The organism is Chromobacterium sp. CCUG 30098, assembly GCF_059916605.1.
Window position 1 is genome coordinate 1 of record NZ_JAUCGS010000012.1, and the last position, 89471, is coordinate 89471.

General features: G+C 64.8%; 78 protein-coding genes, 1 pseudogene and 2 riboswitches. Of the genes and pseudogenes, 34 read left to right on the forward strand and 45 right to left on the reverse strand.

The genetic code is table 11. The annotated features are described in order from the left end of the window. The 12 genes from QUG03_RS20700 to tssE all read left to right on the forward strand — a co-directional run. On the forward strand, window positions 1-694 hold a 694-nt coding region (locus QUG03_RS20700; protein WP_500820866.1), incomplete at its 5' end, for a hypothetical protein. Continuing rightward, complete coding sequence (locus QUG03_RS20705; RefSeq protein ID WP_488906404.1) at window positions 691-1758, forward strand: hypothetical protein; 1068 nt, start codon at window positions 691-693, stop codon at window positions 1756-1758. The genes QUG03_RS20700 and QUG03_RS20705, both read left to right, overlap by 4 nt. Before the next feature lie 6 nt (window positions 1759-1764). Next, complete coding sequence (locus tag QUG03_RS20710) at window positions 1765-2862, forward strand: hypothetical protein (RefSeq protein WP_500820867.1); 1098 nt, start codon at window positions 1765-1767, stop codon at window positions 2860-2862. Next, entirely contained in the window at window positions 2855-3340 is a 486-nt protein-coding gene (locus QUG03_RS20715) for a hypothetical protein (RefSeq protein ID WP_488906402.1), read from the forward strand. Before QUG03_RS20710 ends, QUG03_RS20715 begins: the two co-directional genes overlap by 8 nt. A gap of 4 nt (window positions 3341-3344) precedes the next feature. Next, window positions 3345-4568, forward strand: coding sequence for a KPHS_23130 family T6SS system protein (locus QUG03_RS20720; protein WP_488906401.1), 1224 nt, complete (start codon window positions 3345-3347; stop codon window positions 4566-4568). Further along, on the forward strand, window positions 4552-7845 hold the full coding sequence (locus tag QUG03_RS20725) for an ImcF-related family protein (RefSeq protein WP_500820868.1): 3294 nt from the start codon (window positions 4552-4554) through the stop codon (window positions 7843-7845). The genes QUG03_RS20720 and QUG03_RS20725 overlap by 17 nt, the downstream gene beginning before the upstream one ends. Before the next feature lie 13 nt (window positions 7846-7858). Next, complete coding sequence (locus QUG03_RS20730) at window positions 7859-8224, forward strand: hypothetical protein (protein WP_227103731.1); 366 nt, start codon at window positions 7859-7861, stop codon at window positions 8222-8224. Beyond that, a complete protein-coding gene (gene tssA, locus QUG03_RS20735) occupies window positions 8221-9783 on the forward strand; it encodes a type VI secretion system protein TssA (RefSeq protein ID WP_500820870.1) in 1563 nt (520 codons plus the stop codon). The genes QUG03_RS20730 and tssA overlap by 4 nt, the downstream gene beginning before the upstream one ends. Before the next feature lie 52 nt (window positions 9784-9835). Next, window positions 9836-11611 (forward strand): type VI secretion system baseplate subunit TssF, encoded by a 1776-nt coding sequence (gene tssF, locus QUG03_RS20740; RefSeq protein WP_500820871.1) that lies wholly within the window; start codon window positions 9836-9838, stop codon window positions 11609-11611. Continuing rightward, on the forward strand, window positions 11608-12636 hold the full coding sequence (gene tssG / locus QUG03_RS20745; RefSeq protein ID WP_500820872.1) for a type VI secretion system baseplate subunit TssG: 1029 nt from the start codon (window positions 11608-11610) through the stop codon (window positions 12634-12636). The genes tssF and tssG overlap by 4 nt, the downstream gene beginning before the upstream one ends. Further along, the gene (gene tssJ, locus QUG03_RS20750; RefSeq protein ID WP_107799472.1) at window positions 12633-13163 is read left to right on the forward strand and encodes a type VI secretion system lipoprotein TssJ; all 531 of its coding nucleotides are present in this window, start codon (window positions 12633-12635) and stop codon (window positions 13161-13163) included. Before tssG ends, tssJ begins: the two co-directional genes overlap by 4 nt. Window positions 13164-13165: 2 nt before the next feature. Beyond that, window positions 13166-13576 (forward strand): type VI secretion system baseplate subunit TssE, encoded by a 411-nt coding sequence (gene tssE, locus QUG03_RS20755; protein ID WP_107799473.1) that lies wholly within the window; start codon window positions 13166-13168, stop codon window positions 13574-13576. Window positions 13577-13761: 185 nt separating this feature from the next. On the opposite strand, the gene QUG03_RS20760 is transcribed toward tssE, so the two are convergent. The 4 genes from QUG03_RS20760 to ald all read right to left on the reverse strand — a co-directional run bounded on the left by QUG03_RS20760 (window position 13762) and on the right by ald (window position 18579). Continuing rightward, window positions 13762-15144 (reverse strand): aspartate aminotransferase family protein, encoded by a 1383-nt coding sequence (locus QUG03_RS20760; RefSeq protein WP_235089119.1) that lies wholly within the window; start codon window positions 15142-15144, stop codon window positions 13762-13764. Between the two features lie 138 nt (window positions 15145-15282). After that, entirely contained in the window at window positions 15283-16617 is a 1335-nt protein-coding gene (locus tag QUG03_RS20765; RefSeq protein WP_107799475.1) for a glutamine synthetase family protein, read from the reverse strand. A 23-nt stretch (window positions 16618-16640) separates the two neighbouring features. Further along, a complete protein-coding gene (locus QUG03_RS20770; protein ID WP_107799476.1) occupies window positions 16641-17435 on the reverse strand; it encodes a gamma-glutamyl-gamma-aminobutyrate hydrolase family protein in 795 nt (264 codons plus the stop codon). 19 nt (window positions 17436-17454) lie between these two features. Then, window positions 17455-18579, reverse strand: a complete 1125-nt coding sequence (gene ald, locus QUG03_RS20775) for an alanine dehydrogenase (protein ID WP_107799477.1) — start codon at window positions 18577-18579, stop codon at window positions 17455-17457. A 212-nt stretch (window positions 18580-18791) separates the two neighbouring features. Here ald and QUG03_RS20780 point away from each other — a divergent pair, with 212 nt between their 5' ends. The 5 genes from QUG03_RS20780 (at window position 18792) to QUG03_RS20800 (ending at window position 23570) form a co-directional block, all read left to right on the forward strand. After that, window positions 18792-19337 carry a cupin domain-containing protein gene (locus QUG03_RS20780; RefSeq protein ID WP_048412316.1) on the forward strand — a complete coding sequence of 182 codons (546 nt, stop codon included), beginning with the start codon at window positions 18792-18794 and terminating at the stop codon, window positions 19335-19337. Between the two features lie 330 nt (window positions 19338-19667). Then, on the forward strand, window positions 19668-21155 hold the full coding sequence (locus tag QUG03_RS20785) for an aldehyde dehydrogenase (RefSeq protein WP_500820874.1): 1488 nt from the start codon (window positions 19668-19670) through the stop codon (window positions 21153-21155). Between the two features lie 80 nt (window positions 21156-21235). Next, window positions 21236-22021 (forward strand): substrate-binding periplasmic protein, encoded by a 786-nt coding sequence (locus QUG03_RS20790; protein ID WP_227103747.1) that lies wholly within the window; start codon window positions 21236-21238, stop codon window positions 22019-22021. Between the two features lie 70 nt (window positions 22022-22091). Beyond that, a complete protein-coding gene (locus QUG03_RS20795) occupies window positions 22092-22880 on the forward strand; it encodes a substrate-binding periplasmic protein (protein WP_107799480.1) in 789 nt (262 codons plus the stop codon). A gap of 72 nt (window positions 22881-22952) precedes the next feature. Further along, complete coding sequence (locus QUG03_RS20800; RefSeq protein ID WP_233246681.1) at window positions 22953-23570, forward strand: hypothetical protein; 618 nt, start codon at window positions 22953-22955, stop codon at window positions 23568-23570. A 128-nt stretch (window positions 23571-23698) separates the two neighbouring features. On the opposite strand, the gene QUG03_RS20805 is transcribed toward QUG03_RS20800, so the two are convergent. Continuing rightward, window positions 23699-24307, reverse strand: coding sequence for an FMN-dependent NADH-azoreductase (locus tag QUG03_RS20805; RefSeq protein ID WP_227103750.1), 609 nt, complete (start codon window positions 24305-24307; stop codon window positions 23699-23701). 109 nt (window positions 24308-24416) lie between these two features. Between QUG03_RS20805 and QUG03_RS20810 the strand changes: the two genes are divergently transcribed. Then, window positions 24417-25343, forward strand: coding sequence for a LysR substrate-binding domain-containing protein (locus QUG03_RS20810; RefSeq protein WP_107799482.1), 927 nt, complete (start codon window positions 24417-24419; stop codon window positions 25341-25343). Between the two features lie 114 nt (window positions 25344-25457). Here QUG03_RS20810 and fmdA read toward each other — a convergent pair whose 3' ends face one another. From fmdA to QUG03_RS20960, 30 genes are all read right to left on the reverse strand, one after another. Continuing rightward, a complete protein-coding gene (fmdA, locus tag QUG03_RS20815) occupies window positions 25458-26678 on the reverse strand; it encodes a formamidase (RefSeq protein ID WP_500820875.1) in 1221 nt (406 codons plus the stop codon). 335 nt (window positions 26679-27013) lie between these two features. Further along, window positions 27014-27250, reverse strand: a complete 237-nt coding sequence (locus QUG03_RS20820) for a formate dehydrogenase subunit delta (RefSeq protein WP_227103754.1) — start codon at window positions 27248-27250, stop codon at window positions 27014-27016. Continuing rightward, a complete protein-coding gene (gene fdhF, locus QUG03_RS20825) occupies window positions 27247-30120 on the reverse strand; it encodes a formate dehydrogenase subunit alpha (protein WP_500820876.1) in 2874 nt (957 codons plus the stop codon). The genes QUG03_RS20820 and fdhF overlap by 4 nt, the downstream gene beginning before the upstream one ends. Continuing rightward, window positions 30117-31685 (reverse strand): formate dehydrogenase beta subunit, encoded by a 1569-nt coding sequence (locus QUG03_RS20830; RefSeq protein WP_107799486.1) that lies wholly within the window; start codon window positions 31683-31685, stop codon window positions 30117-30119. Before QUG03_RS20830 ends, fdhF begins: the two co-directional genes overlap by 4 nt. Then, complete coding sequence (locus QUG03_RS20835; RefSeq protein ID WP_500820877.1) at window positions 31679-32164, reverse strand: formate dehydrogenase subunit gamma; 486 nt, start codon at window positions 32162-32164, stop codon at window positions 31679-31681. The genes QUG03_RS20830 and QUG03_RS20835 overlap by 7 nt, the downstream gene beginning before the upstream one ends. Before the next feature lie 77 nt (window positions 32165-32241). Further along, window positions 32242-32934 (reverse strand): hypothetical protein, encoded by a 693-nt coding sequence (locus QUG03_RS20840; RefSeq protein ID WP_500820878.1) that lies wholly within the window; start codon window positions 32932-32934, stop codon window positions 32242-32244. Window positions 32935-33190: 256 nt separating this feature from the next. After that, a complete protein-coding gene (locus QUG03_RS20845) occupies window positions 33191-34192 on the reverse strand; it encodes an MFS transporter (protein ID WP_500820879.1) in 1002 nt (333 codons plus the stop codon). After that, a complete protein-coding gene (locus QUG03_RS20850; RefSeq protein ID WP_500820880.1) occupies window positions 34179-35333 on the reverse strand; it encodes an asparagine synthetase B family protein in 1155 nt (384 codons plus the stop codon). Before QUG03_RS20850 ends, QUG03_RS20845 begins: the two co-directional genes overlap by 14 nt. Then, window positions 35264-36025 carry a hypothetical protein gene (locus tag QUG03_RS20855; RefSeq protein WP_500820881.1) on the reverse strand — a complete coding sequence of 254 codons (762 nt, stop codon included), beginning with the start codon at window positions 36023-36025 and terminating at the stop codon, window positions 35264-35266. The genes QUG03_RS20850 and QUG03_RS20855 overlap by 70 nt, the downstream gene beginning before the upstream one ends. 18 nt (window positions 36026-36043) lie before the next feature. Beyond that, the gene (asnB, locus tag QUG03_RS20860; protein WP_500820882.1) at window positions 36044-37891 is read right to left on the reverse strand and encodes an asparagine synthase (glutamine-hydrolyzing); all 1848 of its coding nucleotides are present in this window, start codon (window positions 37889-37891) and stop codon (window positions 36044-36046) included. An 85-nt stretch (window positions 37892-37976) separates the two neighbouring features. Continuing rightward, the gene (locus QUG03_RS20865) at window positions 37977-38444 is read right to left on the reverse strand and encodes a hypothetical protein (RefSeq protein ID WP_500820883.1); all 468 of its coding nucleotides are present in this window, start codon (window positions 38442-38444) and stop codon (window positions 37977-37979) included. Window positions 38445-38669: 225 nt separating this feature from the next. Next, entirely contained in the window at window positions 38670-39863 is a 1194-nt protein-coding gene (fdhA, locus tag QUG03_RS20870) for a formaldehyde dehydrogenase, glutathione-independent (RefSeq protein ID WP_500820884.1), read from the reverse strand. A gap of 131 nt (window positions 39864-39994) precedes the next feature. Then, entirely contained in the window at window positions 39995-40933 is a 939-nt protein-coding gene (locus QUG03_RS20875) for a choline ABC transporter substrate-binding protein (protein ID WP_500820885.1), read from the reverse strand. 135 nt (window positions 40934-41068) lie between these two features. Then, window positions 41069-42055 carry a GlxA family transcriptional regulator gene (locus tag QUG03_RS20880; protein ID WP_107799490.1) on the reverse strand — a complete coding sequence of 329 codons (987 nt, stop codon included), beginning with the start codon at window positions 42053-42055 and terminating at the stop codon, window positions 41069-41071. Window positions 42056-42173: 118 nt separating this feature from the next. Next, the gene (locus QUG03_RS20885) at window positions 42174-43037 is read right to left on the reverse strand and encodes an ABC transporter permease (protein ID WP_500820886.1); all 864 of its coding nucleotides are present in this window, start codon (window positions 43035-43037) and stop codon (window positions 42174-42176) included. An 80-nt stretch (window positions 43038-43117) separates the two neighbouring features. Further along, entirely contained in the window at window positions 43118-44164 is a 1047-nt protein-coding gene (locus tag QUG03_RS20890) for a quaternary amine ABC transporter ATP-binding protein (RefSeq protein ID WP_500820887.1), read from the reverse strand. A gap of 443 nt (window positions 44165-44607) precedes the next feature. Further along, window positions 44608-45723 carry an FAD-binding oxidoreductase gene (locus QUG03_RS20895; RefSeq protein WP_500820888.1) on the reverse strand — a complete coding sequence of 372 codons (1116 nt, stop codon included), beginning with the start codon at window positions 45721-45723 and terminating at the stop codon, window positions 44608-44610. Beyond that, complete coding sequence (locus QUG03_RS20900; protein ID WP_500820889.1) at window positions 45716-47002, reverse strand: aromatic ring-hydroxylating oxygenase subunit alpha; 1287 nt, start codon at window positions 47000-47002, stop codon at window positions 45716-45718. The genes QUG03_RS20895 and QUG03_RS20900 overlap by 8 nt, the downstream gene beginning before the upstream one ends. A gap of 26 nt (window positions 47003-47028) precedes the next feature. Next, the gene (locus QUG03_RS20905) at window positions 47029-47802 is read right to left on the reverse strand and encodes an electron transfer flavoprotein subunit beta (protein WP_500820890.1); all 774 of its coding nucleotides are present in this window, start codon (window positions 47800-47802) and stop codon (window positions 47029-47031) included. Next, a complete protein-coding gene (locus QUG03_RS20910; RefSeq protein WP_500820891.1) occupies window positions 47799-48896 on the reverse strand; it encodes an electron transfer flavoprotein subunit alpha/FixB family protein in 1098 nt (365 codons plus the stop codon). Before QUG03_RS20910 ends, QUG03_RS20905 begins: the two co-directional genes overlap by 4 nt. Next, window positions 48893-50848, reverse strand: coding sequence for a DUF3483 domain-containing protein (locus QUG03_RS20915; protein ID WP_500820892.1), 1956 nt, complete (start codon window positions 50846-50848; stop codon window positions 48893-48895). Before QUG03_RS20915 ends, QUG03_RS20910 begins: the two co-directional genes overlap by 4 nt. Before the next feature lies 1 nt (window position 50849). Beyond that, complete coding sequence (locus QUG03_RS20920) at window positions 50850-52910, reverse strand: oxidoreductase (protein WP_500820893.1); 2061 nt, start codon at window positions 52908-52910, stop codon at window positions 50850-50852. A gap of 282 nt (window positions 52911-53192) precedes the next feature. After that, the gene (locus QUG03_RS20925) at window positions 53193-53726 is read right to left on the reverse strand and encodes a DUF5943 domain-containing protein (RefSeq protein WP_107799497.1); all 534 of its coding nucleotides are present in this window, start codon (window positions 53724-53726) and stop codon (window positions 53193-53195) included. A gap of 326 nt (window positions 53727-54052) precedes the next feature. Next, window positions 54053-54898 carry a glycine betaine ABC transporter substrate-binding protein gene (locus QUG03_RS20930; protein ID WP_500820894.1) on the reverse strand — a complete coding sequence of 282 codons (846 nt, stop codon included), beginning with the start codon at window positions 54896-54898 and terminating at the stop codon, window positions 54053-54055. Window positions 54899-55094: 196 nt separating this feature from the next. Continuing rightward, window positions 55095-56156 carry an HAD family hydrolase gene (locus tag QUG03_RS20935; RefSeq protein WP_500820895.1) on the reverse strand — a complete coding sequence of 354 codons (1062 nt, stop codon included), beginning with the start codon at window positions 56154-56156 and terminating at the stop codon, window positions 55095-55097. Between the two features lie 250 nt (window positions 56157-56406). Then, window positions 56407-57375, reverse strand: a complete 969-nt coding sequence (locus QUG03_RS20940; protein ID WP_500820896.1) for a dipeptidase — start codon at window positions 57373-57375, stop codon at window positions 56407-56409. 74 nt (window positions 57376-57449) lie between these two features. Further along, entirely contained in the window at window positions 57450-58142 is a 693-nt protein-coding gene (locus tag QUG03_RS20945; protein ID WP_488906384.1) for a sarcosine oxidase subunit gamma, read from the reverse strand. Then, the gene (locus QUG03_RS20950; RefSeq protein WP_500820897.1) at window positions 58135-61152 is read right to left on the reverse strand and encodes a sarcosine oxidase subunit alpha family protein; all 3018 of its coding nucleotides are present in this window, start codon (window positions 61150-61152) and stop codon (window positions 58135-58137) included. Before QUG03_RS20950 ends, QUG03_RS20945 begins: the two co-directional genes overlap by 8 nt. Beyond that, on the reverse strand, window positions 61149-61445 hold the full coding sequence (locus tag QUG03_RS20955; RefSeq protein WP_500820898.1) for a sarcosine oxidase subunit delta: 297 nt from the start codon (window positions 61443-61445) through the stop codon (window positions 61149-61151). Before QUG03_RS20955 ends, QUG03_RS20950 begins: the two co-directional genes overlap by 4 nt. 11 nt (window positions 61446-61456) lie before the next feature. Then, window positions 61457-62710 (reverse strand): sarcosine oxidase subunit beta family protein, encoded by a 1254-nt coding sequence (locus tag QUG03_RS20960; RefSeq protein ID WP_235089150.1) that lies wholly within the window; start codon window positions 62708-62710, stop codon window positions 61457-61459. Window positions 62711-62940: 230 nt separating this feature from the next. Here QUG03_RS20960 and purU point away from each other — a divergent pair, with 230 nt between their 5' ends. Further along, window positions 62941-63807: a formyltetrahydrofolate deformylase gene (gene purU, locus QUG03_RS20965; protein WP_500820899.1), complete on the forward strand. Its 867-nt coding sequence runs from the start codon at window positions 62941-62943 to the stop codon at window positions 63805-63807. Between the two features lie 94 nt (window positions 63808-63901). After that, window positions 63902-66427: a DUF3141 domain-containing protein gene (locus QUG03_RS20970; RefSeq protein WP_500820900.1), complete on the forward strand. Its 2526-nt coding sequence runs from the start codon at window positions 63902-63904 to the stop codon at window positions 66425-66427. 136 nt (window positions 66428-66563) lie between these two features. Then, a riboswitch (glycine riboswitch) is annotated at window positions 66564-66650 on the forward strand. Window position 66651: 1 nt separating this feature from the next. Continuing rightward, a riboswitch (glycine riboswitch) is annotated at window positions 66652-66834 on the forward strand. A gap of 43 nt (window positions 66835-66877) precedes the next feature. On the opposite strand, the gene QUG03_RS20975 is transcribed toward QUG03_RS20970, so the two are convergent. Continuing rightward, a complete protein-coding gene (locus QUG03_RS20975) occupies window positions 66878-67144 on the reverse strand; it encodes a hypothetical protein (protein WP_500820901.1) in 267 nt (88 codons plus the stop codon). Window positions 67145-67153: 9 nt separating this feature from the next. Between QUG03_RS20975 and QUG03_RS20980 the strand changes: the two genes are divergently transcribed. Continuing rightward, window positions 67154-67768: a trimeric intracellular cation channel family protein gene (locus tag QUG03_RS20980; RefSeq protein ID WP_107801818.1), complete on the forward strand. Its 615-nt coding sequence runs from the start codon at window positions 67154-67156 to the stop codon at window positions 67766-67768. 34 nt (window positions 67769-67802) lie between these two features. On the opposite strand, the gene QUG03_RS20985 is transcribed toward QUG03_RS20980, so the two are convergent. Next, entirely contained in the window at window positions 67803-68588 is a 786-nt protein-coding gene (locus tag QUG03_RS20985) for a LuxR C-terminal-related transcriptional regulator (protein ID WP_235089155.1), read from the reverse strand. A gap of 165 nt (window positions 68589-68753) precedes the next feature. Between QUG03_RS20985 and QUG03_RS20990 the strand changes: the two genes are divergently transcribed. From QUG03_RS20990 to QUG03_RS21000, 3 genes are read left to right on the forward strand one after another with little or no spacing between them, the layout of a single operon-like run. Beyond that, window positions 68754-70253, forward strand: coding sequence for an aldehyde dehydrogenase (locus QUG03_RS20990; RefSeq protein WP_500820902.1), 1500 nt, complete (start codon window positions 68754-68756; stop codon window positions 70251-70253). A 44-nt stretch (window positions 70254-70297) separates the two neighbouring features. Continuing rightward, window positions 70298-71704, forward strand: coding sequence for an APC family permease (locus QUG03_RS20995; RefSeq protein WP_500820903.1), 1407 nt, complete (start codon window positions 70298-70300; stop codon window positions 71702-71704). A gap of 53 nt (window positions 71705-71757) precedes the next feature. Next, window positions 71758-73140: an aspartate aminotransferase family protein gene (locus QUG03_RS21000; protein WP_500820904.1), complete on the forward strand. Its 1383-nt coding sequence runs from the start codon at window positions 71758-71760 to the stop codon at window positions 73138-73140. Window positions 73141-73169: 29 nt separating this feature from the next. Here the strand turns inward: QUG03_RS21000 and QUG03_RS21005 are convergent, their stop codons facing one another. Then, complete coding sequence (locus QUG03_RS21005) at window positions 73170-74072, reverse strand: LysR family transcriptional regulator (protein WP_500820905.1); 903 nt, start codon at window positions 74070-74072, stop codon at window positions 73170-73172. Window positions 74073-74169: 97 nt separating this feature from the next. Between QUG03_RS21005 and QUG03_RS21010 the strand changes: the two genes are divergently transcribed. The 6 genes from QUG03_RS21010 to QUG03_RS21035 all read left to right on the forward strand — a co-directional run bounded on the left by QUG03_RS21010 (window position 74170) and on the right by QUG03_RS21035 (window position 79162). Continuing rightward, window positions 74170-75438, forward strand: a complete 1269-nt coding sequence (locus QUG03_RS21010; RefSeq protein ID WP_500820906.1) for a flavin-containing monooxygenase — start codon at window positions 74170-74172, stop codon at window positions 75436-75438. An 11-nt stretch (window positions 75439-75449) separates the two neighbouring features. Then, on the forward strand, window positions 75450-75872 hold the full coding sequence (locus QUG03_RS21015; RefSeq protein ID WP_166454215.1) for a RidA family protein: 423 nt from the start codon (window positions 75450-75452) through the stop codon (window positions 75870-75872). After that, on the forward strand, window positions 75869-76543 hold the full coding sequence (locus tag QUG03_RS21020) for a DUF1028 domain-containing protein (RefSeq protein WP_500820907.1): 675 nt from the start codon (window positions 75869-75871) through the stop codon (window positions 76541-76543). Before QUG03_RS21015 ends, QUG03_RS21020 begins: the two co-directional genes overlap by 4 nt. Further along, on the forward strand, window positions 76543-77721 hold the full coding sequence (argE, locus tag QUG03_RS21025; RefSeq protein WP_500820908.1) for an acetylornithine deacetylase: 1179 nt from the start codon (window positions 76543-76545) through the stop codon (window positions 77719-77721). The genes QUG03_RS21020 and argE overlap by 1 nt, the downstream gene beginning before the upstream one ends. 72 nt (window positions 77722-77793) lie before the next feature. After that, window positions 77794-78639: an aminoglycoside 6-adenylyltransferase gene (locus QUG03_RS21030; RefSeq protein WP_500820909.1), complete on the forward strand. Its 846-nt coding sequence runs from the start codon at window positions 77794-77796 to the stop codon at window positions 78637-78639. A gap of 229 nt (window positions 78640-78868) precedes the next feature. Further along, the gene (locus QUG03_RS21035; protein WP_107799519.1) at window positions 78869-79162 is read left to right on the forward strand and encodes a hypothetical protein; all 294 of its coding nucleotides are present in this window, start codon (window positions 78869-78871) and stop codon (window positions 79160-79162) included. 57 nt (window positions 79163-79219) lie between these two features. Here QUG03_RS21035 and QUG03_RS21040 read toward each other — a convergent pair whose 3' ends face one another. Then, window positions 79220-79531: a hypothetical protein gene (locus tag QUG03_RS21040; protein ID WP_500820910.1), complete on the reverse strand. Its 312-nt coding sequence runs from the start codon at window positions 79529-79531 to the stop codon at window positions 79220-79222. Between the two features lie 377 nt (window positions 79532-79908). Here QUG03_RS21040 and QUG03_RS21045 point away from each other — a divergent pair, with 377 nt between their 5' ends. Beyond that, a complete protein-coding gene (locus QUG03_RS21045; RefSeq protein WP_253315447.1) occupies window positions 79909-80346 on the forward strand; it encodes a hypothetical protein in 438 nt (145 codons plus the stop codon). Between the two features lie 211 nt (window positions 80347-80557). On the opposite strand, the gene QUG03_RS21050 is transcribed toward QUG03_RS21045, so the two are convergent. After that, window positions 80558-80761: a cold-shock protein gene (locus QUG03_RS21050; RefSeq protein ID WP_107799522.1), complete on the reverse strand. Its 204-nt coding sequence runs from the start codon at window positions 80759-80761 to the stop codon at window positions 80558-80560. Between the two features lie 325 nt (window positions 80762-81086). Between QUG03_RS21050 and QUG03_RS21055 the strand changes: the two are divergent. Beyond that, a pseudogene (locus tag QUG03_RS21055) lies at window positions 81087-81958 on the forward strand (IS3 family transposase). Between the two features lie 455 nt (window positions 81959-82413). Here the strand turns inward: QUG03_RS21055 and QUG03_RS21060 are convergent. From QUG03_RS21060 to QUG03_RS21075, 4 genes are all read right to left on the reverse strand, one after another. Beyond that, window positions 82414-83607 (reverse strand): hypothetical protein, encoded by a 1194-nt coding sequence (locus QUG03_RS21060; RefSeq protein ID WP_488906365.1) that lies wholly within the window; start codon window positions 83605-83607, stop codon window positions 82414-82416. A 111-nt stretch (window positions 83608-83718) separates the two neighbouring features. Then, window positions 83719-84693: a BPSS1187 family protein gene (locus QUG03_RS21065; RefSeq protein ID WP_500820911.1), complete on the reverse strand. Its 975-nt coding sequence runs from the start codon at window positions 84691-84693 to the stop codon at window positions 83719-83721. Between the two features lie 585 nt (window positions 84694-85278). Then, window positions 85279-85719 carry an RES family NAD+ phosphorylase gene (locus QUG03_RS21070; protein ID WP_235089194.1) on the reverse strand — a complete coding sequence of 147 codons (441 nt, stop codon included), beginning with the start codon at window positions 85717-85719 and terminating at the stop codon, window positions 85279-85281. After that, on the reverse strand, window positions 85716-86180 hold the full coding sequence (locus tag QUG03_RS21075) for an Xre family toxin-antitoxin system antitoxin (RefSeq protein WP_158274289.1): 465 nt from the start codon (window positions 86178-86180) through the stop codon (window positions 85716-85718). The genes QUG03_RS21070 and QUG03_RS21075 overlap by 4 nt, the downstream gene beginning before the upstream one ends. A gap of 683 nt (window positions 86181-86863) precedes the next feature. Between QUG03_RS21075 and QUG03_RS21080 the strand changes: the two genes are divergently transcribed. Both QUG03_RS21080 and QUG03_RS21085 read left to right on the forward strand, forming a co-directional pair. Continuing rightward, window positions 86864-88513 (forward strand): methyl-accepting chemotaxis protein, encoded by a 1650-nt coding sequence (locus tag QUG03_RS21080; RefSeq protein WP_500820912.1) that lies wholly within the window; start codon window positions 86864-86866, stop codon window positions 88511-88513. Between the two features lie 267 nt (window positions 88514-88780). Beyond that, window positions 88781-89314 (forward strand): hypothetical protein, encoded by a 534-nt coding sequence (locus QUG03_RS21085; RefSeq protein ID WP_500820913.1) that lies wholly within the window; start codon window positions 88781-88783, stop codon window positions 89312-89314. 46 nt (window positions 89315-89360) lie between these two features. Here QUG03_RS21085 and QUG03_RS21090 read toward each other — a convergent pair whose 3' ends face one another. After that, a complete protein-coding gene (locus QUG03_RS21090; RefSeq protein WP_500820914.1) occupies window positions 89361-89471 on the reverse strand; it encodes an ABC transporter ATP-binding protein in 111 nt (36 codons plus the stop codon).

Genomic DNA, 89471 nt, shown 5'->3' on the forward strand with positions numbered 1-89471 from the left:
CCACTACTGGGTGGAGATCGCCCACGACGATCCCAAGATCAAGGAGAGTTACGGCTGGTATCCGGCAAGAGATATCAGAGCTATGTCTCCTCCCAAAATGTTGGGGGCCATGTGGGATGTAGAAGGGTGCATCAATGGCGACTCACCTGAGCGCCGAAAAGTGGATGACAAACAACCGCGAGCAAAGCCATATGAAAAGTTAGCTGGCCGCGGTATCGGCCATAAGCCTTACCCTTTTGACCCCAACCATGGCAATCCTGATGCCCGTAGCATCGTCCACCCCTATTTCCGGATCTACCGCTCCGATGAGCGTTCTATTGAAACCACCATTCAGCAAATCCGCGATTTCGCCGCCAGTTATCATTCCAAATATGGTGGTCGCTGGAGCTACCGCCTCGACAGCTTCGACGAAAACAACTGCCACACCTTCATCTGGCGGCTATTGCATGACTGCCAATTGGTCGATGCCAAGCTGCTCGACCCCGATACCGATATTCACTTTGAAAAGATCAACGGCAAGTACCCACTGGAAACGATAAAGGATGCGGTGATTGGGGGGCGCGGTGCAGTGGCCACCACTCAAATACCCATCAACGCCACTCGCAGACTCATCCGCCCCGACTACATCGCCAAAATGGAATCAGATACCAAACGCGCCCTCGACATGCTGGCCAAGCAAGGCATCCAGCCATGAGGCGATGGTGGCCTTCTGGTCTGAATCTGTTTTTGGTGTTTCTCATTAGCCTCGCGTTGCTGGTGGTATCGGCTCTGGCCGGCTATCCCGCTTCGCAAGGCATACTGACTAAGGCATTCATCATGGCAATTCCTCAAAATATTGACCGTAATGGCAAGGTCATTCAACCTAATACCGAGTACTACGTCAGGCACGCCACTAGGATGTTTTCCAGCGATTATTTCGATGGGGAAATTCTATCCCCGGAAGTCGACGAACAAGATGAGATCGGCTCATCGATAATAATGATCAATCGTGATCATAAAATCACCCTCCAAAGAGCTGATATCAGGAAACGCGAACCCTACACCCTCCCTATCGACTATGAACATTTCGGCATCAAGGTCAATGGCATTTACTTTTTTGGGCTAGATGCGGATGGCAAAATTAATCGCCTGATCACTGTAGAACAAGCATTAAACGAGCCGAGCTATATCAAAGCAGGTATTTATGTCGCAAAGATTCGTTCAGCGGAAAAAGTAACCCGAACCGAAACCAGCCCCGCATACTTCAGCTACTGGCCTAGCAACGGCCAACGCAAAGAGCTACGCGGCTTCTACGTCAAAACAGATGGTCGTAAACGTACTTGGCTAGATATCTACACCGAGCAAGGGACTAAAGAGCAGCCTGACCATGAGGCCAACTATCAGGCCAAGCTTGAATCCTTCACCGCCGACATCCCCCTTAAGATCCTGGGCATCAAGACCGATGGCCGCTACCTGCTCGGCGTTCTGCCAGACGGCAGCGCCGGCTTCCCCCGCCCGGAACTGGATGCGCTGGCAGACCAACGCCACATCGAACTGTGGGTGGCCGATGGCCAGGTCTATCGCGCCACGCTAATCACCTTCGTCACCACCGGCGAAAACTGGACCAGCTACGACAAGGACGGTAATTACCTCAAACGCTGGGGCTACGACATCGAGAACGGCCGCAAGGTGGAATGGCAGCAAAAGTTCGACCGTAACGTGGGTCAGCGCGGCGGCGAATGGGTGCCGCCACGACCGCAAGACGCGGAAGAGGACTGAGGACCCATGCCAAATAAAGAGTCCACCATAAGGCGATGGCGGCCTTCCGGCTTGAATCTGTTTCTGGCATTCATCATCAGCCTCGCGCTGCTGGTGGTATCGGCTCTGGCCGGTTATCCCGCTTCGCAAGGCATACTGACTAAGGCGTTCATCATGGCAATTCCGCAAAACATCGACCGCAATGGCAAAACCCTCATCCCCGACACCGAGTACTACGTCTGGCATGCCCCTAGGGTATTTTCCACTGATTATTTTGATGGTGAAACCCTCTCCGCCGAACAAGCAGAACTTGGCAAAAAAAATGAGGGCGGCGTCTCCACGCTGAAAATCAACCGTGATCATAAAATCATCTTCCGCCGCCTAGATATAAATAAACGCGAACCTTTTACCGGCACCATCGACTACGCGCGCTTTGACATCAAGGTCAATGGCATTTATTTCTTCGGCCTGAATGCCGATGGTCAAATCAACCAACGACTTACCATAGAACAAGCCTTACAACAGCCCGCCTATGTAAAAGCTGATATCTACGTAGCCAGAATTCGTTCAGCGGAACAAGTAATCCGACCTCGAACGGGCGCGACGTATACCAACTATTGGTCTAGTAATGGCCAAATCAAAGAGCTACGCGGCTTCTACGTCAAAACCGATGGCCGCAAGCGTACTTGGCTAGATATCTACACCGAGCAAGGTGTTAAAAAAAAACCTGATCACGAAGCCAACTATCAGGCCAAGCTTGAACCCTTCACGGCCGACATCCCCCTTAAAATCCTCGGCATCAAGACCGATGGCCGCTATCTGCTCGGCGTTCTGCCCGACGGCAGCGCCGGCTTCCCCCGCCCGGAACTGGATGCGCTGGCGGACCAACGCCACATCGAACTGTGGGTGGCCGATGGCCAAGTCTATCGCGCCACGCTAATCAGCTTCGTCACCACCGGCGAAAACTGGACCAGCTACGACAAGGACGGCAACTACCTCAAGCGCTGGGGCTACGACATCGAGAATGGCCGCAAGGTGGAATGGCAACAAAAGTTCGACCGTAGCGTAGGCCAGCGCGGCGGCGAATGGGTGCCGCCCCGGCCGCAGGACCAAGACGATGATTGACCGCCACCGCCTTGAACGCCTGGGCCGTCACCTGATGATGATCTGCCTTATCGCGCTGACGCCGCTGGCCTATACCGGCGCCATCCATCCGATCATCAGCCTCGGCGCGCCCGCCGGATTGCAATACCTCTACTACGCCATCGGTCTGGCGCTTGCGCTACTCGTCCCCGCCCCGCTGTTGGCCTACCTGCTGGCGTCTCGCTTCCCGCAGGACTGGCAAGTCTTGAGCCTGTGCTGGCGCGCCTGGGCCAGGCCCGCCAGCGTCGCGCGAGTCAGGTTGTTACAGCTATTCATCCTTGACCCCTCCCACCCTAAAACCAGCACCTTGATGACGATAGGCATGATTTACGCTCCCGCCGCGCAATTGCTGCTGCTTCTGCTAAACAAACTGACTCCCCCCTCACCATTTCGGCTTTTGGGCACCCCACGGGGAGGAACTGCTCCTGCCGCTCTGAGTAGCCATCATTTAGAAAGGTGACGTCATGCCGGTTGATCTCGAAAGCCTGCGCGCCCCCGATTACGAGCAGGGCAAACCGCCGCGCCTCTGGGCTTGGCTGTTGATCCTGCTGCTGGTGATGGGCAGCGGCGCGGGACTGACCCTCTACCTGTGGCCGGCGGATGCCCCGGCCAGCGGCTGGCGCTTCTGGATCAGCTTGCTGGGCCTGCCCTTCGTCATCTACCTATTGATGCTGGCGCTGCGAATGCGCGACCTCGAAAGCTGGCGCAATCAGCTCTATCTGGAGGAGCTGGCGCGCCAGGAGGTGGAGCAGAACAATGTACAGTTTGGCCAGCAGCCGCTGTCGCTGCTGCACGGCGTTGCCTGGAGCGCAGCCGGCGATCTGGCGCAGACCCTGACCAGCGTTCAGGCGCACCACCCGCTACTGGCGTCAACCTTGGCGCACGGTCATCGCGACGAGGTGGTGCGCCATACCCACCTCCCCGATAAAGACCTACTGGACTGGCAGGCCGCGCCCGAGGAGCGCATGTCGCAACGGATTGAAGATGCGCTAGATAAGGCCATGGAATCGCTACCGCCCGCGCTGCGCGCGCTGCCGCCTCAATGGCCCTTGCATGTCGAATTACAGATCGACACCGATGGCGTGGCCGTCGATGTGATCGCGCTTTGGCGGCGGCAATGGGCATGGCGCGAGCTTCAACCGGCCCCGGCATCGGAAACCCTCGTCGCCGCCAACGGCATGGCGCGGCTGGATAGCTGGCTGGATCAAAGCGCCCCCAAACACTACCAATACGCGCGGCTGATTGTCGCCGCGCAGTTTTACGAACGCCCGCCGGCTAACAGCGCCGAAGCGGTATGCGCCGTCTTGCTGGCCTGGCCCCAAGGCGAGGACGAGGACCGGCTCCACCGGCCGGTGAGCAGCCAAGGCCGCACCGCCGACGCCGTGCTGGCCGAGACGCTGCTGTTCAGCGGCTGCGAGCCGGCGCAACTGACCGCGCTGTGGTCGGCCACCGGCCAGAACGACGCCCCCTGGAACGCCGCGCTGAGCCAACAGCAGCCCCGCGCCGCCGTCCTGTCGGTAGACCACCAGATCGGCCATGCCGGCGTGGCGGCGGAATGGCTGGCGCTGCTGCTGGCCTGGCAGGCCGCCGGCCCCGACACCCCGCAAGGCTTTCTGACCCGGCACGGCGAACACGACGCCATGCAGGGCTTCGTCTACCAGGAGAGCGGACATGCCGCCCAAAGCTAAACTACCGCCACCGCCGTCCCTACCGCCGCCCAAGCGCCTACTCAGCAAGCTGCGCCTGCGCTGGAACTGGGCCATGGTGTTGCTCATCGCGGTCTTGCTCATCATCCTGGCCCTGCTGCTGGATGAACGCCTGGGCTTGTCCGCCAACGGCCAGCTGCCGTGGGTCATCTGCGGCATTGCCTTGTGCTGCGTGCTGTTGCTGGCGCTGAGCGACGCCTTTGGCACGCTGTCCAACTGGCTGACGCAGCGCCGCTGGCTCCCGCGCCGACAAGCCCGCCAAGCCGCCGCCCCATCCAACGACGCTCAGGCTGAAAGCTGGGGCGCGGCTTTTGAGCGGATCTCCCAAGACTGGCGCCAGCGCCCGGCCCAGCAGCGTCCGCACTGGCTGCTGCTCTGCGGCGCGCCCGAGGCCGTCCACCAGGCGGTGCCGGCGCTGGCCCAGCAACCCTGGCTGGAAACCGACGGCATGGTCTTGATCGACGCCTCCGCCGCCCCGCCTCCAGGCGGCTGGCGGCGGCTGCGCGGACGCTGGCGGACGCCCGCCGACGCCGTCATCGCCCTGCTCCCCGACGCCGCCGACGCCGCCGCGCTGGCGGAGCGCGCCGAACAGCTGTCCATCGCCTGCGGCTGGACCCTGCCGCTGACCCTGTGTCAGCGCGCGCCCGACAACGCCGGCCCCGGCATCGCCGGCCGGCCCTTGCCCACGCTTCCCGCCAACGCCGACGGCTGGGCCGCTCAGGCCAGGGCCTGGGCCGATCTGCTTCCCTTGCGCGGCATTCCGTGTCACCCCGGCGCGGCGGCCCAGCCCTTTCTGCTGCGCTGCTCGCAGTGGCTGGAACGCGAGCTTCAGGGACTCGCCTCCGCCTGGCAGCGCTGGCGCGACGGCCTGGCCGCGCCCTCCGCCGTCAAGGCGCTGGCCTTGGCCACCTGGCCGGCCGACGTCCGGCTGTGGAGCGGCGCGATCAGCCAGGGCTCCGCCTTTGCCCCGCGCCGCCGCAGCCGCCCTTGGCAACGCCGGCTGGCCGCCGTCATCGGCGCGCTATGCCTGTTCTGGCTGGCTGGCATGCTGGTTTCCGCCTATCAAAACCATGGCTTGATCGCCGAGGCCCAGGCCGCCGTCAGCGCCCAGCCCAAAACCGCCACGCTGGACAGCGCGCTGCGGCTGCAACGGTTGCTGGAGAAGCTGGAAACCCGCCAGTCGCTCGGCGCGCCGTGGTCGGCCCGCTTCGGCCTGAACCGTGACGCCGCCTTGCTGGAGCGCTTGCGGCCGCATTACGCCCGCGCCATCGGCCAGGCGCTGATCACGCCGGCGCGCGGCCGCTGGGCGCAGCAGCTGCAAGCGCTGAACCAGGCCCCCAGCGCGGAACTGGCCGCCGATCCGGCCCGGACCGAACAAGGCTATCAGGCGCTGAAAGCCTATCTGACGCTGGACCAGCCGGCGCGCGCCGAACCGGCCTTCCTCGCCGCCCAGCTGGCGGCGCGAAATGACGGTTTCTCCCCGGCGCTGCTGCGCGCCATGGCGCAGTTCTACGCCGAGCGGCTGGCCGGCCAGCCCGCCTGGCGCATCCCCGCCGACGCGGCGCTGGCCGGGGCCAGCCGCCAGACCCTGATCGGCCAGTTGGGCCGCCAACAGGCCGACGACACCCGCTATCAGCAGATACTGGCCGAAGCCGAAGCCAAGCATCCGCCGCAGACGCTGGCCGCCTTGCTGCCGGGCCAGGACTTGCGCGGCCTGTGGCGCAGCGAATCCAGCCTGCCCGGCGTGTTCACCCGCAAAGCCTGGGACGAGCATCTGCGCGCCGCCTTCGCCAACGCCCACCGCCGCCAAGGCAGCGCCGGCGACTGGGTGCTGGGCGCCGGCGAGGCCGGTCAAGGCAGCGCCGGCAAGGCGCTGGAAGCCGCGTTGCGCCAGCGCTATTTCGCCGACTACGCCCGCGCCTGGCAACAATTCCTCAACGCGGTGTCCTGGCAGACGGAGGCCAAGCTGGCCGCCAACGCCCAGCAATTGCAGGTCTACGCCGATCCGCAGCGCTCGCCGCTGCGCGCCTTGATGGCGCTGGTGCGCGACAACGCCCGCGCCGGCGAGCGCGTGGACAGCCTGGGCGCCAATCTGGTGGACAAGGCCCAGGCGCTGCTGGGCAAGGCCGACGCCAGCGCGCCGCAGCTGGAGGGGGCAACGGGCAAACAGGAAGCCGCGCCGCTGGCGCAAAGCTTCGGCCCGCTGCTGCGGCTGCTGGAGGAACGCCAGGACGGCTCCGCGCTCAGCCTGCAACGCTATCTGGAGCGGGTGGCGGCCACCCGGCTCAAGTTTCAGCAAGTGGCCGCCGCGCCGGACCCGGACGCCGCCGCCCGCGCGCTGGCGCAGGCGGTGTTCCAGGGCAAGGGCGGCGAACTGGCCGAGAGCCGCGATTACGCCGCCCAATTGGCCGCCAGCCTGGGCGAAGACTGGCAGGGCCTGGGCCGGCACCTGTTCCTGCAACCCTTGGACCAATCCTGGCACACCCTGCTGCAACCGGCGGCGGCCAGCCTCAACCAGCTGTGGGACCAGAGCATTGTCCGACCGTGGCAGGCCAGCTTCGCCGGCCGCTACCCCTTCCACCGCAGCGACGCCGACGCCTCCTTGCCGGAGCTGGGCCGTTTCCTGCACCCCGGCGACGGCCTGGTGCAGCAGTTCGTGCGCCAGCAATTGGGCGGGGTGCTGGAACAACAAGGCGATCAATGGTCGCCGGACCCGGCGGCGGCGCAGGCGCTGCGCTTCGACCTGAACTTCCTCAACGAATTGAACCGCCTGTCGCGGCTGTCCAGCCTGCTCTACGCCCAGGGCGACGCCGGCATCCGCTTCGAACTGAAGCCCACCGCCACCATCGGCCTGGAGGAAATCCGGCTGCAACTGGATCAGCACAGCCTGCACTACTTCAATCAGATGACAAGCTGGAAGGCGCTGAGCTGGCCCGGCGATCCGCTGAAGGCCGGCGCCAGCCTGCAATGGCAGACCGAGAAGACCGGCCTGCGCCAGACCCAGGACCATCCCGGCCGCTGGGGCGTGCTGCGCCTGCTGGAGCAGGCCCAGCGCGAACAGATTGACCGCGCCAGCTGGCAGTTGAGCTGGGCCTTGCCGGACGGGCATCAGGCACGCTACCAGCTGCGCAGCGAGGCCGGAGCCGGCCCGCTGGCCTTGTTGCAGCTGATCCAGTTCCAGCTGCCGGCGCAGATTTTTATCGTGGAGCCTAACTCGCCGCCCGCCGCGGCCAAGCCGGCCCGGCGGCCCCAACCTTGAGGAGACGCGAATCATGACGCCCAAGTCCTTGCCGACACACAAACCTCTCGTCGAATGGAACGCGCGCGAACTGGAAGTGCTGCGCCAGGAGTACCCCTTGATAGGCGCCGCCTGTCAAAGCTTGCTGCCTGATCGCAGCCCCGCCGCCATCCACGCTCAAGCCAAGGCTCTGGGCCTGAGGCCGCCGCACCGCTGGAGCGAGGAGGAACTGAGCATTCTCCGGCGCGAATATCCGCTGCGAGGCGAAGCCTGCCGCGCCATGCTGCCGGGCCGCGGCGCGCTCGCCATCAATGTCCAGGCTTACCGGATGGGTTTGCGGCCGGCCACGCTGTCCGCGCGCCGAACGCCGTCCGGCAAGACGCCGCGAGGGTGCCAGTGAGCTGGGTGCGCGCGCTGCTGGGCCTGAACACCGCGCCGGAAGAAGAAGCCCGCCAGCGGCTGCCGCGTTGGGCCGCCTGGCTGAAGCCGATTTCCGACGCCGCGCCCTGCGGCGAGGACCTGTCCCACGACGACGAGTTTCAGGCCTTGAAAGAGGAAGTGACCCGCCTCTCCGGCATGAACGCGCCGCTGGCCTTGGCGCATGCGGAAACCTTGCTGAAAACCCGCGGCAAGGATTTGCGCGTGGCGGCCTACTACGCCTGCGCCCGGCTGCGCCAGGACGGCGTGGCCGGCCTGGCGGACGGGCTGGAGCTAAGCGCCGCCTTGCTGGAGCGCTACCCGGACGCGGTCTGGCCGCGCCAGCCGGCGCGGCGGCGCAATGCGCTGGAGTGGTTGGCCAGCGAACGCTTCACCGATCAGCTGGCGATGCTGGCAGACGACGACGGCGAAGCGTGGCGGCGGGCCGCGGCCGCCTTGCTGCTGCTGCAGCGGCTCGCGGCCGACAGCCCGGCGCCGCCGCTGCGGCTGGATGCCCTGGGCCGCAGCCTTCAACCGCGCCTGCCAAGCCCCGCCGCCGGCAATGCGGCCATGGACGCGCCCGCCCCCGCCCCCACAACGGCCGACGCGCCGCCGCCGGACGCCGACGATGTCGGCTCCTGGCGCGAACTGCTGGAGCAGGCGCGCCGGATGGCGGTGTTTCTGCGCCAACAGCCGGAAGGCCAGGCCGCCGCCCTGCGCCTGCTGCGCGCCGTACGCTGGGAGGCGCTGAGCAGCCCGCCGCCCGGCGACGCCGACGGCCGCAGCCGGCTGCCGCCGCCGCGCGCCGAGCTGCGCCAGCAACTGAAGCGCCTGCTCTTGCAACAACAATGGCGGGATTTGAGCGAGCGGGCGGAAAGCGCCTTCGCGGAAGGGGCCAATCACTGGTGGCTGGACCTGCAGCGTTACGCCTGGCTGGCCTACCAGCACGGCGGCGAAATGACCGCGCCGCTGGCGGAGCTGATCCGCGACGATATTCAACGGCTGTGCCAGCGGCTGCCCGGCGTGGAGAAACTGAGCTTCAGCGACGGCAGTCCGTTCGCGGAGGACGCCACGCTGGAATGGCTGGCGCAATGGCGGCGGCCGGATTCCGCCGCTCTCGCCGCGCCGGCGGCGGACGAACGCGCGGACTGGCCGGAAACCGAAACCCAGGCCCACGCCATCGCCGCGCAGCAGGGCTTGCCCGCCGCCTTCGCCTGGGTGCAGACCCTGCCCGCCGCCGCGGGCGGCCGCGAACGCTGCCTGCGGCAATTGCTGCTGGCCCGGCTGGCGGAACGCCACGGCCGCGCCGAAATGGCCGTCCATTTGCTGGAGGCGCTGCTGCGCCAGGCGGACGGCCACCAGTTGGACGTCTGGGAACCGGAGCTGGCCTTCGAACTGCTGGCGCAGTTGGCGCGGCTGCTGCGCCAACGCATGCAGCGCAAGGACGCGGACCGCGCCGGCCTGGGCCAGCAGCTGGAGCGGCTCAACGCGCGCCTGGCCGCGCTGGACCCGGCCCGGGCGCTGTCCGGGGCCTTGCCGTGAAGCCGTCCGCGCCGCAAGCGGCGCTTTTCCCACCCGCCGATGAAAGCCGTCTATGGATGACCTGACCCTGCGCTATTACGAAGCGGAAATGCGCTATCTGCGCGAAGCCGGCAAGGAGTTCGCCCGCGCCCACCCGGACCGCGCCGCCCTGCTGAATATCGACCGGGTGGGCAAGCGCGACCCGTATGTGGAGCGTCTGTTCGAAGGCTTCGCCTTTCTCACCGGCCGCATCCGCCAGAAATTGGACGACGACTTCCCGGAACTGACCGAAGGCCTGGTCAATATGCTGTGGCCGCATTATCTGCGCATGGTGCCGTCGCTGACCGTACTGGAGCTGCGCGCCGACGCCCATGCGCTGCAACAGGCCAAACCGGTGGAAGCCGGATTAAGCGTGCGCACCGCGCCGCTGGGCGCGAGCGGGGTGCGCTGCGCCTACCGCACCACCCAGCCGGCGACGATTCAACCCTTGCTGCTGAGCCAGGCCGGCGCGCGCCTGGACGGCGAAGGACGCTCGGTGCTGGAGCTGCGCTTTGAGCTGGGCGCGGCGGCCAAGCGCGAGGCGCTGGACCTGTCCCGCCTGCGCTTGTTCCTCGCCGCCGATCCGCCCATCGCCTTCGCGCTGCGTCACGCGCTGACCCGGCAGTTGGGCCGCGCGCGCTTGCGGCCTTTGGGCCAGGCCCCGCATCCGCCCCGGGAAGCGCCGGCCTTGCGCTTCGAGCCGGCGGGCTTCGACGACGCGGACCGGCTCTGGCCCAAGGCCGACAACGCCTTTGGCGGCTATCAGCTGCTGCTGGAGTACTTTTGCTTCCGCGAAAAGTTCCAGTTTCTCGATCTGGCCGGGCTGGACGCCGCTCTGCTGCCCGGAGACGCGACCGGCTTTGCGCTGGAGTTGACCCTGACGCAGCGCTATCCGGCGGACATGCCGTTCACTGCCGACAATCTGCGCTTGCACTGCGTGCCGGCGATCAATCTGTTCCCGCTGGAAGCCGAGCCGCTGCATGTCGACCACTTGAGCCATGAATACCGGGTGGTGCCGCTGGCGAGCCAGGGGCCGGAGATCGAGGCCTGGTCGGTGGACGAGGTCGTCTCCATGGACACCGAAAACGGCGGCCGCCACGCCTACTTGCCGTTCTCCAGCTTCCAGCACCGGGGCGGCATGCTGCGCGACGAGGCGCCGGAACGCTTCTACCATGCCCGAACCCGGCTTGGCGCGGCCGGCAGGCCGGAAACCTGGCTGGTGCTGGGCGGCCATCTATGGGATTCGCCGTCGGCGGCGAGGCGTGCAGAGATCCTGTCGCTGCGCGTCACCGGCACCAACGGCATGCTGCCGCGCAAAGCGCTGCGCGAGGCGCAAATCCTGGAGCGCTCGCCGTCCACGCCGCTGACCCGGATCGCCAATCTGACCCCGCCCACCCTTCCCTGCTACCCGCCGGCGGAAGACCGTTATCAATGGCGGGTGCTCTCGCACCTGGCGCCCAACTTTCTGTCGCTGCTGGACGTGGAAGTGCTGCGCGGCACGCTGGCGCTGTACGACTGGACCGAGGACGAATTGAACCGCCAACGGCTGAACGGACTGCTGGAGGTCAGGCATCAACTGGTCAGCAGGGTGAAGCAAGGCTGCATGGAACGCGGGGTCCGCATCGAGCTGGCGGTGGACCGGACCTGCTTCGCCGGACCGGGCGACCTCCATCTGTTCGGGGATCTGATGCACCGTTTCTTCGCCGCCTACGCCGACATGAATCTGTTCACCCGCTTCGAACTGCGCATCCTGCCGGAAAACGAACGGGTTTCTTGGCCGGACAGCAAAACGGAGGCGCCTCCGCTATGACAGAAGCCGAATTTTACGCCTGGCTGCAATCCGCTCCCTCGTACAACTTTTTTCAATTCTGCCGCGTGCTGGAGCGCTTGCCCGGCGACCGGCGCCTGGGCGCGGCCGACAGTCCGGCTCAGGAGCCGGTGCGGCTGTTGCCCTCGCCGTCTCTGGGCTTTCCCGCCGGCGAGATCGTCCGCGCCGAACCGGCCGACCCCGACACCGGCCGCCCTCCGGTGCTGCGCACCGCCTTCATGGGGCTTTACGGAGTCGACGCCGTGCTGCCCTATTACTTTCTGGACGACATCGCCGCCCGCCGCGAGGGCCACGAAGCGCTGGCGGCGATGCTGGATCTGTTCAGCCATCGCCTCACCGCCCTGCTCTATCGCGCCTGGGGCAAATACCGTTACCCGCTGGCCTTCCGGCCCGGCGCGCGCGATCCGCTGTCCAAGGCCCTGCTGGGCCTGATCGGCATGGGCGTGGGCGAGACGGCTGAGCGCCGGCAGCTGCCCGCCGGGCGCATGCTGGGCTTGCTCGCCTTGCTGGGCCAACGCACCCGGCCGGCTTCCGGCCTGGCCAGCGTGATCCGCCACGCCTTGCCCGCGGCCGACATCCGGGTGCGGGAGTTCCTGCCCCGCTGGGCGGCGCTGGACGAGCCGCCCCCTCTTTCCGCCCGGCCACCGCTGCGCGCCGGCGAATTCGTCCTGGGCCGCCGGCTGCGCGCCGCCAATCACGCGATCGCCGTGACCGTCCGCCCGGCTCAGGCCGACTGCGTGCCCGCCCTGTTGCCCGGCGGCCCCTTGCACCGGGATGTGCTGGCGCTGACCCGCGTTTACCTGGGATGGCGGCTGGAGGCGGAAATCTGGCTGGAGCTGCCCGCCAACTGGTTGCCGGCCAGCCGCCTGGACACCCGCGCCCGGCCCAGGCTGGGCTTGGGCGCCGCCCTGGCCGGTGAGGCGGGCCGGCGCTGGCGCCGCTTGCGCATCGGTCATTATCAACCGCTGTCGGACGTCTGCGACCGGCAGCCAGGAGAACCCGGATGAAACATCGCCTTCCCGCCCTGAGCGCCGGACTGGTCTGGCTGGGGCTGACGCTGCCGCTGAGCGGCTGCGGCCTGTGGCAAAGCACCAAGAACGTCACCGTCAGCGCCGCTCAAAAGATCTTCCTCACCCGCGTCGAGCGTCTGAACCTGGATTTGATCGCGAGCGAGGAGCTGAACACCGAAGCCGGGCAGCGGCCGCTGTCGGTGGTGGTGAGGGTGTATCAGCTGAAGGACAAGGCCGCCTTTCTGGCCGCGCCCTACCCGACGCTGCTGGAGCAGGATCAGTCCGTGCTCGCCGACGACTTGTTGGCCAGCCACCAAGTACTGCTGCGGCCGGGCGCGGCGGTCAGCCTGCGCGAGCCTTACCGCCAGGACGCGGCCTACGTCGGCGTGATCGCGCTGTTCCGGCAAGCCGGCCCGGAACGGCAATGGCGGCTGCTGCTGGACAAGAAGGAGCTGGACAACGACAAGCCGCTGCAATTGGAGTTGCGCGGCTATGCGCTGGAACGCCGTCGGGCGGAGGGCTGAGCATGGGGGCTTCACTGTATGAAATGCTGACCGGGCAGTTTGCCGACGGCCAAGCGCTGGATCGCCTTGCGCCGGAGCAGCAGTTCTCCCGCAGCGTGGTGGACAGCATTCGGCGCATCCTGAACGCGCGCGCCGGTTCGCTCAAGCATTTGCCCGATTACGGCCTGCCGGACCTGGGCCACGTTTATCGCCATTTGCCCGCCAGCGCCCATCAGCTGATGCGCAGCATCGAGCAGACCTTGCTGCGCTACGAACCCAGGCTGGACGCGGTCGAGGTCGATTTCCGCGGCGACCACGAGCAAATGGTGTTGCGCTACCGGCTGCGTTGCCGCTTGAAACCGCACGGCGAATTGTTGCTGGATGCGAGCTTCACGCCCGAGGGCGGCGTCAGGCTCAGCACCTACCGGCACTGAGAACCCGTTCAAAGCCCGCTGCGCCTCAGCGACACGGCGAGCGCCGCACGGGAACGCTCGTCACCCTGCGGCCGCGAGCCGCAGCGGCCTGGCCCGCGAGACCCGGACCCGCGCCCGAACAGGCCCCAAGAAAAAAGCCGGGGCTGGCCGCCCCGGCTTGATGCCGGCCCGTGCGCGAATTCCGCTCAGACCAGACCGCTGTCCTTCAATTTGCGCTCGAACGTCTCCATGCAGCGCGCGGCCACGCCCAGCATTTCATCGATTTCAGCCTTGCTGATCACCAGCGGCGGCGCGGACACGATGTGGTCGCCGCAGGCGCGCATGATCAGGTTGTTGCTGAAGAAGATGTCGCGGCACATCAGGCCGACGTCGCCGAACTCCGGGAACAGCTCGCGCTTGCTCTTGTCCTTGACCAGGGTGAACGCCTGGATCAGGCCGACGCCGCGCACATCGTCCACGTGCTCGAACTGGCTGAAGGTCTCGCGCCAGCGCTTCTGCATATAGGGACCGGTTTCGTTCTTGACGCGGTCGATGATGCCTTCGTCGCGCAGGAGCTCGATATTGACGCGCGCCACCGCGCTGGCCACCGGGTGGCCGGAGTAGGTGAAGCCGTGGTTGAAGTCGCCGCCGGCGATCAGGCCCTGGGCCACGCGCTCGCCCACGAAGACCGCGCCGATGGGCAGATAGCCGGAGGACAGGCCTTTGGCGGTGGTGAAGATGTCCGGACGGAAGCCGAAGTGCTCGAAGCCGAACCACTCGCCAGTGCGGCCAAAGCCGCAGATCACTTCGTCGGCCACCAGCAGCACATCGTATTTGCGGCAGATGCGTTCCACTTCCGGCCAGTAAGTGGCCGGCGGGATGATCACGCCGCCGGCGCCCTGGATGGGTTCGCCCACGAAGGCGGCCACTTTTTCCGGGCCGATTTCCAGGATTTTCTCTTCCACCCAGCGCGCGGCCACCACGCCGAACTCGTCCGGGCTCAGATCCTTGCCGTATTTGTACCACCACGGCTGCTCAACGTGGGCCATGCCCGGAATCGGCAGGTCGCCCTGCTCGTGCATATACTTCATGCCGCCCAGGCTGGAGCCGCCGATGGTGGAGCCGTGATAGCCGTTCCAGCGGCCGATCAGGGTTTTCTTCTCCTTCTTGCCCTGCACGTCCCAGTAATGGCGCACCATGCGTATCATGGTGTCCACCGCCTCGGAGCCGGAGTTGGTGTAGAACACATGTTCGTAGCCGGCCGGCGTCACTTGCGCCAGCAGGTGGGACAGTTCCACCACCGCCGGGTGGGTGGTCTTGAAGAAGGTGTTGTAGAAGGGCAGTTCGTCCATCTGGCTCTTGGCCACGTCGGACAGTTCCTTGCGGCCGTAGCCGATATTGACGCACCACAGGCCGGCCATGCCGTCGATGATCTTATTGCCCTCGGAATCCCACAGGTAAATCCCCTCGCTGCGAGTCATCACCCGCGCGCCCTGCTGGTTCAACGATTGGGTATCGGTAAACGGATGCAGATGATGCGCTGCATCCAGTTGGCGCCATTGTTCGGTCGTGCGTTGTTGATTCTGCATAGGACTTCCTTCCAGTATTCTCCAACGGGGCGGAGATGTTCTCTGCCGCCCCTCCTTCGCCATTGGCGTATTTTCAGTGCTTATCCTGGCTGTCCGGGCTGATTCTAACGGACAAATCAGCCCAATGTCATAGCTAAATCACACGTGCAGCAGCAGGAACTTGCGCTCCCACGGGCTGATCACGCGGAAGTATTCGGAGAACTCCTTCTCCTTCATGCCCACGTACATGCTGACGAAGCGCTCGCCCAGCACCTCGGCCATTTCCTTGCAGGACGCCAGCTGCTGCAAGGACTCCTCCGAGGAGTTGGGAAACTGGTAAGGCAGCTCGTAGGCATCGGTCTGCCGCGGCTCGCTGGGCTGCAGCTTGTTGATGATGCCCAGGTAGCCGCAGGCCAGCGTCGCGGCCATGGCGATATAGGGATTGACGTCCACGCCCGGCACCCGGTTTTCGATGCGGCGCGCCGCCGGCGAGGAATGCGGCACGCGCAGGCCCACGGTGCGGTTGTCGTAACCCCATTCGACGTTGGTCGGCGCCGCGGTGTAGCGCGACAAACGGCGGAATGAGTTCACGTAGGGCGCGAACAGCGGCATGGACTTGGGCACGTATTTCTGCAGGCCGGCGATGTAGTGGAAGAACAGGTCGGACGGGCTGCCGTCCTCATTGGTGAACACATTGCGGCCGGTGTTCTTGTCCACCAGGCTCTGGTGCATGTGCATGGCGGAGCCCGGCTCGTTCTCCATCGGCTTGGCCATGAAGGTGGCGTACATATTGTGGCGGAACGCCGCCTCGCGCACGGTGCGCTTGAACAGGAACACCTGGTCGGCCAGTTCCAGCGGGTTGCCGTGCAGGAAGTTGATTTCCATCTGCGCGGTGCCCACCTCGTGAATCAGGGTGTCCACTTCCAGATTCTGCGCGTGGCAGTAGTCGTAGATGTCTTCGAACAGCGGGTCGAACTCGTTGACCGCGTCGATGGAGTAAGAGCGGCGGCCGAACTCGGCGCGGCCGGTGCGCCCCACCGGCGCGGCCAGCGGGATGTCCGGGTCCGGATTGGGGGACAGCAGGTAGAATTCCATTTCCGGAGCCAGCACCGGCTCCAGACCCATCTCGTCGAACAGGCCGATCACGCGCTTGAGCACATTGCGCGGCGCCACGTCCACCGGGCTGCCGTCGGCGCGCAGACAGTCGTAGATCAATTGAGCGGTGGGATCCACGGCCCAGGGCACGAAGCGCAGGGTGTTCGGGTCCGGCGCCAGCACCATGTCAGGGTCGGTCAGGTCCAGCATGCTGTCGTCGGGGTAGTCCCCGGTCACAGTCTGGATCAGCACGACTTCGGGCAGGCGCATTTCCGGGTCGGACACGAACTTGTCCTTGGGCACGATCTTGCCGCGCGCCACGCCGGTCATGTCGGGGACGATACACTCGACTTCAGTGATCCGGTGCTCTCGCAGCCATTCATTGATCTGATGGGTCATGATGTTCTCTTCCTCTGTGTGTGTTATTCCGAGTGGTGACACAAGGTCTCGGTTAATTGCGGCCCGCGTTGCCGCTGTTCGCGGCGTTGGCGGCAGGCGTCGCCAAATGCTTTGAAGATGGCCATGGACAGCGGGTTGTCCCAGTACTTCCATTCCGGATGCCATTGCGCGGCGAAGGCGAAGCCCTTGGCGTCGCGCACGCGGTAAGCCTCCACCAGGCCGTCGTCGGCGACGGCCTCGCAGATCAGGCGATCGGACAGCCGCTTGATGCCCTGCTGGTGCAGGGAGTTGACCATGGCGGACTCCTGGCCGGTCCATTGCCGCAGCAGGCCGTCCTCGGCGAAGCGCACCGGGTGGGACAGGGCGTACATCGCGTCCAGGTCCGGCGTGTCCGGCTCGCGGTGGTCGCGCTTGCCTTCTTCTTCCTGCACGTGCTGGTACAGTTCGCCGCCCATCGCCACATTGATTTCCTGGAAGCCGCGGCAGATGCCCAGCAGGGGAATGCCCTGCTCCAGCACTTGCTGGATCAGCGGCAGCGTGGTGGCGTCGCGCATGGGGTCGTGCATGGTGCCGGGCCGGCTGGGCGCGCCGCCGTAGCGGTGCGGTTCGACATTGGACAGGGAGCCCGGCAGCAACACGCCGTCCACCAGTTCCAGCACGTCTCTCAGCGCGGTCTTGTCGCCCAGCGCCGGCAGCAGCACCGGCACGCCGCCGGCGCCGCCGGCCGCGGCGGCGATGTATTTCTCGCCCACGGAGTGGAAGGGCAGCGGGCCTACCATCTTGATGTCACAGGGTATGCCGATGATAGCTTGCAACATTTCGAATCCTTGATACGGGTCAGGAAGCCGCCTTGATGGCTTCGATCGGGTCGATGAACGGGTGGCCCAGCGCCTGGGCCACCGCCTGGTAAGTGAGCCGGCCGCGGCAGACGTTGAGGCCGTTGCGCAGATGGGCGTTGTCCAGCAAAGCCTGGCGCCAGCCCTTGTTGGCCAGCTCCAGCGTGTACGGCAAGGTGGCGTTGGTCAGCGCCTGGGTGGAGGTGCGCGCCACGCCGCCGGGCATATTGGCCACGCAGTAATGGACGATGCCGTCCACCACGTAAATGGGGTCTTGGTGCGTGGTGGCCCGGCTGGTCTCGAAGCAGCCGCCCTGGTCTATCGCCACATCCACCAGCACCGCGCCGGGCTTCATGATTTTCAGCATCGGCCGCGTCACCAGCTTGGGCGCCGCCGCGCCCGGAATCAGCACCGCGCCGATCACCAGGTCCGCCTCGCGCAGGCTGTCTTCGATATTGGCGGAGTTGGACACCAGCGTCTTGATGCGGCCGCCGAACACCATGTCGATTTCCTTCAGGCGCGGCAGCGATTTGTCCAGAATGGTGACCTCGGCGCCGGCGCCCATGGCCATGCGCGCGGCGTTCAGCCCCACCACGCCGCCGCCTATCACCACCACCCGCGCCGGGGCCACGCCCGGCACGCCGCCCAGCAAGACGCCGCGGCCGCCCTGGGCCTTTTCCAGCGCGTGCGCGCCGGCCTGTATCGCCATGCGGCCGGCCACTTCCGACATCGGCGCCAGCAACGGCAGGCCGCCGCGCTCGTCGGTGACGGTTTCGTAAGCGATGGCGATGGCATCCGATTCCAGCAATAATTTGGTCTGCTCCGGGTCCGGCGCCAAATGCAGATAGGTGAACAGGAGCTGATCCCGGCGCAGCATCCGGCATTCCACCGGCTGCGGCTCTTTCACCTTGACGATCATGTCGCTGCGTTCGAAGGTTTCTTCGGCGCTGGAGGCAATGGAGGCGCCGGCCTGGATATACTGTTCATCGGTGAAACCGATGGCGAGGCCGGCCTGGGTCTGGACCAAAACCTTGTGACCGTTGGCGACTAACTCCCGGACTCCAGACGGGGTTAGGCCAACACGATACTCGTGGTTCTTGATCTCCTTGGGAACACCGATCAGCATGTCGCTCTCCTCACTTAGATTTGTTGCGGAAGTGCCGCGCAAGCGTTTAAGAAAATTCACAATACGCTTGCCCCTTGTTTCTGATTCTGACTATAAACCCCCACCGATGCAAAGATATTCGATTTTGCGTCGCAGCAAGTAGTGCAGAGTCCGTACAAAATAATTATCATAAAGCGTCTAAAATTATTAACATACTGACGGAGCAGGAATCCATGGACGTTGGCGCGAGATTACGCATGGTCAGGGATCGTTTCGGGCTGTCGCAGCGGGAACTGGCCAAACGAGCCGGAGTCACCAACGGCACCATTTCGCTGATCGAACAAAATCGGGTCAGCCCATCGGTCAGCTCGCTGAAAAAGGTGCTGGAAGGGCTGCCGATGACGCTGGCGGATTTTTTCACCTTTGATTCCGACCCGGAACAGGCGCGCGTGTTCTACCAGGCCCACGAATTACCCAATCTGGGCAATGAGCAGATCCGGCTGCTGCTGGTGGGCACCGCCCACGACAAGCGCGACATCGCCATCCTGCGCGAAGTCTACGAAACCGGCGCCGACACCGGGCCGGACATGTTGACGCACGACGGCCAGGAAGGCGGCGTCATCATCAAAGGAAGTATAGAAGTGACGGTGAACAACGAGAGCCGCATCCTGGGGCCGGGCGACGCGTATTACTTCGACAGCCGGCTGCCCCATCGCTTTCGCAACGTCGGCGCCGAAACCTGCGAGGTGGTCAGCGCCAGTTCGCCGCCCACATTCTAAGAACCTGTTCAATGTCTACTGCGCTTCGGCGATACGGCGTTCAAAACAAGCTCAAAATGCTCATGTACCACGTGTACATTCCGCTTTTTCGCTCGTTTTCGCCTTGTCTCGCCCTTGCTCGCGAGACTTTGAACAGGCTCTAAGAACCATTAAGAACGAGAAGCGCCGGCAAGACCGCATCCGGCGACCAGCAGGCCATAAGGCCAGGCCGGGGAGCTTTGCCCGCCCCGCCGGCTCCAAGCCCACGACAGACGACAAAGCAGTCAAACCCGCGTCAAGCGATACCGGCGCCGCCAACGGACGGCGCAGGATCATCAAAGGAGAGAGTAAATGGCTAGAACGCATGCCGAATGGAAGCAATTCGCCGCTCAACTGAAGATCGAAGGGCGCGCCTTCATCGCCGGCGAGTACTGCGCGGCGCAAGACGGCAAAAGCTTTGCCTGCAACAACCCCGCCAACGGCGAGAAGCTGGCCGACGTGGCCTGGTGCGGCGAGGCCGACGTGGAGCGCGCGGTGCGCGCCGCGCGCCAAGCCTTCGACTCCGGCGCCTGGTCCGGCCTGCCGCCGCGCGAGCGCGGCCGCATCCTCAAGCGCTTCGCCGCGCTGATCTACGAGCACGGCGATGAATTGGCCCTGCTGGAAACCCTGGACGTGGGCAAGCCCATCAGCGACACCCTCAGCGTAGACCTGCCCGGCAGCGCCTATTGCGTGGAATGGTTCGCCGAAGCCATAGACAAGATAGGCGGCGAAGTGGCGCCGGTGGACCCCAAGGTGGTGGGCCTGGTCACCCGCGAAGCCATCGGCGTGGTGGCCGCCATCGTGCCGTGGAACTACCCCATCATGATGGCCAGCTGGAAGTTTGGCCCGGCGCTGGCGGCCGGCAACCCGGTGATCATCAAGCCCTCGGAAAAATCCCCGCTCACCGCCATCCGCCTGGCGGCGCTGGCCAAGCAGGCCGGCATCCCCGACGGCGTGTTCCAGGTGCTGCCCGGCGCCGGCGACGTGGGCAAATTGCTGGCGCTGCACATGGACGTGGACTGCGTCGCCTTCACCGGCTCCACCGGCGTGGGCAAGCTGATCGCCGGCTACGCCGCGCAATCCAACCTCAAGCGCGTCTGGCTGGAGCTGGGCGGCAAATCGCCCAACATCATCCTGCCGGACTGCCCGGACGTCGCCCAGGCGGCGCGCGCCGCCGCCGGCGGCATCTTCTACAATATGGGCGAAGTCTGCACCGCCGGCTCCCGCGTGCTGGTCCACCGCGATATCAAGGCGCGCTTCCTGCAGGAGCTGGAGGCGGCGGCGGCCCGCTACTATCCGCAAGACCCCTTGGACCCGGCCACCAATATGGGCGCCATCGTGGACCGCATCCAGTACGACAAGGTGCTGTCCTATATCGGCAAGGGGGACAGCGAGGGCGCCAAGAAGCTGTTCGGCGGCAAACCGGCCCACGCCGACACCGGCTTGTTCATCGAACCGACGGCGTTTGACTGCCCCAGCGCCGATCTGACCATCTGCCGCGAGGAGATCTTCGGCCCGGTGCTGTCCGTCATCACCTTCGACAACGTGGAAGACGCCATCCGCATCGCCAACGACACCGAATACGGCCTGGCGGCCGCGGTGTGGACCTCCAACGTCAGCACCGCGCACCAGGTGTCGCGCCGCCTGCGCGCCGGCACGGTGTGGGTGAATTGCTATGATGAAGGCGGGGACATGAACTTCCCCTTCGGCGGCTTCAAGCAATCCGGCAACGGCCGCGACAAGTCGCTGCACGCGCTGGAAAAATACACTGAGCTGAAGAGCACGCTGATCAAGCTGTAAACCGCGTTTACAGCGCCGCCGACAGGCTGCCCTTCCGGCAGCCTGTCTTGTTTTCGTCCACCCTCGGCAAAGGAAGCGCCATGAGCAAGCACCTGACCGCCCTCCTCTGCCTTTGCGCCGCCGCGGCGCAGGCCGGCGCCGCCGCGCCCGCCTGTCCGGCGGAGGGGCTGAAGGTTGGATACTACCCGACGACCACCGCCTATGAAGGCGGCAAGGGTTACGACGTGGACCTGGTCCACGAACTGGCGCGCAGGCTGGGCTGCAAGATCCGCGAAGAACGCGAATACCCGCGCCTGCGCGTGCTGCTGCTGGTGCAACACGGCAAGCTCAATCTGGCCACCTCCACCATCCCGCTGCAAAAGCGGCTGCGCTACGCCTGGGTGCTGCCCTATACCCGCGACCGCAACATGACTCTGCTCAGCCCGGCGGTGCAAGGCAAGACGCCGGAACAATGGCTGAACGACCCCAAGCTGAAATGGGGCGCCGTCATCGGCTACCGCAACAGCCCCTTGCAGGACTATTTCCTGCAGCAGATGGCCAAGCGCGACAAACTGATCTGCGCCGCCAACGAGGAAGACCTGCTGGATATGCTGCGCAGCGGCTCCATTTCCGCCGCCTTCTCCCAGCCCCAGGTCTACGACCACTGGCTCAACGGCCAGCCGCGCGCCCGGCTGCAAGTCAAGGTCATGGACCCCTTCCGCGACAGCAGCCTGGAGAACGGCCTGGTGCTGTCCCACCGCAGCTTCAGCGAACCCCAGATGCGCCGCTGGCGGACGGAACTGGACGCGATGCGCGCGGACGGCAGCCTGCAGCGCATTCTGCGCAAATACCTGAGCGAAGACAGCGTGCGCGGCATGCTGGAATAACAATCACTCGCATGCGGCAAGACCCGACGAATCCGGCTATAGCTAAACGGAACGCGTACGGGAGAACGGCATGAAAGCACACTGGGCGGCGCTGCTGGGCGGCGCGCTGGCATCGGCGGCGGCGCTGGGCGATTCGCCCTGCCCGGCCGACGGCCTGAAAGTGGGTTACTACCTGATTGGCAGCGCCTATGAAAACGGCCACGGCTACGATGTGGACCTGGTGCACGAGCTGGCGCGCCGGCTGGGCTGCAATATCGTCCAGGAAGACGTTTACCCCCGCATCCGCGTGCTGAAAATGCTGGAGCACGGCCAATTGAATCTGGGCACCTCCACCATCCCCACCGCTGACCGCCGCAAATACGCCTGGATCTATCCCTACTTCTACAGCAAGAACATGATCTTGCTGTCCAAGCAGATCGGCGCGCGCACCCTGGAGCAGTTGCTGGCCGAACCGGCGGTCAAATGGGGCGTGATCCGCGGCTACCGTCACAGCCCGGAGCAAGACGCCTTCATCGAACAACTGGCCAAACGCGGCAAGGTGGTGATGGCCAACGACGAACGCGACCTCTACGCCATGTTGTCCCAACGCATCGTCACCGCCGCCTTCGCCCACCCTTTCAGCTACGACAGCTGGCTCAACTCCCCGGCCCTGTCCGGCCAGGTGACGGTGCTGGACCTGTTCCCCAACTCGGAACGCATCGCCGGCGGCCTGATGCTGGCGCACAGCGCCTTCAGCCCGCAGCAGGCGGAACAATGGCAGGCCCAGCTGCAGCAAATGCTCAAGGACGGCGCCCTGCGCAAGATCTTCGGCAAATACCTGAGCGCGGACAGCGTGGCCCAATTGCAGCTGCAACCCTGATCCTTGTTCCAGCTTGCGCCGCCGCCGTCCGCTGCGGGACACTGAGCGGGTTTCGACTCAACGGACCCCGCGATGAAACTCTCCCGCCTCAGCCTGCTGCTGGCCATGCTGGCCAGCCCCCTGCTGCACGCCGCCCCGGCGCCGCAGACCCAGACGCTGGTCATGCTGCGCCACGGTGAAAAACCCGAGGGCGGCTACGGCCAGCTCAATTGCAAGGGCTTCAACCGCTCTTTGGAACTGGCCAAGCTGCTGCCCAAAAAATACGGACGGGCCGACCAGATCTTCGCGCCCTCCACCGCCAGCCAGACCCGGGACCCCGCCGGCACCTTCAACTACATCCGCCCGCTGGCCACCATCGAGCCCACCGCCATCTCCCTGGGCCTGCCGGTGAACAGCAACTTCGACATGGAAGCCATCGACGCGCTGCAACAGCAACTGGTCAATCCGCTGCAGCACGGCAAAACCGTCTACATCGCCTGGGAGCACAAGCTGCTGCGCGAACTCGCCGTCAGCCTGATGCAGGATTACGGCGACAAGGGCTCGGCGGACAAGGTGCCCAAATGGGACAAGAACGACTTCGACAGCCTCTACGTCGTCACCCTCGACTACAGCCACACGCCGCCCAAGGCCAGTTTCCGCCACGAGCAGCAGGGGCTGGACAAGCTGTCGGACAGCTGCAAGCTGCCCTGAGAACGTTTACGATCTGCTGCGCGTCGGCGGGCTAACCCGACAAAGGCATTGAGCAGATTCTCCGCTCGCGCCAGACGCAAAACAGCCGGCCCATCAAGGGCCGGCTGTCTTCGTTTGCGGCAGGAGAATTACAGCGCCAGTTTGGCGATGGCGTCCTTGGCCGCGTGGATGGCGGTGGCGCGCTTGTCTTCGCCCATATTCACCGCTTCGGCGCGGACAAAAGCCACGTCGTTCACGCCCAGGAAGCCCATCACCGTCTTCAGGTAGTCTTCCTGGAAGTCCATCAGCTGGCCCTGCTCGGTGCTGTAAACGCCGCCGCGCGAGGACACCACGATCACCTTCTTGCCGCCGGCCAGGCCCACCGGGCCGTTCTCGGTGTATTTGAACGTGCGGCCGGAGGCGGCCACGCGGTCCACCCAGGCTTTCAATTGCGACGGGATGGAGAAGTTGTACATCGGTGCGCCGATCACCACCACGTCCGCGGCCAGGAATTCTTCGATCAGCTCATTGCTCAGCGCGGCTTCGCTGCGCTGGGTGGCGGTCCAGTCCGCCTCGGCGGTGAAATTGGCGCCGATGATTTCGCCGGACAGGTGGGCGATGGGCTGGCCGGCCAGATCGCGGTAAGCGGTTTCCACATTGGCGTGACGCTGGCGCAGGGTGTCGGCGACAACGGCGGTCAGTTGGCGGGAAACCGAGTTGGCGGCGAGGATGCTGGAGTCGAGATGCAACAGTTTCATGGTCGGGTCCTTCGTGTCTGGGTAGAGAAAGTGATTGCATGATAGTTTTCCGAACCAATCCGCACTAGACTGCAAAAATCGGAAACATTGTTCCATCAGCGAGACAATCATGCAGGACCTGAACGATCTGCTCTACTTCGCCAAAGTGGTTGAGCACGGCGGCTTCATGGCCGCCGGCCGCGTGCTGGGCATCCCCAAATCCCGGCTGTCCCGCCGCGTGGCGGAGCTGGAGCAGCGGCTGGGCGTGCGCCTGCTGCAAAGAACCACCCGCCGCCTGTCGCTGACCGAGATCGGCCAGCAGTACTACCAACACTGTCAGGCGATGCTGGAGGAAGCCGAAGCCGCCGACGAGGCCATCGCCCGCAGCAGCGCCGAGCCGCGCGGCCTGATCAAGGTCAGCTGTCCGGAACTGCTGTCCAAGACCCTGCTGGCCCCGGCGCTGCCCCGCTTCATGGCCCGCCACCCGCTGCTGCGGGTGCAGCTGGATTCCAGCAACCGACGCGTGGACCTGATAGAAGAAGGGGTGGACGTGGCCATCCGCGTGCGCAATGTGATCGAGGACAGCGCCAATCTGGTGGTGCGCCGGCTGGCCACCGCCCAGACCTCCCTGGTGGCCAGCCCGGCCTTGCTGGCCGAGCGCCCGGCCCCCAGGCATCCGGCCGACATGGCCGGCTGGCCGGCCTTGACCATGAGCCGGCCCGACGGCCGCGGCCAATGGGCCTTGCTGGATCAGGCCGGCCACGCCTACACCGTGCAGATAGACAGCCCCCGGCTAATGACCGACGACCTGATCGTGCTGCGCGACGCCGCCATCGCCGGCCTGGGCGTGGCCGCGCTGCCGGAACTGGTCTGCCACGAGGCGCTGCAGGCCGGCCAGCTGGTGCGGCTGCTGCCGGACTACGACATTCCCTGGGGCATTCTGCACGCCGCCTTCCCCACCCGCCGCGGCCTGCTGCCGGCGGTGCGCGCCTTCATCGATTTCCTCGCCACCGAGCTGATTCCGCCGGACCACCCGGTCTATCAAGTCGCGCCTTAAAGGACGAGACAAGGCGAAAACAAGCGAAAAAGCGGAAGGTAGGCGCGCCACATAAGCATTTTGAGGATGTTTTCAACGCCGTATCGCCGAAGCGCAGCAGACATTGCCAGACTCTTACAGATCATAGGATAAGGGCACTGGCACGCCGTCCAGCGGCTGCGGCCGGGGTCCGCCGGCTTGCGGCCGGATGTCGAAATCGAAGATGTCCGTCGGCAGCCACAGCGTGGCGCAGGCGTTGGGCACGTCCACCACCCCGCTGATATGCCCCTGCACCGGCGCGCAGCCGAGAATGCTGTAGGCCTGGGCGCGCGAATAGCCGAACTTGCCCAGGTAGTCGATGGCGTTCAGGCAGGCCTGGCGATAAGCCACTTGCACATCCAGATAGTGTTGGCCGCCACGCTCGTCCACCGACACGCCCTCGAAAATCAGGTAATCGCCGTGACGCGGCGCCAGCGGGCTGGGCTGGAACACCGGATTGCGGATGCCGTAGGCCGCCACCCCGCCCTTGATCAGATCCACCTTCAAATGCGCCCAACCCGCCATCTCGATGGCGCCGCAAAAGGTGATCTCCCCGTCGCCCTGGCTGAAGTGCAGATCGCCCACCGACAGGCCGGCGCCGTCGACATAGACCGGCAGAAACACGCGGGCGCCGCGCGACAAGTCCTTGATGTCGCAATTGCCGCCATGCTCGCGCGGCGGCACCGTGCGCGCCGCCTCCTCCGCCGCGCGCCGCGCCGTCTCGCCGCCCAAGCGGCCCATATGCGCGCTGGGCGCGAAAGGCAGATGCGCCACCGCGCGCGGATTGTCGCGCAGCAATTCGGCCTCGCGCCGGTTCCACTCCTCCAGCAACGGCCGGCTGGGCAGGCAGCCTATCAGGCCGGGATGGATCAGCCCGGCGAAACGGACGCCGGGAATATGACGGCTGCGGGCGTAAAGCCCCTGGAAATCCCATATCGTCTTTTGCGCGTGCGGAAAATGCTCGCTGAGAAAACCGCCGCCGTTGCTGCGCGAGAAAATGCCGTTGAAGCCCCATTGCCGCTCCGGCAAGGCGCCGATGTCCAGCAAATCCACCACCAACAAGTCGCCGGGCTGCGCGCCGGCCACGCCCACCGGGCCGGACAGGAAATGCACGGCGCTCAGATCCAGGTCGCGGATGTCCTCGGCGCAATCGTCATTGCGCACCTGGCCGCCGGTCCAGTCGTAGCACTCCAGCACGAAGTCGTCGCCGGGCAGCACCCAGCAGGCCATGGGAATGTCAGGATGCCAGCGGTTGTGGATCTGCGGATTGTCGTAAGGGGATTGATCGAGATCGATCTTGATCAGGGTGCTTGTCATGGCGCTTGCTCCGGCACGGTCGGGACCACGCGGGCCCCGCTTGCGAAAGTCCGCAACCGGCCGCCGCCGGCTGTGGCCCGTCCCCGCGCCGGCGGCGCTGACGCCGCGGCGATCCGCGGCCTGCGCCGCGTGTTTTTGCGTATCGCCGGCGCCGCCCGACAGGCAGCGCCGGCCATCTTGAACAAGCTCTTAGCGCCTGTTCCAAGTCTCGCGGGCAAAAGCGAGACCAGGGGAAAACGAGCGAAAAAGCGGAATACGCTCGTGGCACATGAGCGTTTCGAAGCGGTACCCACCGTGAGACGTCTCGCCAAGCGCAGCAGATCGTAAACAGACTCTTAGCCAGCGGCCTTGTCGGACATCTGCTCCAAGCAGCCCAAGGCCCGCGCCGCCAGCGGGACCAGCCCGCTTGCCGCGCCGGCGCTCCGCCAATGCGTCAGCAGGCCTGCGCGCATCGCCGGCGTCCAGAAACGCCGCAGATGCTGGGCGACCTCGGCCGCCGCGTCCTCCCCCTGCGCGTCCTCGAAGAAGCGCGCGATCTCGTTGACCATCTTCACCAGCGGCTCCGGCCTCATTCCGTCTGGCTCCCCGTCCGCCGCCCGGCGGCCAGCAGTCTTTGCTGCTCGTCGCCGAAGCCATGGAAACGGCGCTGCCACTCCGACGGCCGCGCGGTCTTCCTCACCTCCACCGCGGTGACCTTGTACTCCGGACAGTTGGTGGCCCAATCCGAGTTGTCGGTGGTCACCACATTGGCGCCGGACTCCGGGTGATGGAAGGTGGTGTACACCACGCCCGGCGCCACCCGTTCGGTCACCTTGGCGCGCAGGGCGGTGTCGCCGGCGCGGCTGTGCACCGCCACCCAGTCGCCATCGACGACGCCCCTCGCCTCGGCGTCGGCCGGATGGATTTCCAGCCTGTCCTCGGCGTGCCAGAGCCGGTTTTCGGTGCGCCGGGTCTGCGCGCCGACATTGTACTGACTGAGAATCCGCCCGGTGGTCAGCAACAGCGGGAAGCGCTTGCCCGCCCGCTCCGAAGTCGCCACGTAGCGGGTGACGACGAAGCGCCCCAGGCCGCGGGAGAAACGGTCGACGTGCATCACCGGCGTGCCCTCGGGCGCCGCCTCGTTGCACGGCCATTGCAGGCTGCCCAGCCGGTCCAGCTTGGCGTAGCTGACCCCGGCGAAGCTGGGCGTCAGCCGCGCGATCTCGTCCATGATTTCCGACGGGTGCGCATAAGCCATCGGATAACCCAGCGCCGCCGCCAGCGCCGCGGTCACCTCCCAGTCCGCCATGCCGGCCAGCGGACGCATCGCCCGGCGCACCCGCGAGATGCGCCGCTCGGCATTGGTGAAGGTGCCGTCCTTTTCCAGGAAGGAGCTGCCGGGCAGGAACACATGGGCGTATTTGGCGGTTTCGTTCAAAAACAGGTCCTGCACCACCACGCACTCCATCGCCGTCAGCGCGGCGGCCACGTGCTGGGTATTGGGGTCGCTCTGCGCGATGTCCTCGCCCTGGCAGTACAGGCCCTTGAAACCGCCGTCCAGCGCCGCGTCCAGCATATTGGGAATCCGCAGCCCCGGCTCCGGCTGCAAGTCCACGCCCCAGTCCGCCTCGAAGCGCGCGCGCACCGCGTCGTCGGACACATGGCGGTAGCCGGGCAGTTCGTGCGGGAAAGAGCCCATGTCGCAGGAGCCCTGCACATTGTTCTGGCCGCGCAGCGGGTTGACGCCGACGCCGGCGCGGCCAAGATTGCCGGTGGCCATGGCCAGATTGGCGATGGCCATCACCGCGGTGCTGCCCTGGCTGTGTTCAGTGACGCCCAGGCCGTAATAGATGGCGGCGTTGCCGCCGCTCGCGTACAACCGCGCCGCCTCGCGGATCAGCGCCGCCGGCACCCCGCTGGCCTCGGCGACGCGCTCCGGCGCATTGTCCGCTTCGGCGGCGAAGTCGCGCCAGAGCCGGAAGGCCTCGGTCTCGCAGCGCTGGGCGATGAAGTCTTGATCCAACAGGTTTTCGCTCACCAGCACATGGGCCAGCGCGTTGAGCACGGCCACATTGCTGCCGGGCCGCAAGGCCAGATGCAGCGCCGGCGCCGCATGCGGCGAATCGGCCAGATCGATGCGGCGCGGGTCGATGACGATCAGCCGCGCGCCCTCGCGCAGCCGTCGCCGCAGCAGCGAGCCGAACACCGGGTGGGCGTCGCTGGGATTGGCGCCTATCACCAGGATCACGTCGGCGCTCAGCACCGAATCGAAATCCTGGGTGCCGGCGGATTCGCCCAGAGTCTGCTTGAGGCCGTAGCCGGTGGGCGAGTGGCAGACGCGGGCGCAGGTGTCGATATTGTTGTTGCCGAAGGCGGCGCGCACCAGCTTCTGCACCAGATAGGTTTCCTCATTGGTGCAGCGGCTGGAGCTGATGCCGCCGACGGCGTCGCGGCCGTAGCGCGTCTGCAGGCGGCGGAACTCGCCGGCCACATGCTCCAGCGCCTGTTCCCAGCTCACCTCCCGCCAGGGCTCGTGGATGCCGGCGCGCAGCATGGGTTTGACGATGCGGTCCGGATGGGTGGCGTAGCCCCAGGCGAAGCGGCCCTTGACGCAGGAATGGCCGTGATTGGCGCGGCCGTCCCGGTCTGGCGTCATCCTCACCACGCGCTCGCCCTTGAGTTCGGCGCGGAAGCCGCAGCCCACGCCGCAATAAGCGCAGGTGGTCGCCACGCTGCGCTCCGGCTGCCCCTGCGCGACCACGCTTTTCTCCACCAGCGTGGCGGTGGGACAGGCTTGCACGCAGGCGCCGCAGGACACGCATTCCGAACCGAGGAAGTCCGCGCCGCCGGCGGCGCGGACGCGGGAATCGAAACCGCGGCCGACGATGCTCAGCGCAAAAGTCCCCTGGGTTTCCTCGCAGGCGCGCACGCAGCGGTTGCAGACAATGCACTTGGCCGGGTCGTAATCGAAATAAGGATTGGACTCATCCTTGGCATCGGCCAGATGATTGGCCCCGGCCAGACCGTAGCGCACTTCGCGCAGCCCCACCTGGCCGGCCACGGTCTGCAGTTCGCAATCGCCGTTGGCGGCGCAGCCCAGGCAATCCAGCGGGTGATCGGACACATAGAGTTCCATCACGCCGCGCCGCAGCCTGGCCAGCGTCTCGCTCTGCGTTCGCACCGCCATGCCCGCGCTCACCGGCGTGGTGCAGGCGGCCGGATAGCCGCGCTGGCCGTCTATTTCCACCAGGCACATGCGACAGGAGCCGAACGGCTCCAGGCTGTCGGTGGCGCACAGCCTGGGCAGGCGCGCGCCCTGCAGCGCGGCGGCGCGCAGCACCGAGGTGCCGGCCGGCACGGAGATCTCGACGCCGTCTATGCTCAGGCTCACCGGCGCGCCCTCGCGCGCCGGCGTGCCCAGGTCCGCCGTCGGGACCGGCTTGGGGTCAAACTGGCAACTCATGGCGCGTCCTCCTCGACGATGGCCGGGTCCAGGCCGAAATCCGCGGGGAAACCCCGCGCCGCGCTCAGCACCGGCAAGGGCGTCAAACCGCCCAGCGCGCACAGCGAACCGTGCCGCATGGTCTCGCACAAATCCCGCAACAGGGTCCAATGCCGGCGCCGCTCCGCGGCGTCGCCGGCCGCCAGCAGCCGGTCCATCACCTCCACGCCGCGGGTGGAGCCGATGCGACAGGGGGTGCACTTGCCGCAAGACTCCTCGGCGCAAAACCGCATGGCGAAGCGCGCCATGCGCGCCATGTCGACGCTGTCGTCGCACACCACCACGCCGCCGTGGCCGAGCATGGCGCCGACGGCGGCGAAAGCCTCGTAGTCCAGCGCAGTGTCGAACTGCGCCGGGCTCAGCCAGGCACCCAGCGGCCCGCCCACCTGCGCCGCCTTGACCGGCCGACCGCTGGCGCAGCCGCCGCCGTAGTCCTCGATCAACTCGCGCAGGCTCAGGCCGAAGCCGCGCTCCACCAGGCCGCCGCGCCGCACATTGCCGGCCAGCTGAAACGCCATGGTGCCGCGCGAGCGGCCCACCCCGAAATCGCGGTAGTACGGCGCGCCGCGGGCCAGGATGGTGGGCACCGAGGCCAGGGTCAACACGTTGTGCACCAGGGTGGGACGGCCGAACAGGCCGCTGAGCGCGGGCAGCGGCGGCTTGGCCCGGACTTCGCCGCGCCGGCCCTCCAGCGATTCCAGCATGGCCGTTTCTTCGCCGCAGATATACGCGCCCGCGCCCAGGCGCAGCTCCAGTTCCAGCTCGCGGCCGCTGCCTTGCAGATCGGGCCCCAAATAGCCGCGCCGGCGGGCGATCTCCAACGCCCGCCGCAGCGTCTCCGCCGCAGCGGCGTATTCAGAGCGGACATAGAGGTAGCCGCGGGTCGCCCCCACCGCCAGCGCCGCGATAGTCATGCCCTCGATCAACAAAAAGGGATCGCCCTCCATCAGCATGCGGTCGGCGAAGCTGCCGGAATCGCCCTCGTCGGCGTTGCACACCACGTATTTGCCGTCCGCCGCCGCCTCGCGCACCGTGCGCCATTTGACGCCGGCGGGAAAGGCCGCGCCGCCGCGGCCGCGCAGGCCGGATTCCAGCACGCAGTCCAGCGTGCCCTCGCCGCCCAGTTCCAGCGCGTGGGCCAGGCCGCGATAGCCGCCGTGGTCCAGATAATCGTCCAGCGACAAGGGACGGGTCAGCCCGGCGCGCGCGAACAACAGCCGCTGCTGGCCGGCCAGATAGGGCAGGCGCTCCAGCAAGCCCAGCGCCAGCGGATGCTGGCCGTCCGCCTCCAGCACGGCGCTCAGCACGCTGTCCGCCTGCGCCGCCGTCAAGGGCCCGAAGCCGACGCGGCCTTGCGGCGTGTCCATTTCCAGCAAGGGCTCCAGCCAGTACAGGCCGCGCGAACTATTGCGCCGGATGTCCACTTCCAGGCCGCGTCGCGCCGCCGCCTCGGCCAGCGCCCGCGCGGTCCGGTCCGCGCCCAGCGCCCGCGCCGCGGAATCACAGGGTAGATGGAAGGTCAGCATGCGCCGCCCTCCTCCAGACAGCCGGCCAGCAAGGCGTCCAACGCGGCGGCGTCGATCCGCGCGTGCAATTCGCCGTCCAGCAGCAAGGCCGGCGCGCAGGCGCAGGCGCCCAGACAGTACACCGGCCGCAGTTCCAGGCCGCCGTCGGCGCTGCGGCCGGCGTCGTCCAGGCCGGTGCGCGCCCGCAGCCTTTGCGCCAGCGCCTCCGAACCCATGCTCTGACAGGCCTCCGCCCGGCATAGCCGCAGCTCATGGCGCGCCGGCGGCTCATCGCGGAAATCGTGGTAGAAGCTGAGCACGCCGCGCACTTCGGCGCGGCTCAGGCGGAAGGCGCGGGCGATGTCCGGCGTCGCGGCGTCCGGCACATAACCCAATTCGTCCTGCACGGCGTGCAACAAGGGCAGCAAACCGCCCGGCTGCGCTTGATGATCCGATACCAGCGCGGCGATGCGCGCCTGTTGTTCCGCGGTCAAGAACATGACTACTCCTCAATCGACTTACCCTGCGCGACTTGCCCTGCGTCAATCAGGAAATCTGCGCGCTCTTCCAAGCGTGCTTATTTAATCGGCTCAGCCAAGGTCATCAACCAGGCTAAGTTGTAGGTCTGCCGTGGGCTATTGCCGACCTCATCCCACACCGCAAGGGTGTAATATTTTTTGGAGCTGACCCAAGTCAACTCTGATACTTTTTTACCTGAAGGCGATTTTTTAACCACGAATCGAGCAGGCACACCCTGAATTTTAATATTCATGAGTTCTTTAACCGCCATCACCCCTCCTCCATCCGCCACGAAATCCCATTCGTGCAAAATCAACAGAACGCCATCCGGACGCCTGAATATTCGATCAAAACTGCTCCATGGCCCGCGCAAGCTAGGCCCTTGCGGCACCACCCCCTCAAAACGATAAGTATTCAACTTACTAGCACTAATATCAGCAAGTTTGGATTTGGCATTGGCAGAGGCATCCTGCAGGGTTCTCAATCTATTTTGATAAGTTGTGGCGTATAGAACAGCTTCATCCGAAATCTTCTCATAATCCACTCCCCCACCACCCATAGATTTGTTTCTAACATCTCGCTTTAGATCCTCCTCTGAATTTTTCTTCAGTGCCGCTGGCAATTTATCAATGGAGATAACCGTTAGCTTTCCTGGTTCCAAACCCGAGACTGGACTGAATTCAGTCCGATCCTTCGCATCAAGCAAAGCAGAGCCAAGCCATAATAATACCGAGAGCCGCAGAATCGCCATGAAATGACTCAATATACCCCCCCTTCTACGCCAAGCCGCATTCTATTAACGCACCAGCGCACGCAAGCGTAACGCGGCCAACACACCAAGCAATGCCAGCAAGCATGCACTAGTCGCGATGAACACCGAGCTGTCCGGCGCGATGCCGAGAGTCCAAATACCGGCGGCGCCTGCGGCATAGAGCATGGAGGTGTTCCATGCCAAAGTCGGGGCCGGACTCTTGCCCGATAGTTGGATCACCGAGTCCTGCTGATTGCTATCGAAGGCGCCTGAGAATATAAACCAGGCCAGCACCGCAAAAATCGACAGCGTAAGCCATGGCGAACCCAGCGCAATGGGAATCGCCACCGAAGCGCCCAGCGCCCAGCGCCCAGTAGGTTAACAACAAAACTGATGAAGCCCCCGTTTTAGCGCTCTTATCGGATAAATGCCCTGCAGCGATGGAGCCAAGCAAGGTGCCGGTTCCGCTGAGCACACCGACAACGCCGACATGCATTTCCGACAGCGCAAAATCTCGCATGAGCCGCACAGCCAAAAATGTATAAGCTCCCAAACTAGCCGCATGAAATAAAAAGGTAAGTAGATAACTCCATTGCAGCTCCTTTATCCGCCATGGCGCCAGCAAGCTGCGCAACCAATGATCGGAGGACGGCAACGACCCCCTTCCGGCGCCCCGGCTGGCAAGAGCCCCAATCTTTTTCCATATCGAGGGCAGGACCAGCAGCGCCGCGCCTCCTAACACCGCGACTACGACACGCCATGAGTAAAAAGCTGACGAGAATGCGCCAATAGGTACTCCAAACACCTGCCCCAATGCAAATGCAGCCATGCCATAGCCAATAGATCTGCCCCGCAAATGCGTGGCGGCGGTCTGGCTCATCCATATCCAGGCCGCAGGCCCAAAAAAGCTCACCCCCAATCCAGCCAGCCCTCGACAAGCCAACACCAACCCATAGTTCTGCGCTAGGGCTGATGCCATATTGCCAATGGCAAAAATAAGGATGCCCGTGACAACCATGGAGCGTGGACCAAGCTTTTTATAAAGCAATCCAATAAAAGGTCCTCCAATGGCCTGTACCAGTACGTAGGCCGTTATCAATTGCGCCGCCGCGGATAATGACGCCCCCAAATCGGAAGCGATATTTCCTAATAAAGGAGCAACCACATACATTTCAGCTCCGACCAAGAATAGAACGGCATAAATTGGCCAGAATTTCCGCACCAGCTTAGGAGCAGCCTTCTCTTCAGTCGTTCGCATAAAGACTCGGCTCATAGAGGTGAAACCACGCATCAAAATTCAGGGCTAGTTCAGCAGCCACATTAGCGATGAAGCTCCCGGAGGCCTGTTCTTGTAAAACCTGCTCCAGTACGAGCAGATTAAACACTTCCCCTAAGCGACAGTTCTTTTGTCTCAGTGCACGATCAAGCTGTTTACAGACTGCCATGGCATATTTATGATCATGGGTCGACGGGTAGGGTGCTTTGGACCTTGAGATGATCTCATGTGGAATCAGATCCACTGACATCGATTTCAACAACGCCTTCTCAACACCCTTATGATTTTTAAGATGCCAAGGAGTAGAAAACGCGAACTCCATCAACCGATGATCACAAAATGGCGCTCTGACTTTCAAACCTGCTGACATAGATAAACGATCCTTACGCTCAAGCAAAGTAGGCAGAAAACGTGTCAACGCTAGGTACGAAATAAACTGAAGCTGCTCCTCATTGTCCATCTGCGTGAATGAACGCACACCCAACTCGCTAAGCGCCTGTGCATAGTCAGCCTGCAAATATCCAGAAAGATCAAGAGAGTCTATTAGGTCCTGCCGAAACACTTTCAAAATACGCTGATGTAGTCTGCCATGGGCAGGAGTATCCGCAAGCCAAGGAAAAGTGCCAGATGCTATTGCTGCTGGCTCATGAAACCAACGGTAGCCCCCCATAGCTTCATCAGCAGCCTCACCTGTCAAAACAATTTTTGAGGTCGATTTAACCGAATGAAAAAGTGACAATAGACTTAAATCAAGGTCGCCAATACCATTGGGAAGGTCCCTTGATTGCAATGCCTCAAGTCTTAGACTTGGTTGAGAAAGCGTATCTCCATCCAACAACCAGCGGTGATGTTGAGTTCCAAGGTAGTGAGCAGCCGCTCGAGCGAAGGGAGTGTCTTCGCTCCCCTCCACCCACTGCCCACTCTCATCCTGAGCTTGAAAATCCACTTGGTACGTTTTAAGGGTTGATTTTCTAATAGCACGCTGGGCGAGCGCCGCTATAATAGTTGAATCCAATCCACCAGAAAGCAAACAGCCTACAGGAACATCTGCCATCACATGTACATTGACAATCTCAAGCAATAACTCCCGCAACTCTTCCACCGCATTGCCATAGGTTGACACACGAAATCCTGGCAAAAATTGCCAGTATCGCCTCTCTGTTTTTTTACCCGTCCCTCTACAATCTGAAAGGATTGAATTGTCCCTGGAGGTACCTCATGAATACCCTTATAAGGGGTAGCTCCTATTGTCTTATGCAATGGAAGAACAAGCTGAATCATACCAACCTTATCCACTACTGGCATCACATCAGGGTGAGCAAGAATAGCCTTAATTTCCGACCCAAATAAAATCTGCCTCGCTGTTTGATAATAGTACAACGGTTTAACACCAAGACGATCTCGTACCAAGTGTAAAGTTTTAGTCAGGGAGTCCCAAACGGCTAATGCAAAAAATCCATCCAACTCTGCCACAGCCATTTCACCTTGACACATCCAATGTCGCGACAAAAAACCTCTATTACCCACCATAAGCAGAGCGTTTATCTCCCCTATATCGCCACCAAAACTAGAATGATTAAAAATCTCACCACAACAAACCATTGCTAAACGGTTCTCGCTTGCAGGCTGCCCCACGGGGGTACTACTTCCAATCTCACACGATGTAAATTTACACTCTCCCAAAGCTACTGGACCATCAAAAAAACCATCATTGGCATGATGCCCTCGCCTCTGTAGAGCCTTAGTCATGCCTGCTAATGTTTGGCGACGATGTGCAGGGATCGATATATCCAAAAAGCCGGCAATTCCGCCCATAGATTTGCTCCTATAGCCTTAGATTACGAACTGTGGGGTATATCGCCGCAACCAAGCATCAATGCCAATGAGATAACCCAAGCCATTGGTCATGCTTGGGGCGGCTCTCGGCCCAGGAATAGCAGCGGCAGATGCAAGCAAGGACCTAAGCTTTTTTGCGTCGATCAACTCCCATATTTGAGCACTGCCATCACTCAACAAGTTTTCGACACGTTGACGTAGCTGTCTCGTGTAATGCGGGTCAACCTGCGCAGGGAACGCACTTTTTTTACGATTTAGTAAGTGTGTGGGAAGAAGCCCTTTCGCTGCATCTCGCAAGAGCATTTTTTCGATATTTGCTTGATATTTTTTCCTCGGGGCAGTGCCATGAAGCATTTCAATCAACTGGTGATCACAGAAAGGAATTCTGACATTTACTCCCGCCGCCATGCTCATTCGATCACTCCTATCAAGAAGCGCAGAAACCCACCGGACAAGCATGAGATGCTCTACACGACGTGCGGCAGCCTCAAATGCTCCCTCTCCTGGCATAGCCACAACGCCCTTGAGCGTGTCGCTGTACTGATCCGAGATATACTCCTGAACTCGCTGCTGAGTTATAAGATCAGAGCGAAGGAGTGAAGAGAAAAGCACCTTACCTTCAAGCCAGGGAAAGGTATGTGTTGGGCGCTGACTGGCATTTTGTAAAAAAGGATATCCCCCAAAAATCTCATCCGCGCACTCCTCGGAAAGTACAACCGCAGAAAAGGGTTTAATTCCTTTAAAGAGAAGGTACAATGACACATCCATTTCCCCCCACCCCGGAAAATCACGAGCGACCAATGCAACATGCTCGTTCTCCAGTTGTGCTTCTGGATCAACAACAACAGTTGCATGCTGAGCACCTATGTATTCAGCTACTTCTCTGGCAAATGGCTCATCACGTGAAGTATGCCACTCTGTTGATCTAAAATGCTCTATAGAATCTTTAAAATCCATAGAATAAGTTCTTAGTGACGGCCACCCCATGCTTAAACCACGCTGTGCGGCCAAGGCAGCAAGAACACTTGAGTCTAGCCCTCCTGACAAAAGCGACCCAACCCTTCCTCCCTTTACCAATTGATGATCGACAACACTTTCCAATCGACTACGGATTTGAAGGCAAGAACTATCATAGTCCACATCATCCTCACACGGCCCAAGCCTCCAATAGCAGAGCTCCTCCATACCATGGCATGGCATGGAAACAATATGGCCAGCCTTCACCTGATACAGACCTTGATAAATTCCATGCCCTGGCGTTGGGGCAGAGGCTAAAGCAAAGAGCTCTATAAGACCTGTCTCATCAATGCTTGGATTAAAAATAGGGTTAACAAGAATACCTTTAGGTTCAGAGGAAAACAAAACCCCTTTCATATAGGGAAAATAATAGAGTGGCTTAGCCCCCAATCTATCACGCACCAATATAAGACGTCGCACCCGGAAATCCCATATCGCATAAGCATATACACCACTTAGACGAGAGACACTTCCCACCCCCCATTGCTGATAAGCTTTTAGCAGAACTTCTGCATCCGAACTACCATCAAAAAAATACCCCAGCTCAATTAACTCCCTTCGAACATCAGAGGCATTATAAATTTCACTATCGCATGAAACAACACAGCATTCATTACCTTCATCTTGCAAAACCATAGGTTGTTTTTCACATTCATCTTGTAGCACTGACAATCTTCGGTGCACCAAGGCAATATTTTCACCTCTATAAACCCCCCCTCCATCTGGCCCTCTAACAGTCATGGATTGCTCCATTTTTTCTATTACAGAGGTATACCTTAACTGTCTCAGGTCCTCTCCCCAATCAACCCAACCACCAATTCCACACACGACATCCTCCACCCAAAAATTTATTTCATCACGTCGCCACTCACAGTCAGACACGACAACCAAACCACCATTAACTTAACCTAAATTAAACACTAAGCATTCTCACACTCCAGCGACAACCATTCACACCATCCTTAGCCATTAATTGAAAATTTGGTTTAAATCCTTTTACCTCTATATTAGCCGAGGTAGCAGCAGTACAGTATTCGCGGGGGGACTTCAATGTAATAACCACCCCACGTAAGCGGGCGCTCTCTCGATAATCCCATATACCGCAGCGACGCACGATTAGCTCGGCCTCATCAACACTTGGCTCCAACAACTCTATGCTTGAGCCATATAATTCAAGCTGCTGTCGAAAACGTTCTAATGGGCCAAGCACCCCAGGTGCACGTGAACGCTCTACTAAACCATGAACTACTGCATTTGCCTTTGCCCATTGCTCAAGCGCCTCATAACCAAATTGATTAATAACAAATTTCTCCATGAGTGCTTGCGCGTAAAAAAAAGCCCCTTTCCACAAATCGGCCTTCGGCATCACAGGAACATTCATAAATATTTCCTTTTTAACCTGTAGCCACACATAAAAAATTTACCCCCCTTCTGCTCAACAATAAATTTATTTAAGCCCGCTTCGGCCTCAAACAGTCTTTGACTCCACAACTGAGCTTGTTGACTTTCATTAAGGGGTATTGGCGCCTTATATTCATTCACAATAGTCTCCCTTCTATTTGCAACATTCCATTCCGACATTAAAGTCATGGACAATAAATTTGCTTTAGCGCAACTGCCCATGCGGATCGATGACGAATTTCTTCGGCGCGCCGCCGTCGAACTCGGCGTAGCCCCTGGGCGCGTTGTCCAGGCTGATGATCTCCACGCCCACCACTTCGGCGATGGGGATGCGGTCCCACAGAATCGCCTGCATCAGCGCGCGGTTGTATTTCATCACCGGAGTCTGGCCGGTGAAGAAGCTGTGCGACTTGGCCCAGCCCAGGCCAAAGCGCACCGACAGGCTGCCCTGCTTGGCCGCCGCGTCCACCGCGCCGGGGTCCTCGGTCACGTAGAGCCCGGGAATGCCGATGCGCCCGGCCTCGCGCGTCACTTCCATCAAGGCGTTGAGCACGGTGGCCGGCGCCTCCTGCCGCGAGGCGGCGTGGCCGTGGCCGCGCGCCTCGAAACCGACTGCGTCGATCGCGCAATCCACCTCCGGCACACCCAGGATGGCGGCGATCTGCTCGCCCAGCGTCGCGTCCTGCGACAGATCCGCGGTTTCAAAGCCGACGGCGCGGGCATGGGCCAGCCGCGCCGGATTGACGTCGCCGACGATGACCACCGCCGCGCCCAGCAAGCGCGCGGAAGCCGCCGCCGCCAAGCCCACCGGACCCGCACCGGCCACGTAGACCGTACTGCCCGGCCCCACGCCGGCCGACACCGCGCCGTGATAGCCGGTGGGCAGAATGTCGGACAAGCAGGTCAGGTCGCGGATCTTGGCCAGCGCCTGATCCCGGTCCGGAAATTTCAGCAGGTTGAAGTCGGCGTAAGGCACCATCACGTATTCCGCCTGGCCGCCCACCCAGCCGCCCATGTCGACGTAGCCGTAAGCGCCGCCGGCCCGCGCCGGGTTCACCGACAGGCACACGCCGGTATCCTGCTCCTTGCAGCAGCGGCAGCGTCCGCACGCCACATTGAACGGCACCGACACCAGATCGCCGATGCGCAGCGTTTCCACATCGCCGCCCGTCTCTATCACCTCGCCGGTGATTTCATGTCCCAGCACCAGGCCGGCCGGCGCCGTGGTGCGGCCGCGCACCATATGCTGGTCCGAGCCGCAGATATTGGTGCTCAGCACCTTGAGAATGACGCCGTGGCCGAGCTTGCGCCCGGCCGGGGACGCCAGTTCCGGAAAGGGTATGGAACGCACTTCCACCTGGCCCGGCGCCAGGTACACCACTCCGCGATTGCCTGTCATCATCGTCTCCTCGCTGCCGCGCCGGCGGATACCGGCGACATCAGCTCCCGATGCTAGGAAAGAAAGCGACGCCGGCCTTGAGTCAAAGCGACCCCTTTGCGATCAAACGCGCCACGATCGTAAACAGGTTCTCAGCGCGCCAGCGCCTGGCCGACGACGCTCAGCCCAGGCCGGCCGTCGAAGGTGTCCACTCCCGCCAGCCAGCTCGTCAGCACCGCCGGGTTCTTTTTCAAATACTCCCGCGCCGCCACCTCCGGCCTGATCTTGTCCATGATCGGCCCCATCACCCGGTTTTCCATATCGGTGCTGAAGCGCAGATTGCGCAGCAAGCGGCCGACATTGGCGCAACGCGCTTCGTAATCCGGCGGCAGCGCGGTGAAGACCCTGGCCGCGCCGAAGTTGGGGCCGAACACCGCGTCGCCGCCGGACAGATAGCGCAGCTTGTGCCTGACGTTCATCGGGTGCGGCTCCCAGGCCAGGAACACCATCCATTTCTTCCTCCGCTCGGCGCGTTCCAGTTCGGCCAGCATGCCGGCCTCGCTGGACTCCACCAGCTTGAAGCCGCCCAAGCCGTACTGTCGCTTGCGGATCATGTCGTCGATCAGGCGGTTGCCGTCGTTGCCGGCTTCGATGCCGTAGATCTTGCCGTCCAGCTGCGCCTTGAAACGGGCGATGTCCTTGAAATCCCGCAGGCCGGCGGCGGCCACGTAGTCCGGCACCGCCAGCGTGTACTTGGCCCCGCTCAGATTGGGCTCGGCCAGCACCTTGATCTGGCCCGCTTTCAGATAGGGTTCGATCAGCGGCGTCATCGACGGGCTCCAATACCCGAGGAACACGTCGATCTGCCGGCTCTTGAGCCCGGAGAAGGCGATGGGCACCGAGGCCATGGTCACGCTGGGGCGGTAGCCCAGCGCCTCCAACACCACGCTGGCCATGCCGGTGGTGGCCGCGATGTCGGTCCAGCCGACATCGGCGAAACGCACATTGCGGCAGGCGGCCGGCTCCCGTGCCGCCGCGCTGCCGGCGATGGCCAGCAGCAGCGCCGCGGACATTGCTTTGAATCGATTCATCCCTTCCTCCCGGGCAGCGATGATGGCGAGAGTCCGCCCGGCGGCCGCTGCCGCGCCGCCCATTAGGTTTCCAGCACCCGTTCAAGGTCTCGCGAGCCGGAACGAGACAAGGCGCGGCCGGCCTTGAACAGGCATTCAGGCGATGGCCCCGGCCGCCACCAGGTATTGTTGCCGCTCGCGGCTGGGCGGGTAGCCGAACAGCCCGCGGTAGGACTTGGAAAAATGCGAGGAGGACAGAAAACCGCAGGCCACGGTGACTTCCATCACGCTCATATTGGTTTGCAGCAGCAGCTCACGCGCCCGGCGCAGGCGGAGATCCAAATAGTATTGCGCCGGCGTGGTGCTCAGATAGCGCTTGAACAAGCGCTCCAGATGGCGCAGCGACACGCCCAGCTCCGCCGCCAGATGTTCCAGCGAGCGAGGGTTCTCGATATTGCTCTCCATCGACAAGGCGGCGTCCAGCAAGGCCTCGTGCCCGGTGCCGATGCGCGCCAGCAGCGGGATGTGCTGGCGGTCGCCGTCGTCGCGCAGCCGGTCCACGATGAATTGCACCGAGACGTCGGCCGCCAGGCTCTTGCCGCCCTTGTGGCGGATCAGATGGCACATGAAATCCAGTGGCGCGGTGCCGCCGCTACAGGTGAAGCGGTCCCGGTCCAGCACAAACAGGTCCGAGGTGAAGCGGGTGCGGGGGAATTCCTCGCTGATGGACAGCAGGTTTTCCCAATGGATGGCGCAGCGGTAGCCGTTCAGCACCCCGGCCCGGGCCAGCGCGAAGGTGCCGGTACAGATCGATCCCAGCGGCACGCCCTGGGCGGCGAAGCGGCGGATCAGCGCCTGCACCTTGTCGGTGGCCGCCTCGCGCACCTGGCAGCCGCCGCAGACGATGAGCATGTCGTACTGTTGCGGAGGGCCCGGCGCGGAGATCGGCGACAAGCTCAGGCCGTTGCTGGCGCTGACCGGCTCGCCATCCGCCGACAGCAGACTCCAGCGGTACAGCTTCTTGCGCGACAGGTAGTTGGCCATGCGCAACGGCTCCACCGCGTTGGAGAACGCGATCATTGAAAACCGGTCCAGCAGCAAAAAGGCGATATGCGACAACGAGGCGATCTGTTGCGGTCCCATCACGACCTCCAATGTGTGCGTTGCGAGGATTGTTGTTCTGCTCCGAAGCGGTTCGCAGCCGGCCTTGAAAACCGTTGCGCAGGTATTGTTTCGTCCCTGGTTTCCTCCTGTTTCATCCTCAGCCGTCGGCCGCGGCGCCCGCTTTCGGCGCGCGACCGAAGCTTTCGGTGATCCGGTCCAGGATGATGGCCAGCAGCACCACCGCCAGCCCGCTCTCGAAACCGAGGCCGACGTCCAGCCGCTGTATGCTGGCCAGGACATCGTTGCCCAGGCCGCCGGCCCCCACCATGGAGGCGATGATCACCATGGACAGCGCCATCATGATGGTCTGATTGACCCCGGCCATGATGGACGGCAGCGCGATGGGCAGCTGCACCTTGAACAGCAATTGCCAAGAGGTGCAGCCAAAGGCGTTGCCCGCCTCCACCAGCTCCCGGTTCACCTGGCGGATGCCCAGATTGGTCAAGCGCACCGCCGGCGGCACCGCGAACACCACCGTGGCCAGGATGCCCGGCACCCGCCCCAGTCCGAAGAACATTGCCGCGGGAATCAGATAAACGAAAGCCGGCATGGTCTGCATGAAGTCCAGCGCCGGCCGGACCAGGGCGTTGACCCAGCGCCAGCGCGCGCAGCAGATGCCCAGCGGCACCCCCAGCATCAGGCTGACGCAGGTGGCGGACAGGGTCAGCGCCAGCGTGGCGACGGTCTGGCTCCAGAAGCCGGTGGCCCAGATCAAGCCCAGCGCCGCGCAGACGAAGACGGCGAACTTCCAGCCCAGCCGCCACAGGCCGACGCCGGCGAACACGCCGGCCAGCGCCCATGGCGGCACGCCCTGCAACAAGGCCTCCACCTGGGTGGCGAACCAGTCGATGCCGCCGCCGACGGCGTCGAAGGCGCCGGCGTTGTTTTCCAGCAGAAAATGGATGATCTGGTTGACCCAGCTGCCTATCGGCAGCGGGGACTGGGGACTGGTGTCGGCCATGCGGCGTGCTCCTCGTCTCGCCGGACGCGCTCAGGACGGCGAGAGCCACACGCCCCCGCGCCGGCGACGCCCGTTGGGGTTCAGTGGTGGGCGGCCGCGCTAGGGCGGTGCTGGGACAGCTTGTTGAGCACGCTGCTGGGGGTGATCACGCCCAGGCAGCGGCCGTCGTCGTCGCGCACCTGCAGCGGTTCGGCCTGCCCCTGGAGCCGCAACAGCACATCGGACAGGCTACAGGACGGCTCCACGTGCGGAGCGGCCGTCGCGCGCGGCGGCGGCGCGGCTTCGATCAGATCCTTGGCCTGCAGATAGCGCGAGGTGTCCACGCTCTTGAAGAAGTTGCGCACATAGTCGTCGGCCGGGCATTCGATGATTTCGCGCGGGCTGCCCACCTGCACCAGCCGGCCGCCCTCCATGATGGCGATGCGGCTGCCGATGCGCAGCGCCTCTTCCAGATCATGGGAGACGAAGACGATGGTGCGGCGCTGCTCGCGCTGCAATTGCAGCAGCAAGTCCTGCAGCTCGGCGCGCTTGAGCGGGTCCAGCGCCGAGAAGGCCTCGTCCATCAGCATCAGCGAGGGATTGACCGCCAGCGCGCGCACCAGGCCCACCCGCTGCTGCATGCCGCCGGAGAGCTGATGCGGGTACTTGCCGGCGAAGGCGGCCAGCCCCACTTGCTCCAGCACTTCCCGCGCCCGCGCCTCGCGGGCCTTGCGCCCGAGGCCGGCCACTTCCAGGCCGAAGGCGGCGTTGTCCAGCACCGTGCGGTGCGGCATCAGCGCGAAACTCTGGAACACCATGCTCATGTCGCGGCGGCGCAAGGCCACCAATTGCCTGGGCGACAGCCGGGTCAGGTCCTGGCCGTCCAGCAGGATCTGGCCGGCGCTGGGCTCCAGCAAGCGGTTGATCAGGCGGATCAGCGTGGATTTGCCGGAGCCGGACAGGCCCATCAGCACGAAGATTTCGCCGGCGCGCACCGAGAACGACACGTCGTTGACGCCCACCACCGCCCCGGTGCGCCGAAACACTTCGTCCTTGCTCTCGCCGGCCCGCAGCAAGGGCATCACTTCCGCCGGCTTGCCGCCGAACACCTTGTGGAGGTTTCTGACCTCGACCTTGATCGTTTGCATCCCGGCTCCCTTCGGCGCGGCCGCTGACAATTCGAAGAATGTTTAATGTAAATCAAGGTTCAAGATAGGAAGGAAGGGCTGGGCCAAGTAAGGGTATTCCGACAACAAGCCGTCCAAATCCGACATCCGCGCGCAAAACCGGCCGGCATAGGCCTGGCCGCCAAATCCAGCGCCGGCTTTCGTCTCCGGCCCGGCCGGCCTGTGTCGTAAAAAAACCGCAATCCGCCGCCGGCGGCAAAAACAAAAACGCCGGCCGCGGCCGGACAGGCGTGAAGGACGGGGAGGCGACGGACGCGCGCGCGGAAGCTGTCAAAGACGGCTGCGCTTCGTGAAGCGTTGTACGGTGAGTACCCGCTCAAAACGCGCAATGCCGCTTGTACATGCCGCTTTTTCGCTCGTTTCCGCCTTGTTTCGCCCTGGCTCGCGAGACTTTGGACAGGCGCTCAGCGATCCACCACCAGATCGCTCAAGGGCAGGCTGCAGCAAGGCAGGAAATAACCCTGCTCCACTTCGCGCGGCCGGATGCCGCCCTGGTGCCGCATGTCCACCCGACCTTCCAGCAGACGGCTCTTGCAACTGCCGCACACGCCGCGGGTGCAGGAGGCCGGCAGGCGCATGCCCTTGGCCAGCGCCGCCGCCAGCACCGTCTGCCCCGGCGCCACCGATAAATCGTCCCCCGTTTTGGCGAAGCGCACATTGAAGCCGCGGCCCTCGACGCCGGGCTGCGGCGCCCGCACCGCCTCGTCCGGCGGCGCCGCGCTGAGTTCGGCGAAATTGAAGCTTTCCTCGTGATAGCGGCTCATGTCGAAACCGCACTGGCGCAGCAGCTCGCGCACCGCGGCCATATAGGGCGCGGGGCCGCAGCAAAACACCTGGCGCGCGTGCAGATCCGGCGCCATGCGCTCGATCAGCGTCCGGTCCAGCCGGCCGATCAGGCCGGCCCAATCCGGCTCTCCCGCCCGGTGTTCGCAAATCACCGCCTGGCTGAAAGTGGGGTGGATGCTGGCCAGCAGGCTCAATTCCTTGCGAAACACGATGTCGCGCGGCGAGCGCGCGCTGTGCACGAACAGGATGTCGGCGCCGGAGGCCAGATCGGTCAGCGCCCGGGTCATCGACATCAGCGGGGTGATGCCGCTGCCGGCGGACAGAAAGAGATAGGGCGAAGCGGCGTGGCGCGCATAGCTGAACTCGCCGGCCGGCCCCAAGACCCGCAGCGCCATTTCCGGGCGCAGATGCTCGTGCAGCCAAGAGGAAACGACGCCGCCGGGAATGCGCTTGACGGTGATGGACACCCGGTCCGGCCGGGTGGGCGTGGACGACAGCGTGTAGCAGCGGTTGACCGCGGCGCCGTCGATGTCCAGTTCCAGCGTGATGAACTGGCCGGGCAGATAAGGGAAGCGGCGCGGCGGCTCGGCGCGGAACACGAAGGTTTTGACATCGTGGGTTTCCTCCCGCGCCTGAACGCAGACGAGCAGGCTGTCCTCGCCGGCCCGCCACAGCGGCAGGTCGGCGGCTGACGGGAGATCATCCAATGGGCTGGCCGGCGGTGCGCTATTCATGGTCGCGCCGTTCCCGCTCCAGGCCGTCGCCCAGCCGCTGCGCGTACCAGTGGGTGAATTTCTCCACCAAGGCCTCGGTGTAGGGCGAATAAGGACCGGGCCGATAGGCGGAGCCGTTGATGCCGCGCTGCGACTCCTCCACCAGCCGGCGGTCCTGCTGATTGGTGGCTTTCCATACCCGGGTGAGGTTGTCCACCTCGTAGTCCACGCCCTCCTCCGCGTCCTTGCGCACCAGCCAGGTGGTGCGCACCAGCGTGCTTTCCGCCGACAGCGGCAAGGCGGTGAAGGTGACGATGTGGTCGGCCATGAAATGGTGCCAGGAGTTGGGCTGGGTCCAGAACGACAGGCCGCCGGACGCCGGGTCGCGCAGATCGCCCAGCAGCTTGCGACAGGCCGCGCCGGTGTCCACGGTCTGGGACTGGCCCTTGCGGTCCAGCGGCATGCGCATCGCGCGGAAGCCGGACACTTCGGACAGGCGCTCGATCTCCGCCGAGGGCAAACCGCCGGCCTCCCAGCGCGCGTGGTGCTCGGCGACGACGCGCTGGTAATCGGCCAGCCCGGAGGCCTGCTCGGCCCGGGGCGCGAAGCCGTAGCTGTAGGCGTACAGCGAAACGGTCAGCTCCGGATGGTTGGCGGTGCAGTGATAGCACTCGCGGTTGTTCTCCATGGTCAGCTTCCAGTTGCCCGCCTCGACGATGTCCACCTGGGCCGCCACCTTGCAATCATCGATGCGGTGCGGCGCGATATAGGGCGCCATCCGCGCCATCATCTCGTCGATGTCCTCCGGCGGCCGCTCGGCCAGGCAGATGAACAGCAGCCCTTCCAGGTTTTTCAGCGCCACCGGCTTGAGGCTGTGATGCGAGGGGTCGAAGCCGTCCGCCATGTGGTCGGCGAAGATCAGCCGGCCGGACAGGTCGTAAGTCCATTGATGGTAGGGGCAGACCAGATTGCCCACCGAGCCCTGACGCTCGGCGCACAGCCGCGAGCCGCGGTGGCGGCAGACATTGTGAAAAGAGCGTATGACCATGTCGTCGTCGCGCAGGATCAGGATGGGATCGCGCCCCAGCTCCACGGTCAGGTAGTCGCCCGGTTCGGGTATTTCCGCGCTGACGCCGACATAGATCCAGTGGCGGCGGAAGATGTATTCGAGATCGGCCTCGAACACCAGCGGCGAGCGGTAGAACGGCGCTTCCAGACTGTGGCCGGGACGGCGGCGGGCCAGCAGTTCGCGCAGCGGGGCCGTCGTCGCTGCCGGGAAGGGAATGACGCTGTGGGACATGTCTCGCTCCTTTGATGGCGGGCGGCTCAAAAATCGACGAGCCGATGTTGACGCAGGTAATCCAGCACCGCTTGCGCTTTCTCGACGGAATCCCCCTGTTTTACGACGCGCCCCCCGGCAGTCGCATCGTCGCCGGCAATCGCCCCCAGCAGGCGCTCCAGGCCGCTGCCGCGCTGCGCCGCCAGCGCCCGCGCGCGCCGCGCCGGCTCCAGCCTGGGCGCGGGCACGGGCTCCCCCGCCGCCGCGCGGCGCGTCACCACGCCGCGTTGCAAGCCGGCCCAGGACCAGCGTGGCTCCGCGCCGTCCGGCTTGACGCTGGCCAGCAGCGGCGCCTGGGCCGCCAGCCGTCGCCGCCGCCCCCTGGCCAGGCCTTGCAGCGCCCGCCATTCTCCGCCCTCCTCCGTCAAGGACAGCACGCCGGGCAAGAGCGGACGGTCCAGGCCTTCGGCCAATAGATAGGGCAGCAGCGCCGACGCCTCGCCGCCGCCGGAGCGTTCTCCGCACAGAATCAGTTCGAAATCGCCCAGCGCGGCGATCAGCGCCGGCGTCGGGTCGCTGTCCGCCGGCGGCTGCAACACGGCGATGGCCGCCGCGCCCTGAGCCAGGTAGTCGGCCAGCGCCTCCTTGTCCGCGTCCCCGGCGTGCAAGACGACGAAGGCTCGGCCCAGCCGGCGCGCCAGCGCCAGCGCCGCCAGATCGCCCGGGCCGGCGCAGGGCCGCCCGCTGACCGGATGCGGCGCCGGGGCCACCAGCACCGCCGTTTTCGCCGCCGTTCCGGCGGAAAGCGCTGTCTCGCTCATGGTCCGATCTCCTTGTTCTCAAGCTCCAGCAAGGCCTGCAAGGCCTGAATGAAGGACTGGCAGTCGTCGATCACGCTCAGGTCCGCGCGCTTGACCATGGGCGCGGCCGCGTCCAGATTGACCGCGATCACATGGCGGCAGGCCTTGATGCCTTGCAGGTGCTGCACCGCGCCGGAAATGCCCAGCGCCAGATAGGCGCTGGCCTGCACGCTGCGGCCGGTGGCGCCCACTTGCTGGTCGCGGCGGAAACGCCCATCGTCCACCGCCACCCGCGAGGCGCCCACCGCCGCGCCCATGGATTCCGCCAGCCGCAGGAAGGCCGGCACGTCGCTGACCCCGTTGCCGGCGGCCAGGATCAGGTCCGCTTCTTCCAGCGCCAGTTGCGAGGCCGGGCTGGCGACGCCGCCCAGGTCCCGCACCCGCTCCTCCGCCGCCTCTGGCGCGCAAGCCTGCCGCAGCCCGCGCCCGACGAAGGGCAGGCGGACGTCGGCCACGCCGCGCGCGAGCAAGAGCGCCTGGGCGCGCGGGTGCACGCTGAAGCCCGCTCCCGGCCGGCGGCGGCGCACGCCGTCGGCGGCGATTTCCACCACGTCGGTCAGCACCGACAGGCGCTCGCGGCAGGCGAAGCGCCGGCCCAGATCGGCGTCCTCGCCGCGGTCGGCGAACAGCACATGGCTCGGTTGCTCCCGCCGCCACAGCCGCCGCAACAAGGCCAGCTTGGCTTCCGGCGCAAAGCCCGGATCGGCCGGCGTCAAGACGCGGTCCAAGGCCAGTTCCGCCAGTTCGGCGTCGGCGCAGCCTTCCATGCCGAACAAGACCGCCAGCACCTCCTCGCGCGGACCGGCCAGCAGGGCGGCGGCGGCGATGACCTCGCGCGCCGCCTCGTCCAGCTGACCGCGCTCGGCGTGCGCCACCACCAACAGCCGTCCATCGAACGGTCCGGCGCTGCGCAGCGGCTTGAGCCTGGCCGCGCTCGCCGGCGGCGCGTCGCGCAGGCCGCCGTCCTCGCCCAGCACGATGCGCTTGAGCCCGCCCGGCGAACGCACCCAGGGCCGGCGCGGGTCCACCCGCGGCGCGGTCTGCTTCATCGTCATGCCTCCTCCTTCGCCAGCCGGCCTTGCGCCGCCGCGCGCCGCGCATCGCCCCGCTCTTGCCCGGCCTCCGGGCCGGTCTCCAGACGCTCCGCCACCAGTTCCGCCAACTCCACCACCTCCGCCCGCGCGCCGCTGACGCCTTCCAGCATCGCGGTGCAGTTGGGGCAAGCCACCGCGACGCGGCCGGCACCGGCGGCGCGGACGTCGTCCATGCGCATGTCCGGAATCCGGCGCGGCCCGGGCACGTCGGTAAAGGCCGCCCCGCCGCCCCAGCCGCAGCAGCGAGCGTCGCGGCCGGAGCGGCTCATCTCCACCACCTGGATGCCGATGCCGGCCAGCACGCGGCGCGGCGCGCCGTAGCCCTCGTTGTAGCGGCCCAGATAACAGGGGTCGTGATAGCTCAGCGGCTCCGCCGAGTCGCGGGAGCGCACGCGGATCGCCCGCGTCTCCAGCAGTTGGTCCAGCAGCCGGCTGTGATGCCAGACTTCGTAATGTCCGCCCAGCGCCGGGTACTCATTGGCCAGGCAATGAAAAACATGCGGGTCCGGCGTGACGATGCGGGTGAAGCAATAGCGGCCCAGCGTGGCGATATTGGCCAGCGCCAGCCGCTGAAACCCCGCCTCGTCGCCCAGGCGGCGCGCCAGGTCGCCGCAGTCGCGCTCGGCTTCGCCCAGCGCCGCCACGCGCAGGCCGGCGGCCTTGAGCACGGTCAGCAAGGCGCGCAAGGCGCGCTGATAACGCATGTCGAAAGCGCCCTCGCCCGCCAGCAACAGCCAATCGACGGACTCGTCCTCCCGCAGCAGCGGCAGGTCCAGGTCCGCCGCCCAGTGGTAGCGGGCGCGCAGCGGATGGCCGCCGACGGTGTCGGTATGGCGCAGATTGGCCAGCGCCGCCGCGCCCTTGCCCGGCAGTTCGCCCCGCGTCAGGGTCAGGTGCCGGCGCAGATCGATCACCGCGTCGACGTGCTCGATCAGCATCGGGCAGTTTTCCACGCAGGCGCGGCAGGTGGTGCAGGACCACAAGGTGTCCGCCGCCAACGCGCCGCCGACGATGTCCCGGTCCGCGCTCGCGGCCGCGGCCGCCGGCCGGCCCGGATGCGGGCTGCCGGCGTAGGCCGGACCGCCGCCGCCCATGGACGCCACCAGGTCCTGGATCAGACGCTTGGGATTGAGCGGCTGGCCGGCGGCGAAGGCCGGACAGGCGGCTTCGCATTTGCCGCATTGCACGCAGGCGTCGAAGGACAGCAGCCGGTTCCAGGCGAAATCGGCCGCCCGCGCCGCGCCCAGCTCGCCGGCGGCCAGGTTCAAGGGCTTCAGATCGGCGGACTTGCCGGCGAAGCGCTCGGCGCGCGGATGGAAGGCCAGGTGCAGCAAACCGGCCACCGCGTGCTTCATCGGCCGGCCCAGGCCTATGCCCAGGGCCAGCTCCGCTCCGCCCAAGGCCAGCAGCGACAACGCGACGGCGGCCAGCCCTTGCCCGGCGGCGCTCAGCCAGACCTCGCCGCCGGCCAGCGCCGCCGCCAGCAGCGCGCCCAGCGCGAAACAGGCCAGCCGCGCCGGCAGCCGCTGCCATTCTCCCAACGACAGCCGGGCCGGCGGCGCGCGGCGGCGCGCGCGCATCAAGGCCGCGCCGATCAGCATCAGAACGGCCGACGCCGCCAGCAGCAGGTCCAGCCAGCGCTGATGCAACAGCAGGCCGTAATTGAGCGCGATCAGCAGCAGCGCCGCCGTCCCGCCGCCGGCCGCCGCCACATGGGCGCGCGCCGCGGCCGGATCGCGGGCCACCACGCGGTGCAGGTCCACGAAGTAACGCTTGGGCGCGGCCAGCAGGCCGCGCCAGGACGCCGGCGCGGCGCGCCCCCGTCGCCACAGCCGCGCGCGCCGGAGCAGCCCGGCGCTCAGCAGCAGCGCGCCCAACCAGAACAGGCCGCTGAGGAGGTAGGGAAAACTCATGTCAGAAATCCTTGGCCAGCCGCAGCGCGTCGTAGAGCGCGCCGTGGATGTTGTGCATGGAAACGCAGTCGCCGACGCGGAATAGCAGGAATTCCCCGGCCGCCAGCGGCCAGTCCAGACAGGGCTGCGGCTCGGCGGCGAACAGCGCCCGCACATCGGTCTGGCCACGGTTGCGCGACAAGGGCTTCAGCTGCCCGTACAGGGCATCGTCCGGCAGCACGCCGTTGTCTATCACCACCTGGTCCACCGCCCGCTCTTCCAGCGCTTCGGTGTATTCGTTGCGCAGCACGGCGATTTTCTTGTCGCCTTCGGCGTAAACCGCCTCCAGCCAGACATTGGGGGTGGGGATGATGCCTTGGGCGTACAGGCGGCGGTAGAAGATGGGAAAGGTGGTGCCGCCGGTGTCGTCGCCCACCTTCACGTCCGGCGTGACGATTTCCACCGTGCTGCCGCGGCTGGCCAGATAGTCGGCGACGCCGAAGCCGGCGTGGGTGCTCAGCGCGTCGTAGACCAGCACATTGCGGGCCGGCTCCACCTGGCCGGACAGGATGTCCCAGCTGCTGACGGCCAGTCCCTCCGCCACGCCCCAGGCCGGCACCTGGCCGGTGTGCGGCCGGCCGCCGGTGGCCAGCACCACGATATCCGGCCGCTCGTCCATGATCATGGAGCGGTCCGCCGCCGCGCCCAGCCGGCGGTCCACACCCAGGCGCTGGGTTTCCATGTCCAGCCAGCGCACGATGCCGGCCATCTGTTCGCGCTGCGGCGCGCGCGCCGCCAGCAGGATCTGACCGCCCACCTGCGGCTGCCGCTCGAACAGCACCACCTCGTGGCCGCGCTCGCGCGCCACCCGCGCCGCCTCCAGCCCGGCCGGCCCGGCGCCCACCACCGCCACCCGGCGCGGCCGCGCCGCCCGGGAGATCAGATGAGGCATGGTGGACTCGCGGCTGGTGGCGGCGTTCTGGATGCACAGCACGTCCTGGCCGTAGTACTGGCGGTCTATGCAGTAATTGGCGCCCACGCACTGGCGGATCTGGTCTTCCTTGCCGTCCCGGATCTTGATCACCAGATGCGGGTCGGCCATGTGGGCGCGGGTCATGCCCACCATGTCCACCATGCCGGCGGCCAGGATGCGTTCCGCCTGCACCGGGTCGCGTATGCTCTGCGCGTGCATCACCGGCACCTTGGACACCGATTTGATGCCGGCGGCCAGATGCACGAAAGGCTCGGGCGGCAGCGCCATCGGCGGCATGCAGTTGGCCAGGCTGTTGTGAGTGTCCGCGCCGGAGCCTATCACCGACAGGTAGTCGATCAGCCCGGTTTCGGACATGGCGGCGGCAATCTCCTTGAGCATGTCGTGGCTGAGGCCGTCTTCGTGGAATTCGTCGCCGCTCATTCTCAGGCCGACGCAGAAGTCCGCGCCCACCTCGGCGCGCACCGCCTGCAGCACCTCCATGCCGAAGCGCAGCCGGTTGTCCAGGCTGCCGCCCCATTCGTCCTCGCGCTGATTGGTGCGCGGGCTCCAGAACTGGTCGATCAGGTGCTGGTGGGCGGCGGCGATTTCGATGCCGTCCAGGCCGGCGGCCTTGACCCGCCGCGCCGCCAGCGCGAAATCCGCGATCACGCGATGGATGTCCTCCGTCTCCATGATCTTGGCGTTGCCGCGGTGCACCGGCTCGCGCACGCCGGAGGGGCTGAGCAGATGCGGCCAGTGTTCGCCTTGATAGCTGGAGCGCCGCCCCATGTGGGTGGCCTGTATCATGATCTTGGCGCCGTGGCGGTGCATGGCTTCCGCCAGCCGCACCAGCGGTTCTATCACCGCGTCGCTGGCCAGGTTCACCGATTTCCACCAGCCCTGCGGGCTGTCGATGGACACCGGGCTGGAACCGCCGCAAATCGCCAGCGCCAGGCCGCCCTTGGCTTTTTCTTCGTAGTAGCGGATGTAGCGCTCGCCCGGCAGGCCGCCGGCTTCGGCGTAGACCTCGGCGTGGGCGGTGCTGACGATGCGGTTGCGCAAGGTCAGCCGGTTCAGGGTGATGGGTTCGAACAAATGCGGGTAAGACATGGCCGGCTCCTAAGGGTCTGTTGACGTATGTTTTCCCCGCCGCGCTGACCGAGAAAAGTGCGCTCTACAAGGCGAAGGGCGCAGGCCTTGGCAAACCAAGGCCAAGCCTGACAACGCCGTAGAGGGGGCGTTCCTCGGTCAGCCCTCCGGGTTCGTCCCCAGCCGGTGCCTCGCTTTGTCGACCGCCTCTAGCAGTGAATAACTCTGCGGCGAGGCGGCCTTCTCGCGCCGCATCCGGCTGGGGACGAACGCAGCGGTAAAACATACGTCAACAGACCCTGACTACAAGGGGTGGACCGTGAACGCGCAGTACGGCGCGCCCTGCCCCGCGCACTGGCTTTCGCGGCAGACGGTGCGGTAGTCGCGCCCCAGGCTTTCCCCCACCCAGTCCATCGCGCCGGCGAACCAGCCGGCGAACAGATAGCAGGCCATATGCTCGCTTTGCGGCGCGCCGGCCTCGCCCTGGGCCAGCACGAAACAGGAGTGGTCCAGCCGGATATGGGCGTTGCCGCTGGCCACGTCGGCCTCCAAAAAGCGGAAGCGGCCCCAGCCGCGCAGGGACAGCCGGCTCAGGTAGTGCTCGAACACGGCCAGGCCGGCCAGACCGTGGGTGGCCGCCTCGCTGGCGCACCAGAAGTGGGCGGAGCGATGGCCGGCCTGGTAGAGCGCGTCCGCGTACTGGTAACGGCCCAGCGCCGCCTCCATGGCCAGGTGGTTGTTGATGAAGAAATGACGCGGCACGTACAACATGGGCAGGCCGTTGGTGCGCCAGACGCCGCTGTCGGGGTCCACGTCGATGGGAAGTTGCGGTTGCATGCCGTTCTCCTGAGAGCCTGTTCAAGGTCTGCTGCGCTTCGTCGGACATGGCGTGGTGAGTACGGCTTCAGAATGCCCATATGCCGCATGACCCTTCCGCTTCCTCAGCGGTTTTCGCCTTGTCTCGCCCTTGCTCGCCAGACGGTGAACCGGCTCTGAGCAAGTCGGGCGCAGCCCGTCATTGCCGGCATCTTGCCGCAGGCCATTCCGGGCCGGAGCCGTCGGCGCGACCGGTTTTTGCCCATTGCCGACACCGCGCGGCGCGGGCGCAAAAAAGGCGGACCGCGGTCCGCCAAGGGGAGGCATGTCATTGAACGCGCAGTGGTTCAGGGCGCCCACTCCGCCACCCGCTCCGGATGGGCCCGAATCCAGGAGGCCGCCGCCGCGGGTTTGGCGCCGGTTTCCACCGCCAGCATCAGCGGGCCGATCTCTTCCGGCCGCCAGCGGAAGCGCTGCAGAAAGGCCAGCACCCGCGGCGCCTTGGCGCTCAGGCCGGGATGGGCCACATTGTTGACGTGCTCGGCCTCGCCGAACACTTTTTGCGGGTCGTCGAGAAAACGCAGCTTCCATTTGGCGAACATCCAGTGCGGCACCCAGCCGGTCACCACGATGGGCTTGCGGGCGTTGATCGCGCGCGCCAGTTCCGCCGTCATGCCCGGCCCGGAGCTGGGCATCAGCGTCAAATTCAGCCGGTAGGCCTTGATCGCCGCCTCGGTTTTTTGCATCACCCCGGCGCCGGCGTCTATGCCGACGATGCGTCCCTGATACGCCGCGCGCTCGGCGTTGAGATCCCCTATGGCGCGGGCGGCCACATAGTCCGGCACCACCAGGCCGATGCGGGCGTCGACGTAATTGGGCCCCAGGTCCAGCACCTTGTCCTTGAACTGCCGGTAATACGCGCCCTGGGTCACCGGCAGCCAGGCCGACAGCGTGGCGTCCAGATCGCCGCGCGCCACGCCCTGCCACATGATGCCGGCGGCCACCGGCATCAGCTCCACCGGGTGGCCCAGCCGACCGCGAATGATCTGGGCCACCACCTGGGTGGTGACCACGCTGTCCGCCCAGCCTTCGACGTAGCCGATCTTGATGAGCGGTTTGCCGGGCGTGGCCTCGGCCGCGTGGGCCGGCACGCACAAGAGCAGCAGTAGGATGCAACACCATTGCCTCAACATATTCGTTTCCTCCCTTAAGACCCGCTAAGCCACCCCCCGACCCTGCGTTGCGCCTGCTGGTACTGCCTGCGTCGGCGCGCCTTGGTCCAGCGTCTCTACGAGGTTTTGTTAGCGGCGCTAAAGCGGTTCAAGGTCTGATACAAGCTTGCCAGCGGCGTGAGAATGCCCATGCGCCCCATTCCGCGTCTTCCAGCGCTTATTGAATCTGCTCCGGCTTCACCACCAGCCAGTTGCGGTCCGCCGTCGCCGGCTGGCCCAGCTTGCGCTGCTGCCTGGCCGCTTCCCGGCTCCAGTTGCGGATCCGATCCCAATAACCCGCTTTGCGGTCTACCCAGAGCCGCAAGCCGCCCTTGGCCGTGTCGGTGCCGTTCAGCAGCATGTAGCCATCGGACTGCGGCGTGTCGCCGGCCACCAGCACCGGCTTGCGCCATTGGTCTATCCAGCCCAGGATGGTCCCGGCCTTGCCCTCGTACCAGGTCATCGGGTTCATCAGATAGGGGGTCAGTTCCAGGTCCAGATTGCGTTCCGGCTCATAGCCGCCGCGCTTGATCTGCAAACGCGAGGTGGTCAGCGCGCCGTTCGTTCGGTCTTTCAGCAGCAGGTTGACGCCCAGCACGTTTTGCGGCGGCGCCCGGTAGCCGTAGCGCGGATCGCTGGCCACCATGCGCACCAGTTCTTCGCTGGCCGCGGTCATCACGTAGACGGCGATGCCGTTCTCCTGCAGCTTGGTGTACAGCTCGACCATGCCGGTGAACACGCGCGGCGCCGGCACGCTGCCCTCCACCGGCTTGCCCTGATGGAAGTACCTGACCGGCACCGGGGCGCCGCTGGCCATCAGCGCGTCCACCTGGGTCTTGAGTTGGCGCAGCGTCAGTCCGGAAAACACCTGCGCCGCCCAGGGGTAGCAGATCAGTTCGTCTATCTCGCACAGCCGCAGATAGTAGCTGTACAGGCTTTCCGGCCGGTCCGGCTCGTCGCGGAAGGGGATCAGCTTCAAGGACGGGTCCAGCCGCTCGCGGCTCAGCAAGCCCTTGGCCTCCATATAAGGCAGCAGCGCTTCTTCCAGATCGTAGCGATAGCTGGTGTTGTCCATGTCGAACACCGCGTATTCGCCCTTATGGGCATTGGCCTTGATCATGGCGTTCAGCCGTTCCGCGATCTTGGGCGGCCAGTGCTTCAGCTCGGTCTCCGCCGCCGCCGGCTGGGTCCAAAGCGCGGCCGACAACAGCAAAGCCCCCAATACTTTAACTTGCTTCATAAGTCCTCCTGAATATGCTTCGGATGCGGCGGGCCCACCTTGGAACCTGTTCGAAGTCTGCTGCGCTTCAGCGATACGGCGTTGAAAACCAGCTCAAAATGCTCATGTACCACGTGTACATTCCGCTTTTTCGCTTGTTTTCGCCTTGTCTCGCCCTTGCTCGCGAGACTTTGAACGGCTCTTAAGAAATACCCATGCGCCGCTTGCGCGCGAGGAGGCTCAACGCGGGATCAGGGCCGTGGCCGGGGGACTAAGCCCCCCATACCTCGCCGAACACCCGCAACCAGTTCTCGCCCAGCACTTTGCGGATCTTGCGCTCAGGCCAGCCGGCCCGCAGCATCGCCGCGGTCAGATTGGGCGTTTCGCCTATGGTGCGAATGCCTTCCGGGTTGAGGATGGTGCCGAAATCGGTCAGCCGGCGATACCGGCCTTTGTCGTGGGTGATCCAGTCGAAGAAGCCCTGATCGTAGCCCTGGGTGAAGTCGGTGCCGTAGCCGACGCAGTCTTCGCCCACCAGCGCGATCACGTAATCCATCGCTTCCACGTAGTCGTCCACGGTGGCTTCGATGCCGCGGCGCAGAAAGGGCGGAAACATGGTGACGCCGATGAAGCCGCCGTGATCGGCGATGAAGCGCAGCTCCTCGTCGCTCTTGTTGCGCGGATGCGGCTTGAGGCCCGAGGGCAGGCAATGGGAGTAACAGACCGGCTTTTTCGATTCCAGAACGGCTTCGCGCGAAGTCAGACCGCCCACATGGGACAGGTCCACCATGATGCCGACGCGGTTCATTTCCGCAATGACTTCGCGGCCGAAGCCGGACAGGCCGCCGTCGCGTTCGTAACAGCCGGTGCCGATCAGGTTTTGCGTGTTGTAGCACAGCTGCACCACGCGCACGCCCATGTCGGCGAAGGCTTCGATGGACTCCAGCCTGTCCTCGAAGGCATGGGCGTTCTGAAAACCCAGGATGACGCCGGTGCGCCCCTCCGCCTTGGCGCGGCGGATATCCTCGACGCCGCGCACCAGGGTCAAAAGGTCGCCGTGCTCGCGGATCAGCCCTTTCATCTCGGCGATATTGTTCACGGTGTCCTGAAAGCCCTCCCACACCGACACGGTGCAATTGGCGGCGCTCAAGCCGCCGCGGCGCATGTCCTCGAACACCGGCCGCGCCCATTTGGCGATGATCAGTCCGTCTATCACCAGCGCGTCTGCGTGCAAATCCATTGCCATCTCCTTCTAGCTTGTCCACGCCTCGGTCCAACTATCCCGCCGCAGCGCCACGGACTTTGAATAATTTTTTAAGAACTCTCGCTCAGGACCGCCGCCGACGCCGGCCGCGCCAGTTGCGCCCACAGCGGATGGCCGGCGTCCTCCGGCAGCTCGCACACCGCGAAGCCGTAAGGCCGGGCCGCGCGCCGCAACAGCAGCCAGACGTAGTCGGCAAAGCTGCGGCGGCACACCACGAACACGCCGTCGCCGTCCAGGCGCAGCACTTGAACCGCCGCCTTGCCCAGCAAGGTGCCGACGCCCTGGCCGGGACGCAGCGCTTCGAAATCGTAACCGCCCAGATGGCGCAGCACGGCCAGGTGCGGCTCGCCGCACAGGTAGACGGCGGTGAAGCCGCCGCTGACGTCCAGCGCCTGGGCGAACAGGCGCTGCTCGGCGAAGCCCCGCTCCAGCGCCGGCAGCCAGCCGGCCAGGCGCTGGCGGCGGCTGATCAGCAGCCATTCGTCCGGCGACAGCCACAGCAGCGCGCCGCCCTCCCCCTGGCTCAAGGTCTTGGGCCGGCGCGGCGGCTCCAGCCCGGTGATCCGCGCCGTCAGCTCGAAAAACCCGGCCTCGGCGCCGTCGCCGCGCAGCAGCGCGTAGCCCAGATTGGGCGCTTCATTGCCCCAGACGCGGCCGTCGGCGCGGCGCGCTTCGGCCGCTTCCGGCAAATCCAGATGCCGCAAGGGCGATTCCAGCACAGGCTTGAATGTAGATTCAGACATGCTGACGCTCTCCTTCCTTGTCGACGAAGACCGCGGACGCCACCCGCGCCGGCGCGCTATGGCCCTGCCACCACACATGCACGGTGTCGCCTTCGCGGCGGACGCCGTCCTTCAACACCGCCATGGCGATGGAGCGGCCCAGGCATTCGCTGTGGTAGCTGGAGGTGACATGGCCCTGCATCGCCGCCGGCGCGGCGTCCTTGCCGTCGTTGAGGATTTGCGCGCCTTCCGGCAACACCAGCCGCGGGTCCTCCGTCAGCAGGCCCACCAACTGCTTGCGGCCCGCGCCGGCGGTGTCGGCGCGCAGCAAGGAGCGGCGGCCGAGGAAGCTGAACGGCTTTTTCATGCCCACCGCCCAGCCCATGGCCAGATCGTTGGGGCTCATCGAGCCGTCGCTGTCCTGGCCGACGATGATGAAGCCCTTCTCGGCGCGCAAGACGTGCATGGCCTCGGTGCCGTAGGGCGTGATGCCGAACTCGGCCCCGGCCCGCATCGCCTCCTCCCACAAATAACGGCCGTAGCCGGCGTCCACATTGATCTCGTAAGCCAGTTCGCCGGAGAAACTGATGCGGAACACCCGCGCCGGCACGCCGGCCACGGTGCCGACGCGGCCCTCCATGAACCGGAAGGCCTGAGGGTCGAGATCAATATCCGTGCACAGCTTGCGCAGCACCTCCCGGCTTTGCGGGCCCACCAGCGCCGTGGTGGCCCAGTGATCGGTGATGGAGCTGAAGCGCACCTTGAGTTCCGGCCATTCGGTCTGGTGCCAGCGCTCCAGCCAGCTGTAAACCCGGGCCGCGCCGCCGGTGGTGGTGGTCATGTGGAAATGGTCGTCCGCCAGGCAGGCGGTGACGCCGTCGTCCATCACCATGCCGTTTTCGTCCAGCATCAGCCCATAGCGGCATTTGCCCGGCTCCAGCTTGCTCCAGGCGTTGCTGTAGACACGGCCCAGAAACTCGCGCGCGTCCGGGCCGCGCACATCGATCTTGCCCAGGGTGGAAGCGTCCATCACCGCCACCCCCTGGCGGGCGGCGCGGCATTCGCGGCGCACCGCCGCGTGCAGGTCCTCGCCCGGCCGCGGGAAATACCAGGGCCGCAGCCACTGCCCCACCAGCTCGTATTCGGCGCCGCGCGCGGTATGGCTGTCGTGCATGGCGGTGTAGCGGCGCGGGTCGAAAGTTTCTCCGACATGGGCTCCGGCCAGCGCGCCGAAGCTGACCGGGGTGTAGGCCGGCCGGTAGGTGGTGGTGCCCACCTCGGCGATGGGCTTGCCCAGCGCCTCGGCGGCGATGGCGAAGCCGTTGACGTTGGACAGCTTGCCCTGATCGGTGCCGAAGCCCAGCGCGGTGTAGCGCTTGACGTGCTCGATGGAGCGGTAGTTTTCGCGCACCGCCAGATGGATGTCGGCGGCGGCCACGTCGTTCTGGAAATCGACGAAGGCCTTGGCGCCGACGCCTTCGCGCCGCCCGTCAGGCAAGCGGAAGATTTCACGCGGCGCGGCCACCTCCTCCGCCTCCACCCGCGGCGCGGCGCCCAGACCGCGCTGGCTTCCCCAGCCAAGCTGGGCCAGCATGGCTGCATGGCATTGGGCCAGGGCCTCGCCCAGCTCCCAGCGCCCGGTGACCGCGCCCACGCAGACGACGCCGGGCCGGCCCGCGTCCGGGCAAACGAAGGACAGACGGTCCGGACGCCACAGCGGACGGCCGCCGTTGTGGCAGAACAGATGCACGGTGGCGCTGAGCCCGCCGGAGGAGAGCACGCCGTCCAGCTCCAGCCGCGGCCCCTTGCCGGCCACGCTCCGGCCATCCGCGGCCAGCTTTACCAAGTCCGCGCCGCCGACGCCGGCGCCGCCGTTCACCCGGGCGATGCCGTAACCGGCCAGCAGTTCCACGCCGGCATTCTGCGCGGCGCGGCTGCGCCAGGCCGCCGCGCCGGCTGGGCGAGCATCGGCCAGCGTCACCGCCGCCCCGGCCAAGGCCAGCTCCAGCGCCGCGTCGTAGGCGGCGTCGTTCTGGGTCTGCAGCAGCAGCCGGCGCCCCACCGCCACGCCGTAACGGTTCAGATAACTGTGGCCGGCGGCGGCGGTCATCACCCCGGGCAGATCGTTGTTGCCGAACACCAGCGGCCGTTCGATGGCGCCGCTGGCCAAGACCAGTTGGCCCGCGCGTATCTTGTGCAGGCGCTGGCGCGGCCGGGCCGGATCGCGCTCCGACGGCGGCAGGTGGTCCTGCAACAATTCCACCGCCAGAGCCAGATTGCCCTCATGCAAGGCGAAGACGGTGGCGCGCGGCAAGCGCTGGACATTGGGCAGCGCCGCCAGTTCCTGCAAGCGCTGACGCGTCCAGTCCATCGCCTCCAGGCCGTCGATGCGCAGCCGGCGCTCGCTCAGCAACCAGCCGCCCATCTCCGCCTGTTCGTCCAGCAGCAGCGTTTTCAGGCCGGCGCGCCCCGCCAGCGTGGCCGCCCACAAGCCGGCCGCGCCGCCGCCCACCACCAGCAGGTCCACATGGTGGTGCAGATGATCGTAATGCTCCGGGTCCGGCAGCCGCGGCGCTTGGCCGTAACCGGCGGCTTCGCGGATGCGGCGCTCGTAAAACGGCCAGGCCCCCGCCGGCTGCATGAAGGTCTTGTAATAAAAACCCGGCGGCATGAAACGCTCCAGCCGGCCCAGCGCGCCCTTGAGCCGCATGCCCCAGGACGCGTCCTCCAAGCCGCTGAAGGCCTGCAAGCCTTGATACAGCTCCACCTGGGTGGCTTTGAGATCCGGCGTGCTCAAGGCGCCGCTTTCCAGCTGGATCAAGGCGTTGGGCTCTTCCGCGCCAAACCCGACGATGCCGCGCGGCCGGCCGTACTTGAAGCTGCGGCCCAATAGCCGCACGCCGTTGGCCAGCAGCGCCGAGGCCAGGGTGTCGCCGGCGAAGCCGTGATAGGCCGCGCGGTCCAGGGTGAAGGCCAGCGGCCGATTGCGGTCGATGCGCTCGCCGGGACGATGGATGCGATAGCCGCTCACGCCTGATCCTCCTGCAAATAACGGGCCTTGCCCTCGGCCAGCGTCCAGCTGCCGGCGATCTCGTAGCTGACGGTGTGACGCCGGACGGCGAACACCTTGCGGCAGCCGGCGGCGTGCTGCCATTGCTCCCAATGCCAGCCGCGCGGGTTCTTGCGGCAGAACAGGTAATCGCCCCAGGCCTCGTCGTCCACCTGCTCCGGCGCCGCCGGACGGACGATGAAGGCCTCCCCGGCGTAGTCGAACTCCTCCTCCTCCCGCGCCTCCCCGCAATGCGGGCAATAAATCAGCAGCATCGGCGTCTCCCTCAATGCGCCACGGCGGCGGCGCCGTGTTCGTCTATCAAGCGGCCGGAAGCGAAGCGCTCCAGCGAAAAAGCCGCGTTCAGCGGATGCGGCTGGTCATGAGCGATGGTGTGGGCGAACACGTGGCCGGAACCCGGCGTGGCCTTGAAGCCGCCGGTGCCCCAGCCGCAGTTGAAATACAGGCCCTGGATCCGGGTCTTGCCGATGATGGGGCAGGCGTCCGGCGACACGTCCACGATGCCGCCCCACTGCCGGTTCATCCGCAGCCGCGAGAAGGACGGAAACAGTTCGACGATGGCCGCCGCCGTGTGCTCGATCACATGCGGGCTGCCGCGCTGGCCGTAACCCAGATAGCTGTCTATGCCCGCGCCTATCACCAGTTCGCCCTTGTCCGACTGGCTGATGTAGCCGTGCACCGCGCCGGACATCACCACCGTGTCCAGGCAGGGTTTCAGCGATTCGGACACAAAGGCCTGCAAGGGGTGGCTTTCCAGCGGCAGCCGCAAGCCGGCCATCCGCGCCAGCGTGGAACTGTTGCCGGCGGCCACGCAGCCCACCTTGTCGGCGCGGATCTCGCCGCGCCCGGTTCGCACCCCGCGCACCCGGCCGCCCTCGATCAACAAGCCGGTCACCTCGCATTCCTCGATGATGTCCACGCCCAATTCGCTGGCGGCGCGGGCGAAACCCCAGGCCACCGCGTCATGGCGCGCCACCCCGCCGCGCGGCTGATAGCTGGCGCCCAGGATCGGATAGCGGACGTCGCCGCCGATGGCGATCAAGGGCACCCGCTCCTTGATCTCCCGCGGGGACAGCACCTCGGCGTCCACGCCGTTGAGCAGGTTGGCGTTGACCCGGCGCTCGATGTCGCGCATGTCCTGCAGGCTGTGGCCCAGGTTCATCACTCCGCGCTGGCTGAACATCACATTGAAGTTCAACTCCTGGGACAGGCCCTCCCACAGCTTGAGCGCGTGCTCGTACAGCTGCGAAGACTCGTCCCACAGATAGTTGGAGCGGATGATGGTGGTGTTGCGCGCGGTGTTGCCGCCGCCCAAATAGCCTTTTTCCAGCACCGCCACCTTGCGGACGCCGTACATGCGGGCCAGGTAATAGGCGGTGGCCAGGCCGTGGCCGCCGCCTCCGACGATGATGACGTCGTAGCTGCTTTCCGGCTGCGGACTGCGCCAGGCCGGCTGCCAGCCCTGGTGATGCCCAAGCCCGTGCCGGATCAGGCTCCACAGCGAATATCGGTTTGCCATCTGCGCTCCCGCCGCCGGGCCGCCATGGGCCCGCGCCGCTGCTGTCGAGGTTGAGGAAGGCCTCATTCTCAGGGCGACGCCGCCGGCGCATTTGGCTGGAAAGGACGGCCTCTTGCCCGCACGCGACACGGCGATGTCCAAAATCCACGCAAAGCGGACGCATGGCGGACAGCGCGCGCGCGGGACAAGGCCTAGATTGGCCCGTGCCGCCCCACAAACAGGACACGCCAATGACCTCAGACGCCCCCTCCTACGTGCTCAGCTTCGCCTGCCGCAGCGCCTCCGGCCAGGTGGCCGGCTTCTCCGCCTTGCTGGAGCAGCAAGGCTGCTATATCGATGAACTGGCGGTGTTCGACGACGCCCGCAGCCGGCGCTTCTTCGTGCGCTGCGTCTTCCACCCGGAGCGGCCGGACTTCGCCCCGGAACGGCTGGCCGACGGCATGGCGCGGATGAGCGGCCACTATCAAGACCTGCAATGGCGGCTGCACGACCGGCGCCAACGCGCGCGGGTGCTGATCATGGTGTCCAAACTGGACCACTGCCTGAACGATTTGCTCTATCGCCAGAAGATGGGCGATCTGGACATGACGGTGGCCGCCGTCGTCTCCAATCACCGCGACCTCGCCCCCATCGCCGAAGCCTACGGCCTGCCCTTCCACCACCTGCCGCTCACCCCGGACAACAAGCCGCGCCAGGAAGCCGCGCTGCTGACGCTGATGGAGGACAGCCGGGCGGAACTGCTGGTGCTGGCCCGCTATATGCAGGTGCTCTCCAGCGCCTCCGCCGCAAAACTGGCCGGCCGCGCCATCAATATCCATCACTCCTTCCTGCCCGGCTTCAAGGGGGCCCGGCCGTATCAGCAGGCGCACGAGCGCGGCGTCAAACTGATAGGCGCCACCGCCCACTACATCACCGACGATCTGGACGAAGGCCCGATCATCGAACAAGTGGTGGAACGGGTGGACCACGCCTACAGCCCGGAGCAATTGCAGGCCGCCGGCCGCGACATGGAGTGCCAGGCGCTGGCGCGCGCGGTGCGCAGCCACTTGGAGCGGCGCGTCTTCATCACCGAGCGGCGCACTGTGGTGTTGCGCTGACAGTTGTTCGCCTGGCAGGAACTTTGTCTATTGCAACGCAACAAAAGCAGGGTACAGTAGCCAGTTATCCGTCATACCAACCAAGAGGTGCCGTATGTGGTCGCAAACAGCCGTCTGGTCCAAGCTCTTCTCCCCCAACCCGGTCGCCGACTACTGGCGCGACGCCTGCGAGCGCAGCATCCTCTACTGGGACGTGCTGCATGACCGCGGCGCGGACTATCTGCAACACGTGCAAAGCGGCAAGCCGCCGGTCTTGGTGTTCGACTACAAAATCATCCTGGACGGCCGCAGCCTGCCGGACCCGGCCAACTATGCGCTGGCCGCCATCCTGCCGCCGGCCGGCTGCCCGGCCACCAATCCGGCGCTGCGCCCCTTCGTGGTGATAGACCCGCGCGCCGGCCACGGCCCCGGCATCGGCGGCTTCAAGATGGACAGCGAAATCGGCATCGCGCTGCAACAGGGCCACCCCTGCTACTTCATCATGTTCTTCCCCCAGCCGGTGCCCAGCCAGACCATAGAAAGCGTCAGCCGCGCCGAATACGTCTTCCTCGGCAAGGTCAGGGAACTGCACCCGGACAGCGACGGCAAGCCCTTCGTCATCGGCAACTGCCAGGGCGGCTGGGCGCTGGCCATGCTGGCCTCGGTGGCGCCGGAGCTGTGCGGCCCCATCCTGCTGGCCGGCACCCCGCTGTCCTACTGGGCCGGCGTCACCGGCAAATACCCGATGCGCTACTCCGGCGGCATGCTGGGCGGCACCTGGACCGCCTCCCTGGCCGGCGATCTGGGCAACGGCAAGTTCGACGGCGCCCACCTGGTCAACAACTTTGAAAAGCTGGACCCGGCCAACACCCTGTGGAAGAAGCCCTACAATCTGTACGCCAAGGTGGACACCGAGCGCGAACGCTATCTGGGCTTTGAACGCTGGTGGGGCGGCCACTACCTGCTGAACAAGCAGGAAATGGAATGGATTTCCCAGCAGCTCTTCGTGGGCAACCACCTGGTGGAAGGCAAGATCGTCAGCAGCGACCAGCACCGCGTGGACATGCGCAACATCCGCTCCCCCATCATCGTGTTCGCCTCCTGGGGCGACAACATCACCCCACCGCAGCAAGCGCTGAACTGGATACCGGACCTGTACGACAACGCGGAAGACATCCGCGACAACGAACAAACCATCATTTACTGCCTGCACAACAAGGTGGGCCACCTGGGCATCTTCGTCTCCGCCGGCATCGCCAACCGCGAACACAGCGAATTCGCCAGCGCGCTGGACCTGATCGACGTGCTGGCCCCCGGCCTGTACGAGGCCGTCATCGAGGACGTGGCGCCCAACACCCCCGGCCAGGAATACATCAAGGGCCGCTACATCATCCGTTTCGAAGCCCGCGAAGTGGCCGACATCCTGGCGCTGGACGACGGCCGCGAAGACGAACGCGCCTTTGAAGCGGTGCGCCGCGTCTCCGAAATCAACCAGGGCATTTACAACCGTTTCGTTTCCCCGGCCGTGCGCGCCGTCAGCAACGAAGCCAGCGCCCAATGGCTGCGCCAGCTCAACCCGGCGCGGCTGGAACGCACGCTGATCTCCCCGCTCAATCCCTGGCTCGGCTGGCTCAAACCCGCCGCGGAATACGTGCGCGCCCACCGCCAGCCGGTGAGCGCGGACAACCCCTTGTGGCGGTTGCAAGAACAGTGGTCCGGCTGGATGACGCAAAGCCTGGACCGCTACCGCGACCTGCGCGACGCCGCCACCGAACACTGCTTCAAAGCCGTGTACGAATCCCCGTGGCTGGCCTCCGTCGTGGGCGTGCAGCCCGCGCGCGAAGCCCGCGCCGCCCGCTGCGACAGCTGGAACAAACAGGAAAGGCTACAACTCAAGCGCCAGGTGCTGGACCCCGCTTACGAAAGCGGCTCCCTGGCCGACGGCTTCGTGCGCTTGCTCACCTATGTGGCGATTGGCCGCGGCATCATAGACGAGCGCCCGTTCAACGCCATCCGCCGCATCATGCGCGACATCCGCCACGAATACCCGCTGACCCTGATGGAGCTGAAAGACATCGCCCGCAAGCAGGTTTTCCTGGTGCGGCTGGACGAAGCCCGCGCGCTGGCCGGCCTGCCCAAGCTGCTGCCGGAAGAACACCGCCGCCGCCAGGCCTGGCAGCTGGCGCATGAACTGCTGGCGCTCAGCGGCGACATCGCCCCGGAACAACAGCTCAGGCTGGACCAAGCGGCCCACGCGCTGCAACTGGACACCCGCGCGCCGGCGGCGCCGGCCATCCTGCCGCCCGCCGAGCCGGCCATAGCGGCAGCCTCAACCGTTCCCGCCGCGGCCCCCGCCGCCAAGGCCAGCGCGCCCGCCAAGAAAGCGGCGCCGCCGCGCAAGCCGGCCGCCAAAGCCCCGGCCAAACCCACCGCCGGCAAGCCCAGCGCCGCTGCCGCCAAACCCGCCAGCAGCAAACCGGCCGCGGCCAAGCCGGCGCCCGGCAAGCCCCCGGCGGCCAAAACCGCCAAAGCGCCCGCGGGCAAAGCCAGCGTGGCCAAAGCCCCCGCAGCCAAAACCCCGGCCGCGCGCAAACCCGCCGCCGGCAAGGACGCGGCCAAGCCCAAAACGCCGAGCAACTAAGCATCAGCCAGCGCAAAAACGCCCGGACAGCCAAACCGCCGTCCGGGCGTTTTCATGTCGATACCGCACTGCAACATTTTTGCCTCGCCCCACGTATACAGTCGTTGACTGAACAATACAGCAAACGCTAATATCCTTGCCTGCTGCGGGAGAGAGGGGCATGCGCCCCCGCCGAAGACGCAAACTCCCATAATCGCTCAGGCAACAGTACCGCAGCCCATGGATACCAGCCGATTGGAGAGAGGCCCTAAGCGCCCGTTCATCATCTGCTACGCTTCAGCGAGAGCGCGTCGGATGATGTGACCGGCCCTTAGCCGCCCACCGAAGGGGCAAGTGACACCCGGCAAGGCCCGCACTGAGGCCGCGCCCGTCATCTAACTCTCAGGTAAAAGGACAAGGGGAGAGGCAATGCCGGCAGCGCCGCGCCCATGCGCAGCCCGCCGGCCGTGCTCAGAACGTGCTCACGATCTCGCGAGCAAGGACGAGACAAGGCGAAAACAGCTGAGAAAGCGGAATGTACACGTGGTACATGAGCATTTCGAAGCGGGTTTCAACGCCGTATCGTCGCAGCGCAGCAGATCGTGCACCAGCTCTCAAGGAAAACCCGTGTTCGAAACGCTTGCCCAGGCTGCGCGCCACCTGGCATGGCCCGCCCATTGCCAACCCATTTTCCCACCCGGCTTCGCCGCGCATCTCGGCGCCAGCCTGTTTGACCATTGCAACTACATGCTTACCCTGATCTATCTGATCGCCATCACCGCGGAAGCGATGACCGGCGCGTTGGCGGCCGGCCGCCGCAATATGGACATCTTCGGCGTTACCGTCATCGCCTTCCTCACCGCCCTGGGCGGCGGCACCGTGCGCGACATCGTGCTGGGCCGCTACCCGATAGGCTGGACCCAACACCCGGAATACGTCGGCCTGGTCATCGCCGGCGGCCTGGCCGCCGTGTTCGTGGCCCGCTATATGAAACGCCTGAGCCGTGTATTCCTGGTGCTGGACGCGCTGGGCCTGATCGCCTTCACCATCATAGGTTGCGGCGTGGCCCAGTCCATGGACTACCACCCGGTGGTGGTGGTGATGGCCGGCATGATCACCGGCATTGCCGGCGGCATCCTGCGCGACGTGCTGTGCAACCGCGTGCCGGTGGTCTTCCGCCAGGAGCTGTACGCCAGCGTCTCCTTCGCCGTGGCCCTGCTCTACCTGGGCCTGATAAAGCTGGGCGTGCCGCACGATCTCAACGTGCTGGCCAGCTTCGCCGTCGGCCTCGCCATCCGTCTGGCCGCCATCTGGCGCGAATGGAGGCTGCCGGTGTTCATGTATCGGCACGACCTGCATTAACTAACCCTAGCTGTTTCACCGCCGCGCCGCGGCATCAGGCTTGAATCCCCGCCAGCAGCAGGAACAAGGCCGCCTGGCTGGACACGCCCAGCTTGGCGTACAGATGGCGGCGGTGCACCTTGGCGGTTTCCAGCGAAATGCCCAGCTCGCGCGCCACGCCCTTGGTGGAGTGGCCGCCGAGTATCAGCAGCGCCACCTCCACCTCCCGCTTGGTCAACGGCGAGGAGCCCTGCGCGCGCAGCTCCTCCTCCAGTTCCCGTCGGCTCTGCCTGCCCGCCCTGGCCGCCGGCTGACGCAGCCCTTCGTCCATACGCGCGGCCAGCCGCGACAAGGGCAATAGCCAGGGCGCGAACAGATTGCAAACGCCCAATTCTTGCTCGCTGAAGCGGCGTTTGCTGCCCAGGGACAGGGACAGCACGCCCTCCGGCAACACTTGCAGAAACTGGATTTCATCCGCCACCACATTGCGCGAAAAGTAACGGCGAAAGTACTCCGTCTCCCGGAAACGGTCCGGCGCCACCTCGTCCAGCCGGTACACGCCGGCGGCCGGGCGCTTCAGCGCAAAACCGTAAAACGGGTCCAGCAGATACAGGCCGCGCCGGTAGTCGGCGAACAAATCGTCGGCGGCGTAATTGGCCGCGTGATCCGCCAGCACCCACGGCGGCGCCTCCTGGCGAAACAGCACCGCCACCCAGGTATCGAAACTCAGGCGTTCCCGTAGAAACGCGGCCAACCCTTGCCAAAAGGCCGCGTTGTCGACGCCGTCCAACAAGCGCCCCAATTGCTGGTGAAACACCAGATCCGCCACATTCAGCTGCATGCCAGCTACCCCGATCAGGTTAGTCCCGCCTTCCGCTCTAACGCTTTCGCGTGATGTCCGCCGCCAAGGGGACTGACTAGTATGGCTCCAGCCTGCGCGACAAGACCAGCCGTGATGTGAGCGCTTCCCCCACCCCGTCGCGCCGCCTGAACAGGAGTGATCGCCATGCCCACGCAGGATCTGTCCTACTGGCAAGACCGCGCCGCCGATTTGCGCTCGCCTTGCCTCGCCTTCATCAACGGCCGCTTCGTGCCCGCCGCCGACCGGCGCACCTTCACCGACATCAGCCCCATCCACGGCCGGCCCCTGGCCGAGATCGCCCGCTGCGGCGAGGCCGATGTCGAACGGGCGGCGCGGGCCGCCCGCGCCAGCTTCGAATCCGGCGTCTGGTCGCGCTGTCACCCGCGCCAGCGCAAGACCGTGCTGCAAAAACTGGCGGCGCTGATCCGCCGGCATGGCGACGAACTGGCGCTGCTGGACTGCCTGGACATCGGCAAGCCCATTGCCGATGCGCTCCATATCGATGTGCCGGGCGCCGCCGGCGTGTTCGACTGGTACGCCGAAGCCGCCGACAAGCTGTACGGCGAGGCCGCCCCCGGCGCCGACGACGCGCTGGCCCTGATCACCCGGGAACCGCTGGGCGTGGCGGCGGCGGTGATCCCGTGGAATTTCCCGCTGGACATGGCCGCGTGGAAGCTGGCGCCGGCGCTGATGGCCGGCAATAGCGTGATCCTGAAGCCGGCCGAGCAATCCCCGCTGTCGGCCTTGCGCCTGGCCCAACTGGCCCAAGAGGCCGGCCTGCCGGACGGCGTGCTCAACGTCTTGCCGGGCTACGGCGACGAGGTGGGGCGGCCGCTGGGCCTGCACCCGGACGTGGATTGCCTGAGCTTCACCGGCTCCAGCGAAGTGGGCAAAGCCTTTCTGCGCTACGCGGCGGACTCCAATATGAAAAGAGTGGCGCTGGAGTGCGGCGGCAAAAGCCCCAATCTGGTGTTCGATGACTGCGACCTGGACGCCGCCGCCCGGCGCGCCGCCTTCGGCGTTTTCTTCAATCAGGGCCAGGTGTGCTCGGCCAACTCGCGGCTCTTGCTGCAACGCTCCATTCAAGACGCCTTCCTGGAACGCCTGCTGCGCGAGGCGGCCGCGCTGCAACCGGGCAACCCGCTGGACCCGGCTACCCGCAGCGGCTGCATCGTCGACGCCCGCCAGGCGGAGCGCATCATGGCCCACATCGACCAAGCCCGCCGCCAAGGCGCCCGCCTGCTGTGCGGCGGCGAGCGCTTCAGCCTGGACGGCGGCGACTGCTACATCCGCCCCACCGTCTTCACCGATGTCCGCCCGGACATGGCGCTGGCGCGCGAGGAAGTCTTCGGCCCGGTGTTGGCGGTGATGCCCTTCGACACCGAAGCCGAGGCCGTGGCCATCGCCAACGACAGCCCTTACGGCTTGGCCGCCTCGGTGTGGACCCGAGACCTGTCGCGCGCCCACCGCGTGGCGCGCCGGCTACGCGCCGGCACCGTCTCGGTCAACGCCGTGGACGCGCTGGACCCCGGCCTGCCGTTTGGCGGCTGCAAGCAATCCGGCTTTGGCCGCGATCTGTCGCTGCACGCCATCGACCACTACACCCACCTCAAAACCACCTGGGTGCAATGGCAAGACGAATAAGCGCCGTCCCGCAGTCGGCACAACAAGATAGTAGGAGACACACCATGCGCACACCGCAAGCCCACCTTGCTCCGCCGCCGGCCCCCGCCCCTTTTCGCGCCAGCCTGGGCCTCGCCCCGCTGCTCGCCGTCGCCATCGGCCTCGTCGTATCCCAAGGCGTGATGGTGCTGATGCTGCAAGGCGCCGGCATGGCCGGCATCGGCTTTCTGATCCCGCTGAGCCTGGCCTTCCTGCTGGCGCTCTGCTACGCCGTATCCTTCTCCGAGCTGGCGCTGATGATTCCCCGCGCCGGCAGCCTCAGCAGCTACACCGAGGTGGCCCTGGGCCAGTTCCCCGCCATCCTGGCCACCTTTTCCGGCTATGTGGTGGTGGCGATGTTCGCGCTGTCGGCCGAACTCCTGCTGCTAGACCGCATCGTCAACCAGGTCTACCCCGGCGTCTTTCCCCTCAACGGCGTCGCCTACGGCGTGCTGCTGATCTTCACCCTGCTCAATCTGCTGGGCATCGATGTGTTCGCCCGCCTGCAATCGGCGCTGGCCCTGGTGATGATCGTCGCGCTGCTGGCGCTGGGCAGCACCGCGCTGAGCGGCGGCGGCCCGCCGGCGCTGGCCCAGGCCGCCAACAGCGACTGGAACCCGCTGGGCGCCGGCGTGCTGACGCTGGGAGCGCTGGCGATCTGGGGCTTTGTCGGCGCGGAATTCACCTGCCCGCTGGTGGAGGAAAGCCGCCGCCCGCAACGGGACATCCCGTTGGCGATGATGCTGGGCCTCAGCGTGATCTTCATCACCATCGCCCTCTACTGCATGGGCGCGCTCTACCACCTGCCGCGCGCCACCCTGACCGCCGCGCCGCTGCCGCACCTGCAATACGCCACCGCGCTGCTGGGCCAGGCCGGCAAGCTGACCGTGGTGGTGATCGCCTTCACCGCCACCTGCAGCACGCTCAACAGCTCCCTGGCGGCGGTGCCGCGCATGCTGTACGGCATGGCGTGCAACGGCCAGGTCTTTCCTCAGTTCAAACAGCTGAGCCGGCGCTACCGCACCCCATGGGTGGCGGTGCTCTTCGTCGCCCTGATCACCGGCGCGCCGGTGCTGCTGATGGGCGACGACCCCGACACCATAGGCCTGCTGTTGCTGGCGGCGGCCATCTCCTGGCTGCTGGCCTACATCATCTGCCACCTGGACGTGATCGCCCTGCGCCGCCGCTACCCCGCGCTGGCCCGCCCCTTCAAAACCCCGTTCTACCCGCTGCCGCAATGCCTGGGCATCGTCGGCATGCTGATCGCCATCTACCACGTGTCGCCCAGCCCGGACATGAGCGCCGCCATCTTCGCCAGCGCCGGCCTCGTGCTGGGCCTGGTGTCCTTGATCGCCGTCCTGTGGATCAAGCTGGTGATGCGCAAGCCGCTGTTCCGCCCGGAACCATTGGACCAGGCGCTGACCCGGCACTAGCCAAACGCCTAACGCCGGCCCCGTCCGGCCCCACCCCCAAGCAGGAGACCGTCATGACCACTTCCACGCCCCGCCGCAGCACCCGCGACTACCAGCAACTGGACGCCGCCCACCACATCAACGCCTTTCTAGACCAGAAAGCCCTGAACCAAGAGGGCCCACGGGTGATGGCCGAGGGCCGGGGCGTGTATCTGTGGGACACCGACGGCAAGCGCTACCTGGACGGCATGTCCGGCCTGTGGTGCACCCAGGTGGGCTACGGCCGGCAGGAGCTGATTGCCGCCGCCGCCCGGCAACTGCAACAGCTCAGCTACTACAATGTGTTCTTCCACACCACCCACCCGGCGGTGAACGAACTATCCGAGCGGCTGTTCTCCCTGCTGCCCGGCGACTACCGTCACGTGATCTACACCAACTCCGGCTCCGAAGCCAACGAGCTGCTGATCCGCTGCGTGCGCCGTTATTGGGACGTGATGGGCAAGCCGGACAAGAAAATCTTCATCGGCCGCCACAACGGCTACCACGGCTCCACCGTGGGCAGCGCCAGCCTGGGCGGCATGAAGTTCATGCACGAGATGGGAGACCTGCCCATCCCCGGCGTGGAGCACATCGGCGAACCGTACTGGTTCGCCCACGGCGGCGGGCTGAGCCCGGAAGCGTTTGGCCGTCAATGCGCGCAAGAGCTGGAAGACAAGATCCTGGCGCTGGGCGCCGACAAGGTAGCCGCCTTCGTGGCCGAACCCTTCCAGGGCGCCGGCGGCATGATCTTCCCGCCGGACAGCTACTGGCCGGAAATCCAGCGCATCTGCCGCCAATACGAGGTGCTGCTATGCGCCGACGAGGTGATAAGCGGCTTTGGCCGCACCGGGGAATGGTTCGCCCACCAGCATTTCCACTTTCAGCCGGACACGCTCAGCATCGCCAAGGGCCTGACCTCTGGCTACATCCCCATGGGCGGCCTGGTGCTGTCGCGCCGCATCGGTGAAACGCTGGTGGAGCAAGGCGGCGTCTTCGCCCACGGCCTGACCTACTCCGGCCACCCGGTGGCCGCCGCCGTGGCCCTGGCCAACCTGGGCGTGCTGCAAGACGAAGGACTGGTCGAGCGCGCCAGGACGGACACCGGCCCCTATCTGCAAACCTGCCTGCGCGAGGTGTTTGGCCAACACCCGCTGGTGGGCGAAATCCAGGGCGCCGGCCTGGTGGCGGCCTTGCAGTTCTGCCGCGACAAAGCCACGCGGCATCGCTTCGCCGACGAAACCGACATCAGCTGGCGCTGCCGCAGCATAGGCTTTGACGAGGGCGTGATCCTACGCTCCACGCTTGGCCGCATGATCATGGCGCCGGCGCTGGTGATCAGCCGCGGCGAGATCGACGAACTCATAGACAAGACCCGCATCGCCGTGGACCGCACCGCGGAGGAGATGGGCCTGCGCTAGAGGAACAGATGAGCGCGCGGGCGCGGCGCTCAACCGTCGTCGCCCAACAAGCGTAAACACAGCTCGCGCACCGCCTCCGCCTTGCGCGTCAGCCTCAAGGCCTGCGGCCAGGCCAGCATGATGGGCAACCGCGGCACCTCGTCGGCAATGTCCAGGCAGGCCAGCTTGCCGCCGCCGTAAGCCAGGTCCACCTCCGGCCGCAAATTGAGCAAGGCGTAGCCGAAGCCCGCCGCCACCAGCCCGCGCGCCAGCTCGAAATTGATGGTGCGCAGCCCCACTTTCGGCTCCAGCCGCTGCTGCCGGAACAAGGACAGGAAATACTCGCGGCTGTGCGGCAGGTCCAGCAGTACCAAGGGCTCCGCCGCCAGCTCCGCCAGCGACACCTTGCCGCGTCCGGCCAGCGGATGATCCCCCGCCACCAAGGCGTAAGGACGCGCGCCGGACAGCGGCAGCTTGTGCAAGCCTTCCGGCAGCCCCAGGTCGTAGGCCAAAGCCAGCTCGATCCGCCCGTCCGCCAGCGCCTCCCGCAGCTGCCGGGCGTCGCCCTCCAGCAAATCCACTTCCAACTCCGGGTGAACGTCGCGCAAAGCGGACAACAGCCGCGGCAGCAAGATGGGGGCGATGGTGGTGAAACAGCCCAGCGTCACCCGGCCGCGCAAGGACTGACTGATCTCCTGCGCTTGCGGCGTCAAATCCTCCGCCTGCTTCAGCAACTGACGCGCGGCGGCGATGAAGCTGCGCCCGGCCGGCGTCAGCGACACCCCGCGCGCGTGGTGGCGCATGAACAGCTGCAGGCCGAACACCTCCTCCAGCTGGGCGATGGCGCTGGACACGCCCGGCTGCGACGTGTGCAGCGCCTTGGCCGCCTCGGTGACGCTGCCGTGATCCGCCACGGCGACCAGATAAGCCAACTGCCTCAGGGTGTATTGCATAATTTAAAATTATTCAATGCAGAAGATATAACTATTTTCCGTATCCAGCCTGGCTTCGTAGACTGCCCTTGTCAAGCACGCAACAGGAGGCGTCAAGATGGCAATCGACAAGACAGACACGCTGATCATCGGCGGCGGCCAGGCCGGCATCGCCATCAGCGAACACCTGAGCCGCCACGATGTGCCCCACATCGTACTGGAGCGCCACCGCATCGCCGAACGCTGGCGCAGCCAGCGCTGGGATTCACTGGTCTGCAACGGCCCGGCCTGGCATGACCGCTTTCCCGGACTGGAATTCGCCGGCCTGGACCCGGACGCCTTCGCGCCCAAGGAACGCGTGGCGGACTACCTGGCCGCCTACGCCCAAAAAATCAACGCGCCCATCCGCACCGGGGTGGAGGTGCTGAAAGTCAGCCGCCACCCGGACCGGTCCGGCTTCATCGTGGAAACCTCGGCCGGCGCCTTCCAGGCCGAACGCGTGGTGGCCGCCACCGGCCCCTTCCAACAGCCCGTCATCCCGGCCATCGCGCCCAAGAACGACGCGCTGTTGCAAATCCACTCCGCCCACTATCGCGCGCCGGAACAACTGCCGGAGGGCGCGGTGCTGGTGGTGGGCGCCGGCTCCTCCGGCGTGCAGATCGCCGACGAACTACAACGCGCCGGCAAGCGCGTCTATCTCTCCGTGGGCGCGCACAACCGCCCGCCGCGGGCCTACCGTCAGCGCGACTTTTGCTGGTGGCTGGGCGTATTGGGCGAATGGACCGCCAGCGCCCCCAAACCGGACGCCGCCCACGTCACCATCGCCGTCAGCGGCGCGCGCGGCGGCCACACCGTGGACTTCCGCGCGCTGGCGCATGAAGGCCTCACCCTGCTGGGCAGCGCCCAAGCGTTTGAGCGCGGCGCGGCCCGTTTCGCCCCGGACCTGGCAGACAACCTCGCCCGCGGCGACGCCAACTACCTCGCCCTGCTGGCGGCGGCGGACGCCTATATCCAACGCAACAGGCTGGATCTGCCGGAGGAGCCGGCCGCGCGCCATATGCCGCCGGACCCGGAATGCGTGACCCGCCCCATCCTGGAACTGGACCTGGCCGCGGCCGGCGTCGCCAGCATCGTCTGGGCCACCGGCTACGCCGCGGACTACAGCTGGCTGCAAGTCCCGGCCTTCAACGAACAGGGCCAGCCGCAACACCAGCGCGGCGTGTCCAGCGAATCCGGCGTCTACTTCCTGGGCCTGCCCTGGCTGTCCCACCGCGGCTCCTCCTTCCTCTGGGGGGTATGGCACGACGCCCGTTTCATTGCCGACCACATCGCCATCCAACGCCAATACGCCGCCTACCGCGACGCCGGCCAACGCGCACAAGCTTAACGGAGCCCGCCATGACCCACACCCGCATCCGACCGTTCAACACCCGGCAGACCTACCCGGAGCAAAAACTGGACAACGACCTATGTCAGGCCGTGGTGGCCGGCAATCTCGTCTTCCTGCGCGGCCAGATCGGCCAGGACCTGGACAGCCGCGAATCCGTAGGCATAGGCGATGTGGCCGCCCAGGCCGAACAAGCAATGGCCAATGTCAAACTGCTGCTGGAAGAAGCCGGCAGCGAGCTGGGCGACATCTGCAAAATCGTGATCTACCTCACCGATCCGCGCTACCGCGAAGCCGTTTATCTGGTGGTGGGCCGATGGCTGAAAGGCGTCTACCCGGTATCCACCGGCCTGGTGGTATCGGCGCTGGCGCGCCCGGAATGGCTGGTGGAAATCGACGTCACCGCCGTCATCCCCGAGGAGCGCCGCCGATGACCTTCTCCATTGCAGCCCGCTGCCGGGACAGCGGCATGGCGGGCGTCGCCATCGCCTCCTCCAGCATCTGCGTGGCCAGCCGTTGCGCCCATGTGCGCGCCGGCGTGGGCGCCGCGCTGAGCCAGAACGTCAGCAACCCGCTGCTAGGCCCGCTGGCGCTGGAACTGATGGCGACAGGCGGCGCAGACGACGCGCTGCGCGCCGGCCTGCTGGCGGCGGACCCTCACCTGGAATGGCGGCAACTGGTGCTGGCCCCGCTTCAAGGCCGGCCGCAAGTCATCACCGGCCGGCACGCGCTGGGCCTGCATGGCGCCGCCACCGGCCGAGACTGCGCCGCCGGCGGCAACCTGCTGGCCACGGCCGAACTGCCCCAAGCCATGGTGGCCGCCTACGAGGCCGCCGGCGGCGGCCTGCCGGAACGCCTGCTGGCGGCGCTGCAAGCCGCGGTGGACGCGGGTGGAGAAGCCGGCCCCATCCATTCCGCCGGCCTGCTGGCCACAGCCGATACCGCATGGCCGGCCGTCAATCTGCGCATAGACTGGAGCGACGGCCAGCCGGTGGCGGAACTGGCCGAGCTGTGGCGCCGCTACCAGCCGCAGATGGACGCCTATCTTGCCCGGGCGCTGACCCCGCAGCATGCGCCCAGCTACGGCGTGGCGGGAGATCCATGATGCAACGCTACAGCTCGCTGGCCATGCTGGAGCGGCTGGTCGGCTTCGACACCGTCAGCCACCGCTCCAACCTGGAACTGATCCACTTCGTGCGCGACTACCTGGCCGGCTGGGACATCTCCAGCCAGCTGATCCGCAGCGAAGACGGCGGCAAGGCCAACCTCTACGCCACCATCGGCCCCGCGGACCGGGGCGGCGTGATGCTGGCCGGCCACACCGACGTGGTGCCGGTGGACGGCCAAGCCTGGAGCGGCGACCCCTTCCGCCTCCAAGTACGGGAGCAGCGCGCCTACGGCCGCGGCAGCGCCGACATGAAAGGCTTCATCGCCGCCGTGCTGGCCGCCGCGCCGGACTTCGCCGCCGCCGGGCTCTGCACCCCGCTGCACATTGCGCTGAGCTACGACGAAGAAATCGGCTGCATCGGCGTGCGCCGGCTGCTGGACGTGCTGGGCGGGCTGCCGACCCTGCCCAGAATGGCCATCATCGGCGAACCCACCCTCATGCGCGTGGTGGCCGCCCACAAGGGCAAGCTCGCCTACCATGTGCGCCTGCGCGGCAAGGCCGGACACTCCAGCCTGCCCCAAGCCGGCGTCAATGCCGTGGAATACGCGGCGGAACTCATCGTCTTCATCCGCCAACTGGCGCGCCGGCGCGCGGCAGAAGGCCCGTTCGACCCGCTCTACCCCGCGCCCCACACCACCCTGCACGTGGGCGCCATGCGCGGCGGCAGCGCGCTCAATATCATCCCCGAGCACGGCGAGTTCGAATTTGAAATCCGCCACCTGCCGGAAGACGAGCCGCAAGCGCTGCTGTCCGCCATCATGGACTTTGCCCGCCAACAACTGCTGCCCGCCATGCGCGCGGTGGACCCCGACGCCGACATCGTCTTCACCGAACGCAGCGCCTACCCCGGCCTGCTCACCGCGCCGGACGCCGACGTGGTGCGCTTCGCGCAATCGCTGCTGGGCGACGCCCGCGCGCCGGCCAAGGTTTCCTTCGGCACCGAAGCCGGGCTGTTCTCCCAACAAGCCGGCATCCCCGCCGTGGTGCTGGGCCCTGGCAGCATCGCCCAGGCACACCAGCCGGACGAATGGCTGGCGCTGGAACAACTGAGTGCCTGCGACACCCTGCTCGCCGCGCTGCGGCGGCGGCTGAGCGAGCCCGCTCCCTGCCCCTAATCCGGCCGCGTCGGAACCTTCCCGCGCTTGCGGGGGCCTACCACGCTTACATCCCGTTCCGGAAAGCCCCGCATGAACCCCGATACCCCACAAGCCCAGCGTCTGAACGCCTCCATCGCCTGGGCGCACAGCCGCCCGGACGTGGACGCGCTGATCCTCACCGGCTCCTTTGCGCGCGACGACGGCAGCGCCGACATTCACTCCGATCTGGACCTGGAAATCATCGGCCCGAACCCGGCGGCGCTGGCCGCGGACGACGGCTGGCTGCGCGACATCGGCCCCCTGCTCACCGTGCTGCGCCTGGGCGAAGGCCAAGCCTGGCCCACCCGCCTGGCCATCTACGGCGACAGCGTCAAAATCGACTTCACCCTGGCCGGCCCCGCCCGGCTGCACGCCATGCGCGAGCATGGGCTGGACCCGCTGTACCAGCGCGGCTACCGCGTGCTGCTGGACAAAACCGGCGCGGCCCAAGACCTGCCCGCGCCGCAAGGCCGCCCCGCCGCGCCGGCCCTGCCTTGCGAGGAGCGCTTCCGCGAACGGGTGGAGGAATTCTGGTTCGAAGCCTTTCACATCCCCAAATACCTGGCGCGCGGGGAGCTATTCGTCGTCAAATTTCGGGACTGGACCATGAAGGAACTACTGCTGGAAATGCTGGAATGGCACGCCCACAGCCGCCCCGGCGCGGCGGCGGACTGCTGGCATATCGGCACCCGGCTGCAACACTGGGCGGAGCCTGAACACTGGCAGGCGCTACATCAAGCCTTTGGCCGCTTCGACGCCGCCGACGCCGAACGCGCCTTCCACGCCACCCTGCGGCTGTACAGCCAAGTGGCGCGCGAAGTGGCCACCCACGCCGGCTTCGACTACCCGGCGGCGGTGGAGGCCGGCATCCGCGACTTGATCCGCGCGCCGGCCTAAACCCACGCTCCCGCGACGCCCCCTTGCCCACGCGCCGCGCCAGGCGGCGGATTTTCCGTGGGCTTGACCTTTGAGCATGGTTAGATAGAATTCCCTATCTTTCAGGCGTTCGCTTCCGTCCGCCTGTCTTCAGTCCAGCCACGCGCCTCCTCACAGCGGAAGCGCGCCAGCCAAGCCATACAAGCCAAGCGCCGCGTCCCCCGCGGCCAGATACTTTGTCAGGAATAAGATGCGTATCCACGCCCTTCTGCTGCCGCTAGCGCTATACAGCGCGGCAGCCTCGGCGGATTCATTTTCCCCCTCTCACCCGGCGTTCAAGCAAATCCACCAATCCATAACGGACAGTTTGCGCATGCAGCAACAACTGATGCGGATGCCAAACCCGCCCGATATGTTCAAGAGAGAGAACAAAGAAGCATCGCCGCCTCAGGACGAGGTGGAGAAGGTTGAGCGCCGGCAGGCTGAGCCGGTGATGACACCGCAACAGCAGCCACGCCCTGATGAGCAGGCGAACAGCGATTAAATCGATGGCCTTTTCGACATCGCCCGCGCCGGCGCGCGGCAGACATTGAACGGGCTCTTACAACGGGGCGGTTTCGCTGACTTCATGCTGAAACACATAAGGATCGGACAACAGCTCCAACTGCTCATCGTCCGGGTAAGTGACGGCGATATGGTAGTTGTCGCCGGCAAACGCCTTGACCGCCTCCAGATCCCTCCAGTAAGTCGCCAAAAAGAAATGCGTCCACTCCCCCTGCTCTTCCTGGCGGACAAAAGCCCCCAGGTTGCCCGCAATGCTTCTGGAGTGCTGGACGCCGGTCTGTTCCAGGTGCGCGGCAAACCCCGCCTCATGCCGCCGCGGCACACAGCCATGCCATGTTCTGACAATCATGTTCAAGCTCCGTCTGAGATGGAACGATCGATTCTAGCCCGCCGCCGCCAACACCCCCAGCCGGCTTGCTCCGCTCAGCATGCCAGCTGAAACGCGGCCGCCGCGCCTTGACCCTGCCCGCATAGTCGGCAACAATCCCCGCGTGCCGCAAAAACACGGCATCGAGATTGGCATCTCGAAACGCCTGATGACCCAAGCATGCGCGTCAACGCGCATGCTTGCGCTTTGCCATGCTTTAACGGCAGGTGCATGGTGGGAGAGCGCTACGCGCTCGCCGGGGTTCGTCAGGCTCGGTAATGCCAATCCCATCACGCGCCTGCCAAATCCTTTCCTGGATAGGCAGCTTGTTAATCTTGTTTCATCGCAGGAGTAACGACATGCCGCAATCTCTCTTCCCGCGCCGACGGCGCTACCGCACCCCGGCCCTAGAAACCCAGGAAGTCCTGCTGCCCTTCGTCATCCGTCTTCCCGGACGCACCTATCCGCATTACTGGCACATGCCGTCCGCGCCGGCCACCCCCGCCCAGGCCCAGGCCTACGGCCGGGAATGCGCCGCCCACCTGCTGCAATGGTTCAAGGACAACCCGGCTTACGTGGGCCAGGGCCTGCTCAGCCGAGTCGCCCGCGACATCGACTTCAGCCGCACCGAGCAGCGCGGCTACTGGCTGGGCTTTTTCAACCACCTTGAGCGGCTGATCTCGCTCAGCGCAAGGCGGATGAATGTCTACGCCTACACCGACCATCAGCACCGGATGATGGACGCGCAGGTGGAGCGCTCCTTGCTGGAGCGACAGGTGTTGAAGAAGAGTCCGTAAAGGGAGGCCCCCGGCGGGAGCTGGGGGCATGGGCTTACTAAGCGGGAAAAAACGGCTTCCTGCCCAAACAAGCATCCGGCGGCCATGCGACAGCTAGCTCGCCGATACGGCAATAAAAAAAGCCGGTCTTAAGACCGGCTTTCTCATTTACTCGACATCTATGCATACGCAAAAAGCCCCATACGGGGCTTTTTTATTGCAGCGATAATGCTTAGAGCGGCTGGATCGCGGTTGCAGCCGGGCCTTTCTGGCCCATTGCTCGGGTGTAGCTTACTTTTTGACCTTCATGCAGGGACTTGAAGCCGTCTGCGCGAATTTCGGAAAAGTGAGCGAAAAGATCATCGCCGCCATTGTCCGGGGTAATAAAGCCAAAACCTTTTGCGTCATTGAAAAATTTAACGATACCAGTTTCCATAATTCACTCCTTGGTGTTCAGATTAAGGGCAACAAATTGCCTGAAAGCATGATAGTCAAGGAATAGATAAGGAAACAAAGCAGACCAACTTGTATGGACAACTGAGGTATCGATAGATATAGCGCTTGAAAATCGCGACAAGAATACTCGCAAAACACCGGCTTGGTCAATAGCAATATTTGAATTTTGCAATTTGAGCAGGAATTTGTTGCCAAAAAGCGAGCAGTAGCCAATGAATCGCCCCTCCTTTCCACACCTCTAGAGCCTCACACTAGGCCCTACAAAGAGGCTTCATGGGCAGGTAGCGTTCCCCGAAGAGTTCGAGATTGAAACATCAAACAGGTCACTGAACGCGACTACCCCGTCGCCGACGTCGCCAGCCGTCTCGGCGTGCCTACCCACAGCCTGTATCAATGGCTGAAACGCTACGACCCCTTTGCCAAGGAATCCGGGTAAGGCATGCCTTCATCCAGGCCCACAAGCAACAATTTCCAGTTCGACGACTGCGTCATGTCTGTGCACCCCAGTGGCTACTACGCCTGGAAAGCGTCCCAGCATTCACCTCGTGCCCGCGAAGACCAGCGTTTGCCGGGGCAAATCAAGCAGGCTTGGCTAGAGAGTGGCGGAGCCTATGGCTACCGCAAAATGTATGACGACCTGCGGGCACTGGGCGAGCGCTGCGGCAAACATCGTGGGCACTGCTGATGAAGCAGGAAGGTCTGCGTTCGCAAACAGGCTATCGCCGACGCCCTGGACATTTGACAGTGGCCGTCCGGTGGTGGCCGTACCGAACTACCTGCAGCGCAGGTTTACCGTGGATGCGCCAAATAAAGCCTGGGTGACCAACATCACGTATATCCGCACACATGAGGGGTGGCTGTACTTGGCGGTAGTGCTGGACCTGTTCCTGAGACAGGTCATTGCCGGTGCATTCCGACAAGGGGAGTCAGTTCCAACTGGCAGGGCTCCTTGAAGGTCCATCGCGTGGCACCCAGCATGAGTCGGCGCGGGAACTGCCACGACAATGCTGTAGCGGGGAGTTTCTTCCAGCTACTGAAGCGGGAGCGTATCAAGCGAAAAGTCTATCACTACTGAGAAGCAGCTCGGCGGGACATCTTCGATTACATGGAGATGTTCTACAACCCGAGGTGCCGGCATGGTTCCGCAAATGGGCAATCGCCGATAGCGTTTGCCTAGAGAAGCCGGACCGATTCACCGGCCATGGCTTCGCCATCTTCATGGCCAGTGTTGTTGCCCTCCGTCCTTCCTAGCTCCGATGCAGCTTCTCTTTGGCGTTGAGTCTGCAATGCGACGCTCAGCCGTCATTGGTCAACCGGACATGAACTTCTGCTTTAGCCGATTACCTGCCAAATCTTCATCTGGGAGGTGCCAACTTCACCAAAACTGTCTTTCGACAGACTGATGACCAGCAACCGGCTCATACATAGTTTCTGATATACCCAAATGAACACAGGTGCACGACGGTGTGGGCCGTACATGCGCAATAACTACAAAGCGGGACAGGTTTTGGAGGCTGCGGTTGAAGTCAGCCTAGCCTTCCATATAGGGCAGTACGCAATGCAGGTCTGGATTTGTAGCTCAGGACTTGTTGTGACGCCGGTTCTTGCATACCACACGGAGAACTGGTCTCGTTAGCGGCATTCACCTTGGTATTCCCAGGCCATAGAGAGCCAGCCCTGATGCCGTTCCCTGCAGACAATATCGCCTTTGAAAAAGCTCACGTCACGGCGTAAGGGAACGTGGATGGCAAGCTCTTCCTTGCTGTGGAGGCCCATGGATTTGGTCTGTAGGACAAAGCTTGCGCTTTTGCCCGACGTGATCTGGACATCCTGCACAATGAATTTTTCGGTAGTGAATGGAGCATGATCGAATACACCATTGAGAACAATGACAGTCAATGTGGCATAAGCAAAAATGGCGAGTGTGAAGAAGTAATTTTTACTGCGCCCCTGCTTGTTCTTTATTGAAACCAACTGAGATAACGCAAAAGAGATCGCCACCAAGATAATCCATACTACCGCATACCTCTCCGGGAGTGACGGCGCAAAATAATGGTACTCGCTGGCTGCCGAGAACAAGAGCAGACATAGAATAGCAATCGAGAACAACAAAATGACACTGCAGTTAACCCTGGCCGCATACTCCCTTTTATCCAGCAGAGATACGGAGAAGAATTTTGTAGAAATTGCCGGCAGCAAAATAGCGACACCTCCGGAACAGATGGCGATGACCGAGTACGCGGAGGGATACAAGGGATATATGGACAGCAGAGTCAGAACAAAAAGTGCAATCAATATAGTTAGATTAACAACCTTGATTAATCGCAATGTTTTCCTTCTCGCCACTGGGGTAGCACCATAGCCGGCATTGGATACAATCAAACTTTGGATAGCTCTCTCATCATTAAATTTGAGATTAGCATGGCGACTGATAAAATCATGAAGCGCATATTTTTCCACATACTCATACGGCCATGAAAAAAGAGAAACGCCCTCACCATTCCCATAGAAATTTATGCAATCCCTTTGCCCCACCCTTTCGATCCTATACCCACAGATATCAGCAGTCCTTATTATTTTTGCGAATAAGATACTTCTAATAATTACTTCGTTTTTTTTGACAATCGTTTTTTCAAAAACAAGCGCATCAATGATGAACATTTCAAGCAAGGGTAGAAGGATATAGGCCGTAACTTTGATAACTATGTCAGCACCACTGGCCCGACTAAGCAAGAAGATGAGCACTAACATGGAGAGCATGAAAAAAACAAACTTTGCACGCTTGGGAAGGGTAATGATTTTTTCGAAGTCCGGCTGCTTGTCCATGCGTGAGGCTCTGCTGCATTGGAATGATAAAGATATATTGTGACGCAGCACACTCAGCCAGCCAAGTAGGAGGGGGCGGCGTCGTAGACAGCATACCCGCCTCCTCTCCCGTCAGCCCCGCCCCTGCCCCTCACCCCCCCGCTTAAGCTGCTCCAACATCTCCTGCCACAGTTCCCGGTACACCGGATTGCTGGCGCCTTCTCCATGTCCGGGGTTGTCGGCGTTGGGGCGGCGTATCGGTTTATTCAGCGCAAACTGGTGGTCGGCCGGGATGCGCATCGCGTTATAGGAAGTGCGGATGAGATCGGCAAAGCGCTCTTGCACGTGATAGGTGCCGAACAATCTGTCCGGCGGCGTGGCGCCGGGAGAGGCGTACCAGGAGGCGATGCGATTGTTGGCGCGCATGTCCCAGCCGCCGGAAAAGTCGATCACGCCTCTGACGGCCACGCGCTTGGCGATATAGGCGGCCATGCCGCCGCCTTGGGATTGTCCGGACAGCACGATCTTGCTCCAGTCCACGGCTTGCTTGTCCAGATACTGTTCCCAACGGCCTTGGGTATCGGTCTTGGCCAGGTAGCGCAGCAGAGCGGTCAGTCTATGGACAATGGCGTCTTTGGGTTTGTCCTGGATCAGCGGGGTGGCGTTTTCCCCAAAGGCGCGCTTCTGGCGCATTTGTGCCGCGCAGTCCGGATTGGTCGCCAGCACCGGCCGGGTGCAAACCTGGGAAACGGCCGGCGTGTCGATGTAGGACAGGATGATGAAGCGGTAGCCCTGAGCCAGGGCGGTGTCGATGAAAGCCTGTTCGCCCACCACGGTGCGCGTGGTTTCGCCGCCGGTTCCAGGCAGGAAGACCAGCAGCGGCGCGTGTCCGCCCCTTTCCGTTGAGAAAACGATGTGCGGCCCGCTGTTCGCCACAATCCCGCCATCGGTATCCGCGGGAAGAATATCCTTGCGGACAGCGTCCGCCCATGTGGCCGTGGCGATACTGAACAGCAGCGCCGCCGCGGCCGTCTTGCCAGCCCATTTCCAAACTGTCATTGCATTCCTCGCATCTTCAATAAGAGCGGCTAACAAACTCAGTTTCACGTCTGAGGCCAAGCGCGCCGCGCAGGCAGTACTTTGAGTACGGCAAGTCGGCGCAACGCGGCATCAGGGGTTTGTCAGCCGCTCTGTAAGTGGGTTGAATTGCCCCGGCTGCCTTGGGCCTACGTGAGCCCTTGGCTAGTTTTCTCAGAACCTGTTCAAAGTCTGCTGCGCTTCAGCGATACGGCGTTAAAAACAAGCTCAAAATGCTCATGTACCACCTGTACATTCCGCTTTTTCGCTCGTTTTCGCCTTGTCTCGCCCTTGCTCGCGAGACTTTGAACAGGCTCTAAGAATCGGTTTACGATCTGCTGCGCGTCGGCGATACGGCGTTGAAAACAACTTCAGAATGCTCATGTACCCCTTGTACATTCCGTCTTCTCAGCCGCTTTCGCCTTGCCACGTTCTGGCTTGCGAGATCGTAAACACGCTCTCCGACTCTACTCGCGCTGTCCTGCGCGCAAAAGCGCGGCAAGGCGGATTTAGGCCAAGAATTTGTTTACAATTGTTTACATCGAAAAGTTTAAAAACAGCAAGACAAGGCACAGACCGTTGGACAAGCGGAAGGTAGGCACGGCGGGGTCTTCATCAAGACTTCAGGCGCGCATCCCAAGGCACGTCCCGCACGCTGAGTATCCGGCAGGCGCCGGCGTCCGGATGGAGGGGATTGAGCAGGTAGTTGTGGGCGTTGGGGGCCACCGCGCTGGGCACTTGCAGCGCGGCGGAGGCCTGACGTTGCAGCCAGTGGTGGCCCAGGCCCTGGGTGAGCGCGGGTTGCAGGGTCCAGTCAGCCGGCAGGCTGGCCTGGTCCAGCGTCTGCACCAGCCGGTCCGGCAGTTCCACTTGCAGCAGGGTGAAGGTGGCGGGCAGGACGGCCACTTCCAGATGCACCAGCGCTTCCAGCATGGCGCTGGCCGGGTGGTCCGCCAGGTAGACGATGGGCTGGCCGGCGGGATGCCAGCGGCCGGGCCAGCGCAACCCGCCCAGGCCCTTGAGGTCTGCGTAGCGGCTGATGCGCCAGGCAATCACGCCGCGTAGCCTTCGTTGGCTTGGGCGATCAGTTGTTCCACCAGCCGCGCGCCGGGCTCGGTATGGGCCATATCCAGCGGCGATTTGCCCTCAAAGCGGTGCAGCGGCTTGCGCAGCCATTGGGCGGCGGCGTCCTTATCGCCGAACAGGTCTTCCGCCAGCAGCAGCAGCTTGGCCACGCGCACGCCGCGTTCGGATTCCTCGGTGTTCAGCGTCTGGCCCTTCTTGATGCGATGGGACAGGGTGCGCGGCGGGATGACGAACTCCAGTTCGCCGCGGCTGAGGCCGGCGTCCACCAGGCGCTCCAGCATGCCGGTGTCCACGCCCAGCTCCACCACTTTGGCCACGTCGAAATCGTTGAGCATTTCCTGCCCCACCAACACGCTCAGTTCCTGCAACAGGCTGTGTTCCACCATGGGCGGGACCGGTGTCTCCGGCACGAATACTTGCAGCGCTTTCATGGCCCCTCCTTGATTTGGCAATTTGCTCATTTATTATCGGCATTTTGCCAAAACAAAACAAGGGCGCGGCTTGGCCGGCTTCCCTCTTCTGACTCTAAGAGCCGCTAACAAAACCTCGCAGAGAACCTGAGCCAAGGCGCGCCGACGCAGGCAGTACAAGTAGTACGGCAAGGAGGCGCAACGCAGGATCAGGGGTTTTGTTAGCGGGTCTAAACGCAACAGAAGCTGCACGCCGGACGCTTGGATTAGGCCGCCCCAATCTTGACGTTTGAAAGCGGCAATGCGGACTTTATGTCTTTTACATTGCACAGGACATGAAAAAACCTCATATCGGCCCCATGCCCGGCCTTGGCAGCCCGCCTTGCCCCGCTTGCCCGGACATACACCCTATGTTCCCGCTTTGCGATGCAAAAATAACCATTAGGACTATCGGCGCGGCGTGAATTATGATTGCGCCTATTCAATGAACGTCGCACCGCTTCCGCCTCCGCACGAGGAGGGGCGCTGGCATTGAAACACTCCGTCATTCCGGCCTGTGGGCCCGTTCCCGATGTTCCAGAGTCCCGGCCCAAGCTGGAGTCCGTGCCGGCACGAAGCGCTGCGTCTTCACACATTGATGCAATCGCCAATTCATAGGCGTTTGCTATGAAAAAAGATGAATATCAGCGCCTATGGGGGGCATTATGTTAAGTCAATTCACGATCGGGCAGCGCATCGCCGCGCTGGCGGGCAGCCTGCTGTTTGCAGTGGCTCTGGTGGGCGGTTCCGGCTGGTGGTCGCTGAACCAGATGGATGGCGAGCTGACCTCGCTGTTTGACCAGAAAATCGCGTTCCGCTACCAGATGAACGCCATGCAGAGCAATATGCTGCACATCCGCCAGGATGAGAAGAACATCTTCATCAGCATCGGCAATCCGGACAACTCGGACCAAAGCATCCAGACCAACAAGCAGTTGCTGGATAAGCACATCGCCGAGTTCAAGAACCAGGCGGCCACCGCCAAGTCCATGGCCATGGCCGCGGATCACCAGAAAACCTTCGACAGCATGCTGACCGGCATCTCCGGCTACGAGCAGGGCATGAACGGGCTGTATCAGAAGATCGCCAGCGGCGAGATCAGCCGGGCCAATGTCGGCGACGCCGGCATCACCCCGTTCAAGCCCAAGCTCTACGAGGCGCGCGACGCGCTCAACAGCCTGAGCAAGCTGGCGGACGAGTCCGCGCAGTCCGCGGAGGACGCGCTGGCGGTCAGCATGAAGAACACCCGCAATATGATGCTGACCATTCTGGGCCTGGCCCTGGTGGTGGGCGTCGCGCTGGCCTTCGCCATCGTCCGTTCCATCACCCGTCCCTTGCAGGCCATGCAGCAGACCATGCGCCACGCGGCGGAGAAGAACGATCTGACGGTGACGGTGGATCAAACCGGCCGCGACGAGGTCAGCGAAACCGGCCGCGCGCTGGCGCAACTGCTGGGCAATCTGCGCGCTTTTCTGCAGCAGACCCGCGAGGACGCCAAGCAGGTGAACGACACCGCTCACGCGCTGTCCGGCGTGTCCAAGCGCATTGCCGAGGCGTCTCAGGTGCAGACCGACGCTTCCTCGTCCACCGCCGCCGCGGTGGAGGAGATGACGGTCAGCATCAATCTGGTGGCCGAGCACGCGGTGGAAATGGCCGGCGAGGCCAAGAGCAGCATGAACGAGGCGGTGAGCGGCAGCGAGGTGGCCGGCCAGGCTGCGCAGCAGATGTCCGAGATCGCCAGCGTAATCAGCCGCTCCGAGACCATCATCATCGGCCTGAACCAGCGTTCCGATGAGATCGGCAACATCGTGGACGTGATCCACGACATCGCCGAGCAGACCAACCTGCTGGCCTTGAACGCGGCCATCGAGGCGGCGCGCGCCGGCGAAACCGGCCGCGGCTTCGCCGTGGTGGCGGACGAGGTGCGCAAGCTGGCGGAACGCACCGCGCAGGCCACCGGCGAAATCTCCGAAAAAATCAAGGCGGTGCAAGGCGACACCACCACGGCGGTGGCCAGCATGCGCGAGGCCACCGAACGAGTGGAAGCCGGCGTGGCGCTGAGCGGCACGCTGTCCGAGCGCCTGGCCCAGATCCGCGTGCTGTCCACCCGTCTGCTGGAGAAAACCAGCGAGATCGCCGAGGCGATGCGCGAGCAGAGCACGGCCAGCAACGACGCCGCCAAGAACGTGGAGCGCATCGCCAATATGGGCACGGAAAACGGCTTGTCGGTGGAGGAATCCTCCGCCATGGCGCAGCAGTTGTCCGGCCTGGCGCATGGGCTGGATGCGGCGATTAACCGCTTCCGCGCGGATTAAATTCAGAACCTGTTTACGATCTGCTGCGCGTCGTGAAACGTGACACGGTGAGTACCGCTTCGAAATGCTCATGTACCACGAGTACATTCCGCTTTCTCAGCCGGTTTCGCTTTGTCTCGCTCTAGCTCGCAAGATCGTGAATGGCTCTAAAGCTTCAGCCCTTGAACGCCTTCTAAACATCCAGCCTCTCAAGCTTGAGGGCGCGTCCGGCTTGGTCCGGCCGCGCCCTCATGCCACAATCCGGGTTTTCGCCCGCCCTCTTCTCCCATGTCCGTCCTCGAGCCGCTGTACGCGCCGTTCGCCCCCTCTCCCGCCGTGCTGCTGTGGCCGGCGCTGTTCCTGTTGCTCAGCCGCCGCGCCTGGTTCTGGCCCTATGTGGCGCTGTCGCTGCCGGGCACGGTGCTGCACGAGCTCTGCCACTTCCTGGTGGGCTGGCTGCTGCGGGCGCGGCCCAGCCGCTTCAGCGTGTGGCCGCGTCGCAACGGCCGGCAGCTGACGCTGGGTCAGGTGGGCTTCAACCGGCTGACGTGGTGGAACGCGCTGCCCATCGGCATTGCGCCCTTGCTGTTGCTGCCGCTGGGTTGGGGCCTGCTGGCGCTGGCGGCGCGCTGGCCGTGGCTGAGCCCGGCCGCGGCCGGACTGGGCTTTCTGGCGGCGCAGTGCTGGGATGGCTGCCTGCCCAGCAGCACGGACTTGAGCCACGCCAGCCGCTCCGCGCTGGCTTACGGCGCGCTGGCCTGTATCCTGTTTGGCGCTTACGCGCTGCTGCATTACGGTTTCCGCGCGCTGGCCGGACAATAAAAAACCGCCGGTTTCCCGGCGGTTTTGTGTGAATGGCCGTCAGCGCTTAGGCCGGTGCCATGCCCACCCAGCCCTGCGGAATGGACTCCAACAGCTTGCGGGTATAGCTCTGCCGCGGTTCGCGGTAGATCTGGTCCGCGTCCGCCTGCTCCACCAC

Excerpts from the sequence above, each read along its gene's own strand:
- QUG03_RS20705 (WP_488906404.1), top strand. The coding sequence starts at position 691 with ATGAGGCGATGGTGGCCTTCTGGTCTGAATCTGTTTTTGGTGTTTCTC.
- QUG03_RS20710 (WP_500820867.1), top strand. The coding sequence starts at position 1,765 with ATGCCAAATAAAGAGTCCACCATAAGGCGATGGCGGCCTTCCGGCTTG.
- QUG03_RS20715 (WP_488906402.1), top strand. The coding sequence starts at position 2,855 with ATGATTGACCGCCACCGCCTTGAACGCCTGGGCCGTCACCTGATGATG.
- QUG03_RS20720 (WP_488906401.1), top strand. The coding sequence starts at position 3,345 with ATGCCGGTTGATCTCGAAAGCCTGCGCGCCCCCGATTACGAGCAGGGC.
- QUG03_RS20725 (WP_500820868.1), top strand. The coding sequence starts at position 4,552 with ATGCCGCCCAAAGCTAAACTACCGCCACCGCCGTCCCTACCGCCGCCC.
- QUG03_RS20730 (WP_227103731.1), top strand. The coding sequence starts at position 7,859 with ATGACGCCCAAGTCCTTGCCGACACACAAACCTCTCGTCGAATGGAAC.
- tssF (WP_500820871.1), top strand. The coding sequence starts at position 9,836 with ATGGATGACCTGACCCTGCGCTATTACGAAGCGGAAATGCGCTATCTG.
- tssG (WP_500820872.1), top strand. The coding sequence starts at position 11,608 with ATGACAGAAGCCGAATTTTACGCCTGGCTGCAATCCGCTCCCTCGTAC.
- tssJ (WP_107799472.1), top strand. The coding sequence starts at position 12,633 with ATGAAACATCGCCTTCCCGCCCTGAGCGCCGGACTGGTCTGGCTGGGG.
- tssE (WP_107799473.1), top strand. The coding sequence starts at position 13,166 with ATGGGGGCTTCACTGTATGAAATGCTGACCGGGCAGTTTGCCGACGGC.
- QUG03_RS20760 (WP_235089119.1), bottom strand. The coding sequence starts at position 15,144 with ATGCAGAATCAACAACGCACGACCGAACAATGGCGCCAACTGGATGCA.
- QUG03_RS20765 (WP_107799475.1), bottom strand. The coding sequence starts at position 16,617 with ATGACCCATCAGATCAATGAATGGCTGCGAGAGCACCGGATCACTGAA.
- QUG03_RS20770 (WP_107799476.1), bottom strand. The coding sequence starts at position 17,435 with ATGTTGCAAGCTATCATCGGCATACCCTGTGACATCAAGATGGTAGGC.
- ald (WP_107799477.1), bottom strand. The coding sequence starts at position 18,579 with ATGCTGATCGGTGTTCCCAAGGAGATCAAGAACCACGAGTATCGTGTT.
- QUG03_RS20780 (WP_048412316.1), top strand. The coding sequence starts at position 18,792 with ATGGACGTTGGCGCGAGATTACGCATGGTCAGGGATCGTTTCGGGCTG.
- QUG03_RS20785 (WP_500820874.1), top strand. The coding sequence starts at position 19,668 with ATGGCTAGAACGCATGCCGAATGGAAGCAATTCGCCGCTCAACTGAAG.
- QUG03_RS20790 (WP_227103747.1), top strand. The coding sequence starts at position 21,236 with ATGAGCAAGCACCTGACCGCCCTCCTCTGCCTTTGCGCCGCCGCGGCG.
- QUG03_RS20795 (WP_107799480.1), top strand. The coding sequence starts at position 22,092 with ATGAAAGCACACTGGGCGGCGCTGCTGGGCGGCGCGCTGGCATCGGCG.
- QUG03_RS20800 (WP_233246681.1), top strand. The coding sequence starts at position 22,953 with ATGAAACTCTCCCGCCTCAGCCTGCTGCTGGCCATGCTGGCCAGCCCC.
- QUG03_RS20805 (WP_227103750.1), bottom strand. The coding sequence starts at position 24,307 with ATGAAACTGTTGCATCTCGACTCCAGCATCCTCGCCGCCAACTCGGTT.
- QUG03_RS20810 (WP_107799482.1), top strand. The coding sequence starts at position 24,417 with ATGCAGGACCTGAACGATCTGCTCTACTTCGCCAAAGTGGTTGAGCAC.
- fmdA (WP_500820875.1), bottom strand. The coding sequence starts at position 26,678 with ATGACAAGCACCCTGATCAAGATCGATCTCGATCAATCCCCTTACGAC.
- QUG03_RS20820 (WP_227103754.1), bottom strand. The coding sequence starts at position 27,250 with ATGAGGCCGGAGCCGCTGGTGAAGATGGTCAACGAGATCGCGCGCTTC.
- fdhF (WP_500820876.1), bottom strand. The coding sequence starts at position 30,120 with ATGAGTTGCCAGTTTGACCCCAAGCCGGTCCCGACGGCGGACCTGGGC.
- QUG03_RS20830 (WP_107799486.1), bottom strand. The coding sequence starts at position 31,685 with ATGCTGACCTTCCATCTACCCTGTGATTCCGCGGCGCGGGCGCTGGGC.
- QUG03_RS20835 (WP_500820877.1), bottom strand. The coding sequence starts at position 32,164 with ATGTTCTTGACCGCGGAACAACAGGCGCGCATCGCCGCGCTGGTATCG.
- QUG03_RS20840 (WP_500820878.1), bottom strand. The coding sequence starts at position 32,934 with ATGGCGATTCTGCGGCTCTCGGTATTATTATGGCTTGGCTCTGCTTTG.
- QUG03_RS20845 (WP_500820879.1), bottom strand. The coding sequence starts at position 34,192 with ATGCGAACGACTGAAGAGAAGGCTGCTCCTAAGCTGGTGCGGAAATTC.
- QUG03_RS20855 (WP_500820881.1), bottom strand. The coding sequence starts at position 36,025 with ATGGGCGGAATTGCCGGCTTTTTGGATATATCGATCCCTGCACATCGT.
- QUG03_RS20865 (WP_500820883.1), bottom strand. The coding sequence starts at position 38,444 with ATGAATGTTCCTGTGATGCCGAAGGCCGATTTGTGGAAAGGGGCTTTT.
- fdhA (WP_500820884.1), bottom strand. The coding sequence starts at position 39,863 with ATGACAGGCAATCGCGGAGTGGTGTACCTGGCGCCGGGCCAGGTGGAA.
- QUG03_RS20875 (WP_500820885.1), bottom strand. The coding sequence starts at position 40,933 with ATGAATCGATTCAAAGCAATGTCCGCGGCGCTGCTGCTGGCCATCGCC.
- QUG03_RS20880 (WP_107799490.1), bottom strand. The coding sequence starts at position 42,055 with ATGGGACCGCAACAGATCGCCTCGTTGTCGCATATCGCCTTTTTGCTG.
- QUG03_RS20885 (WP_500820886.1), bottom strand. The coding sequence starts at position 43,037 with ATGGCCGACACCAGTCCCCAGTCCCCGCTGCCGATAGGCAGCTGGGTC.
- QUG03_RS20890 (WP_500820887.1), bottom strand. The coding sequence starts at position 44,164 with ATGCAAACGATCAAGGTCGAGGTCAGAAACCTCCACAAGGTGTTCGGC.
- QUG03_RS20895 (WP_500820888.1), bottom strand. The coding sequence starts at position 45,723 with ATGAATAGCGCACCGCCGGCCAGCCCATTGGATGATCTCCCGTCAGCC.
- QUG03_RS20900 (WP_500820889.1), bottom strand. The coding sequence starts at position 47,002 with ATGTCCCACAGCGTCATTCCCTTCCCGGCAGCGACGACGGCCCCGCTG.
- QUG03_RS20905 (WP_500820890.1), bottom strand. The coding sequence starts at position 47,802 with ATGAGCGAGACAGCGCTTTCCGCCGGAACGGCGGCGAAAACGGCGGTG.
- QUG03_RS20910 (WP_500820891.1), bottom strand. The coding sequence starts at position 48,896 with ATGACGATGAAGCAGACCGCGCCGCGGGTGGACCCGCGCCGGCCCTGG.
- QUG03_RS20915 (WP_500820892.1), bottom strand. The coding sequence starts at position 50,848 with ATGAGTTTTCCCTACCTCCTCAGCGGCCTGTTCTGGTTGGGCGCGCTG.
- QUG03_RS20920 (WP_500820893.1), bottom strand. The coding sequence starts at position 52,910 with ATGTCTTACCCGCATTTGTTCGAACCCATCACCCTGAACCGGCTGACC.
- QUG03_RS20925 (WP_107799497.1), bottom strand. The coding sequence starts at position 53,726 with ATGCAACCGCAACTTCCCATCGACGTGGACCCCGACAGCGGCGTCTGG.
- QUG03_RS20930 (WP_500820894.1), bottom strand. The coding sequence starts at position 54,898 with ATGTTGAGGCAATGGTGTTGCATCCTACTGCTGCTCTTGTGCGTGCCG.
- QUG03_RS20935 (WP_500820895.1), bottom strand. The coding sequence starts at position 56,156 with ATGAAGCAAGTTAAAGTATTGGGGGCTTTGCTGTTGTCGGCCGCGCTT.
- QUG03_RS20940 (WP_500820896.1), bottom strand. The coding sequence starts at position 57,375 with ATGGATTTGCACGCAGACGCGCTGGTGATAGACGGACTGATCATCGCC.
- QUG03_RS20945 (WP_488906384.1), bottom strand. The coding sequence starts at position 58,142 with ATGTCTGAATCTACATTCAAGCCTGTGCTGGAATCGCCCTTGCGGCAT.
- QUG03_RS20955 (WP_500820898.1), bottom strand. The coding sequence starts at position 61,445 with ATGCTGCTGATTTATTGCCCGCATTGCGGGGAGGCGCGGGAGGAGGAG.
- QUG03_RS20960 (WP_235089150.1), bottom strand. The coding sequence starts at position 62,710 with ATGGCAAACCGATATTCGCTGTGGAGCCTGATCCGGCACGGGCTTGGG.
- purU (WP_500820899.1), top strand. The coding sequence starts at position 62,941 with ATGACCTCAGACGCCCCCTCCTACGTGCTCAGCTTCGCCTGCCGCAGC.
- QUG03_RS20970 (WP_500820900.1), top strand. The coding sequence starts at position 63,902 with ATGTGGTCGCAAACAGCCGTCTGGTCCAAGCTCTTCTCCCCCAACCCG.
- QUG03_RS20975 (WP_500820901.1), bottom strand. The coding sequence starts at position 67,144 with ATGGTCAAACAGGCTGGCGCCGAGATGCGCGGCGAAGCCGGGTGGGAA.
- QUG03_RS20980 (WP_107801818.1), top strand. The coding sequence starts at position 67,154 with ATGCTTACCCTGATCTATCTGATCGCCATCACCGCGGAAGCGATGACC.
- QUG03_RS20985 (WP_235089155.1), bottom strand. The coding sequence starts at position 68,588 with ATGCAGCTGAATGTGGCGGATCTGGTGTTTCACCAGCAATTGGGGCGC.
- QUG03_RS20990 (WP_500820902.1), top strand. The coding sequence starts at position 68,754 with ATGCCCACGCAGGATCTGTCCTACTGGCAAGACCGCGCCGCCGATTTG.
- QUG03_RS20995 (WP_500820903.1), top strand. The coding sequence starts at position 70,298 with ATGCGCACACCGCAAGCCCACCTTGCTCCGCCGCCGGCCCCCGCCCCT.
- QUG03_RS21000 (WP_500820904.1), top strand. The coding sequence starts at position 71,758 with ATGACCACTTCCACGCCCCGCCGCAGCACCCGCGACTACCAGCAACTG.
- QUG03_RS21005 (WP_500820905.1), bottom strand. The coding sequence starts at position 74,072 with ATGCAATACACCCTGAGGCAGTTGGCTTATCTGGTCGCCGTGGCGGAT.
- QUG03_RS21010 (WP_500820906.1), top strand. The coding sequence starts at position 74,170 with ATGGCAATCGACAAGACAGACACGCTGATCATCGGCGGCGGCCAGGCC.
- QUG03_RS21015 (WP_166454215.1), top strand. The coding sequence starts at position 75,450 with ATGACCCACACCCGCATCCGACCGTTCAACACCCGGCAGACCTACCCG.
- QUG03_RS21020 (WP_500820907.1), top strand. The coding sequence starts at position 75,869 with ATGACCTTCTCCATTGCAGCCCGCTGCCGGGACAGCGGCATGGCGGGC.
- argE (WP_500820908.1), top strand. The coding sequence starts at position 76,543 with ATGCAACGCTACAGCTCGCTGGCCATGCTGGAGCGGCTGGTCGGCTTC.
- QUG03_RS21030 (WP_500820909.1), top strand. The coding sequence starts at position 77,794 with ATGAACCCCGATACCCCACAAGCCCAGCGTCTGAACGCCTCCATCGCC.
- QUG03_RS21035 (WP_107799519.1), top strand. The coding sequence starts at position 78,869 with ATGCGTATCCACGCCCTTCTGCTGCCGCTAGCGCTATACAGCGCGGCA.
- QUG03_RS21040 (WP_500820910.1), bottom strand. The coding sequence starts at position 79,531 with ATGATTGTCAGAACATGGCATGGCTGTGTGCCGCGGCGGCATGAGGCG.
- QUG03_RS21045 (WP_253315447.1), top strand. The coding sequence starts at position 79,909 with ATGCCGCAATCTCTCTTCCCGCGCCGACGGCGCTACCGCACCCCGGCC.
- QUG03_RS21050 (WP_107799522.1), bottom strand. The coding sequence starts at position 80,761 with ATGGAAACTGGTATCGTTAAATTTTTCAATGACGCAAAAGGTTTTGGC.
- QUG03_RS21060 (WP_488906365.1), bottom strand. The coding sequence starts at position 83,607 with ATGGACAAGCAGCCGGACTTCGAAAAAATCATTACCCTTCCCAAGCGT.
- QUG03_RS21075 (WP_158274289.1), bottom strand. The coding sequence starts at position 86,180 with ATGAAAGCGCTGCAAGTATTCGTGCCGGAGACACCGGTCCCGCCCATG.
- QUG03_RS21080 (WP_500820912.1), top strand. The coding sequence starts at position 86,864 with ATGTTAAGTCAATTCACGATCGGGCAGCGCATCGCCGCGCTGGCGGGC.
- QUG03_RS21085 (WP_500820913.1), top strand. The coding sequence starts at position 88,781 with ATGTCCGTCCTCGAGCCGCTGTACGCGCCGTTCGCCCCCTCTCCCGCC.